Genomic DNA, 115,343 nt, shown 5'->3' on the forward strand with positions numbered 1-115,343 from the left:
GGAACTGGCTGATGTCCCTGCGCCGCTTGCCTTGCCGACGGACCGGCCCCGGCCGCCGGTGGCGAGCCATCGCGGCGGCCGGGTGCATTTCACCGTCGCGCCGGAGCTGATGTCCGCGGTGGATGTGGTCGCGCGCGGCTCGGGCGCGACGGCGGCCATGGTTTTGCAGTCCGCGCTGTCGGTGCTGCTGCATCAACTGGGGGCGGGTGCCGACATCACCATCGGCTCGCCGATCGCGGGCCGCACCGACGAGGCGCTCGCGGATGTGGTCGGTTTCTTCGTCAACACCTGGGTGCTGCGGGTCGGGCTCGGCGGCAACCCTCGGTTCGGCGAGCTGCTTGACCAGGTGCGCGGCAAGGCGATGGCGGCGTACGAGAATCAGGACGCGCCGTTCGAGCGGCTGGTCGAGTTGCTGAATCCGGAGCGGTCCACCGCGTATCACCCGCTGTTCCAGGTGATGTTCGCCTGGCAGAACACGGCCCCGCTCGATCTGGAATTGCCTGGTCTGCGGATCGAGCCGGAACCGACTCCGCCGGTCGCCGCCAAATTCGACCTGCTCGTCAACCTCACCCCCGATCCGGCGGGCGGTGCGTCGGGCGTGCTCGAGTATGCGACGGATCTGTTCGATCACGGCACCGCGGAGCTGATCGCCGCCCGGTATCTGCGCGTGCTGCGCCAGGTGGTCGCCGATCCGGCGATCCGGGTCGGCGCGGTCGAGCTCATGGATCCGGCCGAACGGGATCGGTTGGTGCGCAACGACACCGAGACGCCGCTGCCCTCGGTCACGGTGGTCGATCTGTTCGGCCGTCAGGTCGCCGAGACACCGGGTGCGGTCGCATTGGTTTGCGGCGCAGCCGAACTCAGCTACGCCGAACTCGGCGCGCGGGCGAATCTGGTCGCGAACGCGTTACGCGACAAGGGAATCGGTCCGGAAACGCTGGTGGCCGTCGCGCTGCCGAGGACGCCGGACCTGGTGGTCGCGCTGCTGGCCGTGCTGATGACGGGCGGCGCCTACGTGCCGATCGACCCGGCATATCCAAGCCGCAGGCTCGAACAGGTACTGACCGAGGCGCGGCCGCGACTGATCCTCGGCGACGGTGACACCGCGGCCACGCTGCCGACCGGTGATATCCCGGTGCTGCGGCTGGACGAACTGCGCGGCGCGCCGGACCGGCCTGCGGTATCGATCCGGCCGCGGAACCTGGCCTACGTGATGTACACGTCCGGCTCGACCGGCACCCCGAAAGGCGTCGCGATCACGCACGAGGCGGTGATCAACGGGCTGCTGGCCCTGATCTCGGCGGTGGGCATCACCCGGCGGACCCGGATGTGCGCCGGAACATCGATCAACTTCGACGTGTCGCTGTTCGAGCTGTTCACCACGCTGTGCGCGGGCGGGACCGTCGAGCTGGTCCGCGATGTGCTGGAGCTCGGCGAGCGCGAGAGCTGGACCGGTGGCGTGCTCAGCACGGTGCCGTCGGTACTGTCCGGGCTGTACGGGCAGCTTCCCGGGCGGCTCACGGTGGATACCGTCGTCGTCGCGGGCGAGGCACTGCGGGCCGGGCTGGTGCGGGACGTGCGCGCCGCGCTGCCCGGCACCGGGCTGATCAACGCCTACGGACAGAGCGAATCGTTCTACGCCAGCGTGTTCGAACTCCCGGAGTCGATCGACACAGGCACGGCGCCGATCGGCGGGCCGCTGGCCAATATGCGAATGTATGTGCTCGGACCGGGTTTGGCCCCGGTGCCGCCCGGCGTCGTCGGTGAGCTGTACGTCGGTGGTCTCGTCGCCCGCGGCTATTACGGACTCGCGGGCCGCACCGCCGAGCGCTTCGTCGCCGACCCGTTCGGCCCAGCGGGTGCGCGCATGTACCGGACCGGTGATCTGGCGAAATGGTCAGTATTGCAGAGCGATTCGGCGGGCCACCTGGAATACGTCGGACGCGCCGACAGTCAGGTGAAGGTCCGCGGCTTCCGGATCGAACCCGGCGAGATCGAGGCGGTGCTCACCGCGCATCCGGGAGTGGCGCAGGCCGTCGTCGTCGCGGGGGAGCACCCGAATGGTGGCAGCCGGTTGATCGGATACGTCGTCGCGAGCACCGCGGACGCGCTCGGCGACGTCGACCTGACCGCCGGTGTCTCGGCGGCGGAATTGCGGCGTTTCGTGGCGACCCGATTGCCCGACTACATGGTGCCCTCGGCATTCGTGCTGCTGGACCGGTTGCCGTTGACGGCGAACGGCAAGCTGGACCGCAAGGCGCTGCCCGAACCGGATTCGACCGCGGGCCCGTACCGAGCGCCGGAGACCGTCGAGGAACGGATCCTCGCCGGGGTGTACGCCGAGGTGCTCGGCCTCGGCGAAATCGGTGTCGACGACGACTTTTTCGCCGTCGGCGGAGACAGCATCCGTTCGATCCAGGTGGTCGCCCGCGCCCGCGCACTAGGCATCGACCTCACGCCCCGCCAGATCTTCGAATGCCGAACCGTAGCCGCACTCGCCGACGCCGTACTGCTTGACGGGCGGACCGCCGAACGCCCGGTGCTGCCGGAACTCGACCAAGGCGGCGTCGGTTGGCTGCCGCTACCGCCCGCCGCCCACTATCTGCTCGAACTCGGCGGCACCCACAACCGGTTCGCGATGTCGATGGTGGTCGGCCTGCCGCCGGATATCACGATGGAAGGCCTGCTCGCCAGCTTGACCGCCGTAGTCGAGCGACACGACATACTGCGATCGCGGCTGGTCATCGGCCCGGATGCGAAATCAGTCGTTCGCCGGTCGGATGCGATGACGGAGTCCGTCGATGCGGATGCGGGGCGGTCCGACGCCGTCGTCGCCTCGCCGGATCCGATCGACCCTGCGCCGCCGGTCCGGCCGGTCGACCGGGGTACGGCGCAAGCGCGGGATGTGGGGCCGGTTGTTGGTTCGCTGGATCCGACCGGCCCAGCGCGGTCGACCGAGCGCATCGACGGAGGTGCGGGGCGGTTGGGTGATGGGGGTCTGGTTGTCGGCCCGCCCGACTCGGTCGACGTCGCGCAGTTGATGTGGTGTGTCGACTGGGATCCGGCACAGTCTTGGGACGAGCGGGTTCGCGCCGAAATCGATACTGCCGCAGGCCAACTCGATCCCGAGGCGGGTGTGATGGCGCGGTTCGTCCGGGTGCGGCAGGAGGATGGGCCGGGCTGGTTGGCGCTGGTGCTGCATCACCTGGTTGTCGACGGGGTGTCCTGGCGCATTCTGTTGCCGGATCTGGCGGCGGCGTGGGAGCGGGTGCGCGACGGTCTGCCGGTCGTGCTGCCTCGGGTGGCGACCTCGGCGCGGCGTTGGGCGCATGCGCTGGCGGATGCGGCGCTCGCGCCCGAGCGGATCGCCGAACTGGGGATGTGGCGGAGCGTGCTGGACGGGCCGGACCCGCTGATCGGCGCACGGCGGCTCGACCCGGCGGTGGACACCTCGTCCACGGTGCGCACGATCCGCGTCGAGCTGCCGATCCCGGCGACGCGGGCGCTGCTCACCGCGCTGCCCGCGGCCTTCCACGGCGGCGTCGATGACGGGCTGCTCGCCGCGCTGGCGGTGTCGGTGTGCGCGTGGCGGGGCACCGGCGACACCGAGGTGCTGCTGCGCTTGGAGGGACACGGCCGCGAGGAGCAGGTGGCGCCCGGTGCCGATCTCTCCCGCACGGTCGGCTGGCTCACCAGTATGTTCCCGGTCAGGTTGGCGGTCGGCGAGATCGCGACAGATGATGTGCACGCGGGCGGCGACGCGGTGGCCCGGCTCGTCAAATCGGTGAAGGAACAGCTGCTTTCGATTCCGGACAAGGGCATCGGCTACGGCCTGCTGCGCTACCTCAATCCGGAGACGGCGGCCGAACTCGCCGCGTACCCGCAGCCGCAGCTCGGCTTCAACTACCTCGGTCAGCTCACCGCCGCCGACCTACCGTCGGATGCGGGCTGGCGCGCGGTACCCGGTGTCGGGTCGCCGAGCCCGGATCCGGACCTGCCCGCCATGTCCGCGCTGGAGATCGCCGCCGCCGTCACCGATGACGGTCCCGGACCGCAACTGTCTGCGGTATTCGCTTATGCGACAGGGGTTTTGACGGAGTCGAGGGTGCGCGCCCTCACGGAGCTGTGGTGTGCGGCGCTGACCGGACTCGCCCGGTATTCGACGCGCCCCGGCGCAGGCGGCCTGACGCCGTCGGACCTCGCTCTGGTTTCGGTCGGCCAACATGAGATCGAGGCGTGGGAGCGCGAGCATCCGGGACTCGTCGACGTCTGGCCGGTGACGGCGACCCAGTCGGGCCTGCTGTTCCATTCCGCGCTTGCCGGTGATTCGTTCGACGCCTACCACATGCAGTTGGTGTTCCACCTGTCCGGCGATGTCGATCCGGCGCGGATGCGGGCGGCGGGCCGGGCGCTGCTGCGGCGATACCCCAACCTGCGCACCGCATTCGGGCACGACGCCGCGGGCGGGCCGGTGCAGCTGGTGCCGGAGCATGTCGAATTGCCTTGGCGAGAAGTAGATTTCACCGATCGCACCGAAGACGAGCGCACCGCCGCGTTCGAGCGGCTGCTCGACGCCGACCATGCCGACCATTTCGATCCGGTCGTCCCGCCGTTGCTGCGGATGACGCTGGTCCGGATGGGCCCGAGGCGGTCGGAGCTGGTGCTCAGCGTCCATCACGCACTGTTCGACGGCTGGTCGCTGCCGTTGCTCATGCAGGATCTGTTGCGGCTCTACGGTTCCGGCGGAGACACCGCCAGGCTGGCGAGGGTGCGCCCGTACCGTGATTTCCTGGTGTGGCTGTCCGGGCGGGATCGCGCGGACTCGGCGCGGGCGTGGGCCGCCGAACTGGCCGGGCTGGACGAGCCGACCATGCTGGCAGGCGGCGCGGGGCAGGGGCGGCTCGCGCACCTCGAGGTCGGGCTGCCCGTCGACGTCGCCCGCAAATTGGCAAGGCGGACAGCGGAATTGGGCGTCACGGCGAATACCGTCGTGCAGGGTGCATGGGCCATCGTGCTCGGCCAGCTGACCGGACGCGGTGATGTGGTCTTCGGCGCCACCGTATCCGGTAGACCACCCACCCTCGCGGGCGCCGACACCATGGTCGGGTTGTTCATCAACACCGTGCCGGTGCGGGTGCGCTACGAGCCCGGTCAGACGCTCGCGCAACTGCTTACCGGTCTGCAACACCGGCAGGCGGTCCTGATGGATCACCACCAGCATGGGCTCGCCGACATCCAGCAGGCGGCCGGGTTGGGCAATCTGTTCGACACCCTGGTGGTTTTCGAATCCTTCCCGGTCGATCGATCGGGTCTCACCGACGCGCATGCGGCGGCCGACGTCGCGATCACCGGTCTGCGCTCGCGAACCGGAACCCACTATCCGCTGATGGTGGTCGCCGATGCGGCGCCCTACCTGCGCATCGTCCTGCAATACCGGGTGAGCCTCTTCGACGAGCGCGCCGCCCGAGGTATCGCGGACCGGATCACGCGAGTCCTCACCCAATTCGCCGCCGACCCGCACTTGCCGGTCAGCCGGGTGGACACCCTGGATCCGAGCGAACGCGCCCTGCTGCGCGAACGCAACGACACCGCGGTGCCGCTCCCGCCGCTGACCTACCCGGAGCTGTTCGAACGCCAGGTCGCCGCGACCCCGGACGCGATCGCCGTGGTCTGCGGCGAGGTCCAACTGACCTACCTGGAACTGGACGCGCAGGCAAAACTGTTGGCGCACTGGCTGATCCGCCACGGCGTCGGACCCGAACGCCGAGTCGCGCTGGCACTGCCGAGAACGGCGCGACTCGTTGTCGCGATCCTCGCGATCCTCGACGCGGGCGGCGCCTACGTCCCGATCGACCCCGGCTACCCACCGGACCGAGTGCGTTTCATGCTCCTCGACGCCGCACCGGTAGCGATGCTCACCGACCGCGAGACGGCGTCCCTCCTACCCGACACCGACGTGCCGTATCTGTTCATCGAGGATGCCGATGTGAGCCGCGTCGACGAAAACCGCAGCGGCACAATGGGCGGACTCGGCTTGCGCCCTGAGAACTTGGCGTACCTGGTGTACACCTCCGGCTCGACCGGTCGGCCGAAGGGCATCGCCACCACGCACCGCAATATGGTCAACGGCGCTATCGCGATGGCCGCACTGCTCGGTGGCCGGGCCGCGCCGCGTTCGCTGGCCGCCACCTCGGTGTCGTTCGATGTCTCGGTATTCGAGATCTTCACCGTGCTCAGTGTCGGCGGCACCGCCGAGGTGGTGCGCGACGCACTCGCGTTGAGTGAGTTCGAACGGTGGTCCGGCTGCGTACTCACCGGGGTGCCGTCGGCCTTCGAGGAAGTGCTCGAGCACGCGCGCACCACGATCGTCGCGGACACGATCGTGCTCGGCGGCGAGCCGCTCACGCCCGCGATGATCGAGCGCACCAGGGCCCGCATCCCCGGCGTCCAGGTGGTCAACGGCTATGGGCCGACGGAGGCGTTCTACACGACTGCGTATCCGGTCCCGGAAAACATCGAGGGCGTCGCGCCCGGCGAATCGGTGCCGATCGGGCGGCCGCTGGCCAACGCCCGCATGTACGTACTCGACCCGTGGCTGCGGCCGGTCCCGCCCGGCGTCATCGGCGAGCTGTACATCGCGGGCGCCGGCCTCGCCCGCGGCTACCTCGGCAGACCGGCCCTCACCGCGGCGCGTTTCATCGCCGACCCCTTCGCCGCGAACGGCCGCCTCTACCGCACCGGCGACCTGGTCCGCTGGACCCGAACAGGCGACCTCGAATACGCGGGCCGCGTCGACGACCAGGTAAAGATCCGCGGCTACCGCATCGAACTAGGCGAGATAGAAGCGGCCATGGCGGCCCACCCCGCAGTCGCCCAAGCCGCCGTCGTCGCACGCGAATTCGCGGGCGGCAAACGCTTGATCGGCTACGTAGTGCCGCACGCAGCCGAACCGGCCGCCTCCACGCCGAACGGTACTGTTTCGGATCGCACTGCGCCGCAAGTGATTACACCGGGCACCGCCGTGCCGGATGGTGCCGTGCCGGGCAGCGCTGCGCCGAGTGGCGCTGTGTCAGCGAGCGTCGGGCCGAAGGGCTCTGCGCCGAGTGGCGTTGTGCTCCATGGCATTGCGTCGGACAGCGCCGCGCTGGACGGGACCGAGGTGCGTAGGTTCGTTGGCGGACTGTTGCCGGATTACATGGTGCCCGCGTTGGTGATGGTGATCGACGCGCTTCCGCTGACGTTGAACGGCAAGCTCGATCGGAAGGCGTTGCCGGATCCGGATTTCGCGGCGGCGACGCGGTATCGGGCACCGCGCGATCGGCTGGAGCGGTCGTTGGCGGGGTTGTTCGGTGAGGTGCTCGGCATCGACAAGGTCGGCATCTATGACGACTTCTTTCTGCTCGGCGGGCATTCGTTGCTCGCGACCAGGTTGATCGGGCGGATCCGGGTTGAGCTCGGCGTCGAGTTGCCGATCCGCATGGTGTTCGAATCCCCGACCGTCGCCGGGTTGGCGGGCCGCTGGGCGAGCGTCGCCCCGTCCCGCAGGCCGCGGCTGCGCCGGATGGCTGAGGAGTGACATGGTCCCGTTATCTTTCGCGCAGCGGCGCCTGTGGTTTCTGTACCGCTTCACCGGGCCATCGGCGACATACAACATTCCCGCGGTGTTCTGGCTGCGCGGCACGCTCGACGTCGACGCGCTGGTGGTGGCGATCGGTGACGTGGTCGCCCGGCACGACAGCCTGCGCACGCTGATTGTCGAGGACGATGCGGGCACCCCGATGCAGCGGGTGTTGCCGGGCGAAGACGTGGTGCTGGACGTATCCATGAAGTCGGTACCGGCCGCCGAGGTCGACGCGGTCGTCGCCGAACTGTACGGCCGCCCGTTCACCCTGGCCGCGGAGATCCCGATCCGCGCGCGGGTGCTGCGCTGTTCGGTGACCGAGCACGTGCTGGTGCTGATGATTCACCACATCTGCGCGGACGGCGGTTCGGTGGTGCCGTTTCTGCGCGATCTGGCGACCGCATACGAGGCGCGGCGCGCGGGCGAGACGCCCGACTGGACTCCGCTGCCGGTCCGGTACGTCGACTACACGCTGTGGCAGCAGGAACTGCTCGGCAGCGAATCCGATGCCGACAGCCTGCTCGCCACTCAGGTCGCCTACTGGCGGCAGGAGTTGGCGGGCATTCCGCAGCCGATTCGGTTGCCGGTGGACCGGCCGCGGCCCGCGATCATGGGCAACGGCGGCGGGGCCGTCGACCTGATCATCGAACCCGAGCTGTTCGCGGCTCTGCGAGAACTGGCCCGCGCCAACGACGTAACGGTATCCATGGTGTTCCAGGCCGCCGTCGCCGTGCTGCTGCACCGGCTCGGCGCCGGCGACGATCTGGCGATGGGTTCGCCGATCGCGGGCCGCACCGACGAGGCGCTCACCGATATGGTCGGATTCTTCGTCAACACTTGGGTTTTGCGGGTCGCGCTGGCCGGGAACCCGTCGTTCGACCGGGTGCTGCGGCAGGTGCGCGAGAAGGCGCTCGCCGCGTACGAGAATCAGGACGCGCCGTTCGAGCGGCTCGTCGAATTGCTCAACCCGGACCGCTCGCTGGCCTACCACCCGTTCTTCCAGGTCATGTTCGCGTGGCAGAACTTCGCGCGGCTCGATCTCGAGCTGCCGGATCTGGTGATCACCCCCCAGCTGTTCGCCACCAGCACCGCGAAATTCGACCTGTTCTTCAACCTCGGCCCGGATGAATCGGGCCAGGGCGTGCGCGGCGTAATCGAGTACGCCACAGACCTTTTCGACCGAGCGACCGTCGAGCTGATCGGGATGCGGCTGTGCGGGGTGCTCCGCCGTATCGTCGCCGCACCACACGACCCGGTCGGCGCGATCGACGTGCTGCGACCGGGCGAGGCGGACTGGTTGCTCTACGCACTGAACGACACCGCGACCCCGGCGCCGGACCTGTCGATTCACGAGGCGTTCGCCCGCCGGGCCGCCGCGGACCCGGACGCCGTCGCGGTGGAATCCGCCGACACGATCCTGAGCTATCGAGACCTAGACCATCGCTCGGATGCCATGGCGGCCGAACTCGTCCGCCACGGCGTCGGCCCGGAAACACTGGTAGCCGTCGCCCTACCGCGCTCACCCGACCTCATAATCGCCTTTCTAGCAATACTGAAAGCTGGCGGCGCTTACCTGCCTATTGATCTCAACTATCCGCCGGACCGAGTGGCGTTCATGCTGCGCGACGCCGCGCCCGCCGTAGTAATCACGGACGGGACCTTCACGCCACCAGATGGTTTGCCGCCGTTGCGGATCGATGATCTGCATGCCGCCTCCACGCCACCTCCGAATTCAATTGGTGACGAACGGCTTTCCCGCATTACCGGCGCCGAGGCCCTGTCGGATGGGTTGTCGCCGAGGGGGATCGGCGAGTCTTCTGGAGACGGAGCGGTGCCGCCGCCGGACCGTGTTGGTGGCGATCGGCCTTCCCGCATCACCGACTCCGAAGCCTCGTCGGATGGGTTGTCGCCGAGGGAAATTGGCGAGCTGCATGGAGCTGGAGCGGTGCCGCCGGACCGTATTGGTGACGAGCGGTTTTCCCGCGCTGTCGTCGAGGATGGGAGTTCGGCTCGGCGGGTTGGATCGCCATCGGTGCGAATCGGCGAATCACACACCGCCACAAAGCCTTCAGCGGATTCTACCGGCGGCGATCGGCTCGCATACGTCATGTACACCTCCGGCTCGACGGGGGTGCCCAAAGGTATTGCGGTGACGCATCGGAACGTGGTGAGCCTGGCGGCGGATCACCGGTATCGCGTTGGTGCGCACGAACGGGTGTTGCTGCATTCGCCGCATGTTTTCGATTCGTCGACCTTCGAGCTGTGGGTTCCGCTGTTGGGTGGGGGGCGGCTGGTCGTCGCACCGGCCGGATCTTTCGACGCGGCCGCGCTTTCCGCGCTGGTCACCGGTAAGCGGCTGACCGCGCTGTGGTTGACCGCGGGGCTGTTCGCCGCCGTCGTCGATCAGGATCCTGGTTGTTTGGCCGGGGCGCGCGAGGTGTGGGTCGGCGGTGACGTTGTCTCGCCCAGCGCCGTCGCAAAGGTGCTTGCGGCATGTCCCGGTCTTGCCGTGGTCAACGGCTACGGGCCAACGGAGACAACGGTTTTCGCTACATGCCACCGGGTGGGCGAATCCGTCGGCCCGAGTGTGCCGATCGGCGCGCCGATGGACAATATGCGGGTCTACGTGCTCGACGAGCGACTGCGGCCGGTCCCGCCGGGCGTGGTCGGTGAATTATATGTAGCGGGAACGGGTTTGGCGCGCGGATACCTGCGGCGCCCCGGCCTGAGCGCGGCCCGATTCGTGGCCTGCCCCTTCGCCGCCGATGAACGGATGTACCGCACCGGCGACCTGGTTTCCTGGAATTCGGCCGGTGAACTGGATTTTCACGGCCGGGTGGACGATCAGGTGAAGGTCAGGGGCTTCCGGATAGAGCCGGGGGAGGTGGCGGCCGCGCTGACCGAACATCCAGCCGTCGCGCAGGCGGTGGTGGTGGCGGGCGAGGACAGTCTGGTCGCCTACGTGGTGCCGGATCTGTCCGGCGGCTCCTCCGCCGAGCAGGTGCACGAATGGCGCGAGGTCTACGAGCGCATGTACACCGCGCGGCCCGCCGAATTCGGCGAGGACTTCGCCGGCTGGAACTCCAGCTATACCGACAAACCCATCCCGCTCGCGGAAATGCGGGAGTGGCGTGCCGCCGCCGTCGAGCGAGTGCTGTCCACGCTGCCGCGCAAGGCGGGCGAGACGGATGCGCGATGCCGGGTGTTGGAGATCGGTGTCGGATCCGGATTGCTACTCGCACAACTGGTTTCGCATGTCGACGAATACTGGGGAACCGATTTCTCCGCGAAGGCGATCGAGCGGCTGCGGGCCCAGGTGACCGAGGCGGGCTGGGCCGATAGGGTTCGACTGCATTGTCGAGCGGCCGACGAGCTCGCCGATCTGCCCGCGGGCGCTTTCGACACCGTCGTACTGAACTCGGTGGTCCAATACTTCCCGACGGACGACTATCTCGACAAAACCCTGACCGCGGCGATGGAGTTGCTGGCTCCCGGCGGCCGCATTTTCGTCGGCGATGTGCGCAATGCCCGCACGCTGCGACTGCTGCACACCGCCGTCTACCGGACGCGGTATCCGAGCGCCGCCGAATCCGCGGTGCGGGCCGCTGTCGAGCACGCCGTCTTCATGGAGAAGGAGTTGGTACTCGATCCGGAGTGGTTCACCCGCTGGGCCGCCCGCAACGCCGCCGGTGTCGACATTCGGTTGAAGGGTGGTTCGGCGCGCAACGAGCTGACCCAGCATCGCTACGAGGTAGTCCTGCACAAAGCCCCGATCCAGCCGGTTTCGCTGCGGGGCCTGCCGACGGCGGTCTGGGGCGCAGACGTCCACGATCTGACCGGTGCCGAGGAGTTCTGCCGACGCGTCGGCGCAGCGCGGATCGCCGGAATTCCGAATGCTCGCCTCGTCCCGTCCGGTATCGACCCGCAGGAGCTGCGCGATCGGGCGGCGGCGCTCGGCTGGGATTCGCTCGTCACCTGGTCGGCTGCCGCCGCCGAATTCGACGCCGTGCTCCGGCTGGAAACCCTTGGCGCGGTGCGTGATTCGTATCCACTGACCGACTGCTATCGCCCCGGCGCGCGAACCGACCTGACGCTGTCCAACAATCCGGCGAGTATCCGCGAGGTCGGGCCGATGCTGTCCGCCCTGCGCGGCTACCTCGCCGAGCGACTGCCCGAATACATGGTGCCGTCGGCCGTCGTCGCCATCGGCTCGATTCCGTTGACGCCCAACGGAAAACTGGATCGCCGTGCGCTGCCCGCACCGGATTACGCGGCCGGTGGGCGGGGTGCGAGCACCCCGCAGGAGGGCATCCTGGCCGGGCTGTTCGCCGAGGTACTCGGCCTGAGCCGGGTCGGCGTCGACGACGACTTCTTCGCCATCGGCGGGCATTCCCTGCTGGCGATCCGGCTGGTCGGCCTGATCCGGGCGGAACTGGGTGTCGAGGTGCCGGTGCGCACCGTTTTCGAGGCGAGCACCGTCGCCGAACTGGCCGCCGTCATGGACACCGGGCAGCGGACCCGGCCGCCGCTGATCCCGCAGGCCCGCCCCGAGCGGGTGCCGCTCTCCTTCGCTCAGCAGCGAGTCTGGTTCCTGCACCGCTTCGAGGATTCCTCGACCACCTACAACATGCCGACCATGCTGCGGCTGCGCGGCGCGCTCGATGTGGCCGCGCTGCGCTCGGCGCTGCACGATGTGCTCGCAAGGCACGAGAGCCTGCGCACGATCATCGCCGAGGACGAGGACGGCCTGCCGTACCAGCGGGTGCTGCCACCCGAGCAGGTGCGCTCCGCCATCGAGGTCCGCGATATCGCCCCGCCGGATCTGCCCGCCGCCATGGCCGCCGCGGCCACTCACCGTTTCGACCTGGCCAGCGAAATTCCCCTGCGCGCCAAGGTGTTTCGAATCGCGGACGACGACAATGTGCTGGCTCTCGTGCTACACCACGTGGCGGGCGACGGCAGTTCCGCGGCCCCGCTGGTGCGCGATCTCGCACTGGCGTACAGCGCGCGCGAGCAGGGCCGCTCGCCCGCCTGGCAGCCGTTGGCGGTGCAGTACGCGGACTACGCCATCTGGCAGCGATCGATGCTCGGCGACGCGTCCGATCCGGATAGCCTGCTGGCCAACCAAGTCGAGCATTGGCGGCGGGAACTGGCCGGGGTCCCGGAGCCGCTGCCGCTGCCGCTGGACCGGCCCCGGCGCGCGACCGGCGGCCTGCGCGCCGACAAGGTCGAATTCACCATCGACCCGGCCCTGCTGGCCCGCGTCGAGGAGCTGTCCCGCGACCGCAGGATGACGGTCTCGATGACATTGCAGGCCGCGCTCGCCGTGCTGCTGCACCGGATGGGCGGCGGCGCCGACATCACGATCGGCGCACCGCAGGCGGGCCGGGTCGACCATGCGCTCACCGACCTCATCGGCCTGTTCGTCAACATCTGGGTGCTGCGCGTGCGTCTGAACGGCGACCCGTCGTTCGAGCAGGTGCTCGACCAGGTGCGAGACCGGGCGCTGACGGCATACGACAACCAGGACGTGCCGTTCGACCACCTCGTCGGCGTCCTCAACCCGAACCGCGCCGCAGGCCACCACCCGCTCTGTCAGGTGGTGCTGGCCTGGCAGAACAGCCCGGCCGCCGAACTGCGCCTCCCCGGGCTGGCCGCGACCATCGAGCCGGTCCCCGACACCGGCGCGCCGAAGTTCGACCTCTTCTTCAACCTGGCTCCCGACCCCGGTCGCGGCGCGGCGGGCTACGTCGAATTCGATGCCGACCTCTTCGACCGAGACACAGTTACCAAGCTGGCCAACCGATTCCAGCGGGTACTGGAACAGGCGGTCGCCGATCCGGCGGCACGGACGGGCGCGTTCGACGTCTTCGAACCCGGCGAATTCGACCGATTCGTCCGCGAACCCAACGAGACGACCGCCCCGCTCCCGCTCGACACCATCTCCGCACTGTTCCAGAAACAGGTCGACACGGTTCCGGACGCGATCGCGGTCACCGACGGCGCCACGTCACTGACCTACCGCGACCTCGACCACGCGGCAAACCAGATAGCCTGCACGCTAACGGAATTCGGCGTCGGCCCGGAGTCGATAGTCGCGGTCGCGCTACCGAGATCGATCGATCTCGTGCTCGCCCTGCTGGCCGTGCTGCGGTCCGGTGGTGCATACCTGCCCATCGACCTGGGCTACCCGGCCGAGCGGGTGGAATTCATGCTGCGCGACGCCCAGCCGCTGCTGGTGCTGTGCACCGCCGACTTCGCCGAGCGACCAGCCTCGGATGGCCGCCCGCGGGTAGTCATCGATGAACTCCGCACGGCAACAGGCGAATTGAAGCCGCCGATGGGCGATGAACTCGCGCGGGCAGGTGAATTCGCGTCGCCGTCGGCCGGTGATGATCTCCGGGCGGTGGCAGGTGAGTTTGCGTCACCGTCGGACGGTGACGAAGTCCGCGCGGTGGTGGGTGAGTGCGCATCGCCGTTGACCGGTGATGAACTCCGGGCGGCAACAGGCGAATTGAAGCCGCCGACGGGCGATGACCTTGCGCGGTCGGTAGGTGGCTCCGTTTCGTCGTCGGCCGGTGATGAAGTTCGCGGGGTGGCAGGTGAAGCCGTATCGCCATCGACCGGTGACGAATCCCGCACGGCAACAGGTGAATTCAAGCTGCCGATGGGCGGTGATCTCGCGCGGGCGGCAGGTGGATCCGTGTCGCCGTCTATCGGTGATGGAGTCCGCGCGGTGGCGGGTGAGTTCGTATCGTCGTCGGCCGGTGACGAACCCCGCACGGCGACAGACGGATTCGTGCCGCCGCGGATCGACGGTGACCAGATGGCGTACGTCGTGTACACCTCCGGCTCGACCGGCGTCCCCAAGGGTGTTGCGGTGACGCACCGGGATGTGGTCGGGATGGCGGTGGATCGGCGTTGGCGGGGGGCGCATGAGGCGGTGCTGTTGCATTCGCCGCATTCGTTCGATGCGTCGGCGTTGGAGTTGTGGATTCCGTTGCTCGGCGGTGGGCGGGTTGTTGTCGCGCCGCAGGCGGAGTTGGATGCGAATGGGTTGGCCGACTTGGTGGTTCGTCATCGGTTGAGCGCGGTGTTCCTGATGGCCGGGTTCTTCGCGGTGTTGGTCGAACAGGATCCCGGCTGTCTGGCCGGGTTGCGCGAGGTGTGGGTGGGTGCCGATGTGGTCGCACCGGCCGCGGTGGCTCGCGCCATCGCGGCGAATCCTGGTCTGACTGTCGTCAATTTGTATGGCCCGAGTGAGGTTACCGTGCTGGCCACCCGTCATCCGGTGACCGAGGAACCGCGAGCCGCCGAGTTGCCGATCGGCCTGCCCATGGACAACATGCGGGTCTATCTGCTCGACGCCGGATTGCGGCCGGTTCCACCGGGTGTCGTCGGCGAGCTGTATGTCGCGGGCATCGGCTTGGCGCGCGGATATCTCGGCAGGCCCGGCCGCACCGCGGAACGATTCGTCGCCTCGCCGTTCGACCCGGGCGAGCGGATGTACCGCACCGGCGATCTGGCCGCGTGGAATCCGTTGCGGCAGTTGGTTTTCCGTGGACGAGCGGATAGTCAGGTGAAGGTGCGCGGATTCCGTATCGAACCCGGCGAGGTCGAGGCCGCCCTGCTGGAGCATCCCGCCGTCACCCAGGCCGCGGTGGTCGCCCGCGACGGCGCGGCGGGCACGCGACTGGTCGCCTATGTGGTCGCGGACCAGCCTGACGACCTGCGGGCTTACCTGGCCACGCGGCTGCCCGCCTTCATGGTGCCGTCGGCGGTGGTGCCGCTCGACCGGCTGCCGCTGGCGCCGAATCGGAAGTTGGACCGGGCCGCGCTGCCGGATCCGGAGTTCACGGCCGCCGAATACCGGCCGCCGCGCACCGCCGACGAGGCGGCGCTGGCCGCGCTGTTCGGCGAGCTGCTCGGGGTGGACCGCGTCGGCATCGATGACGATTTCTTCGACCTCGGCGGTCACTCGTTGCTGGCCATCAGGCTGGCCAGCAGGATCAAGGCGAAGCTGGGTATCCCGGTGCCGGTGCGCACGGTGTTCCAGCATTCCATCGTCGCCGATCTGGCGGCCGAAATCCGTTCCGGCGCAGGCGATTCGGAGGATCCTTTCGCGCCGGTGCTGCCGATCAGGACCGATGGGCAGTGGCCGCCGCTGTGGATGATCCGGGGCGGCGGCGGGCTCTGCTGGCCGTATCTGGCCTTCGTCAACTATCTGCCCGACCGGCAGCTCTACGGCATCCAGGCGCGCGAATACGACCGGACCCGGCCGAAATCGACCTCGGTGGAGGAGATGGTGGACGAGTACGTCGGGCACGTGCTGGCCTGCCAGCCCGATGGGCCGTATCACCTGATGGGCTGGTCGGCCGGCGGCGCGTACGCCCATGCGATGGCCGTCGAACTGCGCCGCCGCGGACACCGGGTGGACCTGCTGGTGATGATGGACGCCTCCACCCATGCCGGGCACGGCGCCGCGGCGAGCATTTCCGATGACGAGGTGGTGCGGGACGAGGGGAACCGGCAGATGGTCCGGGACTATCTCGGATTGTCCGAGGACGAAAGGGAATTCGAGGAGCTGCTGCGCACCATCGCCGTGCTCACCAGGGAGCAGGCGGTGCTGCTCGACGAATTCTCTTCGCACACCCCGGTTTTCGACGGTGATGTGCTGTTCTTCAACGCGGTGGTCAACGATCACCACTTTCCCGAACAATGGCGGCCCTATGTGCTCGGCGAAATCTGCGTGCACAACATCGAATGCGATCACCGCGAGATGTCCCAGCCGAAATACGCGGCGATCATCTGCGCCGAGATCGCCCGTGCGTTCACCGATATCCGAATTCAGGAGGAGATATGAGCACCAACCCGTTCGACGACGAGGACGGCGAGTTCTTCGTCTTGATCAACGCGGAGGAGCAGTACTCGCTGTGGCCGACGTTCGCCGATGTGCCCGCGGGCTGGCGGGTGGCGCTCGGCCCGGAGACCAGGCAGCGCTGCCTGGAGCACATCGAGCGGACCTGGACGGATATGCGTCCGAAAAGTCTGCGCGACGCGATGGCCGCGGACGCCGCGGGCACCGCATAATGCCGCGGCTGTCCTGTCGACGAGACAGCGTCCTTGTGCCGGGCGAAAATCGCTGAATATCGTTGACTTTGCGGTTCAGCTCTTCGAAGGGGTATTTCGATGACAAACTATCCGATGGTCGATATGGCCGATTGCTGGAAAATCCAGCCCGACCATTTCTGGATGCACGGCCAACCGCCGGCCGAGCCGATTCGTTTCGATGAGGCGTTCGGCCGCTGGGACGTCTACGGATACGATGATATCGTGCGAATTTTCGGCGATACGGTGAATTTCTCGTCCGATATCAAGCGCCTGTTCAGTTCGCCGGATGTCCAGGAACACAAGGAGGGGAACCTCATCCAGCTGGACGGCGAGGAACATCGCAAACTGCGTGCGCTGGTCACCAAGGCGTTCACCCCGAAAATCGTGGCCGATCTGGAGCCGCGCATTCGCGAGGTCACCGTCGAACTGCTCGACGCCGTCGCGGGCCGGGACGAAATCGAGCTGGTCACCGCGCTCGCGTATCCGCTGCCGGTGATCGTGATCGCCGAATTGCTCGGCATCCCGGGCTCCGACCGCGACCTTTTCCGTGACTGGGCCACGATCCTGCTGGAAAACACCTATCAGCTCTCGCTGGCCAATCAGGACGAGGAGCGCCCGCCGGAGGGTGAACGGCTCATCGACAAGGTGCAGCCGATGTTCGCCTACATGCTCGAGCACGCGAACGAGCGCAAGCGGGCGCCCCGCGAGGATTTGCTGAGCCAACTCGTCGCGGCCGAGATCGACGGCGAGCGGCTCACCGATACCGAACTGGTGAATTTCGCGGTCATGCTGCTGCTGGTCGGGCATATCACCACCACGATGATGCTCGGCAACACCGTGCTGTGCATGGACGCCGAGCCGGACTGGACCGCGCGGGTGCGTACGGACCGCTCGCTGCTGCCGCCATTCGTCGAGGAGACGATGCGCCTGGTCAGCCCGCTGCCCGCGGTCGCGCGATCCACCCTCGCCGAGGTGGAGATCGCGGGCCGGGTGGTGCCGAAGGATCAGATGATCATGCTCGGTCTCGGCGCGGCGAACCGGGACGAGCGCAGATTCGCCGACCCGCACGTCTTCGACCCGACCAGGGATCCGAATCCGCATCTGACCTTCGGCCGCGGCCTGCACTTCTGCCTCGGCGGCCCGCTGTCCCGGCTGGAGGCGAAGGTCGCGCTGAACGTGCTGCTCGACCGCTACCCGGTGCTGCGCACCGATCCGGACAACCCGCCGACGTTCATCCCGAATCCCGGTATGACCGGCGTGCAGACCCTGCCGCTGCGCACGGCCTAACCCGCTACGAAAAGAGCGAGTCCTCGCCAAGAGGACTCGCTCTTTCCGGTGTCGGTTACCTGCTGACCGTTCCTTCTTGCAGCCGCTGAACCATCCGGTGCGTGGTTTGCAGCGGCGTTTCCCCCAGCGCGGGCGCGGTGAATCCGTTGCGCGCGTTGAGCTGCGCGATGCGATCGTTCCATGCGTCGTGCCCACGGAACGGAATGGTCTCCTCGGCGGAATAGGCCGGGTAATTGCGATAATTGTTGGTCGCCGTTCCGCGCTTGCCGCGCACCAGGATCGGGTCCAGGTAGAGACCTTCGTTCGCCACCGTCGTCGAGGTCGCGATATAGCCGATGTCCAGGCCGCAGCGCCGATTGTCCGAGGCATTGGGTTCGGAATAGTGCAGGATATTCGGGTGGTGGATGGATACGTCACCGGGTGCGAGCTCGATATCGACGATGCCCGCCTTGGCCACCCATTCGTCGACCAACTCCTGGCTGGTCTGCGAATAGAGCATATTGGGGGTGTCGGTGCGCGATTCCGGCGGAATGATCGGCACCCGGTGGCTGCCCGGCACGATGCGCAGGCACCCGTTGCTCGTATTGGACGGGTCGATGGCCACCCAGACGGTCAGCGCGACCAGCGGCCGCAATTTCCAATAGGCGCCGTCCTGATGCCACAGCACCGGCCTGCCGTCCTTAGGTGGTTTGCATACGTAGTGCGCGGTGAAGCAGGCCAGATCCGGCCCGAGGAATAATTCGGCGATGTCAACGAGCCGGTCGTCGGTGACCAGGCGCACCCAAAAGGCGTCGTTGCGCATCAGGGGGTGGTGATACTCTTCCGGCCGCAGCTGCGGATAACGCCGGCCGAGCCATTCGACATGCGCCTGCGCCTCTTTTATCAGCTCGGCGTCCAGGACATTGCGGATTATCGCGAATCCGTTCTCTTCGTACTCCCGGACGAGGGTATCGGCGTCGAGCATTCTGAATTCCCTTCGATTATTCGGCTAACATTCTTGTACGCCGATCTGATCCATGGGCTCGCCGGTTGGCCTTCCGGGAAAATGCGAGCATCGTCGGCCGGGGACGAACCGGCTGCGCCATCGAAATTTTACCGTCGTGGGAGGGGCGGTAAGCGTGCTTGCGGGCATCCCGATGTCCTGGCGACGGGACATTTGTGAAAGGCCGTTCATATCGACACCGGCGCGGCGGATCTGAAACAATCAGTCGACATTCCGCCACCTCGGAAACATCATGCGGGAAAATAACCAGCGAATTACGGGAGAGGCCATGTCCGCACTGGCTGAGCGATGGAAATTGGATGAACAGCGCTTCTTCTGGATTTACGGTGAGCAGGGGCGGGCGCCGAAACGGGTCGAGCTGGACGAGCGCACCGGCATCTGGAATGTGCACGGGCACGCCAACGCGCTGCAGGTGCTGAACAATCCGGCGATCTTCTCGTCGGGGACCGGCCGCCTCATCCCGGAGCAGAGCGAATTCGACGAGGGCGCCATCACCCAGCTGGATCCGCCGCGGCATACCAAGCTGCGCAAGCTGGTCACCGCCGCGTTCACCCCGCGGGCGATCGCCGAACTGGAACCGCGCGTGCACGCGATCGTCGACACGCTGCTGTCGAAGGTCGAAGGTGAGCGCGGATTCGATCTGATCACCGATTTCGCCTACCCGCTGCCGATCACGGTGATCACCGAACTGCTCGGGGTGCCCGCGGACGATCATGTGCTGATCCAGGGCTGGGTGGACCGAATGCTCAGCGGGACAACGGAACTGTCCCTCGTCGACCACGAGAACGACAGCGAGATCGTCGATGTGCTCGCGCAGGCCAAGCACATCACCGATTATCTGCGCGGGCTGGTGAAAGAGCGGGTGGCCAACCCGCGCGACGACATGCTCACCAAACTCGTCCAGGCCGAGGTGGACGGTGAGCGGCTGACCGAACCCGAGATCGTCAACTTCGCGAACGCGCTGCTGGTGGCGGGGCATGTCACCACGACACTGCTGATCGGCAGCACCGTGCTGTGTCTCGACGCATATCCGGAAGCAGACCGAGCGGTCCGCTCCGATCGGAGCCTGATGCCGACGCTGCTGGAGGAGACGCTGCGCTACTTCCCGCCGATCACCATGATGGCGCGGGTCACCAATGCCGAGGTCGAGCTCGGCGGCGTCACCATCGGACCCGACCAGTTCGTCGCGGTCTGGTCGCCGACAGCCAACCGCGACGACGAGGTCTTCGCCGACCCCTTCGCCTTCGACCCGGCGCGCGAACCGAATCCGCACCTGTCCTTCGGCCGCGGCGCGCACTTCTGCATCGGCGCCGCGCTCGCCAGGCGCGAGGGATATATCGCGATGAACGCGCTGTTCGATCGCTTTCCGAGGCTGCGCGTCGACCCGGACGGCACGCCGACGTTCATGACGAGCCCGAACCTCAACGGCCTGACCAAACTGCCCGTCGTCGTCGACTGACCGGAGGAATCAGGATGGAACTCGACGCGAGCGCCTACCGGACGGCGGAGCAGCTGCTGCGGCACAATCGGGCTGGGCTGGTGCTCGGCGGTAAGGTGCGGCCGCGCTGGACCGCCGACGGCGGCTTCTGGTACACGGTGGACACCGAGCGAGGACGGCAGTTCATCCTCGTCGACCCGGTCGAGGGTGTCCGGCGGCCCGCATTCGACCACGAGCGGCTCGCGGCGGCGCTCGCGGCCGCGTCCGGGCAGTCGGTCGATGCCGCGGCGCTGCCGTTCGCCGCATTCGAAACAGCCGGGGACGCAATCGAATTCGATGCGTTCGGCACGCACTGGCGATGCGCGCTCGGCGAATACACCTGCGCACCGGCCGAGGCCCGCCCGGCGGTCAACCTGCTCGAAGTCGCCTCGCCCGACGGCAAAATCGCGGTCTTCCGCGCCGGATACGACCTGCGCGCCCGCTCGCTCACCGGCGGCGCGGACTGGGCGCTCACCGAGGACGGCACCCGCGAACGCGACTACGGTTCCAACCCGGACTATTTCATGTACTCGACGCTGCTGGCCTCGCTCGGGGTGCCGCATCTGCCGCCGTCGGTCGCGTGGTCGCCCGATTCGACCCGGGTGCTCACCCATCGGACCGATCAGCGCGGCGTCCGGGAAACCCATCTGACGCGGGTCATGCCCGCGGGCGGCGGCGCACCCGAACTGCTCACCCAGCGCTTCGCGATCCCCGGTGACGAACATCAGCCGATGGCCGAACTCGTCGTGCTGGATATCGCCGCTGGCACGGTGATTCCGGCTCTCGCCGAACCGATCCCGATGTCGATGAGTTCACCGATCGCCCGGCAGTGGGCGTGGTGGTCGGACGACGGTTCGGCCGTGTACTACCTGAATACGACGCGGTACGCGAAGGAGCTGAGCCTGCACCGGCTCGACCCGGTATCCGGCGAGGTGCGCACCATCCTGTCCGAGTCGGCGACGACCTGGATCGAACCGGCGCAGCGATTCGCGCAGGCGCCCATCGTCAAGGTGCTCGGGTCGGAGGTGCTGTGGTTCTCCCAGCGCGACGGCTGGGGGCACCTGTACCGCTACGGCATCGAGGACGGTGCGCTGCGCAACCAGGTGACCTCCGGCGAGTGGGTGGTGCAGCAGATACTGCACGTCGACGAGCACGTCGTCTACTTCCTCGCGTCGGGCCTGATCGCGGCGGACCCCTATCGCAGGACGGTGTGCCGGGTCGGCCTCGACGGCTCGGATTTCACCAGGCTGACCGATGACGACCTCGACCATGCGGTGACGGTCTCGCCGGACGGGTCGTACTTCATCGACTCGGCATCCACCACCGACATCGCGCCGGTGCACACGGTGCGCGGCTGGGACGGCGGCGTGCGCGTCGAACTGGAACGGGCCGATATCTCCCGGCTCGTGGCGACCGGATGGACCCCGCCGCAGCGTTTTCGGGCGACCGCCGCCGACGGCTCCACCGACATTGACGGAATGCTTTACCTCCCACACGGATTCGATCCGGACAAGCGCTACCCGGTGCTCGACCATCCATACGGATTCCCGATCGCGAACCGCGTCGCCCCGTGCTTCGATCCCGGCTATTACGGTACCGACGCGGAAGTGCTTGCGGCGCTTGGCTTTGCGGTGATCGCGGTGGACGGGCGCGGTTCGCCGGGCCGGAGCAAGGCGTTCCACGACGCCGCGTACGGTCGGTTGGCCGACGCGGCCGGGCTCGCGGATCATGTTGCGGCGCTGCGTGAATTGGCCGCGACCCGGCCGTGGCTCGACCTGGACCGGGTCGGGGTGTTCGGCACATCCTCCGGTGGTTTCGCCGCCGCGCGGGCGCTGCTCGACTTCCCGGATGTCTTCAAGGCGGGCGTCGCCGAGACCGGCATGCACGATATGCGCTACGTCGACCTCGGTATCGCCGAGATGTACAACGGCCCGCTCGGCGATGCGTATACGGCGGCGGCCAATGCGGAATTCGCGGACCGGCTCGTCGGCAAACTCCTGCTGGTGCACGGCGGTCTGGACGACAGCGTCTCACCCGATCTGACGCTGCGGCTGGCCGAGGCGCTGGTGCGGGCGGACCGCGATTTCGAACTGCTCATCGTGCCCGGCGCCGACCATTTCGGCACCGGCTATCAGCACTACCTCAACCGGCGCCGCTGGGACTTCCTGGTCCGCAACGTGATGGGCGCCGAACCGCCGGCCGGGTATCGGCTCACCCCGATCCCGATGGATATGGACGCCGTCGCCGAACTGTTCGGCTGACCCCTGATCGCCTTCAGATAAGGAACGAACGAGATGACCGATTCCCTGTCCGTGCCGGTGCAGCTGCCGATCATGCGCGCTGCCGACCGACCGTTCGATCCGCCGCCGGAGCTCGCCGAACTGCGCGAGCGGACGCCGCTGCGCAGGCTCGCGATGCCGGGCGGATACGGCGGGTGGTTGGTGACCAGTCACGCCCTGGTTCGCGCGGTGCTCGGGGATCAGCGCTTCAGCGTCCGGCACGAGCTCATGCACTCACCATTTCCGGGCACGGAGGGCGTCGAGGTGCCCGCGGCCCCGCCGGGGCATTTCAGCGCCTTCGATCCGCCGGAGCACACGCGTTTCCGGAAACTGTTGACGGGCAAGTTCACCGTCCGCCGGATGGCCCAGCTCACCGCCCGGCTGGAGCAGATCACCGCCGAATGTCTCGGCGCGATGGACGGTATGGAGCCGCCGGTGGATCTGGTGCAGGCGTTCGCCCGCCCGATTCCCACCGCGATGATCTGCGAGCTGCTCGGCGTGCCCGATCAGGAACAGGAGCTGTTCCACCGGCTTTCCCGGCTGAACGAACTGGACGTGACCCCGGAGGAGACCGTCGAGCTCACCACCGGGCTGGACAAATACATGCACGAGCTGGTGCTGGCCAAGCGCGCCACGCCGACCGACGATCTGCTCAGCGATGTCGCGGCGAGCGATCTCACCGAGGAGGAGCTCACCGGCGTCGGGACGCTGCTGCTCGGCACCGGCCTCGACACCACCGCCAATATGCTCGCGTTCGGCGTCTTCGCGCTGCTCGCCCATCCCGATCAGCTCGCCCTGCTGCGCCGCGGCGACGGCGATTCCGACGCGGTGGTCGAGGAACTGTTGCGCTACTTGAGCATTCAGTGGTTCTCCGCACGGGTGGCGCTGGACGACGTCGAGCTGGACGGGCAGCGGATCGAGCCGGGCGACATGGTGGTGCTCTCGCTGCACGCGGCCAACCGTGACCCGGAACGCTTCCCGGATCCCGACGCGCTGGACATCCAGCGGCGCGCCGTCGGACACCTGGCCTTCGGGCACGGCATCCACCAGTGCCTCGGCCAGCAACTGGCCCGCGTCGAAATGCGCGTCGCGTATCCGGCTCTGCTGCAACGGTTTCCGACCTTGCGCCTCGCGGTCGCGCCCGAGGAGGTGCCGCTGCGCATCGGCGCCATGTACGGCGTGCACCGGCTGCCGGTCGCATGGGACCGGGCGTGATCGAGCGCAAATGCTTGGCAGAGAAGCGAAATCGGCGATAGAGCGGCTCGCCGCCGCCATCGTCTCGGTGCGGCCGCTCGTCGCCGGGGTCGGTGCGCCGGTGCGCGTCGTGCCGAATGCCGGGCACGATTGGCCGCCCGGTCACCGGCATGCGGTGCGCCGCCTGCTCGATCGGATCGCCCGGCGCGCCGGAGTCGAGGGTTTGGTGCTGGCCGAGGATGTGGCGTTCGACGATCTCCAGGTATTCGAACGGGTGGTGAGCGAGCGGCTCGCACTCGGTGACTGCGTGCGCGCCGCCGGGATCGTTCCCGCGGATCTGCTCGGTGAGGTGGAGCGGATCGCCGCGGCGGCGGTGGCGGCCGGTTTCGACACGTTCGCTCATCAGGAGACCATCGCCTCGAATGATGGTGTGCCGCTACAGGTTTACTCCGCGGGGGTGGGGGAGGAGACTGTCGTTCTCGTCCCCGCATGCGGTATGCCCGCCGCGCTCACGGAGTCATGGGTGCGCTTTCTTTCCCGCGACCGTCGTGTGCTGACCTGGGAGAGTCGCGGATTATTCGGTGCGGCTGAGCCTTTAGGTGACTACGCCGTGGACAGCCGGGCGCAGGCCACCGACCTGTTCACGGTCATGGCGCACTATGGTGCGCCGAGCGCGCACGTCGTCGGATTCTGCGGCGGGGCGGTCATCGCACTGCTGGCCGCCGCATTGCGGCCCAAGGCAATTCGCTCGCTCAGCCTGTGGCACGGCGCATACGGATTCGCCGACGGCGGCCCGATGACCAAGCACGAGAAGGGAATGCTCGAACTGACCACCACCGCCGCGGCCGACCGCGCCGCCGCGACGGCCGTGCACACCGCCTTCTGCGAGGTGATGCTCACCAACACGCCCACCGAGGTGGCCCACCTCGTGCTGTACCCATACGCGAGCCCGGAACTGCTCTACCGGTACTGCCGCCTGAATTTCGCATTGACCAGCACCGACGTCGGCCGGTACCTCGCCGACGTGCCGCAGCCCACGCTCGTCGTCACCAGCCGCGACGACCACACCACCCATCCCGCCGCTTCCGAACGAGTAGCGGCGGCCCTGCCGAACGCCCACCTCTGGCTGACCGACCACGGCGACCACATCTCGGCGTTCACCGCGGGCGACCCCCTACTCCGCACGGCCGCCGACTTCATGACCCGAGCCGCCGAATCGCCTACGCCACAGGACGATTCCCCACGCATCGACGTGTTCACCCGGCAGTAGATCGCGCTGGGTCATCACTGAAACGCCCAGGCATAGCGGACTTCATGGTCCGCGTCGGCGATCGTTGACGGCGCGTGGCGTTTCCCCGCGCGCCGCAGTGTTCGCCTGGCGGTGGATCGCGCTGGGCCGTCACCGAAACGTTCAGGTATAGCGGACTTCATGGCTCGCGTCGGCCGATTGCCAACGGTGCGGGGCGTTTCCCGCGCACCGAGGTGCTCGCCTGGCATGGATCGGGGTGAGCCGTTACCGAAACGCCCAGGCACGGCGGACTTCATAGCCCGCGTCGGCCGATTGCCAACGGTGCGGGGCGGTTCCCGCGAATCGACATGTTGGCCCGGCGGTAGTTCGCGATGGGCGATCACCGAAACGTTCAGGCATAGCGGACTTTATGGTCCGCGTCGGCCGATTGCCAACGGTGCGGGGCGTTTTCCCGCGAACCGGCGCATGATCGGCACGTCGACCCAGTGATAGATCATGGCTGCCGCTGCCACCGAGACGGCCAGGCATAGTGTCGCGAATCCGGCCCAGCCGCCGAATCCGTAGCGGCCGCCGCCGATCAGGGTGCGCGTGACGATCACCATTACCGGGAACTGGATCAGGTAGAAGGCGTAGGAGATATTTCCCAGCCATACCAGTGCGGGGTTGGAGTTGAGGCCGCGGTGGCCGTTGAGGTCGCGCGTCGCGAGCGTGGCGACCACGGCTGTCGTCGGTGCGAGCAGCAGCGCCGACATTTTGTAGTTCACCGGCACCACCCATGTCGCCGCGTACGCGAGGAACAGGGCTAGCAGCGGCGGCGCTAGACGGGTGTTGTGCCAGCGTCCTTCCAGCACCATGCGGGCCGCGAGCACACCTAGGAAGAACTCCGGCAGGCGCGAGGCCGGGAAGTTGTAGCTGAGCCAATATGACTGTGCGACAGGGATATCCGGTTGCGTGAACCAGATGGGCGCGGCGTGCAGCTCGAAATGCGGTGACAACTCACCCGGAACCAGCCGTGGCGCAAAGGCATTCGCGATGCCCTTCGGTCCGGGAACCCACAGGAAGTATGCGGTGTGCATGGCGAGAATACCGAGCAGCAGCACACCCGCGGCGGGCAGCAGCAGTCGCGCCGGTATTCGCCGCACCAGCGGCAGCATCAGCGGAAAGCTCAGGTAGAACAGCATTTCCGAGGTAAGCGACCACGAGGGCACATTCAGTCCGCCGACCGTGGTCCACTTCGGTACCCAGTTGTGTATCAGCAGCAGATCCGGCAACCACACCACCGTGCGCGCCAGCGGCGGACCCGCCGCGGCGATGAATATTGCCGCCGCCAGCAGGTGCGTCGGATAGATCTTCAGCACTCGCCGCCGGTAGAACAGCCGCACCGTCATCCCCGGCTTGTACGACCAGTAGATGATGAATCCGGAGAGCACGAAGAAGAAGGTGACGCCCGCCGCGCCCAGCTGCATCGGAAACCAATAGTGCAGCCGCCGAAAGAATTCCGACTTCTGGAACGGATATACCGGCAGGAACACCAGCGAGTGCAGGATGAACACCGAGAAGGCCGCCCACCACCGCGCGCCGGTCAGCGATGGCAGCGCCGGACGGTCCCGCCGGGGATCCGCGACAGTGGGCTCCGAGGTCGCAATGCTCTGCGCCGCAGCGCTTTTCGATGTCGTGGCGTTGGTGACCGCGGCGGTCTCTGTCGGCGTGGCACCGTTCGCCGCCGCAGCGGATTGCGCCACCGCCCTACCGTCCGATGCGGCAGCCCGCCCCCGCGGCTCGGCGGCGGGCTCGGGTGTCACCTGCCGCCCACGCATCAACGCCCGGCCAGCGCGGCGAGACCGTCGGCCACCGCCGCATCGCCCGCCGCGGACGGATGGAATGCGACACCCTGGTTGACCTTCGGATCGAGGAATCCGTTCACCCACGGTTCGGCCGTGCACAGCCCGTGCCCGGCGGTCACCGCGCGCGCATCGAAGAATTCGATGCCGAGCAACTGGGCCGCTTTGCGCTGGGCCTGGTCGAGCCGATCCAGATATACGGTCAGCGCCGCACCGCGCGGCTGCACGAACGGCATTCCGAAGAAGTCGAAACACAGCGTCTGCTGGCCGGGCGGAAAGAGTTCGGGATAGCCGACAAGGACGATCCGCGCGCTCGGCGCGTAGTACTGGATGTATTCGACGACGGTCCGGATCCGCTCGGCATACAGCTCACCGGATACCGCGTGGTAGTCGGTTATCCGGCCCTGCTGGGCCGCGTCCAGCCCGCACCCGTCGACCAGGTTGAACAGGCACGTCCCCAGTGCCGACCACACCGTCATATCGTTGGTGCCCCACTTGTCGTTCAGGCCGAACTGCAGGGCCACCAGCTTCGTCCGCGGGCCGAACGCGGCCGCCTGACTCGCCGACCTCGCCTGCACCAGCAGCGTGGTGCTGTGCCCGCTGTCGATCGTCGCGCCGGTGCACGACTCGTCCAGGAAATCCGGGCTGCCCGCCAGGCCGAGCCGGCCGCTGAGCTGGTTGGGCCACGAAGTCTGGCCGCGCACACAGGTATTCGTGAAACTCCAGTCCCATCCGTTCGACGTGTACGAATCGCCGAGGACGACGACCTCCCGGCCCGCGGCGGGGTCGGCCGCCGCGGTGTTCGCCGCGCTCATCGCCACGGCGACCGCTGATGCCAACGTCACCAGCAGGCGGCCTGCTCTCGTGTGCGTCACTGTCGTCCTGTCTGTCAGTACCCGGCGTGCGGATCGAATCCCGGATCCGGCAGTGTCGGTGCGGGTTTCGCGGTCGGGGCAGGGGGTTCGGGCTTCGGCGGCGCGGGCGGCTTGGCCGGTGCGGGCTGAACCGGCGGCTCGGGTGGCACCTGTGGCGGCGGGGGTGGGGCCGCGGGCGGAGGAGCCTCGGGCGAGGGTGCGACGGGTGAGGGTGCGACGGGTGGGGGTGGGGCGGGCTGCTCGCTCGATGGCGGTGCGGCCTGCTGGGGCGTGGATGATGTCGCGACCGGCGCCACGCTCGTCGTCGTGGGGTGCGCGGGCCCGCTGTCGGAGCCGCATCCCGTCACCGCGGCCAGCACGGCGATGCCGCCGACCAGGGCGGCAACGCATCGGACCACCCCGCCATCCCGCGGCTCGGCGAATGCCCCGGCGGCACTGTGCCGAATCGAACCGGGGCGTCGATTCGAATCGATCCGATTCACACTGTGTCGATACATATCGGGCCGATATGCATCCGGATGGACACCTGCGAGAAAGCGAGTGAAACGCGAAGCGATATTCGACACCTGTGCTCCCTTTCCGGGTGGAACGGACGCGACCCGCCGGATCGCTATCATCGTGCGATTCGGTCGGCCGGATTGCAATACTTGTCCATATCCGACGCGGTCGTCGCCCGCTCGCCGCCGGGCCGTCGAATATTCGGAAATTCCGGTGAATGGCGTCCGGTGATCGCGTCTGTGCCGATTTGTCCTGGCAACAGGACGAGCCGCGTCGGCTCGTAAGGGGCGGCCGGAGCGATCCGGCGTTGGACACCGCGACCCGCCGCATGCCGCATCTCGGGCGAGAACGCCGGTGGTGTCGCGAAACTCGCGCACTCGGCGGTCGATTCGATTCGGATGGACGCACGCTGCCGTACCGGCCGGACGACGTGCTCGGGACGCATTGGAAATCATCGGGGGCAATTGATCTATATACGTACCCGCGCCCGTTCCGGCAATTTCTTGGTTCACCGTAACGCCCGGTTGGTTCCGTATATCGGCGACCGCGAGCCGGACTCGGCCACATCTATATTATCGAGCCACCATGGGTGGGGTCGAATAATACATTCGCTGATACGAACACCTGCCGAACGATCCAGAGTAAATGGTGCGCGAATAATATTTCTCGTCGAGGAGGACCGCATGTCCATGACCGCCATAAATTTGATGGATCCCGAATTCACCACGAATCCGGCCGCCGCATATGGACGGCTGCGCGAGGAGGCGCCGGTCGTCCCGGTGAATTTTCCCGGAGTGGCCGCACCGGTCTGGTTGATCACGCGCTACGAGGATGTCAAGGCGGCGCTGACCGATCCGCGGTTCGTCGTCGACCGCAACAATGTGCCGGGACTGAACGAACCGAGTGCCAGGGATCAAATAATGGAGGCGATGGGCGTTCCGGAGGATCTCCGGCCGCACCTGACCACCATGGTGAATATGGATGGCCGGGCGCACTCCCGGCTGCGCACCCTGGTGAGTCCCGCCTTCACCAGCCGCCGAATGGACGCACTGCGCTCGCGCGTCGAGATCGTCGCCGCGCAATTGGCCGATGACCTGCGGCGCAAGCCGGAGCCGGATCTGCTCGCCGACTTCTCGGCGCACCTGTCCGGCACCATCATCTGCGAGCTGGTCGGCGTCGACGAGGCCGACCGGGCGGAGGTGCGCGGCTGGATTCAGGGCTTCGCGGGCGACGATCAAACCCGCATCCTGGAGCGCGCCCGACTCCTCGTGAACTACACGAAGGATCTCATCGCGCGGCGGCGCGCCGAACCCGGCGACGACACGATTTCGAAACTGCTCGCCGCCGAGGCGGATGGCGACCAGTTGACCGATACCGAGATCGTCACGATGTTCACCATGCTCATCCAGACCGGGTATGTGACCACAGCGCATTTCATCCCGAATGCCGTGGTGACTCTGCTCGATCACCCCGATCAACTGGATCGGCTGCGCGCGGATCCCGAATTGCTGCCGCACGCCGTCGACGAGCTGCTGCGGGTCGCGGGCCCGATCACGGTCGGCACCATGATGTACGCGACCGAGGACCTGAATTTGGCGGGCACGCCCATCCGGCGCGGCGACACCTTGGCGGGCTGCCTGGTCTCCGCCAATCACGACCCCCGGGTATTCGACGATCCGGACCGTTTCGATATCGCGAGGATTCCCGCGTCCGGCCGTAACCACCTGGCCTTCTACTACGGCTCGCACTTCTGCCTCGGCGCGCGGCTGGCGGAGGTGGAGAGCGAGGTGGCGCTGCGGGAGCTGCTGCTGGCCCGCGACGGGTTATCCCTGGCTATCGAGCGGAACCAGCTCGAACACCATCCGAATCCGATCGGAAACCTGCTGGTGCGGCTGCCCGTGCACTTCTGAACCCGGCCTCTGGCGTCATCATGGCACCATGATTCTTGATATGGCGCCATGATGGCGTTACGCTTGTGCCATGGATCTAACGCCCTATGTCGACAGCCTGCAGCAAGAGCTACTGGCGGCGGCCGATTCCGGTGAGGAGACCGCGCTGGCGCAGCGCCTGTCCGCCGCCGTCGCGGCCGCCACCCGGTTGACCATGCTCGATGTGCTGTCCGCCGCCGCGGACGAGATCACCAGGGATCTGCTCCCCGGTTCGGTCGAGCTCCGGCTGCGCGGGCGTAACCCATATTTCGTGGTCGCCTCCGGCCAAACCGCTGCGGAGGACGAGGACGACGAGGTGTGGGCGTCCGCGGCGGGCGCCGGGCGGGATATCCCCGCGTCGGCGCTGAACGGCAAGGATGGCGCCGTCTCGCGGATCAACTTCCGCCCCCCGGAACAGCTCAAGCAGCGCATCGAGGCGGCTGCGAGCGAGGCGGGGCTTTCGGTCAACGCCTGGCTGGTCCAGGCGGTCGGTGTGGCGCTCGCCGGTGATCAGCGGTCCCGGCGGGGGCGCCGGGACGGCAACCGTTCCGGGCGCTTCACCGGCTGGGTCGGCTGAGCCGGCCCGACCGCCGGAACACGCACGAGAGAAGGGGATTCACCATGCCCACATTCGTTACGCCGGAACCCATCGCGGTATCGGTCACGGTCACCAGCGCCGAGGTTCGGCTGGTCGCGAGCGAGCGGGCCGACACCGTGGTATCGGTCGAACCGGTCGACAAGGCGAGTAAATCCGATGTGGATACCGCCGAGCGGACGAAGGTCGAGTTCGCGACCGGTCAGCTGACGGTCACCACGCCGTCGCCCGGCATGCTGCGGGTGAGCAAGCGCAGTTCGGTCCGCGTCACCATCGAACTGCCCGCCGATTCCACCCTGCTCGCGAAGCTGATGCACGCGCGGGTGCGCACCGAGGGCAGGCTCGGCGACTGCGACGTGCGGCTGACATCGGGACAGGCGCAGCTCGATTGCGTCGGCGCGCTGCGCGCGAGCCTGATGCACGACGATATCGCGGTCGAGCACGTCACCGGCTCCGCCGAGATCGACAGCCTGTCCGGTTCGGCGCGCATCGGCGAGGTCGACGGCATCCTCCGGTTCAAGGGCACCAAGGGCGGGATCTGGATCGGCGACGCCTCCGACGATCTCGACATCCGTTCGGTGAACGGCGATATCGAGATCGACCGCGCCGACAGCAATGTCACCGCGGTGACGGTCGATGGCGCCGTTCGGGTCGGCCGGTTGACGCACGGGCACGCCGATCTGATGAACAGTTCGGCGAATATCGAGATCGGCATCAGCAATGGCACCGCGGCCTGGGTGGAGGCCGACAGCAAGAAGGGTGCGGTGCGCAACAACCTTCCGGTGCAACAGAATCCGGACGAGTTCGACAACACGGTCAAGGTGCGCGCCCGAACTCGCTCGGGCGACATCATCATCCGGCGCGCCGCCGATGAAAGCGGCTCCTCGGCCGATTGAAAAGCTTCTGGCACAAAGGTTTTCGGTGGTCGCGGCAGGCGAACGCCAAGAGAAGGTAAGGAAGGAGGGGGAGGTGGCTGATATCTCTCCGATGGCGATAATGGCGATCGGTCTACGCAAATCGTATGGCGAGCACGTGGTGCTCGACGGGATCGACCTGAGTGTCGCTCCGGGAACAGTCTTTTCGCTGCTCGGGCCGAACGGCTCCGGTAAGACGACGACGGTCAAAATCCTCACCACCCTGATCCCGGCAGACGGCGGGGATATGTGGGTGGGCGGGCACAGCGTCACCAAGGAGGGTGCGGCGGTCCGCGGCGCGATCGGCGTCACCGGGCAGTTCTCCGCGGTCGACCGCTGGCTGACCGGCGAGGAAAATCTGCTGCTCATGGGCGATCTGAACCATCTGTCCCGCGGCGACGCGCGCAGGCGGGCCGCCGAACTGCTCGAGCGCTTCGATCTGGTGGACGCGGCCGCGCGCGTCACATCGACCTACTCGGGCGGTATGAAACGCCGCCTGGATCTGGCGATGAGCCTGATGGGCAGGCCGAGCATCATCTTCCTCGACGAGCCGACGACGGGCCTCGATCCGCGCAGCAGGCGCACGATGTGGCAGATCATTCGGGAGCTGGTCGCCGACGGCACCACGATCTTCCTGACGACGCAGTACCTGGAGGAGGCCGATCAACTGGCCGACCATGTCGCGGTGCTCGACCAGGGCAAGCTGGTCGCCGAGGGCACGCCGGCCGAACTCAAACAGCGGGTGCCGGGCGGATACATCAGCTTGCAGTTCCCGGATGTCGAGGCGCTCGATCGCGGCGCTCGCGCGCTCGGCACGCAGGAGCGCGATCGCGACACCCTCACCGCACAGGTCACCAGCGACGGCAGCGCCGCCGCGGTCAAGGCCGCACTCGACCGGCTGTCCGATGACGCCATCCCGGTCGACAAGGTGTCGGTGCACACGCCGGATCTCGACGACGTCTTCTTCGCCCTGACCGGTCACTCCCAGCGCGAGGACGAGAAAGTGAGCATCCCATGACATCCGTTGCCAGCGCGGTCGCCGATTCGACGACGATGGTGCGCCGGGAGCTGCGGCACACCATGCGCAATCCGGGCCAGCTCGCCCTCGCGATGCTGATGCCGCTGATCATGCTGCTGCTGCTCAATTTCGCATTCGGCGGCGCGCTCGACACCAAGGGCATCAAATACATCAACTACGTGGTGCCGGGCATCGTCATGCTCGGTGCGGCCTACTCCGCGCAGGCGACGGCCCTGGCGGTGAACGCGGATATGACCGAGGGCATCATCGACCGGTTCCGGACCATGGCGATCGCCCGGCCCTCGGTCCTGATCGGCCATGTCATCGGCGCCACCGCTCGGTCGCTGATCGGCATCGCGATCGTCGTGCTCGTCGCGCTCGCGATCGGTTTCCGCCCGAGCGCGAACGTCGTCGAATGGCTCGGCGTGATCGGGCTGATCGCCCTGACGCTGTTCTCATTCGCTTGGCTCGCAACGGCTTTCGGCCTGATCGCGAAGAATCCGGCCGGTGCGTCCACCATGACGCTGCCGCTTTCGCTGCTGCCCTTCCTCGGCGGCGCCTTCGTGCCGACCGACACCATGCCCGGCTGGCTGCGGGTGTTCGCCGCCAACCAGCCGCTGACCCAGATCATCGAGGCGCTGCGCAGCCTGCTGCTCGGCGGCCCGATCGGCGATCACGCCTGGCTGGCGATCGCCTGGTGCCTCGGTATCGCGGTGGTCGGCTTCGTCTGGGCCACCTCGGCCTTCTCCCGCCGGACCGCCGTGCAGTAATCCTTCGACCGATAGCTGAACAAGAGTTACCGCTTTCCGGTGCCGCCATTATCTGGCGGCACCGGAAATTTATGTATAAGGAATTCGAGAATTGTCCTGCTGACAAGACATCCGCTGTGTCGCACCGGCTTTCGCTTGCCAGACCGCGACGGGCCTGCCGAGAATCGAGAGCATCGGCCGATTCCCGTGGGGGAAAACGATTCGGCCGCGTTCCGGAGCAGTGGAGTATGACTGTGCCCCCTGACGATCTCGCCGCCCGGCTGGCGCGACTCTCGCCCGCCAAGCGGGCGGTGGTGGAACGCATGGTCAACGGGAATGCCGAGCCGACGCCGGTCGAGGCCGAGCTGATCCGGATCTGGCGCGAGGTCTTCGAAAACGACCGGATCGGCCTGACGGACAGTTTCCACGCGCTCGGTGGCGACTCGATCACCAGTTTGCGGGTGGTGGTTCGGGCGGCGGCCGCGGGCATCAGCATCACCTCTCGGCAGATCCTGGCGGAGGAGACGATCGAGCGGCTCGCCAGGGTCGCGGACGTGCCGGGCGACGGGACAATCGGCTCTTGACCGCATCGATGGATCTGAATGTGCTTGCGCCGCAGGGAGAACAGATGTACCGGGCGATCGGCCGCTTGCTTGCCCACGATGCTGCGCCGGAATGAGGTGATGGGCTCGTGATCGAACCTGGTGATCCGAAAGCTGATGCGATACAGCAGGATTGGCTGCCAGTACACAAAATGGCGGACCGGTGGGCCGAGCGAACTCCGGACGCACCGGCGCTCTGGCACGAAGGCGGCGAGATCAGTCACCGCCAGTTGAGCGAGTGGTCGAATTCGATTGCGGCGGAACTCATTCGGCTCGGCATCGAAGCGGAACAGCTCGTCGGCGTCACCTTGCCGCGGGCACCCGAGCAGGTGGCCGCGGTGCTCGGGGTGCTGAAGGCGGGTGCGGTATATCTGCCGTTGGATCCGGCCTATCCGGCGGAACGGCTGGAGTACATGGTGCGCGACTCCGGGCTGCGCACCCTGCTCACCCGCGGCCCCGGCCTACTGGGCCTGCCGCCGGAGGTGACCGTCATCGATATCGATGATATTGCGCCGCAAGGATATTCCCACGTCCCGGTGCGACCGGCCCAGCTCGCGTACGTGATATACACCTCCGGCACCACGGGCCTGCCGAAGGGCGTCGAACTCACCCACGCCGGGCTGGCGAACGTGATCCGGGCCTCGCTCACCGATTTCGGGCTCGACCAGTCCGCGCGGGTGCTGCAATCGGTTCCCGCGAGCTTCGACGCCGCGGTGTGGCAGCTGTTCATGGGCCTCGCGTCCGGCGGAACGCTGTGTCTGGCACCGGATCTCGCGACGGCCGACCATTCGATCGAGCGGACGATGCGCGAGGGCCGGGTGACTATGGTCTATCTGCCGCCAGCCCTGCTCTCCACCATCGACCCGGCGGGCGTCCCCGATCTGCGGACGGTGATCACCGGCGGCGACCGGATCTCGGCCGAACTGCGCAACCGGTGGGCCGAATCGGTCCGGTTCTTCGCCGGCTACGGCCCGACCGAATGCACCATCGGGCAGACCTGGCAGGAGTGTTCGGTGCGGTCGGCGAGTGCGCCGTCGATCGGTGTGCCCATCGATGGCGTGCGGCTCTACGTCCTCGACCGCACTGGCGATCCGGTGGCGGCGGGCGAGGTGGGGGAGGTGCATGTCGGCGGCATCGCCGCCGGGCGCGGCTATCGGCATCGTCCCGGCCTCACCGCGGCCAGATTCGTCGCGGACCCGTTCGCGCCCGGCGCCCGGATGTACCGCACCGGCGATCTCGTGCGGCGCACCGCCGACGGATCGATGATCTTCGTCGCCCGCGCCGATCAGCAGGTCAAGATCCGCGGCTACCGCATCGAACTCGGCGAGGTGGAGGCCGCGCTGCGGGCCATCGACGGTGTGGCCGACGCGGTGGCCCGCACCGAACCGGGCGCGAGCGGCCTGCCGCGCCTGATCGCGTACGCGATCGCCGCGATACCGGCCGATCTCGTGCGAAATCGGCTGCGCGACAGCCTGCCCGAGCATATGGTGCCCTCCGTCGTGCACGTCGTCGACCACTTCCCGCTGACGGTCAACGGCAAGATCGACCGCGATGCGCTGCCCGCCCTGATCCGCACCGCACCGGACCCGCTGGCACAGGCGCTCGCGGCGGTGGAGGCCATGTCCGACGAACAGGCGCGCGCCCTGCTCGACGACTGATCGCGCCGAAATATCGAGCAACGGCGGCGTTTCCGCCGCCGACCCCTCATGCTCGCTCGTCCCGGATCGTCCGGACCACCTTGATTATCTCGGCGTTGAGCAGTGCGGTCATTCGGCCGCCGTCGGCGGCGACCGCGACCGGCGGGGTGTCGAAGACGGTGACGTAGCGGCCGTCGCCGACCAGATCGCGCCAGCCGAGGTGATAGCGGGTGATCCCGCGCGGGCCGAAACGCGAACGGCCCTGCACGATTTCGATCAACCCGACGCTGTCGACGGGTGTGCTGTGGAATGCGAGCGACCGGCGGCGGAACGAATTCTCGATGGCGTCGGCATTGACCTTGGAGCGGCCGTACGCGTAGTCGAAATCGTCGTCGTCGCGCTCCTCCGATTCGACCAGGACCACATGGTCCTGCCTGCCCGCATTCGTCCGCGGCAATTCGGCGACGACGATATCGGCCAGCCGCAGCGGATCGCATTCGGTGACGACGAAGCCGCCGCTGTGCCAAATCGTCTTGCCCGGAAGCTGTTTCGCCAGATATCCGCGATCGCCGCGCCGCGCGGCCAGCAGCCGGATCAGCCCGGCGGGGTTATCCGGGTCGGCGTCGGAACCGGTGACCACCAGCCGGATATCGGGTTGGGCCAATGCCTCGAGCACGCCGTCGAAGGCGTCGTCGAGCGTCGCGCGCATCCGCTGCCGTGCCGCCGCCTTCTCACGCTCGTGTTCGTCGTACGAGTCGGTCTCGGTGAGGTAGCTGAACGGCGCGGGGAGGAATTGCTCCGCCAATTGTTCCCAGAGGGCGGCGAATTCGATATCGGTGAAATTCCAGGTGTTGTTCATCATTCCAACACCGGGGCGACGGTCGTCGTCCGCCCCAGTGCCTCGTCGAAGTGCTTGGTGGAATTGAGGTAGCTGGGTCGTGTCTGTTCCTTGCCGTGGTGCCCGGCCCCGTGCATGGGCGCGCCCGCGGCGCCGGGCGCGCCCGGCGAACCCGCGATCGGCGTGGCGGCGGCGAGTCCGCCGCTGCCGCCGGCGGCCAGCGTCGCGCGGGGAAACAGCTTGGCCTGCGCCGCTTCTCGGGCAGGCAGGGCGTTTACGCCGAGCGGTCCGCCCGGGCCGGGGCCGGGACCACCGATCTTGCCCGGGCCGCCGAGACCGGCCTTTGCGGCGTCCATGACTCCGGGCGACATGGGGTCTGCCGATGCGGGGCGCAGTTGCCCGGCTTGCTGCGCGCTCTGCAATGCCTGCTGTGCCGCCTGCAGCGCCGGATCTGCCGCGCCGGATAGCGTTGCGGGGCTGGCTTTTTCGCCGGGTTGGGTGGCAGGCCGGGGATCCGGCTGGGGCGCATCGGATTTGGGCGGCCGATGGGTCCGCGGGACTTTGCGCGGAAGCGCTTGGCGTGGACCGGATATGGCTTTCGGCCTGCCGCCCGCGCCGGGATCGATCCAGCGTGATCGCGGGCCGCCCCGATTGTGCGCACCGTCCCTCGGCTTGCCGACGGGCCCGTGCGTGCGCTTGGGGAGTGGAATCTTCGGTACGTTGCGGGTCGTCTCGGTCAGTCCCCGCACATACCAGTTCCAGAAATTCCATTGATAGTGCTGCAGCAGCGCATTTCCGACACTGACGGGGCTGCCGATGAACGTTTCGCCGTCGGCGGTGACCCGAATAACCTTGTCGCCATTGGAAACATTGCCCGGGATATGGTGGGTCCGGCGCGCCCCGTAGGTGGGATTGATGCCGACCGAGGATTCGGCATGATCCATATTCCAGTCCCGAGTGGGCGGATGCGGGAGCAGCGGCATCCGCGTTCGCGTCATATCCACCCATTCCGCCGCGTACAACAGGTTTTCGCCCATCAGGGTCATGCTGTGGGTGAGTGTTCTTGTGCACGCGGTGTATTCGTCGACGGCGTCCTTCAGCTTCGTATGGCCCGCGCCCTCCCAGTCGCCGCCGACGGCCGCGATATCCTTGGCGAGTTTCCCGAAGGCCTGCTCCAGTTTCGTCGCCATCGCGCGCCACTCGCCACCGGCATCCCGGATCGGCGCGGCATCCATCTCGGTGAGCGCGTGCAGCTGCGGCCACGCCAGCCGCTGCGGCGGCTCCGCCGATACTTTGACGGTGTCGAGCGGCCTGATGTCCTTCCCCTTGGCCGGCGCCCAATTATGGCGCTGCCACCGGTGTTCCCACGGCTGCAGCGGATTGCTCGGATGGTCGGCCGGGTAGTCGTCGATCGAGGTATGGGTCTTGCCGATATGCGGCACCTCGGGCTTCAAATGATCGAAGGCGACAGCGGAATATTGATCCGTCCCCGGATACGCCTTTCCGGCGGCCCCGACGGCATGCGCCATCTGCTCCAGGATCTTTTGGTGCGCCCGCAATGCCTCACCGAGATTCTTGGCCGCCTCATTGAATTGACCGGCCAGCCCGATACCCGATGTCAGCGCGTTGAGATCCTTCAGCCGGATGCCGTCGAGCCGTTTCTGTACCCCCAGCACCCACCCGAGCGCGGTATTGGTGGCCTGTACCGCCCGCAAGGCCGCCTGCGGCTGGAATTTCAGCTGTCCCCGCCGCGCCTGCAGCTGAAATCCGGTCCATTTCTTCTGAATTTCCGCGATACTCGGCGGCTCGGGCTGCGCATTGGTAGTCATCGGAACAACTCCTGATTACTTCTAATTCCCTGCAATTAGCTGTGTGACTGTCCGTATCCGCGTGCTGCCACTCCTGCGTCGATATCCTGATCGCCCGACCCGATCGCTATCGCTCCACGCTATTACGCGGGTCCGTCGCGCACGTCCAACCAGCATCGGATATCCGGATAAGACTCACGTCATATCCGCGTCGCGGGGTAAACCTGGGTTGTAGTCCGACGGTGGCAGACGGTGTACGAAACACCGACACCTATTTGCGTTGTGGTGCGGGCTCATACGATGAGCGATGTGATTATCAGGCCCGGTATCCCGCTGTTCGGCGGGCGGGTGTTTCCGCGCCGGTCCGGATTCGGCAATCCACGGGTCGTCGACGCGGTGGTGGCCCTGGTCGTGTTCGCGGCGGTTTCCGTGGTCGGCGCCTGCTACACCCAGCCGGGCTGGCGGCCGTTCGACCTTTTGGCCTACGTGATCTGCGCGTTCACCTGCCTGCCGCTCGCGGCGCGCAGGCTGGCCCCGACGCCGACCCTGGTGATGACGTCCGCGGGGTACGTCGTCTATTTACTGCTGGGTTATTGCCCGAGCCTCAATTTCTATGCCCCGCTGGTGGCCTTCTACACCGTCGCCGCCGTCGCGCGGCCCGCGGTGACGGCGGCGAACGCGCTGCTGTTCGGCGCCGTGATCTTCTACAGCGGATGGGTCGCGGTGCCCGCGGTGGTGGCGGCCGCCCAGGCCGCCGCGACGCCGGGGGTGGTCTGGACCCTCGCCGGGGTGTCGCGGCGCTTGGGCCTGCGCAACCGGCAGCTGGCCGAGCTGACCGAACAGCTGCGCTGTGAGCAGCGGCTCCGGGTGGAGCATGCGGTCGCGAAGGAACGCATGCAGATCGCTCGCGAACTGCACGACGTTGTCGCACACCATATTTCGGTGATCTCCATGCAGGCCGGGGTGGCCCGCTACGTCTTCGACAGTGATCCGCCCACCGCCCGCACCGCGGTGCGGACCATCGGCGACACCAGCCGGGAAACGCTCGAGGAACTGCGGCGCATCCTGCACCTGCTGCGCGCCGGTGACGCGCCGCCGGAGACGGAAATCGAACCGGCTCCCGGATTCGCCGGATTGGCCGCGCTGATCGAACGGGTGCGCGGCGTCGGCGTCGACGCTGAGTTGACGGTCACCGGCGCGGTCGACGATTTGCCGTCGGGCCTGCAACTCGCGGTGTACCGGGTCATTCAGGAGGCGTTGACGAATGTGCTCAAGCATGCCGGGCCCTGCCGGGCAGGCGTTGTGGTGCACCGTGATTCGCGGCAGCTGACGGTGACGATAACAAACGAGGGCCCGCTCGTCGCGGAAACGAAGGCCGCCAACGGAAGTCACGGTCAGGTCGGGATGCACGAGCGGGCCCGCCTGTACGGCGGGACGCTGGTGGCCGGACCGCGGCCGGAGGGCGGCTACCAGGTAATCCTCACCGTGCCTTGGCCTTTGCCGGTAGCGTCGACGCACAGGTAACCGCCGCTGGCCGCAAGGAGTGACGCTGGAGATGATCAGCGTACTTGTCGTCGACGATCAACCGCTGATCCGCGCCGGTCTGGTCGCGCTGCTGCGCGCGGATCCGGGGCTGACGGTCGCGGGTGAGGCGGGCGATGGAGACCAGGCCGTGCACCTTGCCGCCACCACGCGGCCGGATGTCATCGTGATGGATATCCGAATGCCCGGCGTCAGCGGAATCACCGCCACCCGCCGCATTCTCGCGGAGCGGGATCCGGCGCCGCGGATTCTCATACTCACCACCTTCGACCTCGACGAGTACGTCTACGAGGCGTTGCGCGCCGGTGCGTCCGGATTCATCCTCAAGGAGGCCGAGCCGGAACGCCTTTTGGCGGCGATACACACAATTGCCAAGGGGGATATGCTTTTTGCCCCGACCGTCACCCGCAGGCTGGTCGAGGCGTATCTCGGTGGGGGAGGTGCGATCCCGCCGCTGCCCGCGAACGGCAGGCTCGGGACGCTCACCGCCCGCGAGCTCGAGGTGCTCCGGTTGGTCGGTACCGGCGCGGGCAACAACGACATCGCGAACCACTTGACCATCAGCGAGGGCACCGTCAAGACGCATCTCAACCGGGTGATGACCAAGCTCGATCTCACCAGCCGCGCGCAGGCCGTCGTCGTCGCGTACGAATCCGGCCTGATCACACCGAAATCCGCGTCCGGTGGTGCGCAGAACCGCCCGACGGCAACCTGATCGGGCCGGCGCCGGCAGATATTGGCCTCTGGTCTCCTGAGTCCCGTTGTGTTACAACGGTATTACATATAGCTACCTAAGCTAACTATCTGGAGGTCCCAGGATGTGTGGGATTACAGGGTGGGTTTCGTTCGACTCGGATCTCACCGGACAACGGGAAATCCTCGACGCGATGACCGAGACCATGGCCTGCCGAGGGCCCGACGGGCGCGGTACCTTCCTGCGACGGCATGCCGGATTGGGTCATCGGCGCCTTGCCATCATCGATCTGCCGGGCGGGACGCAGCCGATGAGCGTTTCCGAACCGGACGGCGATGTGGCGCTGGTCTACTCGGGTGAGGCGTACAACTTTCAGGAACTGCGGAAACGCCTTGTGGGACTGGGGCATACGTTCCGAACCGACAGCGACACCGAGGTGGTGCTGCGGGCGTATCTGCAGTGGGGCGAGGCGATGGTCGACGAGCTCAACGGGATGTACGCGTTCGCCATCTGGGACCAGCGGCACGAGAAGCTGGTGATGGTCCGGGATCGGATGGGGGTCAAGCCCTTCTACTACTATCCGACGCCCGACGGTGTGCTCTTCGGGTCGGAACCGAAGGCGATCCTGGCGAATCCATTGGTGCCCAAGGTGGTCGAACTCGATGGTCTGCGGGAACTGTTCATCTTCACGAAGGCCCCAGGCTGGGCGATGTGGAAGGGTATGTCGGAGCTGCTGCCCGGCACCGTGATGACGGTGGACCGCAAGGGAATTCGCCAGCGCACCTACTGGCGGCTGACCGCGGCCGAACATCGCGACACCCGTACCGAAACGGTGGCCCGGGTGCGCGAGCTGTTGACGGATATTGTCCAGCGGCAACTGATTTCGGATGTGCCGCGGTGTGTGCTGCTGTCCGGCGGGCTGGATTCCAGCGCCATCACCGGTCTGGCGGCGCGCGAGCTCGCGCGCACCGGCGAACAGGTGCGCACCTTCTCGGTCGATTTCGTCGACCAGGAAAAGAATTTCATCCCCGATGAGATGCGCGACACCCCGGATTCGCCGTTCGTCCGCGACGTCGCCGCGTACGTGCAGTCCGCGCATCAGGACGTGATGCTGAATCCCGCCGATCTCTCCGATCTTTCGGTGCGGCGCACGGTGATCGGCGCCAGGGATATTCCGCTCGGCCTCGGCGATCTGGACAGCTCGCTGTATCTGCTGTTCCGGTCGATCCGCGAGCAGTCGACGGTCGCGCTCTCGGGTGAATCGGCCGACGAGGTATTCGGCGGCTATCGCTGGTTCCACGACGAAACCGCGATGTGGGCCGATACTTTCCCGTGGTTGCCGCTCAGCGAAATCGTCATGGGCGTACAGGATTTGCTACATCCGGAGTTCCGGGAGAAGCTGCGGCTGACCGAGTACGTCGCCGATCAATACTCGGCCGCCGTCGCGGAGGTCGACCATCTGGATGGCGAATCCGAGCTCGAACATCGGATGCGCACCATCTGCCATCTGCATCTGACCCGATTCGTCCGGCAACTGCTCGACCGCAAGGACCGGATGTCCATGGCGGTCGGACTCGAGGTGCGGGTGCCGTTCTGCGACCACCGGCTCGTCGAGTACGTGTACAACACCCCGTGGTCGATGAAAACCTTCGACGGCAGAGAGAAGAGCCTGCTGCGGCACGCCGCCAAACATGTACTGCCCGGATCCGTGGTGGAGCGGGTGAAGAGCCCCTACCCGTCCACCCAGGACCCGGGCTACGCGGCGAATCTGCAAATACTGGTGAAAGACCTGATGGGCGAGCCGGATTCGCCCCTGCTCGCCATGCTCGACCGCGACTGGCTGCAACAGGCCGTCGAACAGGACCCGACCCGAATGGCCGTCGGAACCCGCAGCGCGCTGGACCGCGCCATCGACATCGGCGTCTGGCTCGACCTCTACAAGCCGGACCTCCGACTGTGAGATAGATAGCGGCACAATGCGTTTCGGCCCCGATGCGGTGGACGCATCGGGGCCGAGGACGGCAGGTCCAGTGCCCCTCCACCGCCGCCAGGTCGGCGCTGGCGGGGCCGACGCCCGAGCGTCACAGTGTGCGCACCGCCAATTCCGTTAAACGCCAGCCTTCTTCGGTGCGGGCGGCCCGGCATTCGAATACGCTGATGGCGCGGTCGAACCGCTTGTCGTCGACGGTCCGGTAGTAGCGGACCAACAGCCTTGTCGCCGATGATCCGCACGGCCGCTCACCACTTCACTGGCAGGTCGTACATGCCGTACACCAGCACGTCGTGCCGGAAACGAAGCTCGCCCGCCGGAATATCGAGCCGCAGCCCGGGAATCCTGCCGAAAATCGTTTCGAAGGCCAGCGCCAATTCGATCCGCGCCTGCTGATCACGTCGTCACCCGGTGCGCGCAACTTCTGCGCGATCAGCTCGTCGATGAAATCCCACAGGCTGAAGGCGATTTCCTGCTGCTCGGCATCGGTGTTGTCCTGGCTCAGACCGTTCATCAGGAAACACCAACTTCGACAACAGATTTCGTGGTCAATGTGAAGGGTGCACCCGATGTGCACCGCCATCTGCGTCGGCCGTATCTGCGCCTGCGCGGCCTGCGCACCCGTGGCGGGTCCTCGGTCGCGGCGCCGTCGAGCAGCACCACGGTCAGCGCGGCCAGGCTCAGATCGTCTATCGGACCGGCGATCCGGAATCCCACCGCTGTCTGCTCAGTCACCCTTCTCTCCAATCTCGTTGCTACTGAGGCGGGTTGCCGTGTTTGCGATCGGGCAGGTCGACCTGTTTGGTGCGCAGCATCGCCAGACCCCTGATCAATGCCGACCTGGTGTCGGCCGGATCGATGACGTCGTCGACGAGCCCGCGCTCGGCCGCGTAGTAGGGATGCATCAGCTCGTCGGTGTAGTCGCGCACCAGCTGCTCGCGCAGCGCCGCCGGATCGTCCGCCGCCGCGATCCGCTTGCGGAAGATGACGTTGGCCGCACCCTCCGCGCCCATCACCGCGATCTCGTTGGTCGGCCAGGCCAGCGCCAAATCCGTTCCGACACTGCGCGAATCCATTACGATATAGGCGCCGCCGTATGCCTTGCGCAGCACCACCGAAATGCGCGGCACGGTGGCATTGCAGTACGCGTACAACAGTTTCGCGCCGTGCCGGATGATGCCGCCGTGCTCCTGATCGACGCCGGGCAGGAAGCCGGGCACGTCCAGCAGGGTCACCAGCGGGATATTGAACGCGTCGCACATCTGCACGAAGCGGGCCGCCTTCTCGCTGGCGTGGATATCGAGCACCCCGGCGAGCATCTGCGGCTGATTGGCGACGAATCCGGCCAGCTCGCCGTCGAGCCGGCCAAGGGCGACAACGATATTCGTCGCCCAGCCAGCGTGTACCTCGAAGTACTCGCCGTAGTCCACCAACTCGGCCAGCACCCGGCGCATATCGTACGGCCGGTTCCCGTCCGGCGGAACGATATCCGCGAGCGCCGGACAGCGCCGGTCGGCCGGATCGGTGCACAGCATCGTCGGCGGCTGCTCGCCGCTGTTCTGCGGCAGCAGCGAGAGCAGATACCGCACATCCTCCAGACAGCTCTGCTCGTCGTCGTAGACGAAATGCGCGACACCGCTCTTGCCGCCGTGCGCATCGGCGCCGCCCAGCTCGTTCTGGCTGATCCGTTCGCCGGTAACCGCCTGCACCACATCGGGTCCGGTGATGAACATCTGCGCGATATCGCGCACCATGAAGACGAAATCGGTGAGCGCGGGGGAGTAGGCCGCTCCGCCGGCACACGGTCCGAGCATCACGCTGATCTGCGGGATCACCCCGGAGGCTGCGACATTGCGGCGGAAGATGCCACCGTAGCCCGCGAGCGCGGTGACACCCTCCTGAATCCGCGCTCCCGCACCGTCGTTGAGCGATACCAGCGGCGCGCCCGCCTTGAGCGCCAAATCCATGATCTTGTGGATCTTCTCCGCATGCGCCTCGCCGAGCGCGCCGCCGAATATCCGGAAATCGTGCGCGTAGACGAAAACCGTTCGCCCGTATACGGTTCCCCAACCCGTGACGACGCCGTCGGTGTACGGGCGGTTGCGTTCCATGCCGAAACCCGTTGCCCGGTGCCGTCGCAGCGGTTCCACCTCGGTGAATGAACCATCGTCGAGCAGCAGCTCGATCCGTTCCCGTGCGGTCAGCTTGCCCTTGGCGTGCTGGCGCTCGGTGGCCGCCGGATCGGCGCCGGTGCGCACCGTCTCCTTGATGGCGGCCAGTTCGCCGAGCCGGTCGATCGCGGTGAGCGTTCTTCGCTGTGACATGTCAACTCTCCCTAGCCGATCCGCGCCAACTGCCGACCGGCCAGGCACTCCTCGGCGAAACCGAGGGCGCGCACCGCGGCCACATGCGGCAGCCGCTCCAGCCACGCTGTTGAGGTTGGTGTCGATCACGTTGTGCCAGAGCCGTTCGCGGCATCGGTTTCAAACTGGTTCAGTCGTAAGCAGGCCCTGGTTCGCCAGCTGGGCCCGCACCGCCCGCACGGCGGACCGATCCGCCTCCGGACGGCCCTGGCGCGGCGGCAACACGGGGAACACCGTCGTTCGACCGGCACGTACCGATGGATGGGTGCGCACTGCGGTAGACAGACCCTGCGACGGGCCTGCCTCGATGAGTAGATGGTCCCCGGAGGCCAGCAGGGTCTGCAGCGTCGGCCAGAAGAGCACGGGCTCGGCGGGCTGAATCGCCCAGTAGTCGGGATTCCTGGCTTCTTCGGCGCTGAGAAAGTGACCGGTGTAGGCCGAGAGCACCGGGATCTTCGGTGGTTGCAGCCGAATCGACGCGAACAGGAGTGCGGTTTCCTCGGCCAGGCCGGCGATCGCCGAGCTGTGGAATGGGGTCTGCGCCGCGATCGGCCGACAGACGTAACCGTCGGCGCACAGTTGCTTCTGTACAGCGGCCAAGGCCTGCTCCGGTCCGGCGAGGACGGTCTGGCGGCGAGCGTTGTGCGCGCCGACCTGGATGTGGTCGTCGAGGTAACAGGCCAGTTCGCTCGGGGTGGCCGCGACGGCGAGCATGCCGCCCGCCGGGCCATCGGCCAGTCGTTTCGTGCGTTCCACCAGCAACGCGCAGATTTCCGCCGGATCGAATACGCCGGCGATGGTCGCCGCGACCACCTCGCCGACGCTGTGCCCGAGCAGCACCGCCGGCCGCACGCCCCAGCTCAGCACCATGCGCCCGAGTGCGTAATCGACCGCGAACAACAGGCCCTGCGCGGGAACCGTCGCATCGATGGACACCGCCGGATCCGGGTTGAGCCAGAGGGCCCGCAGCATCGCACCCTGGTCACCGTAGGCCGCCAGGGTCTCGTCCAGCACCTCGGTGAAGACCGGTTCGTGCCGGTACAAACCGGCGGCCATTCGGCGGTGCTGGGCGCCCTGACCCGGGAACATCAGGGTCACCCGAGGTGTCATGGCCACGATGGCCCCCTTTCTCGGGCCATCCGGCCCGCTGTTCGGCAGCCGAATCGTCGCCATCCCGATTCGAGGCGCGGTGGACGGCCTCTGGACTCCAATGCGACTCCGCCCGTCGTCAAAACCGGCTCATGACACTTCGAGCCGGCGCAGAACCGATGCGATGGGAGTCCAGATGAGATACGACGATCTATACCTCGCGTCGGTGGCCAGTTGGCTGCCACCGACGATGAGCGCGGCCGAGGCGATCCGGCTCGATCACTGCGAGCATCGAACACCCGAGGCGACCGGGGTCATCGCGGTAACGGTGGCGTCCGAGGCGGATTCGCCACCCGAGATGGCCGCCCGAGCCGCGCGGACCGCATTGGCCCGGGCTCGGTGCAAGCCGATCGACATCGACCTCGTATTGCACGCGAATGCCAATTTCCAGGGCCACGCCATGTGGTCGGCGGCGGCCTACGTGCAACGGTCGGCGGTCGGCAATCGGTGTCCGGCGATGGAGGTCCGGCAGAGTTCGAACGGCGGGATGGCGGCGCTGGCGCTGGCCGCGGCGTGGCTCGGCGCCGACCCGGACCGTTCGGCGGCGTTGGTGACCGGAGGGGACCGGTGGGACATGCCCGCGGTCGACCGCTGGCGCAGCGATCCGGGGACGGTATACGGCGACGGCGCCGCCGCCTTGGTGCTCTCCCGACGCGGCGGCTTCGCGCGCCTGCGCAGTCTGGCGCTGTCGTCCGATTCCGACCTGGAGGGCATGCATCGCGAAGGCAGCGCTTGGGGACCGGCATCGATGGACTACCGGCAGCCGACCGATTTGGGCGCGCACAAACGGTCCTTCTTCGCCGAGGTAGGTCTCGAGTACAGCGCCGACCGCGCCGACGACGGCAGGCAGGAAGCGCTGAAAACGGCGCTGGCCGAGGGCGAAACCGAACTCGGCGAAATCGACTGGTTCGTGCTACCGCATTTCGGGCGGAGGCGTCTGATGTCGAGCTATCTGCGACCGCTCGGCATCGATATCGAGCGGACGAACTGGCGCAGCGGCCGGGCGATCGGGCACCTCGGCGCGTGCGATCAGTTCGTCGGTCTGGAACATTTCGCGCAGACCGGCCGATTGCGGGCCGGTACGCGTGGGCTGGTTATGGGTGTCGGCAGCGGTTTCAGCTGGTCTTCTGCGGTGATCGAAATCCTGGAAGAGCCGCGCTGGCCGCGGTGAAGGCGGCAGGCGCCGCCAGATCGTCCCGGGTAACCGAGCGGTGTAGCACCCGAAACGCACCCGCCTCGCGCACCAGGCGGTCGGTGCAGACGCAGACCCGGTGGAGGCGGGAATCTCCGCCCAGTTTCGTGGCAAGCACCAGCGCGTAGCAGGTGACCCGCACCGAACCGTCCTGGTCCTGGTCCACGCTGATCATCCCGTGCCAGTGGCGGTGTACCTCGCCCGCCGCCGCGAGTTCGGCGATCGTTCGGCGCAGGCCTTCGGCCAGCGCGACCCTGCCGCGCACCGGCTGCGGCAGGGTCGGCGGTGCGAAGACGCCGTCTTCGGTGAATGTGGCCGCCCATTCCTCGGCCGCGCCGGAATCGAGCAGTTGGAAGTGCTGTGCGTAGAACTGCTGGACTTCGGCGTACAGCCGTTCGAACGCGATGCCGTTCACGTCGGTGGACACAGGATTCACCAATCTGCCGTTGGGTTTTCGCGGACGGGTGTGCGCGATGGTCGCCGACGACCGTGCCCGATGTCCTTCGCACGGTGGTCGAGTTCGGCCGGAAGAACCTGTGCGGTGGTCGTTTTCGACGGCCGTCGACCGCGGCTCCACCGGGCTTCGAAACAGCATCGGGACCTTGGAGCGGAGCTCGCCGCCCAACGACCGGAGGAATATGGTGTCCGATTCCGTAACGCAAGTCGTCGAAGAGGCCATGACGGCCCATGCCCCGGCGGAAGTTCTCTACGACTTGGTCCTTGATGTCGCCGCGTGGCCGCAATACCACCGTCCCGCGATACACGCCGAGGTCTCGGACCGCACCGACCGCGGTGACTTGGTGAACCAGTGGTCCATGGCCGGCGAACACGCCGTGCGCAACTGGCAGGTACGCCGCACCTTCGACCGGGCCGGCCTGCGAATCGAATTCGCGCACGAATCGTCCGCCTCGCCGATGTCCGGTGCACGCGGCGGATGGCGGTTCGAGCCGCTCGGGCCGGACTCGACGCGAGTGGTCATGTGGCACGAATTCGAGACGCCGGGGGCGTCGGCCGACACCGTCACTCGGCTGACCGCTACCACGCGCACGAACACCCTCGCTTACCTCGACACGCTGAAGGACACCGCGGAACGCGGGGCCGAGCTGGCGGAGCTGGTGGTGTCCTTCGAGGATCCGCTTTTCGTCGCGGGATCGGTCGAACACGCCTACGACTACCTCTACCGGGCGGACAAGTGGCCGGAACGTATTCCGCACGTCCGCAGCCTCGTGCTGACGGAGGAGATTCGGAATATCCAGTTCTTCGATATGGAGACCGTCGGACCCGACGGGAACACCCACACGACCCGCTCCGTCCGCATCTGCCTGCCGCCGAACAAGATCGTCTACAAGCAGCTGGCGGTTCCGCCGCTGCTGAGCGCGCACACCGGCCACTGGAAGTTCACCGGGACACCGGAAGGGATCATCGTCTCCGCCCGGCATACCGCGACGATCGAACCGAAGGCGCTGCACCTGCTCGGCCCCGGCACGACCGTGCGGGACGCCCGGCGGTTCCTGCGACGGGTGCTGGCGGCCAACAGCATGACAAATCTCCGGCTGGCCAAGGAGTTCGCCGAGGAGTTCGCCGATGCCTGAGCCGGCGTTCGAGCCGATATCCCATTCCTATCCCGAGGAACCGATCGATGGCCTGCTGCGCAGGTCCGCCCAGCGCAGCCCACATCGGACCGCGATACGGACCGAGCGCGGTGAGATCACCTTCGCCGAACTGGACGCGCAGGCGAGCCGGCTCGCCTGCGCGCTCACCGAACTGCTGGACGAGCCCGGTTCGGCGGTGGGGGTTCCCGTTGTCCTCGATCCGAGCTTCGCCATCGTGTTCAACGCGGTTTCGCGCAGCAACAACGTGATCGTCACGATCAACCCGTTACTCCGCGAGTCCGCGCTGGAGCATATGTTCGTCACGGCCGGGGTCAGTGCGGCCTTCGTGACGACGGCCCTTTACCAGCGCATCGAACCGATGCGTCACCGGCTGCCGCGACTGCGGGCACTGATCGTCCTGGACGGTCCGGCGCCCGATGGCACATCGGCGCTCGCGGACCTGTTGGACGGGCAGGCCCGTGTCGTCCCGCCGCTGCCGCAGGCGACAACGTCGGTGGCGTGCATCCAATTCACCAGCGGCACAACGGGTATGCCGAAGGCGGTATTGCTGTCGCACCGGAATCTGGTCGTGAACGCGGTTCAGGTGGCCGAGGCGCACGAGTTGACCGGCGACTCCGTGACATTCAACCATCTGCCCGCCTACCACCTGATGCACCTGAACTCCGCGATCTACGCGGGCGCCTGCCAGGTCCTGTGCCGCGATCCCGATCCCGTCGCATCGATCGACGCGGCCGTGGCCAACCGGGCCGGGAACTACTACGGTCTGCCGGTGCGGCTTGCCCGCCTCGCGGCGGATCCGCGTCTGTCAGGCCTGCACGCGGGTTCGCTGCGCGGTATCCATTCCGGTGGTTCGGCGCTGTCGGTCGACGTGGCCTCGGTGCTGTCCGCACAGTTCGGCATCCCGGTGATCCAGGGATACGGGCTGGCCGAGGCCGCTCCGCTGACCCACTGCGACCGTCTCGACGCACCGACACCGGGCTCGGTCGGGCCCCCGGTCCGCGATACCGAATGCCGGATCGTCCATATCGAAACCCGGGATCCGCTTCCCGCGGGCGCCAAAGGTGAGGTCCAGGTCCGCGGTCCGCAGGTGATGCTCGGCTACCTTCAGCCGGACGAGCCGTCGCCGATCGACGCGGACGGTTGGCTGTCCACCGGCGATGTCGGCTATCAGGACGCCAACGGCAGGCTCTTTCTCGTCGACCGGATCAAAGACGTCTTCAAATGCGACAACGAACTGGTTTCGCCCGCGGAGATAGAGCGGGTGCTCGCGGCGCATCCGGCGGTCCGCGACTGCGTTGTCGTCGACTACCCGCACCGGTTCAGCGGGGCGGTCGCCTATGCGTTCGTGGTCCCACACGACCCCGCCGCGGCGGACTTGGCCGAGATCACCAACTTCGTCAACGCCAAAGTGCCCTACTACCAATGCATTCATCACATGGAACTGGCTGAAGTGATCCCGCGCTCGCCGATCGGCAAGATCCAGCGCCGGGTGCTCCGGGACCGCTTACTCGCCCGAGGCCGGACCGAATAGTTGTTCCACTCGAGAAGGAGATCATCATGGTGACCCTCGTCAACACGCTGACGGTGACCGGCGACCCCGCGGAATTCGAGGCGGTCACGGAGAACCTGACGGCCTATATGCGCCAGCAACCCGGGTACCTGCGCTACCAGCTGCTGCGTTCGATCCGCCGGGCGAACGTCTACGTGGAGATCGCCCACTGGACCGATGCCGACTCCCATCGCCAGGCCGTCCAGAGCGCGGGCTTCCGCAGCCGCGTCGAGCCGCTGGGTGCGATCGCGACGGTGGATCCCGATATGTACGAGCTCGTGCGGGAGGGCGAAGCCGGCCAGGACTGATCCGCCGACGTGGCCGTGCGATTGCATCGGAGACAACATATGAGCATCACTTCCGGCGAACGGCCGGGTCCGCCGCGGATACTCGTTGTCGGTGCGGGGCCGGTCGGTCTCACACTGACGCACGAACTCGTACGCCACGGGCTGGACGTGCGGCTGATCGACGCCGCCTCCGGTCCCGCGACGACCAGCCGCGCGATCGCCACTCATCCCAGAAGTCTGGAGACCTACGACCAGATGGGCGTGGTGGACGCAATGCTGGCCCGCGGCCAGAAGATTCAGGCCTTCACGCTATTTCGCAAGGGTAAGCGGCTGGCCCGCCTCGGCGCCGACTACTCCACCATGCCGACTCGTTTCCCTTTCACCCTCGCCATCGACCAGGTCTCCGTCGAGACGGTGCTGCGCGAGGCGCTCCACTCCCGCGGCGTCACGGTCGAATGGGGTGTCCGGCTACAGGATTTCGAGCAGGACGACGCCGTCGTCCGAGCCGTGCTGGTGCACGCCGACGGTTCCGAGGAGCGGTTCACCACGCCGTGGCTGGTCGGATGCGACGGTGGCCACAGCAGGGTGCGCAAGCTCCTCGGTTTGCCGCTGATCGGTGAGAGCAGCGAGACCTGGCTGATCGCCGACGCGCAGGTGCGCACCGAGCTGCCGCGCGACAGCATCTATTGGATCGACACCGGCGAGCAGACCTTGATGATGGCGCCGATGCGCGAGCCCGGTCGGTGGCGGATGCTGGACACCGCCGAAGTGGGCGATGGCACCGATCCGGATGTGGTCGCCGCACGATTCAGCCGCAAGTTCAGCGCCGGGATCGGCCGCACCACTGTGGTGGAAACACCCACGTGGACATCGGTATTCACGTTCCAGCAGCGCATGATCGAACAGATGCGGCGGGGGCGCTGCTTCGTCGCGGGCGATGCCGCGCACGTGCACAGCCCGGCGTCTGGTCAGGGGTTGAACACCGGGGTCCAGGAGGCGGTCAACCTCGCATGGAAGATCGCCATGGTCGAGCAGGGATACTCCGGGGAGCGGCTGCTCGACAGCTACAGCGTGGAGCGGGTCCCCGTCGGCCGTGCGCTCCTGCATTCGACGAAACGCGCCACATTCCTGGTGCAGTTGAAGAACAGGCTCGCGAGCTCCGCGCTGCCGGTGGTGTTCGGCGTGGTGCGCACGGTGCGCCCGATTCGGCTCCGCCTGCAGCGGAGCATTCTCGGCGGCGTCTCCGGGCTCCGGTTGACCTACGCTGACAGCCCGTTGACGGTCCCCGCGCGGCGAAGCGGCGTGCGGCCCGCCCCCGGGGAGCGGCTCAGCCAGGTCGCGGCCGCAAACCCGGAGGACGCAGGCATCCGGGCGCTTGTCGAGGAGCTGCGCAGGGCCGGTTGGTCCCTGTTGGTCGCGGCGGGTTCGCCCGCCGTGACGGACCTGGTTTCCGAGGTCGAGGCACAGCACAAAGACTGGTTGTCGGTTCGCACGATCATCACGGACGACGCATCCGCGGCGGTGAATCCGATGGTCGATCCGTATCGACGGCTTCGTCGCGCGCTGCGGGCGCCCGATGGCGGCTGGCTGCTCGTCCGCCCCGACGGATACCTGTCCGCGCGCGGCGATGCGCTCGACCGCACGGTGCTGGCCGAAGCCTTTGCCCCCTTGCACCTTTCCCGGCCGGGCGCCGGGCGTTGACGGCGGAATTCGAGAGTCACCATGGAATTCGGATTGAAGGATCGGACCGTGCTGGTCACCGGGGCGACCGGTGGCATCGGACAGGCCGTTGCGCGGGCGTTCGCCGCGCAGGGGGCGCGGGTCGCGCTCACCTACCACGCCAACGCCGACGTCGCCGCACGACTGGCCGACGAATTGGGCGGCGCCGAAGGCCGCGCACTGGCCGTCCGGTACGCGCTGGAGGACCCGGACTCGATCGAGACGGCACTGGCCACCGTGACCGAGCACTGGGGCGGACTGGATGTGCTCGTGGCGAACGCGATCCGCTGGGGGGTGCGCCGCCCGGCGGACAAGTTGTTCGAAGACGTTCCGGCCGAGCAGTGGGAATCGTTTCTCCGGCAGAACCTTCCACCGACCCTGCGGACGGTGCAGCTGGCCGTGCCGGGTATGCGGACACGCGGCTGGGGCCGGATCGTCCTGGTGTCCTCGCACGTGGCCGTGGACGGGTACCGGGGGCAGGAGTTCTACGGCGCGGCGAAGGCGGGGTTGCACGGGTTCGCCAGGAGTCTGGCGTGGGACGTCGGACGCGACGGGGTGCTGGTGAATGTGGTCGCGCCAGGGCTCACCGCGACCGAACGGGTCCGCAACGGGCTCCCGGCGCAGATACGCGAGCAGGAGTCCGGGCGCACCCCCACCGGCAGGCTCAGCTCACCCGAGGACGTGGCGGCCGCCATCGTCTTCCTGGGGTCGGCGGCGAACGGCAACATCAGCGGTGAGCAGCTCACCGTCGCAGGCGGCAGGTGATGGCGTCGTTCCATCGGCGCTCCAACGGGAGTGGAACGGGACTGGCGAGAGTCGGTTCGGACGGGCCGACACCCGCCCGGCGCACGGCGTTCGGGACATATTCGATGACCGATCGGCAGGAATGAGGCATGCGATGACAGCGAACATCCAAGACACCCCGGCGGCGGTGGCCCGCTCGCTCGTCCGGTTGAACAACGGCTATGCCGAGGCGGCCGTGCTGCACAGCGCGGTCGAGCTCGGACTGTTCGAGCAGTTGGCTTCCGGACCGGCCGATATCGGGGAACTCATGGACCGGCTGCGGCTGCATCCGCGACTTGTGCGTGACTTCCTCGACGCCCTCGTGGGATTGGGTCTGTTGGAGAAGGACGAGGGCCGATACAGCAATAGCTCGCCGGTGACGCAGTTCCTGCTGCCGACCTCGCCCTTCTACCTGGGCGGGGTGATGACGCGCAGCAGCAGCCACCACTACCGGATGTGGGGGAGGCTGACCGAGGCGCTGCGCGACGGCCAACCGAAATCCGACGGGCTCGGCGGAAAGAACGCGTTCAAGGACAAGTACGCCGATACGGAAGTCACCCGGCAGTTCCTGGCGCATATGGATTCCTACAACGGGTACGCCGGCCCACAGATCGCGCAGCGCCTGGACTGGACTCGATTTCGATCCTTCGTCGATTGCGGCGGCGCACGAGGAAATCTCGCGGCGCAGCTCGTCACGGCCCATCCCCATTTGACCGCGGGCGTATTCGACCTCCCGGCATTGCGGCCGTACTTCGACGAGCACATGGCGCGGCTCGGGCTCGGTGACTCGGTGACCTTCCACGGCGGAGATTTCTTCGTCGACCCGCTGCCGCGGACGGATGTCCTGATTCTCGGCCACGTGCTGCACGACTGGCCCGAGGAGAACCGCCGGCTGCTGTTGAAGCGCGCGTGGGCGGCCGTAGCTCCCGGTGGCGCTGTGGTGATCTACGACCAGATGCTCGACGCCGATCGATCCGATCCGCACAAACTGCTGGCCAGCCTGAACGTCCGGCTGGTCCGGGAGGGCGGGTCCGAGTACACGGCGGCCGAATGCGCGGACTGGGCCGAGGCGGCCGGTTTCCAGGTCACCCAGGTGGTCGAGCTGGAAACGATCGGCCGGGACACCATGGTCGTCGCGGAGCGGCCCGCGGCCGAAGGCGCCGGAGCATGAACAACTCCGACGACGGTGCGCTCGGTCTGGCGGGCAAGGTCGCCGTGGTGACCGGCGGCAGCCGGGGTCTCGGGGCGGCGATCGCCCGCAAACTCTGCGCGTGCGGTTGCGACGTACTGCTCAATTACGCCAACGACGACGACGCGGCCGCACGGCTGGTGGCCGAACTCGACGAGTCGAAGGGCACCGCGTTCGCCGTCAAAGGCGATATCCGCCGGGCCGACGGCCTGGCCGGTGTGCTCGACGCGGTGCGCGGCAGGCACGGACGAGTGGACGTCTTCGTGCACAATGTCGCGACCTGGCAGCCGATGTCCGCGGTGGGCGCGGTGGCCGAGGACCTACACGCGGATATCGCCACCGCGGTGGATCCGCTCATCCGCGCTGCCGGGCCACTGGCCGGGCTGATGCCGGCGGGCGGCCGGATCATCGCGGTATCCAGCAACGGCGCCCGGTCGGTCATCCCCCGTTACGTCAGCCTGGGACTGGCGAAAGCGGCGTTGGAGGCGCTGGTCCGATACCTCGCCGTCGAACTGGCCGATCGCGGCATCGCGGTGAACGCGGTGTCGACGGCGAAAATCGACAAGGGCCCGGGGAGCGGCGATCCGGGAATGCTCGCGGCGCTGGCCGCTCGGACACCCGCCGGACGCCTGACCAGGCCGACGGACATCGCCGATGTCGTGGCGCTGCTGTGCACCGCCGAAGCCGCGTGGATCCACGGTCAGGTCATCACCGCCGACGGTGGGTTGAGTTTGCGGGCTTAGCCGCTGTCAGAGGGAACGAGAATGCACCAGACGGAGACCGACTTCTGTGTAGTAGGCGGCGGGCCCGCGGGACTCACCGCGGCGCTGCTCCTGCTGCGGTCCGGCGCCGGCGTCACGCTGCTGGAGCGCAGCCGCACCCTGGACCGGGAGTACCGCGGCGAGATCCTGCAACCCGGCGCGCTCGCCCTGCTCGATCAGCTGGGGGTGCTCGAAGGCGCGCGGGATCGGGGCGCATATGAGCTCACTCGATTTCAGCTCATCGAGCGGGGCAAACCCTCGCTGGACATCGACTATCGGGCGCTACCCGGCCCGTACAACTACCTGCTGAGCCTGCCGCAGCGGCATCTTCTGGCCGAACTGCTGCTGCGGTGCGAGAAGTACGAGCGATTCGAGAATCTGGCAGGGCACCGCGCGAACGGTCTCGTCATCGACGACGGCCGTATCCGCGGTGTGGTCACCAACGCCGATCACACCGTGCTCGCACACTGCGTGCTCGGCGCGGACGGCCGGTACTCGAAGGTTCGGCGGCTGGCCGGGATCGAGGAGCACAGACAGGATGTCTTCGATCTCGATGTGCTGTGGTTCAAGATTCCGGTGGGCGACCTTCCGGTGCCCCATGCGCGGATCTTCCGCGGTGACGGTAATCCGGTGCTGGCCTACAAGGCTTTTCCGGGCAACCTGCAGCTCGGTTGGACGCTTCCGCACGGACGCTACCGTGATATCGCCGCGCGTGGCATCGACCATGTGCGTACGGCGATCGCCGCGGTCGTACCCGGCTACGCCGACCTCGTCCGCGAGCACCTGAACGATCTGAGCGACCTCACCCTGCTCGACGTCTTCGCGGCGGAGGCCGACCGCTGGGTCGAGGACGGGCTGATGCTGATCGGCGACAGCGCGCACACCCACAGCCCATTGGGTGCGCAAGGCATCAATCTCGCCATTCAGGATGCCGTTGTGGCACATCCGATTCTGATCGACTCACTGCGTCGACGCGACTTCTCCGCGACCCTGCTCGATCGCTTCCCCCGGCGGCGCGGACCCGATATCGCGGCGGTCCGGCGCACACAGGTGATGCAGAGCAAGGGGATGCTCTCGTCGAGCCGGTTCGGCGCGTTCGTCCGGCCGAAGGCGATGAAGGTCATGCGTCGCACCCCCGTCTTCCGGAGGATCACCCGCGGCATCGCATTCGGGAATCCGTCGATTCGCGTGGCGACCGAACTTTTCCACACCGACCAGCGTTAGAAGGTACTCATCGTGCGCCTGATCGACATCTCGTCACCGGTCGATGCCTCGCTCTTCGAACCCGACCCGGTAGAGCACCGGATACTGACCCCCGCCGAAGGGGCACGGCATATGAGCGAGGAGATGCTGACCCACCTCGGGATCGAGTTCTCCCCGGATGAGCTGCCCGACCAGGAGTTCCTTTCCCTCGACACGCTGACCCTGACCACCCACACCGGAACCCATGTCGATGCCCCGTCGCACTACGGCACGCGAGCGTCCTACGGGGTGCCGCGCAATATCGACGAAATGCCGCTGGACTGGTTCTACCGCGCCGCCGTCGTCCTCGACCTGACCGACGCCGAGGTGGGCGCGGTGGGCGCGGACCGGATCGAGAAGGCACTGGTGCTCGCCGATTACACACCCGACCCGTTGGATATCGTGCTGCTGCACACAGGCGCGTCGCGGTGGGCGGGCACCCAGCGGTACTTCACCCACTTCACCGGGATCGACGACACCGCGGTGCACCTCCTACTGGATATGGGGGTACGGGTGATCGGAACCGACGCGTTCAGTCTGGACGCGCCGTTCGGCAATATGATCGAGCGCTACCGGGAAAGCGGGGACCGCTCGGTGTTGTGGCCCGCGCACTTCGTGGGCAGGGAACGGGAGTACTGCCAGATCGAACGGCTGGCCAATCTCGAACAGCTACCGCGACCGCACGGCTTCAGCGTCGCCTGTTTCCCGGTCAAGATCGCGGGCGCGGGTGCCGGTTGGGCGCGGGCGGTGGCGATCGTCGACGGCTGAATGCCCGGCCGCAAAAGTCCGCCGCGGCAACGGGTCTCGGCTCCGCCCGGTAGGCGGGGCCGAGACCCGTTGTGGGAATCGGCATCTGGGGATCAGACCCGCTGCCGCGCCAGGTGCTGGTTCACCAGGGTGATGAAGGCCCCCGGGGTCTGTACTTCGGTGAGTTCCTCCTCCGGCAGCGATACCCCGAATTCGCGGGATACGCAGTTGTTCGTTTCCAACAACGCGAGTGAGTCGTAGCCGAGGTCTACGAAATCGACATCGAGGATGTCGTCGGCATCGAGCCCGGTCGAATCGTCCTCGCCCGCGCACTGCCGGATGATGCGCCTGAGGTCGTCCAATGTGAATGTCCGCATGCTATTTGTTACCTAATCACTTGTAGGGGTAGGGGTTTCATGATGGTGACGCGGCCGGTCACGACGGTTTCTTGAGCACCATCGCCGAATTGAACCCACCCCAGCCGCGGGCCAGCACCAAGGCGGTGCGTACCGCGATACGGCGTGGTGCGTCCGTCACCAGATCCAATTCGTATTTCGCCGCGGGCTGCCCGATATTGATGCTCGGTGGAATCACTCCGTCCCGAATGGACAGCGCGGCCGTGGCCAGGTCGAGCGCGGCGCCGCCGGAATAGAGCCGTCCGGTCATGGTCTTCGGCGCCGTCACCGGGACCGCGTGCGGGCCGAAAATCTTCGCGAGCGCGAGCGCCTCGACCTGGTCCAGTTCCGGTACCCCGGCCGCGTCGGCGAACACCACGTCCACGTCGTCGGCTCCGAGCCCCGCATCGGCGAGCGCAAGCTCGGCGGCCCGGCGCAACCCCGGCTCCCGCTCGGAGGCGGGCGGCGGGTCGAAGGTCGAACCGTAACCCGCTATTTCGGCGTATCCTCCCGCACCGCGCGCACGAGCGCGGCCGGCGTCCTCGACCACCAGCATCGCCCCGCCTTCGCCCGGCACATATCCGCACGCCTCGGCACTGAACGGGAGGTATGCGCGCCGGGGGTCGGGGCTCGGGCTGAGTCGGCCGGTCGCCAATTGCGCCGCCCAGCCGTACGGGGAGAGCGAGCCGTCCACTCCGCCGGTGAGGACCAGTTTGGCGCCCTTGCGAACCGCTCTTCTGGCGTGAGCCACCGCGTCGATACCGCCGGCCTGGTCACCGACGAAGACGCTCATCGGGCCGCGTAGGTCGTGACGTATCGATATCTGTCCCGAATTGACCGCGTAGAACCATGCGAACGACATGTACGTGCTGACGTGACTCGGGCCCTGGCGCCACAGCTTCTCGAGTTCGCGTTGGCCGAACTCGAATCCGCCCGAGGCGGCCGAGGTCGTCACGGCCATCTCGAAGGGGGACAGGCCGCCGAGGTCCGCGCCGGAATCGGCGACGGCCCATTCGGCGGCGACAAGGGAGAGTTGGGTCATCCGATCGGTCTGGGCGATCAACCTGGTCGGCAGATGGTCGGCGACGGCGAATCCGGGAATCTCACCGGCCAGCCGCATCGGATACTGGTCGGGATCGAACCTGGTCAGCTTTCCGATGCCGTTGACGCCGCTCAACGTGGCTGTCCAGAACGCGTCGGTGCCCAGTCCGTTCGGCGCGGTAACGCCGATGCCAGTTACCAGTGCCGTCGGTGTCATGCGGTCGCCCTTTCCCCCGCGGTCAGTACCATCGCGCTCTGGAACCCGCCGAACCCACTGCCGACGGTGAGGATCGTGTTCAGGTCCTTCTCCCTCGCGACGAGCGGGACGTAGTCGAGGTCGAGCGCCGGATCGGCTTCGTTGAGATTCGCCGTCGGCGGCACAACGCCGTGGTAGCGGGCCAGTGCGCACGCGGCGATCTCGATCGAGCCCACCGCGCCGAGCGAATGCCCGATGATCGGCTTTATCGAGCTGATCGGCACGTGATAGGCGTGCGCACCGAGGCTGCGTTTGAACGCCGCGGTCTCGTGCACATCGTTCTGTTTGGTCGCGGTTCCGTGGGCGTTGACATAGTCGATCTGCTCCGCGTTTATCCGGGCCTCGGCCAATGCGGCGTCGATGGCCGAGGACATCTCCACGCCATCGGGCCGCAGCGCGGTCATGTGGTAGGCGTTGCTTCTGGAGGAGAAACCGGCGATCTCCGCGTAGATCCGGGCACCCCGCGCTCGCGCCCGTTCGAATTCCTCCAGCACGAAGATCGCCGCGCCCTCGCCGAGCACGAATCCGTTGCGGGTGCGGTCGAAGGGCCGTGCGGCGTGCGCGGGATCGTCGTTGTATGAGGAGGTCGCCTTGATCGCGTCGAAGCACGCGACGGTGACCGGGGAGATCGGCGCGTCGGTACCGCCGCTGATCATGATGTCCGCCGCGCCTTCGCGGATCAGCTCGACCGCATGTCCCACCGCGTCGAGTCCCGACGTGCAGCCATCCGACACCACGGTGACCGGCCCCTCGGCCGAGATATCGCGGGCGATCTCCGCCGCCATCGAGCTCGGTACGAAGAAGTCGTACAGGTGCGGAACCGCGTAATCGGCGTCGACCAACCAACGCCGACCGCCATTGCTGAGCACGACGTACTCGCCCTCGAGATTCATGGTGCAGCCGACCGCGGTGCCGACGCACACTCCGGTGCGCTCGGCGGGCATGGTGTCGCGGCCCAGCCCGCTGTCGATGATCGATCGCCTGGCACACACCAACGCGAACTGGGCGGCGCGGTCGAGGCGCCTGATTTCTTGTGGGGTGAGCCCCGCCGCCGCCGGGTCGAAGTCGCATTGGGCGGCGATCCTGGAACGGAACGCGCCCGGATCGAAGAAATCGATCTGCCGAGTCGCCGTTTCGGCGGAGCAGATGCGCTTCCAAAACTCGTCGATACCGTTTCCGCCCGGCGCCACGACCTCGATACCGGTGATGACCACTCGCCGGGAAGTCACCGCGGCCCGCTTTCACTCACTCGTCCGGCCATCGTCTGTCTCCCCTGTGGTTGATATCGGTGTTCCCGCTGCCCAGCGGTCACGAGCCATCAGCATCGGCCGGGAAATTCGCAAGCCGATCGAGTCACGGTCGATCGCCCGGACGCGACCGGCTGCTCCATTCCCGCTCGAGTGACACCGGAATTCGCCTTGGTCAACTCACCTGGCGTCGGTTCCGCCGGTGCGTTCTCTTCGTCGGCCGTTGAGTCGGTCCCGTTCCAGTAGGTGCTGATGGACAGAGAAGCGACTGCCCGAATAAGCAGCGCCGCCGTACCCGTCGCGGATTCGCCGCTCGCCGCGCGCACCAGCCCCATCGACCTGGCCGCCCTCCTCGGCCCGGCCCTGGAGCCGGCCGTACCGGTCGCGGTCTTCGGCGCGGGCGGCTTCCTCGGACGGAAGCTGGTCGCGGCGCTGCGGGCATCCGGGGTATCGACCGGATCCTTCTTCAAATCGACGCCGTTGCCCGCTGATGGGGCGTTTTTCGACGGCTCGGCCGGTCCCGGGGTCGTCTTCTGGGTGGCCACCACGATCAATCCCGGGTTGGCGGAGCGTCATCCGGAGCGGGTCGGCTCCGATCACGAAGCCTTCCGGCGGTTGTTGGCGCGGCTCCGGGAGGCGGACCGCCCGCCGGTCGTCGTCCTGGCCAGTTCGGGCGGGGCGGTCTACTCGCCGCGCACGGCTCCGCCCTATCGGGAGGATTCGCCGTTGGGCTCGGACGTCGCCTACGGACGCGCGAAGCTGGGGCTGGAGCGGGAGCTGTTGGCGAACCGCGACAAGGTTCGGCCGGTCGTGCTCCGCATCTCCAATATGTATGGGCCCGGGCAGCGGACCGGTACCGGGCTCGGGTGGTCGCGTACTGGCTGGAGGCAGCGGCCGCGAAGCGGCCGCTGCGGGTGCTCGGCGATCCCCGCACGGTGCGGGACTACGTCTACGTCGACGACGTCGTCGAGGTCATGGCCCGGATCCACCGGATCGCCTGCGCATCGGGGGCCGAATCGCTGCCCGATGTGCTCAATATCGGATCGGGTGTGCCGACCTCGCTGATGGACATGCTCGCGGCGGTGGTGACAACGGTGGGCGGCGTGGTTTCGGTCGAGTTCGCCGGCGGTCGTCCGTTCGACCGTTCGGATGTCTGGCTCGATGTCACCAAAGCGCGACGGTGCGTCGGCTGGTCCGCGCGTACCCCGCTGGAGCTCGGGGTTCAGCGCACTTGGGCGCATTTGACGCGGCAGCGATTGGTCAACGGACCTGATGGTCGGAACGAGTGAGTCGAGGAGAAGGAAAATGCTGACGGAATTGATGGCCCGCGCCGGGCAAGCCGCGCTGCGGGGAACCCCGCCCAATGGCAAGGATTACTGGGCGGCGCGCTTCTGGGATCGCGAATCCGCGGAGCGGCACCCGCTCCTGGGCGATGACTTCCTCCTGCAGAAGGAGACGATTGGCGCCTACTTGACCAGGTACGGGTGGGATCGGCGAAAGTCGATCGAATTCGCCTGTGGTACTGGCGAATTCACGGCGATGACGGCCAAGCTCACCGCGGTCGAACGGATGGTGGCCGTCGACATCTCCCAGCAGGGACTGGCGATCGCCCGCAGCCGGGTGGACCATCCGTCGGCGGAGTTCATCCACGGTGACTTCTGGGCGGATAACGCGATCGGCACCGCGGACCTCGTCATCTGCGTGGACGCCATCCACCACCTGGGCGATGTCGGGCAGGTTCTGTCCCGGATCCGTTCGTTCCTCGAACCCGGCGGAATATTCGTCGGCAATCTGTGGACCGCCGACAACTTCCACGAATTCCAGCGCAGGCGCTATGGGGCGGCGGAACACCTGGCCAGGACCGCGATGTTCCTCGGCACCGCGCTGATGATCAAATGCACCAACGGCAGGCTGCGCACCGGTTCGTATCGGACCCAGCTGCGCCGGAGCGAGGAGACCGTTGCCATATTGCACGACGTATTCGACGCGGTCCTCGAGGTCGACACGAACCGGTACTTCATGAGCTTCGTCTGCCGGGCCTGACGGCCGAGGCGGCACACCGGCACGGTTTCCCGGCACCCGCGACGGTGCCGGGAAACGTCGCCGTGGTCAGACGCGTACCGCCTCGACCAGGTTCCATCCGCTCGGGCCGTCCGGAATGGTCCGGATCTGCCTGACCTCGAATCCGGCGGCGGTGACCAACTCCCGGAATTCCGAAGGCGTCCGCACCTTGCCGCCGACGAGCAGCAGCACCCCGAAGTTCATCATCGCCATCGCGTCGAAGCGATCGTCGGGCGAATCCCGGTGTGGCTCGTCCGGCAGCACCGAGTCGATCACCAGCAGGGTGGCGCCGGGTTTCGTCGCATCCGCGATGGCGGCCAGTATCTTCGCCGCGCGTTCGTCATCCCAGTCGCACAGGACGCTTTTCAGGATGTAGAGGTCACCGTCGGGCGGCACCTCCTCGAAGAAGCTGCCGCCGACCAGCTCGACCCGGTCGGTCATGCCCTTACCGTCGAGGTAGGTACGGGCGTGCGGCAGCACCTCGGGCAGGTCGTGCAGCACTCCGTTGGCATGCGGGGCGGCCTCCAGGAGCTGGCTCAGCATGACTCCGTGACTGCCGCCGATGTCGACGATCCTGTTGAACCGCCCGAGGTCGAAATTGTCGGCCAACGCGGTGCCGCTGTTGGCGGACATGAACGACATCAGCTCACCGAAGTACCTGCTCTCCTCGGGATTCGCGTCGAGGTACGCCCAGAAACCGGCACCGAGGGCGGCCTCCGCGGCCGGCTTGCCGGTCATGACCGTCTCGGCGATCCGTGCGTACGGTAGATAGTTCTGCGGACCGGGGTAGGCGCGTGCGAGGCTGTGGAACTTCGTCCCGGTCCGCAGTTGTTCGCCGAGCGCGGTCACCCGGAAGGTCTCGGCGTTCTCTTCACGCACCAGTCCGACGGTTACGCAGGCGCGCAGGTATCGGGTGAGCCCGTCATGATTTGCACCCAATTCGGTCACCAGATCGGTGCTGGTGCGCGGTCCACTCGCCAACAGGTCCGCGAGGCGCAGCTGTGCGAAGGCCCGAATGTATTGGGCCGTCGAATAACCCATGATCATGCCCATCAGCGCGCCGGGTGAGAACTCCTCGGGGCTCGGTGACTTGTCCGGCATTTTTCCTCCGTATCGGCTCACGCACTCGGCGGGCTCGGATGATGTGCGTGCTGGATCCGGGCCGAGCCCGGAGGCGAACATCCCACGCCGCGTTCGAAGGCCGATGGAGCGCGCATTCGGGCCCCGGTCGAGCGGGATTCCTGCGACCCTCCAAACCGGCCCGAGAGGCTGGACGATAGTTGTCGTCATCCCTTCCCGATGGAGATCCGATGTCCTCTGTTCCGGAAAACCCAGTTCCGACGCCCGAGCGGGTGGCCGCCGGCGCGGCTGCGTACACGCGATGGACGCTCGCCTGGTACGACTTCTTCGTTCTCGGCCTCGTCTGCCGGTTCGTGTGGCGTTGCCGTCGGGAGTTGATGCTGGAGTCGTACCGGCGCAACATCGGCGCGCGCCACCTCGACCTCGGCCCGGGAACGGGCTATTTCCTCAACCGGTGCGGATTCACCGCCGACAGTTCCGCTCGGCTCGTGCTCGTGGATCTCAGCGCAACGGCGCTCGGCAATGCGGTATCGCGGGTCGCCCGCCTGCACCCCGTGATCTTCCGGCGGAACGTGCTCGAACCACTGGACCTCGGCGCCGAGCGATTCGATTCCGCCGGTCTCAATCTCCTCCTGCACTGCCTGCCGGGCGGGATGAAGCACAAGTGCCGGGTCTTCGATCACGTACTGGAATATGTCGAGCCGGGCGGGCGGATCTTCGGCAGTGCGGTGCTGGCCCACGGCGTATCGCATACGCGGATCGCCGAGAAGATGCTCGCCTCACTGAACGCGGACGAAACCTTCGACAACTCGGCGGACTCGCTGGCAGAGCTCGACGCCGAACTGGCCGCCAGATTCGACGATTACCGGTTGACCGTGCACGGCTCCATCGCCCTGTTCGAGGCGACTGCCTCGTGATCAGGCATCGCGAACGGTTCCGGTCACCAGGTGCAGGATGGTGCCGGTGGCGGTGACGCCGTCGAAGCGCAAGCCCGCGCGGTCGAGCAACTCGCGGAAGTCCGCTTCGCCGCGTTCCTTGCCGCCGGTGAGCAGCAGCATCAGCAGATCGATCGTCGCGGCGACGCGTGCGGCCGGGCTTCGGTCGAGCAGCTGTTCGACGATCACGACACGGCTGCCCGGCCGAGCCGCCGTCACCACATTTCGCAGGACCGCAACGGCCGTATCGTCGTCCCACATGTGCAGCACGTGTTTGAGCAGGTAGACGTCGGCGGCGATCGGTATCTCGCGCAGGCAGTCGCCCGGTACGACTCGGCAGCGTCCGGCGAGCTCGCCCGCACCCGTCAGCTCCGGGTCCACTTCGGCGATGGCCGAGGGCAGGTCGAACAGCACTCCGGCCACGTCGGGATGCCGTCGCAGTACGGTCCGCAGGAGTTTGCCCTGGCCGCCGCCGATATCGGCGACCAGGCCGACACCCGTCAGGTCCAGGGCGTCGGCGACCGGACCGGCCGTGAGTGAATTCCCCGCGGTCATCGCCCGATCGAACAGGAGCGTGAACTCGGACGGATCCTCGGCGAGATGGGCCCACAGATTTTTCCCGTAGGTCGGCTCGAACATCCCCGTGCCGGTTCGTACCGCTTCCGCCAGCTTCGGCCACAGGCGCCATGCCCACGGTGCCCCCGCCAGCCGGACCATATCCCGGCGACTGCCCTCCGCGTCGTCCCGGAGCAGCAGCGACAGTTCGGTATGCGCGTATGTCGAGGCCGTCGTCTCACGGAAGACGCCGTGAACGGTCAAGGCCCGCAGCAGTCTGGCCATGGCATCGGCGTCCGCGCCGATCTTCCCGGCGAGTTCGGCGACGCCGACCGGCTCGTCGCCGATCAGGTCGGCGATCCCGAGGTTCGCCGCCGCCTGCACCGCGGCGGCCGCCCCGAGACCGTAAGCCATCTCATGGATGACCACCGCGGGCGGCAGGGGCGGGACCACGTTCTCCGACATCACGAGCACCTCTTTCACCGGATTCGAGCGCTGACTGTGCGCAGCGTGCGCCGTCGCCCTCGAGCGGCCTTTGAAGCCTGGACGAACCGCATCCACTGTCCGTGCTCCACCGGCTTTCGAATCCGGTGGAGCACGGTCATCGGTGCGCGCCCGCGTGAAATCCGCCGAAAGCGAGTTGCCGTGTCGAATACCAGTAACGTCCATGCCGAGGCGTCCCTGACGGTCGTCGCCCCGGCGTCCACGGTCTACGACCTGATCCTCGACGTCGCCCATTGGCCGCGCATGATCGGTCACGGCCTGCACGCCGCTCGGCTCGACTCGAGCGAGACCGAAGACCTGGTCGAATACTGGGCGCTGGCCGGCCCGGATGCGGTGCGGACCTGGCGGTCCCGCCGGGTCTTCGACGCCGTCGGCCTGCGGATCGCATTCACACACGAGCAACCGGAGCCGCCGATCGGTTCGGGGTGGGGTGAGTGGCTGCTGCGCGAGTCATCCAGCGGCGAAACACTGGTCACCCTGCGGCACGGCTTCACCGTGGACACCGGCGATCCCGAGCTGCCCGAGCGGATGCGGCAGGGCATCACCCGCAATACCGGGATCCAGCTACAGGCGCTGAAGGCTTATGCGGAAGCGACCGGGGACCGGGTGGTGGAATGGGAGGAATCCCTGTTCCTCGCGGGGCCGATCGAACCGGTTTACGAATTCTTCCATGATGCCGACCGGTGGCCGGACCGTGTGCCGCGGGTGACGGCCGTCAGGTCGAGGGAGCAGGAATCGGATATCCAATTTCTCTCGGTCGACATGGCCGGGAGCTCGGTGCGGACCGTCGGGTCGGTTCGGCTGTGCCTGCCCGGGGATCGGATCGTGTATCGCCTGCTGGATCCGGTCGCTCCGGTGATTTCGCACACCGGCAGCTGGGTGTTCGAATCGACGGCCGCGGGCACCACGGTCATCGGCTCGCAGCGCGCGGTCGTCGACGGGACCGATCCGGCGTTCGAGGCCTCCGGTGGACCTGTGCGACGCTTGCTCGCCGAGTGCGGGCAGACGTTCTTGCACTGCGTGCGCGACTTCGCCGCAACGCGGGCCGACGCCGCGTTCTAAGCGCACTCGACCGGTCCGAGGCGGCCGGCTTCTAGCTTTCCGTTCGTGCGAAACGAAACGTTGACCGGAAAGATCGCGCTGATCACCGGAGCTAGCAGGGGAATCGGGGCCGCGATCGCGGTGGAGCTGGCCACATGCGGCTCCGACATCGCGGTCAACTACCGAAGTTCGGAGGCCGAAGCCGCGAGCGTGGCCCGGGAGATCACAGCGCTCGGACGGCGAGCGCTGCCGAGCCGGGCGGATGTCACGGACGGCGACCAGGTGAAGGCGATGGTCGCACATGCCGAGCGCGAGCTCGGGCCGTTGGACGTGCTGGTTCTCAACACGTCCGGGTCCAGCGGTGTGCCGCGCGGCGCCATGATGAGTCTGGAGCCCGAGGAACTCATCCACCACATGGCCGTCCAGGTTCGTGCGGCCCTGCTGCCCATCTATGCCGTCGTCCCCGGAATGATCGAGCGGGGCGGCGGCGCGATCGTATTCGTCTCCGATCCTTTCGCCCGGGCGCCGAGGGAGGGCACGATCGGGCACGCGCTGGCGCGGGCGCCGATCGAGGCGGTGGCCAAGACGTTGGCGCAAGAACTCGGGCCGCAAGGCGTTCGAGTGAACGTGGTCATCCCGGGAGTGACTCGCACGCCCTCGCTGGACTGGGCGGCGAAGGGAGCGTTCGACTCGATGGCCGCGCGGATACCGCTTCGACGGTTGGGCGAGCCGGAGGACATCGCACGGGCTGTCGCCATGTTGGCCTCCGACGAACTGTCTTACGTCACGGGGGCTTTCCTTTCCGTCTCCGGCGGCAGTCTGATCCTCTGACCAGCGCAAACGGGCGATCCATTCGTGACCAGCGCGCCTTGAGCTCTTGTATCGCAATCGTTCGCGATATATTGTCAACGTGTTGCGTAACGTCGCAGAAAAGGATGGATCATGACTACTCCAGACATCCCCGATCGCGGATTCGGGGGCGCGGGATTCCCGGCGTCCGGTTTTCCGTCTCCCGCGGGCCCTGGCGGCGGGCCGTCGGGCCCGTGGCCGCAGCCCGGCGGTTTTCCGGCTCCCGGTTTCCCGCCCCCCGCGGCATCCGGTCCTGGCGGTGGCCCGTCGGGCCCGTGGCCGCAGCCGGGCGGGTTCCCGCCGCCTGGTGGTTTCCCGCCGCCGGCTGGTTTTCCGCCTTCCGGTTTCCCGCCGGCCGGCGGCCCGCCCCCGGTATTTCCACCCGGCAACTTCGGCGGTCGCGCCCGCCGCGGAAAAAGCGTCCGGCGTGGTGACGTGCGCACCGCGATCCTGGTGTTGCTCGCCGAACAGCCGCTGCACGGCTACCAGGTGATTCAGCAGATCGAGGCGCGTAGCGGCGGGGTTTGGCGGCCGAGTCCGGGGTCGGTGTACCCCACGCTGCAGCAACTGGAGGACGAGGGATTGGTCAGCGCGTCCGAGGTCGACGGCAGGAAGGTCTACCGGCTGAGCGATTCCGGACAGGCGCTGGTCGAGGACAGGGCCGAAGAATTTTCCACCATCTGGAACTCGGTCACCCGCGACGTCGACGACGGCCTGATGGAGGTCAACGGCCTCACCCAGCAGGTCATGATCGCGGCCTCGCAGGTCACCCAGATCGGCTCCGACGCGCAGCTGACCGCGGCCGCCCAGATTCTGTCGGAGACCAGGCGGCGGCTGTATCAACTACTCGCCGACGGGGACGCCGGGAAGCAGGAATAGGGCACCGGCGCACAGGGAGGGGACAACATCATGAGCACGACATCTTCGACGGGGCTCGGGCAGGACGAATCGGTGGCCCCCGCGATGAGCAGGGGGCGCATCTGGCTGGTGTTCGGCGGCCTGATGCTCGGCATGCTGCTCACGGCGCTGGATCAAACGGTGTCCACCGCCATGTACACGATCGTCGGCGAACTGGATCCGGTACACGGCATCGAACGTCTGCCCTGGGTGGTGACGGCTTATCTACTCGCATCCGTCGCCACCCAGCCGCTGTTCGGCAGGTTTGCCGATTCCTACGGACCGAAGCCGCTGTACCTGGTGGCGATGGGTTTGTTCGTCGCCGGTTCGGCCTGGGCCGGCTTCGCGCACAGCCTGACCGAGCTCATCGCCGCGCGAGTGGTGCAGGGCCTCGGCGCGGGTGGTGCCATGGTCTTGGCCATGGCGGTTACCGCGATCATGCTTCCGCCGCAGGACCGGGCGAAGTACGCGGGCATCGGTTTCCCGGTGATGACGGTGGCCAACGTGGTCGGCCCGCTGCTGGGTGGATTCTTCACCCAGCCGCACGCCTTCCTGTGGACCTCCACCTCGTGGCGCTGGGTCTTCCTCATCAATCTGCCGCTCGGTGTGCTCGGAATCCTGCTGGTGGCCTTGCTATTGCGGGCACCGGCCGAGCGAACTCCGCATCGGATCGACTACCTCGGAGTCGCATTCCTCGTCAGCGGTACGTCGGCACTGCTGATCGTCGCGCAGTGGGGCGGTAAGCAGTACGCCTGGAGTTCCGCCACCATCCTCGGTTTTTCCGCGGTCGGCGCGATCCTCATCGCACTGTTCGTGTGGCGCCAGGGCCGGGCCGCCGAACCCATCATTCCGTTGCGGTTGTTCCGCAACAGCACCTTCCGAGTCGCCGTGCCGATCTCGTTCATCGTCGGCTTCGCGACCTTCGGCTCCATCATCTACGTCGCGCTTTACCTCCAGGTGGCCAATGGGCTCACCCCCACCGAGGCGGGGCTGAACATGTTGCCGATGACGCTCGGCATGGGTGTCGGTTCCGTTTTCACCGGGCGGCTGATCTCGAAACTGAACCGGTACCGAATCTTCGGCATCGTGGGATCCGGGGCGGCGGCCGTCTTCCTCGGCCTGCTCGGTCTGCTCAGCCCGGATACCCCGCTGTGGTTGCTCGGCGTCGATCTGTTCCTGTTCGGCGTCGGTCTCAGCCAGATCATGCAGGTTCCGGTACTGGCCGTGCAGAACTCGGTGCCGATCACCGAAATGGGTACGGCCATGGCCGGCGTGATGTTTCCCCGAGTGGTCGGCGGCGCCTTCGGGACCGCCGTGCTCAGCGCGCTGCTGCTGAACCTGCTCTCGGCGAATCTGCCGGAGCAGCTCAGGGCCGATGCGAGCAATACGGTGAGCCCCAGCGTGCTCGGCACGCTACCGGCCGATCTGCGCAAGGTCGTCGTCGACGCGTTCGTCAGTGCGACGAATACGGTGTTCGTCGTGGCCGCGCTGCTGATGGTGCTGGCCTTCCTACTCACCCTTTTGCTGAAAGAACCGTCGGGCGGACTACGCGGCCGCCCGGCCCCGCCCCCGGCGGACTGAATGCCGCGGTCGGCAGCACCCGGGGGCGCTGCCGACCGCGTCTGGATCGGTGTTCGAATCGCTGTTGCCAGCATCGGGTCGATATTCGTCAGGCGGATCACGCCTCGGCTGAAATGGGGATAAGCAATGCGGGTCTTGTTCACGTCGTTCGCGTGGCCGTCGCACTACTATCCGATGGCACCGCTCGGATGGGCCCTGCGTGCCGCCGGACACGAGGTCCGGGTCGCGAGTACGCCGGCGCTCACCGAAACGATCATCCAGACCGGGCTGCCCGCGGTTTCGGTCGGCACGGATATCGATATCGCGGGCCGGTCGAAACGCGGCGAACTCGGTGACTGGCACAACGAGAAGCGGTGGCCGACCGACCAGGACAAGCTGAATGCCGGCCAGCAGACGCTGATCACCAACATCGCCAACATGATGTTCGAGGTCGCCGGCGCGATGTCCGGCGACCTGGTCGACTTCGCTCGGGCGTGGCAACCGGACCTGCTCATCCACGATCCGCAGACCTTCGCCGGTCCGGTGGCCGCGCAGGCGCTCGGGATTCCGTCACTGGCCCATATGGCGGGCTCGCCGTCGGCCCCCGGGCTGAAGCTGCAGGAGTCCGGCACGCCACCGCCGCCGGGCTGGGGCGAGCTTTTCGCGAGATTCGGTGTCGAACCGCGGATGGGTCCTTCGGCGTGGATCGACCCGTGTCCGCCCAGCATGCGAAAACCGGCCGCGGCGGCGAGGCTTTCGGTTCGGTATGTGCCCTTCAACGCGCCCGGCGTCGAGCCTGCGTGGCTGCTGGAACGGTCCGCCCGCCCGCGGGTCTGCATAACCTGGGGCACCTCGACGGTCCGGATGATGAGCAGCGGGATGACCGAGCTGCTGCACCAGGCGATCGACGCGGTGACCGGGCTGGACGTGGACGTCGTGCTCGCCGTTACCGCGGCCACGCGGCGGGAACTGGGCACGATCCCGCCCGGCGTGCGGGTGGCGGAGTCGTTGCCGTTGTACATGCTGATGCCGAGCTGCCAGGCGATCGTCCACCAAGGTGGGGTCGGCACCGCGTTGACGGCCGCGCTGTACGGCGTTCCCCAGTTGTCGGTCACCCAGATCCCCGAGCAGATGATCACCGGGGACGTCTTCGCCGCCAGCGGCGCCGGTCGGCATCTGCTGCACAACGAGAGCACGGTCGAGCGGATCCGGGCGCATGTCGTCGCGTTGCTCGAAGACCAGTCCTGCCGGGATGGCGCGGACCGGCTCCGCGCCGAAATGCTGGCGATGCCGACCCCCGCCGAGCTGGTGCCGGATCTGTTGGAGGCGGCCGCGGGCCACGCACTGGCCCCACGCTGACCTCGAAACCGGCTTTCGAATGTGAGGGTTCAGGTGTACGACGAGGAAGTTCAAGTACTGATCGCCGGCGGCGGCCTGGTGGGGCTCTCGCTCGCGGTATTCCTGCGTGATCAGGGCATATCCACCATCGTGCTGGAGCGGCACCCGGCCACCTCCATGCAGCCGAGGGGCCGGATGCTGACCTCGCGATCAATGGAGTTGTTCCACAGCATCGGGTTGGGGCAAGCCATTGTCGAGGCGCCGCCCTCGGTATTCCTCGAATACGGCGAGAGCGCGCGAGCGGAAACACTGGTCGGTGCGGAGGACTTCCGCACCGCTCGGCCACCGATGGACAGCGTGGCGGAATTCAGCCCGCACGAGCCGGCCCTGATCGACCAGAGCACCGTGGTTTCGCTGCTGCGCACGCGGGCCGAACAATGCGGGGCCGATATCAGGTTCGGCCACCGGATGGCCGGCTTCTATCAGCGCGGTCGAGGCGTCGATGTGGTCGCCGAGGAGCGTGCCGCCGGACGCCGCTACCGGGTGCGGGCCGAATATCTGGTCGCCGCCGACGGTCACCGGTCACCGACTCGCCGAAGCCTCGGCATCGAGATGCTCGGACCGGGAACGCTCCAGCACATCGCCAATATCGCATTCGAGGCGGATCTCACCGTCGCGCTGCGCGGGCGCCGACTGGCCCTCTGCTATCTGCGGCAACCCCGATCGGGGACATTGCTCGCGATACTCGACCGAAGCGATCGCTGGGTGCTCATGGTTCCCTACGATCCCGAAACCTCCGATGTGGACCGGGAATTCGACCGAGCCGGGTGCGTCGACATGATCCGCGCCGCGACCGGGATCGCCGACCTGGAACCGGCACTTCTAATGCCGTTTGCGGACGAGGCCCGGCTCGTGCACACGTGGGAGATGGCCGCCGCGGTGGCCGAGCGCTACCGCGTCGGCCGGGTACTGCTCGCGGGTGACGCGGCGCACATCATGCCGCCGGCCGGCGGATTCGGCGGGAATACCGGCATCCAGGACGCGCACAACCTGGCCTGGAAAATCGCCGCGGTGCTCGGGGGTGCGGCCGACCCGGGCCTGCTCGAGACCTATGAGCTGGAGCGACGTCCGGTCGCCCGGCTGACCTGCGAACACACCATTCAGCGGCTGCGTGGACGCACCGAAGCCGAAGGCGATAGCCAACTGGCCGCGAATTCTCCGGCTATCGGCCTCGGCTACCGCTACCGCTCACCGGCGATTCTGGCGGAGGACGACGATGGCCCGGACGTCCTGCACCCGCGCGATTTGAGCGGCTTACCGGGCACCCGCGCCGCCCATCTCGAGCTGGTTCGCGACGGGCGTCAGCTGTCGACCATCGACCTGTTCGGGCATCGGTTCGTCCTGCTGACCGGTCCGGAGGCGGTGGCGTGGTCCGCAGCGGGTCGCCGGTTCGCGGCCGAAAGCGGGATCGGCCTGGATGTCTACCGCCTCGGGCACGACGTGCACGATTCGCAGCGCCGCTGGAAGCAGAAGTACGGGGTGGACGACTCCGGCGCGGTGCTTATCCGTCCGGACGGTTTCGTCGCTTGGCGGGCGCCGTCCAGTGCCGAGCAACCGGAGCGGCTGCTGGCGGACGTGTTCCGGCGCCTGCTCACCGGTGTCGGCGATTCCGATGCGACTTGACCGGAGCTGGAAGACCCGCGAGCAGGATTCGGGCTGTCCAGCTCCCCGCACAGCGGCCGCGCCGCTGTCCGACCATATGAGGTCCAATGACGGAGGATATGCCGGTATCCGGATTATTCGGCCCGGGATTTCAGCTCGACCCGCATCCGAGGCTCGCCGCGGCGCGGGCGGCCGGTCCATTGATCCGGATCGAACACCCTTTTCTGGGCACGGAGTGCTGGCTCGCGCTGACCTACCCCGCGGTCCGCACGGTGCTCGCCGACGATCGCCTGGTCAAACCGGCGGAACCGGGTGAACCGCCCTCACTGAACAGTTCACCGCCCGCGCATACCCGGCTGCGCCGGTTGATCCAGCAGGCATTCACCCAGCGGCAGGTGCGGGCGCTCGGCCCGCGGATCCAGGCATTGGTCGACGAAATGCTGGACCCGCTGCTCGCGCGTGGATCCGGTGACCTGGTCAGCGAGCTGACGAATCCGCTGCCGATCGCGGTCACCTGCGAGCTGGTCGGCGTACCGCGATCGGACTGGGCCGAGGTCAACCGCCGCACGACCGGGTTCGCCGGCGGTGAGTCCGCCGACCTTATCGCCGAGGCCTTCCAGATGACCTGGGACTATGCCGTGGAATTCATCGCGGCCAAGCGCGCGTGCCCGGGCGAGGATCTGACCAGCGCGCTGATCGCCGCGCGGGACGGTTCGGATCGACTCAGCGAGGACGAACTGATCCGGTTGCTGATGACTCTGCTCGTCAACGGCTACCTTTCCTCGATAAAGGCGCTCGCCAACTCCGTGCACGCACTGTTGGATCATCCCGATCAGCTGGCGCTGGTCGCGGCTCGGCCGGATCTGATCGATTCGGCCATAGAGGAGCTGCTCCGGTTCGAATCGCCGGTCACCGCCGTGACCTGGACGGCGGCGACGGACGTCGTCATCGAAGGGGTGCCGGTTCGCGCCGACGAGCTCGTCGTGACCTCCTTCCAGGCCGCGAACCGGGATCCGGACTACTTCACGGATCCGGACCGGTTGGATATCTGCAGAAACCCCAATCCGCATCTGGCCTTTTCCCACGGCATACATCACTGCCTCGGCAAATCTCTCGCGCAGTTGGAGATGCGGATCGTCCTCGAAACTCTGCTTCGGCGTTGTCCCGGCCTCCGGTTGAACGGGCAGGCACGGCGGCAGGAGACCCGGGTCGTGCGGGGTTTCGAATCAATTCCGGTGGCGCTCGACAGCGAGTCCGTCGGTTCCGTCGCCACAAGAAAGGTGGGTGTGTGATGTCCGGTGGGGTTTTCGCTGATCGTGTTGTGGTGGTGACCGGTGGTGGTTCGGGGATCGGGCGGGCTGCTGCGGTGGCTTTCGCGGTTCAGGGTGCGCGGTGTGTGGTGGTGACGGGTCGGCGGGTTGAGCCGTTGAAGGAGACCGCTGGTCTGCATTCGGCGATTGTGCCGGTGGTTGCGGATGTGCGGTCGGTGGCGGGTGCGGATGCGGTGGCCGCGGTGGTGCCGGGTGTGGTGGATGTGCTGGTGCATAATGCCGGGATTTTGCGGCCGACGCCGGTGGGGTCGTTCGAGCTCGATGATGTTCGGGAGGTGTTGGAGACGAATGTGGTTGGTCCGTTGATCTTGACTCGGCGGTTGTTGCCGTTGATGTCCCGGTCGGGCGCGAATATTGTCTTCGTTTCCAGCGTCGTCGGCCAACGCCGCGCCGCACCGGGCACTTCCGTACTCGCCGCCGGTAAGGCCGCGCAGGACAACTTGACGCGGTCGTGGGCGGTGGAGTTGGCGCCGCGGGGCATCCGGGTCAATGCGGTCGCACCTGGGGGAGTGAAGAGCGCGGCGATGAAGCTGACCCCCAGCCCGGAGCAACTCCGGCGGATGTCGCTGGTCGGTCGCCGGGGCGAGCCGGAGGAGGTCGCCACTTGGATTACCCGATTGGCCGAACCGTCGAGTGGGTTCGTCACCGGCCAGATTCTTCCGATCGACGGTGGGATGGGACTCGCCGCCCTGTGATCCATCGTGATCCATCGATTCAAAACAAAACTCGCACAAATTATACCCGACCACATCCTTTTCCTGGCAATCCCTTCCATTCCACCCGGCCGGTAGCCGGATAGGCGGTGCATCCGGTCGCACCCGATGCTCCGGCCTAGGTAGAGAAGGGTATGGGAATTATTCGATTCGTCACCCTGGGAACGCTCGAAGTGGTGCACGATGGCAGACCAATTTTGATAACAGCCCCCAAGGTTCGTAATGTCCTGGCGTTATTCGTCCTCCGGGCGAACACCGTCGTCCGGGTCGATACGTTGGTGGAGGAGCTCTGGGGAGATAAGCCGCCTCGTAGCGCGATTACCACTACCCAGACCTACATCTATCAACTCCGGAAGTTCTTCGCGCACGAGTTCGGTATGGCGGGGAATGAAATCCTCGCCACCAAGGACCCGGGTTACGTAATGCACTTGGGTGACCAGCAGGTGGATGTCCGCCAGTTCATGCGGCTTATCGGGGAAGGCCGGGCCCTGCTGGAGAGTCGCGACCCGTATCAGGCATCCGAGGTGCTCGGACGGGCACTCGCATTGTGGAACGGATCGGCGCTGTCCAACGTCGACGCGGGTGCCGTTCTGGAGGCGCACATCGCTCATCTGGAGGAGGAGCGTATTCGTGCGCTCGAACTCCGGATCGAGGCGGATCTGCAACTCGGCAGGCATCGTGAACTGATCGCCGAACTCCGCAATCTCACTATCGCGTATCCGATAAACGAGTGGTTCCACAGTCGTTTGATCCTGGCGCTGAGCCGATCGGGCCGGCGCGGCGAGGCACTGGCCGCGTACCAGAATGTTCGCCGCATTCTCGATAACGAACTGGGCGTGGGTCCTTCTCGGGAGTTGCGTAAATTGCAACACGAAGTACTCGCCGCCGACGCGGTATGAGCTCCGCTTGCCGACCCGGCGTGTCCGGTCAACGGGACCGGATACTCGGCCGACCGCATCGCAGGGATGGTTTGCTGGTGCGTCACATTATTGTTGGGTGCTCGCGTGAACGATGGAAGCCGCCGCCGCGGCATTTCCGGTCAGTGGGGACTGTCATGGGTTACGGCTGTCGGCCGCCCCAGGTATGGTGGTGTGCGTGTTTCGCGTGTGGCGACGAAAGTCGTTGCGGTAGTTGAAGATGACAGGGGGAGTGGCGAAGGTCATCGGTCCGGGGCTATAAGTGTTGGTTCGGCTTCGCGATAGCGAAGAGCTGAGGTTCGGCAGCGGATTGTCCGGACGCTCGGATGCTGTCCCGGCAATGCGGCGCATCCGAATTCGGATATATCGGACATTATTCGGTCCGTGCGGTCCACTGCGCCGTGTTTCCGTACTTCTTCGACGATTGTGCGACCTTTGTGCAATCCCGGGTTATTGGTCTTTTGTGGAACAACCATGGGTGGATGCGTCGCGTCAAGCCGGTGGCGCATCGCCCATAGAATGGGGGGCATTGGTAAGAAAAGAGCAAACGCTAGTCTGGGTACTTGTATCAACCGATAGGTTTCAATGCTCGCCGCGAACCGACGGCGGTGAACTCCGATCAGGGGTCGGTCGAGTCAGGAACTTTGCACTGGGGGGATAGTTGCCTGCCCAGCGTTGATGTCAGGAGGTTGGCATGCGGGGTCATTCGGTTACCAGAATGTCTCGTCGTCAGGTGCTTACCACTTCAGTGGAACTGCAAATGCCCGCAGGGTTGAACTTCGATCAATGGGAGCGAGTGGGTTGTCAGCTCTCCGAGGTGACAAATTCGTCGGCATGGTGGCTCGGCGACTGGCTTGTCTATGGGAAATCGCATTACGCCGACAGATATGAAGCGGGAATCAAAGCCGCCGGTCTACAGTATCAGACACTACGAAACTACGCTTGGGTCGCGCGCCGGTTCGAACCGTCTCGACGCAGATCCACCCTGAGTTTTCAGCACCATGCCGAAGTAGCGTCCCTGCAACCCGACGAGCAGGATATGTGGCTCGATCGCGCCGATCAGGAGGAATGGACGACAAAGAAACTCCGCTGGGCCGTCGGCAACGCGCGCCGCCGAGTATCGTCCAATAATGCCGGCGCGAAAATGCTGCGGCGATTCGATATTCCGGGCAAGCATTTGCAGTTATGGCACAAGGCGGCCTCGGTTACCGGAATCGAACTGGAGCGATGGGTGCTGGAAACACTCGACGGCGCCGCAAATCGAGCTCTGCAACACGACATTGTCATGGAGGACCGAACCGCATGAGTCGCGAACCATCCCGCTGAATCGACCGCCGATCGCGGACAGAATTCGTCCCGGCTCGCGAGCACCGAGGATGTGGCTCCCGGGCAGGAACAACCACGTGTGCCCCGGTGGCCTCGGTCTACTCGGTGGAGGTGACCATGCCTGAACACGGCTCCATCCGGTGTCGATCGGCGGGAGGGACGGTCGAGTCGAGAAGCTACGCGAAGCACGACAAGGACTCGACCATGAGAATGACACGTTGGTTGGCGCTACTCGAATCCGCCGCGGTGGCCTGGTGCTCGCCGGCCTGGATTCCGTACCCGATCTCCACCGATCCCGCCGAGACGCCGTTCGGCGATCCACGCCGCAGGGTTCGGATAGATCCGGTGCTCGAGGTCAGTATCGACGGCATATGGGTACGACACGACCGATGATGCCGCGGCGCGGTACCGGGCGCCCCGAGCGGTAATCAACGAGCCCTCGATTCGCGGCTGTCACGTTCGACACGGTAGCGACTCGTTTCGTGAAGGGATGGCTTGATGACCATGCGGTGGTCGGTCCTCGGCTCACGCTCGCTGTACCGCAGCGACTTCGTCGAGTTGCGGCTCGCCGACGTCGAACTGCCGGACGGTCTGCGGTTCGAGCATCATGTGCTGCACCTGGCCTCGTCGGCGGGGGTCGCGATAGTGCGCCGCGACAGCGTGCTGATGCTGTGGCGGCACCGGTTCATCACCGACACCTGGGCCTGGGAGTTGCCCGCCGGTGGCATCGAACCAGGTGAAACCCCGGCGGCAGCGGCCGCACGGGAGGCGGAAGAGGAGACGGGGTGGCGACCGTTCCGGCTCACCGAACTCGCCTACATTCAGCCGATCGCCGGAATCGCCGACTCCGAGCAGTATGTGTTCCGGGCCGACGACGCGGTGCGGATAGGCGAGCCCGCCGACCCCAACGAAGCCGAGCGAATCGCCTGGGTGCCCTTGTCCGGTGTGCCCGCCCTGATCGCGGCGCGCCAGATCGTCGCCGCCGCGACTGTGGTAGCTCTGCTCCGGCTGTGCCTGCTCACGGTGCGGCAGGAGATCTGAACCGGCTTCGGGGCGGCCTGTGGGCGCTCTCGGCGGACGGATCCCGGAGGTCGCCGAGAGCGGCGCACGGTCCAGGGCAGGCGAATCCACACCCTACCTTCGCCATGGCGCGTGCGCTGAGTCGAGATCCATTGCGCCGCACCGGCGCCGGTGAGCCGAGCCGATGTATGGCGGCGGCCGGTGGCCAGCAGCAGTTTCGACCAGGCTCGCTCGGCACCGACAGCACACCAGATCTGTGGCTATGGCTTGCGCGCAACGCCGCCATAAGCTGAAATCGATTGCAGCGCACCGACTTCGATGGAATCGTTGCGCCATTCCGTGATCGCCGTGAAGCCGGTTTCGATGAACTCGAAACATGTGCTGCCCGGATCCGTGGTGGAGCGGGTGAAGAGCCCCTACCCGTCCACCCAGGACCCGGGCTACGCGGCGAATCTGCAAATACTGGTGAAAGACCTGATGGGCGAGCCGGATTCGCCCCTGCTCGCCATGCTCGACCGCGACTGGCTGCAACAGGCCGTCGAACAGGACCCGACCCGGATGGCCGTCGGAACCCGCAGCGCGCTGGACCGCGCCATCGACATCGGCGTCTGGCTCGACCTCTACAAACCGGACCTGCGACTGTGAGATAGACAGCGGCACAATGGCCACGTCGTCCATCGACGTGGCCGAAAGTGCGGTATCCGTGGCTCGTCAGGTGGGGCGCGCTACTGCCGGAATCACGCACACTGGTCCGGCGCGATCGTTGGAAGCTTTGTCGCCCAACAGGTTCCAGTTGTCTCTGCGAGACCCTGGGCAGCGCATCGATTATCCACTCGAAGGAGCCCCACATGCCTTTCATCACAACGCCGGACGGCGTGGACATCTACTACAAGGACTGGGGCAACGGACAGCCCATCGTCTTCAGCCACGGCTGGCCCTTGTCCTCGGACGACTGGGACGCACAACTGATGTTCTTCGTGTCCCATGGTTTTCGGGTGATCGCGCACGACCGGCGCGGCCATGGTCGTTCCGCGCAGGTCGCCGAGGGGCACGATATGGATCACTATGCCGATGACCTGGCCGCCGTCGTCTCCCATCTCGATCTGTCGGACGCGGTTCATATCGGTCATTCCACCGGCGGCGGTGAGGTCGTGCGCTACCTCACCCGGCATGGACAGGATCGGGCGGCCAAAGCCGTTCTGATCAGTGCGGTGCCGCCGATCATGGTGAAGACCGCCGATAATCCGGGCGGACTGGACAAGTCGGTTTTCGATGACATCCAAGAACAGGTCGCCACCCGCCGGTCGGATTTCTTCCGCACCTTCGCCGAGGGACCGTTCTACGGTTACAACCGGCCCGGCGCACAGCCTTCCGAGGGAGTGATCGCCAACTGGTGGCGGCAGGGCATGGCCGGCGGCGCCAAGGCACACTACGACGGTGTCGTCGCATTTTCCCAGACCGACTTCACCGAGGAGCTTACGAAGATCACGATCCCGGTCCTCGTCATGCACGGGGAGGACGACCAGGTGGTCCCGATCGAGAACACCGGCGTCCGCTCGGCCGAACTGCTGCCCAACGGCACGCTCAAAACCTATCCGGGTTTCCCGCACGGTATGCCGACCACCGAAGCCGCGACCATCAACGCCGACCTGCTCGCATTCATTCGATCCTGAGTAGCGATCGGAGCCCGTCCGCGATCCGAAACCCGCGCGGAACCGCGCGGCGGACGGGCTCCCCGGCCGAGCATCCGCCGGATCAGGACACTGCCAGCTCCGGCTCATCCGCCGGCGTCGCGGGCGCGAAACCGGTCGAGCGGAATCGCTGCTGATATTTGCGCGGTGAGATGCCCAACCGTGCGATGAAGGCCCGGCGCAGGGCCTCGCTGGTGCCGTATCCGGCGGTTATGGCGGCCTCGGTCACGGAATGCCCGGCGTGCAAGAGGTCTCGCGCGGTACAGAAGCGGACGAAGCCCACGTACTCGGCGGGCGAGCGCTCCAGTTCTGCGCGAAACAGTCTGGTCAGGTGGCGCGGACTGACCCGGGCGTGCGCGGCCAGGGTCTGCACGGTGTGCGGGTAGGCCGGGTCCGCGCAGATCAGGTCCACCGCCCGCCGCACGAGCGGGCTGCGCGGCGCGGGCCCGTTCAGGTGGGCCGAGAACTGCGACTGCCCACCCGCGCGCTGCATGTACACCACCAGCGATTGCGCCACCCGCCGCGCCACATCCGGCCCGTGGTCCTCCTCGACCATGGCCAATGCCAGATCCACGCCCGCCACCACTCCCGCTGAGCTGTACAGGTTTCCGTCGCGCACGAAAATGGCATCGGGCCGCACATCGACCGCCGGATATCGATGGGCCAGCTCGCCCGCGAACTTCCAGTGCGTGGTCGCCCGGCGGCCGTCCAGCAGCCCGAGTGCGGCCACCACGAACGTGCCGCTGCAGATCGAGGCGAAGCGCCGCGTGCGGGACGAGAGCGAGCAGGCCGCGGCCAGCACCTGTTCGGTCACGAAACGGGCGGGTGGCAGTTCACTGCCCGCGATCACCACGGTGTCGAAGCGCCCGGGATCGGCGGCCGCGCCATTGACCTCGATCCGGGTGCCGATCGAGGTCCGCACGGGACACCCATCGGGTGACAGCACGACCACCTCGTAGTCGCAGACCGTCTGATTGGCCTCCACGAAAACCTCTGCCGGACCGACGAAATCGAGCAGCTTGACCCCGTCGAAGATCAGGAACCCGATGCGCTTGCGCGGTGCACCCGCGAATGAGGACATGTCAACCAGTATTCTGGAGCTGCGCCTCCATAACAAGGTGATCTGTATCGCCGCACGTAGATTGGTACGGTGACCTCATGGGACGGCCGCGACAGTTCGACGAATCGAACCTGCTCGACGTCGCGATCGAGCAATTCTGGTCCAAGGGATTCGACGACACGTCCGTGGATGACGTCTCGCGGATCGCCAACGTCGGCAATGGCAGCATCTACGCGGCATACGGCAGCAAACGCGGCCTGTTCCTGGCCGCGTTCACCCGGTACTGCGATCGCCGGGCCGCCTTCGTGCGCGAAACCGTGCTCGCCGCACCGGGTTCCGCGAGAACGGCGATCCTGACGCTGCTGCGCGCCATCGTCGACGACTGCGCCGCACAACCCCATCGCCGCGGTTGCCTGATGATCAACAGTGTGGCCGCTCTCGGCGGACGGATCCCGGAGGTCGCCGAGATCGGCGCACGAACCACCGCCGCCATGGAAGACGCGGTGGCAGAACGCCTCCGCCGGGTCGCACCCGTCGGCGATCACAAGGCGATCGCGGTACTCAGCGCGCACATCATCCTGGTCTCGCAGGGATTGATCCAGCTCAGCCGCCTCCATGCCTCGGTCCATCGCCTACACGAAATCGCCGAAGCCTCGCTGGGCACGCTGCCCACCGCCTGGGCCGACCGCATCGATGCCGAACCTCGAAAGGCGCACGCGCGCTGACCCGGTCCGCATTTCATGATCGATTCGGCAAGCGCCGCCATAGTCGTCGTCCGCGGCATCGGTTTCAAACTGGTTCAGTCGTAGATCGATGTGTGCCAACGGAATCTACAGGTTCAACCATTCGGGTGGGGTGTAATGTTCGGCGCCGGCGAAGCTTCCCGGCGCCGGTATCTCGTTCTCCAGCGCCCGGATCTGGGCGGCTTCGTACTGGTCGGCCCCGTGGTACGAGGATGCCGCGGTCACCATCGATCGCCCGGATTCGGTGAGGTCGTCGCGGACCGCGGCGAGCAGTTCGTTGAAGGTCTGCGCCGCTTGGTTGAACTTCGACACCGCCTTCGGAAACTGTTGCTGCACACCGTCGATATGCGCTCCCGAGCAGATCCTCGTGCCGATGTCGTACTGTTCGGCCGCCGACGGCAGGGTGTGGTACCCGGCGTAGTACAACTGGACGACATTCACCACGACGATGTCGTTGTTGTCGTCGGTGGGGTTGCCGAATCCCCTGCCCTTCAACTGCTGATACGCCGAGGACTGTAGATGGGGGTTTTGTATCCGGGCGAATGGGCTGCCGAACGGCCCGGACGAGTCGAGATCCGTTTCGAGTCCCTTGCCGATCTGCTCGTCGAGCGCGGCGATATTCATGTCGAGCCGGTCCAGCGACAGTCCCGCGTTGAAGACGAGCCCACTGGCCGATAGGTCCGGCGCGACGCCGATTTGCTGCTCATGCGATGGAGACTTCGATTCGGCGATCAGGCCCCCGGTCACACCGATAGCGGCAAGGCCCGCGTCGATCAACCCCTCGGGCGAGGTCAGCGCAAGGAACAGCGCGACCGTATCGGCGAGGATCGCGGTCAATCCGGCGGCCTCTTTGAAAGTGGTTCCCTCCGAGCCGGGCGGCGGTCCCGGATCGCCCCCGCCGCCGAGGCGCGAGATCAGGTCCCGGCAAATCCACACGACGCATTCCTTGGTCAATTCCACCCCATCGGCCAGCGACTTTGCGCCTATCGCCATTTCGCGCGCGCACCCGCTGTGGGCCACCGCGGTGTTCTTGAACGGGCCCAGGAAATTGTGGTAGAACGAATCCGCTCCGTCGCCCTTCCACTCTCCGGCGTGAATCAATTTCTGTACTTCGTCGACATCCTCGGCGGCCCTGACGATCGAGCAGTACACGGAGCTGCCTGTCGGCGACTCCCACCGATCCGACTGACCGGCGAACTGGTCGGCGAGCGGATCCAGATCGTGCCCATCCAATGTGTAATACCCGCGGAATCGGGTGATGAGGCTCGTCAGGTTCTGATTGAAATACGCCAACCCGTCGGTGGCTTGGCGGACGTAGGCCGGGTTGGTCGGATCAATGACCGCGTCGTCCCAGAATTTGCTGTCGGCTACCTGTTGCAACTTCGTGAGCAACGGCTCCAACTCACCCTGCAGTGATATTCCCATCGCCGGAAACCCCCCAGCGTATTGACAGTGTCTTCGAGAATACCGAGAGATACGATGCGCCGAACCCGCAATATTTTGTCTTGCGCACATCGCGCGCGTGTGTATCGCAGGCCGATCCGGCATGTCAAGGCACAGGATCCGGGGCATGGAGTGTGCGGCCGACCTGTGCAAGCCTGGCGGTTCGCAAGGAATTTGTTGGTAGAAGGGATAATTCGCGTGATTGTTGGTCGGAAGACAACCACGGCGCTGACGGTGCTCGGCTCGGTGACCGCGGCAGTCGTCCTCGCCGCGCCGCAGGCGGGAGCCGCCGTCACCCGCCTCGATATCGCGACGGGCCTGAGCTTCGGGTTGGCCCAGTACGGCACCGGCTGTTCGTACACCATCACGGCGACGGCCAAACCGGGCACCTCGGTGGCCTTCTACGAAGCCGACGAGCAGGGCAACGGCACCCGCGACACCTTCAACCCGCAAATGCCGCAGGTCGACGCGTCCGGCAAAGCGACAACCACCTGGCGGCCCGCCACCAAGGGTCGACACGGGATCTTCGCCCAGGAAGCCCCCACCGGTGACGCGACCGCCAGCACGATCGCCACCGTCGGCACCGGCATCAACCTCGGCTTCCTCTGCCTGACCCTGCCCTGATTCCTATCGCGGGCAGGCGAATCCGCACTCTACCTTCGCTATCGGCGCGTGCGCTGAGTGGAGATCCATTGCGCCGCACCGGCGCCGGTGAGCCGAGCCGATGTATGGCGGCCGGTGGTCAGCAGCAGCAGGTCGGCGAGGGAGCCTTCGATCACCGGTCCGCCGCCTTCGGCCCACTCGCCGTCGGTCGCCACGAGGCGGTAACCGCTGAACTTCTCGCGGGCATGAAATGGAGCCCCCATCTCCCAGACCCGCGCGAGGGCCGAACGTGCTGCGGCGACCGGCATTTCCCTGGTGATCCCGAGCGGGATCGCGATGTCCTGGCCGTGCACGAGCATATCCATCAGCCGGTCGGCGGGGGTGGTGCCGATCGGCGTGAGCCGGGAGTCGATGCGGTCGCGCAGCTCGGCGAGCAGCTGCTGATTCGTCCGGCGCTGGGCATGACGAATCGCGGTGTCGCGGATAAGCCGGGCGAGGTTGCCGCGGGCGCGAATCAGGTTCACCAGAATCCATCCGATATCGGGGCGCATCGGCATCACCAGATGCCCGACGACATCGCGAATTCGCCAGTCGTCGCATAAAGACGCACGGTCCCAATCGTTTTCGGGCAGGGATCGCAACAGTTCGACCAGACTCGCGCGCTCGGCGGCGACAGCACGCCAGATCTGCTCGGTGGTCAAAGACGTCTCGGCGGCCATTCGCCTCGCTCCTCGTTTGAGTGGGTATTCGACTACGGTAGGAACTCCAGTGGGGTGGAGGTTCCAGTGAACGTGACCGAGAACACACGCCGCGACGGCCTGATAAGTATCGGGGCGCTGTCCCGGCGTACCGGTGTCTCCGTTCGCACCATCCGGTTCTATTGCGACGAAGGAATTCTCGAGCCCCGTCGTGGCGCGGGCGGGCACCGGCTGTTCGATCCGGCGACGGCGATCGAGCAGGTGTTGCTGGTGCGCCGGCTGCGCGCGCTCGGTGTCGGCCTGCCCGCAATCGCCGAAATCCTCACCGGCACACTGTCGATCACCGAGGCCATTGCCGCGGAACGGGCCGCGCTGGACACCGAATTGGGCGCACTGGCCTGGCGGCGTGCATCATTGGCCGCCGCCGAGGACGCGCCGCCCGCGCAACGAGCCGCGCGGTTGGCGTTGCTCGCGGCCGTGCACGACCGTCGCGGTGCGCACGACACCTTGGTCGCGTTCTGGCGCGGACTGCTCACTCCCATGTCGCCGGAGATGTTCGACGGGTTCGTCAGCATGAATATCCCGGACCCGCCGACCGACCCGACGCCGCGCCGGGTCGTCGCCTACGCCGAACTCGTCACCGCGACAGCCGATCCCGCCTTGGCTTCGGCGATGTCACGCCAGCTTTGGCGGCCCGACCCGGCCGCTATCCGCGATAAACGAGAACTCCTGACTCGGATCGCCGATGCCTGCGCGGTGGTCGATCCACTCGTCGTCGCACGCGTCGCGCCGCGTCCGGGAGCCGAACTCGACCGGTTCCTCGCCGCGCACGCCGCCGCCCGGCGCGAACGCGACACGCCCCGCTTCCGGCGGCGACTTCTCAACGGCGCCAACGACACCGACCCGCGTATCCACCGGTACTGGAAGCTCACCACCGAAATCACCGGAACGACCACCTCCGGGGCCGCGCAGCACTGGCTTTATCAGGCGCTGACGCGATCGATCGCCCCTGCGCCGTAAGACGTGACTATGGTTTGCGTGCGACGCCGCCGTAAGCCGAAATCGATTGCAGCGCGCCGACTTCGATGGAATCGTTGCGCCATTCCGTGATCGCCGTGAAACCGGGTTCGACGAACTCGAATCCGTCGAAGGCGGCCCGGATCTCGGCTTGGGTGCGTGGAATGTAGGGCACGCCACCGCTTTTGGTGTATTCCTCGCAGAGGGTCACATATGCCTGGCTGTCGGTGGTGCCGTCCCACAGCACCAGGTAGCTGCCCGGCGGTGTCGCGGCCATGACGGTGCGGACGATCCGCAGCATATCCGCGTAGCTGCGGGCGTGACCGAGCACGCCCATGAACATCACCCCGATCGGTTTGGTGAAGTTCAGGATGTTGCGGGCATCGGCGACGATCTGTTCCGGGTCGTGGAAATCGCGGTTGATATAGGTGGTTACGCCCTCGTCGGTGGTGCTCGTCAGCAGCGCGCGCGCATGCGCGAGCACCAGCGGATCGTTGTCGACGTAGACGACCTTGGACTCCGGCGCCACCGATTGCGCGACCTCGTGGGTGTTCTGCATGGTGGGCAAACCGGTTCCGATATCGAGGAACTGGCGGATCCCGGCCGCACCGGCCAGATAATGCACTGCGCGGATGAGGAATTGGCGGGACTGCACCGCCATCGTCGCGATGTCGGGGTCGATCTGCAGGCTCGCCTCGCCGACGACGCGGTCCACCTCGTAGAAGTCCTTGCCCCCCATCCAGAAGTTCCAGATCCGCGCCGAATGCGGGATATCCGAACGAATCTCGAGGTCGTTCTCGTGCTCCATCGGGTTTCGCGACTCCTCGGTCGATGACGGTGGGTGCGCGGATCGTCGCGATGCCACGCAAAGCAAACCGTCCCGTACGTACCGGATGGTCGAACATATTGCAGCGCTATGACTTTCGCGACGATCTCGACGAGCGCCAAGCTACTACAGTCCGCGCCCGTTCTGCTGCATGTGCGGAATTCCCGATCTAGAGAAATTCGCTGTGGGCGTGCAAGACTCGATCTGTGCGGGCTTCACGAGATTCCTCGGCGAATGCGATACGGCAGGCCGACGATGCGGCGCCGACGGCGTTGCGGCGCATACTCGGAGGTCAGCTACGACAGTTGCGTGAGGCCGCCGGTATCAGCAGGCAGGAGGCCGCGGAGACGTTGCGGTCCTCGGAATCCAAGATCAGTCGGCTGGAATTGGGGCGGGTGGGCTGCCGCCAGCGCGACCTCACCGATTTGCTCACCCTGTACGGCATCAGCGATCCGGCCGAGCGCGACACGTTCTTCGCGCTGGCTCGCCGCGCCAACGCCTCGGGTTGGTGGCAGCGCGACCACGATTGGCTGCCGCCGTGGTTCGACACCTATCTGGGATTGGAAACCGCGGCCGCGCGCATTCGCGGCTACGAACAGGGCGCGATGCCGGAGCTGCTGCAAACCGCCGACTACGCCCGAGCGCATATCCGCCTCGCCCAGCCCGATCTGCCGCCCGCCATGATCGAGCGCCGCACGCAGCTGCGGCTGCGCCGCCAGAAGATCCTCACCCGCGAGCATCCGGCCCGGCTCTGGGTCGTGGTCGAGGAGGCCGCGCTGAACCGGCTGATCGGCGGGACCGCCGTCTGGCGCGACCAGATCGAGCACCTGCTGCGGATGCTCGAGCGGCCGAATATCGAGCTGCAGATCCTGTCCGATGCCGCGTGCGGACCCGCGATGACCGCAGGATCATTCACCATGCTGCGGTTCACCGAGCCGGATCTGCCCGATATCGTCTACACCCAACAGCTCACCGGCGCAGCGTATTTGGATAAAGACGCCGACCTGGAAGCCTACCGCCGCCTGGCCGACCGCCTCGCCGTCTACGCCATCCCGCCCGACCGCACCGCGCAATTCCTCACCAGACTCCGCGACAGCCGCGCACCCATCCTCGATCGGCCCGCCGGACGATCCGAGTAGGTCGCGCGGCTCAACGCCACTCCCGCGACACCGCCACCGGCACAACGGGTTCCGGGGTGCGGGAAACGGGCAGTCCTGCGGTACGGGCGAATTCGGCGAAGCGAATGGCATCATGTAGCGCCGCGCCGCCCGGATCGTTGTTGAAGTAGACGTACACGTCACGATCCTCTTCCCACGTCTCGCCGATGCGGCGCACCTGGTCGGCGAGCACATCGTCCGCGTAGCACGGCCATGGATCGCCGGCGCCTTCGTGAAACCGGAGGTAGGCCCAGTCCGCCGTCCGCCACCGCGGCGTCACCGGCCGACCCAGCCGGTCGGCCCAGCACAGCGCCGCGTTGTGGTGTTCGAGCACCGCCCGCACGTCGGCCGACCACCAACTGGCGTGCCGCGGCTCGACCGCCACCCGCAAATCGGTTGGGATCAGCCGTAATACGGCATCGAGCCGGTCCGGCGCGGCGGGCAGATCCGGCGGTAGCTGGATCAGAAAGGGCCCCAGTTTGTCGCCGAGTCCGCGCGCCGCGTCGAGCATGCGCTCCAACGGGATCTCGGGATCGAGCAGTCGCCGGAAGTGGGTGAGCACCCGGCTCGCCTTCACCGCCATGACGAAGTCGTCGGGCGTGCGGTCGCGCCAGCCCTCGAAGGTGGAGCGCGGCACCGGCCGATAGAAGGTCGCGTTCAGCTCCACCGTGGCGAACCCGTGCGCGTAGTGCTCCAACCACCGCCGCTGCGCGACACCCTTCGGATAGAACACCGTTCGCCAGTCCGCGTACTGCCATCCCGACGTACCGATGAAGATTGCCATACCTTCGAAGATTCCCCTGCGAACCGCCCGCAACCACGTGGCTGTTCCGAAAACCGTCACCGCCTGGCCCTCGCGGTCGGTGAAGTTGCCGGCGTGGCCTGCGCTCGCTCAGATGACCCGCGCGGCCACCAGGGTCTCGAAGGAATAGGGCCGCAGGCCATCGGTACGGCCGGCGAAGTACCGCTGCTGGAGGTCCGCATGTGTGGGGTGGTCCACGACCTTCAGCCCGCACCGGTTGATCAGCCTCTCGATCTCGGATACCGGCCAGCCAGGTTGCAGAGGCTCGCCGACAGAAGCCGCGATCGGCGTGTAGATACGGGCGAATTCCGTCCCCACGTCGTCGAGTACACGGTCCTCGGCCCGGTAGGAGAACACCACCTCAGATCCGGGAGCAGCCGCCGCGATCGTGCGTAACGTCGACTCGATCGCCTGTGCCGTCAGATAGGGGGCCACGCCCGTCCAGCAGAACATCGCCGGCTGCGCCCAGTCGAACCCGGCCGGGCCCAGGGCATCCCGAACCGATTCGGCCTCGAAATCAACCGGCACGAATACCTGCGAGTCGCTGAGCGGCAGGCCGAGCTCCCTGACCCGCTCGAGCTTCCAGGCCTGGGAGGCAGGGTGATCAATCTCGAACACCGTCAGCGAGCCGAGCAGGTCCGGCCGCCGCCACGCGAACGAGTCGAGCCCCGCCCCAAGAATCACGTACTGCGTGAAGGCACCGGCAGTCAGCCGGTCCTCGGCGTACCGGCTGCGGGTGCAGACAGCCGCGCGGGACTCGCGACGGACCGGGACGGGGAACAGCGGATCGAACCGGTCTCGCAGCTGCTGCCATACCGGGCCGACAAGCACCAGGGCCAGCACATCGTCCAGTACCCACGGCGACGCCGTCTCCAGGCGAAACAATCCACGCGATACGGCCGCAAACATCGCCGTCCTGCTCGGCGCGCTTTCCACGCATTCCTCCTCGTCGGCCAGCACCCTGGCCACGCCCGCCCGCTCTGCGCACTTCAGAGGATGCGCCTGAAACACCCTGACGGCCATGGCCAGATCGCCTGGCAGCCACGATCCGCTCGCCATCAGGATCCTCCGAAACGGCCGGGCACGCCAGCATCACAGCCGCCTGCACACGCCTGGGACGCCACCAGGACCCCCGAGACCCGCCGACTCTGCGACTGCATCTCCGCCAGGGCTTCGCGGAGCGCCGCCCCGCGAATCGTTCTCCGGCCCACCGGTCGCGGACGTCGCGCTGGAGTGCATACCAACCTGTCAGAAGTGAGTGCCGATCTTGACGACGGCGTCCAGCAGGCTCTGCCTGCCGAGGTTGACATCAATCTGGTCTTGCAGCCCGAGAGCGACGATCAAGTCGGTATTGACCTTGGCGCCCACCGCCAGATCGACGTCCACATTCAAGTCTGCGGCGACATTCAAACCGTCGGAAGGAAATTCGGCGGACAGGTTCGTGCCGAGCGCCTTGTCGACGGCGGCGGCGAAACCGGCAGCGAGTGTGATGCCCTGTTCGGCGAGCTTCAGCGTGGCAACGCTGCTGCTCTCGGGCTTCTCGACTTCGGCGCTGCCGGGGTCGTTCACCGCACCGAGGCGGACACCGCTTGCGTCACCGACCTTGCCGGTGAGGACACCGGTTTCGATGTCGGCGGCCACGTCCGAGACGGTGATCCTCTTGGCGCCCTTGGACAGCTCGATGCCGCCTTCGAGAAGAACCCGGCCGCCGGTGATCTTGCGGTCCCGGTAGGCGATACTGCCCGTACCGACCGGCAGCTCGATCTTGCCGTTGGCGTTGGTTGCGCCGTTCACGCCCGTCGCCGTTACGCCCTGGGCTTGCAGGTCGAGAGCAGTATCGAGGTCGATGGACAGTCCGGCCCCCAGAAGCGGAGCCTCGCCTCCGGCCGCGGCACCGGCGGCGGGCGCGAGCCCGGTCACGACAGCGGCGACGATGCCTACGACGGCCAGAGCGATGGCATGAGCGGCGAGCCTGCCGCGTTCACGAATCGGATAATTCACCACCGTGATTCGTAGCCTCGCACGGTGTAGATCGTTTTCCGAATGCTCTGCGGAAGCGCTTCCACCGCAGACGGTTTCGAACCTCGGCGCATGCGACCTCGCCGGTTACGCCCGGCATGAGGGTGCATTCGAGAACGAATCTCCGGGGCGCAGCCAGTAATCCTGGGCCCAAGGCTCGATCCAGACAATGAACGGCTTGTCGGAGCCCGAATTGGTGAACCTGATCTTCGGCATGGCCGCAGCCTAACGATGGCGTCAGCAGCACCGCCTGGAAACCGGTTACAGCAGACGCACTGCGCGACAACGGCTTCCACTGTGCAGACCAGCGGCATTATGGAGTGTCCGTCCACGACCTGACAGGGCCGGAGCCGAGTCGACGCGCGGTAGAGTCGACGTACATGGTGTTGGGAGTGGTGTTGGTTACCGGTTCCTCCGGTGTTGTCGGTGCTGCGGTCGCACATGAAATGCATACCGCGGGTTGGCAAGTGCGTGGGTGGGACCGGCGCCCGGGACGTTGGACGACCTACTGCGGCGATCTGCGTGATGCGGAGCTTCGAACACGTGCTGTCGACGGTGTGGACGTCGTAGTACACGTGGCCGCCCTGCACGCCCCGCACGTCGGTTCGGTTCCCGATAGCGAATTCCGTGCGGTCAATGTCGATGCCACCGCCGATTTGCTCGCGCGAGCGGCCGACTCCGGTGTGCGGAGGGTGATTTACACCAGCTCCACCTCGGTATACGGGCATGCGCTGGTCCCTGATGGTCGTGCAGTCTGGGTCGACGAGTCACTGCGGACCGAGCCACGCGATATCTACGACGAAACCAAATTCGCAGCGGAGAATCTGGTCCGGGCGGCCGACCACCCGTTCTCGACGATCGTGTTGCGCATCGCCCGATGCTTTCCCGAGCCGCCGGCCGTTCAGGCCGCGCACCGGCTCTACCGTGGGGTCGACGTCCGCGATGTTGCCAGCGCGCACCGGCTGGCCGCCGAACGCCTTGCGGTGACCGGCCTGTTCAACATCGCCGGTCCAATGGTGTTCCGCCCCAACGACACACGGCAGTTGTGGCGCGATGCCACGGCGCTGCTCACCCACCGGGCACCGGAGACGGTGGCGTTGTTCCGGCGGCGGGGCTGGCCGCTACCGGCCCGGATCGACCGGGTTTACGACTCCGGCAAAGCAGAGCGAAAGCTGGGCTATCGTCCCGTTCATGATGTCGCGGCACTCGCGGCGACACCCGTACCCGCACCGGGTTCAACTCCACCGTAGCCAGCACAGACATCCGCGCCAGACATGGCGGATGTTCGCGTGACGATCAGTTCGGTGCGCTCACCGGCAAGTGGAACGCGGCCGCCGCCCCTACAGTCATGTCCGGGCCACGTCGGGTCCGACAGGCTACGAGCGACCACGGGAGGTTCGATGCGCAGGGAAAAGACGAACAGGCGACTGGCAGGGGTCGCGATTGCTGTTGCCGCGGTCGGCTTCTCGCTCGTCACCTCCGCTTCCGCCTCCGCCGAGACAGGATCGGCCGACGGCATCGACGTCACCATTTCGCCGCAGGACCCAACCACCCTCCGGCCGGGCGGGGCACCCATGCGCTTCACCGTCACACTGGCCAACACCACGGCCACCGACAATCCCGCAGTGGGTTTGGTGGTGTCGCTGGGGCACTGTTCGTGCAGTCCGAGCCCGGTCAAGATGATGCCCGCCGGGTCGATGCTGATGCTCGACCCCGCTACCAACATCTGGCAGGCGGTGCCCTACGTCGTCGAAGGAGGCGGCACCGATTTCCTCGGCCGAACCGTCGTCGCACCGTTCGCCCTCGAACACGGACAGACCGCCACCTACCAATTGGAGGTGCGGTTGGCCGCCGACCAGGAACCGGCCATAGGCAGCGGCGCGTCGTCCGTGGATGTGACTGTCACCGACCCCGCCACCAATACCGCGCTCGGTCACAGCCCCACGACATCGCTGCCCATCACTGTCGAACCCTGATCCGAGCCGGTGATTCGGGCGCTCCGCGCAATACCGTGTAATCGGCATGTGTGCGTTGTAAGGCCATGTCGCCCAACCGATCTGTGCGGTTGACCAACGCCCGCGGCGGTATTGCAGCGTGCTCGCTGTTGTCCGGTGAATTCCGCAGGGCCGTCTCACCGGCTGGTCGTAGATGGTGGAGCCCACCTGCTCAGGAATGGGTCTGCGAGCGCGGTAAGGGGCCCGCAGAGTGTCTGGCCGTTACGCGCGAACAGTTCGTCACGTGAGTCGAAGCGCCCCAGATCCATGAGCACGGTTGCGGACAGGTCGCATGCGGAAGGGCTCCCGGAGGCGCAGGTGAGCCCATCCCAATCCACTGCCGTGCGCGCAACGGCGTCGAACAGGGTCTCACCGCCTTTGTTGGTGAACCCGGTTGCGGTGGTGGCCAACTCCGTCATCTGCCCGAAGAGCTCGCCGACCGAGATCCATTCCTGTGCCACCTGAAACTCCGGCCATGCCAGGAGAACCTGTGATGGCACCAAAAACGTCGCGCGCGGGAACCGCGGATACCAGAATCGCCCGTCCACGACGAGGCCACGCACGCGTGTGGCTATGCCTCGAATGCGCGCGACGCTCTCCAGTACCGCCAGCCGCTGACTACACGAGCCTCGTCCTCGACGCAGGGTGCGCGAAGTCGGCTGCTTGTCGTTCACCGAGTAGACAGGTCGCACCGACGTTGCGATGAATTGGTGGGCTGTTCGCAGTCCGGAGAGCTGGTCCCCGTCCACCGGTATCACCCGCTCCGCGAGTGACCGCACCAGCGGATGATCGAGGTCGAGGATCGGTGTTGGATTGCAACCGCCCCGGATCGTGTCAGCACCCCCTGCCGATACTCGGCCACGCCACCAGGGAGTCACAAGCGAGCAGACCACCCAACCAGTATGCCCCTGAGCCGGGGTGCCCGTGTGTCTCGGGCAAATCGGCTTGTCGATATTTCGTGCGTGGGTGCCTCCGAGATGATCTCGGCGCGTTGACTTTTCGAGCTCGCCACATGCCCGCTCCGGACCGCGCTTGGCCCGCATAGAAAGATGTTCTATACCGCAACGGATCTCGTCCTGCCGACCGCCCCGCACGCGGTGCGGGTTCAGGCGGTCATCGCAGCACCTCTTCGAGTGCTTCTGATGGTGTTCGGAATCCGAGGGCTCGGTTCCTGTCGACGAGACCCCGTAACCTGTTGCGGCAGGGTCACATATCCGAGCGAGGGAGCCGAATCCGATGACGGCGGATCCAGCGAAGCTGGCCGAGATCGAGGTGCTGCTGATCGAGGACGGGCTGACCGACGAGGAGCTGATCGACAAGCTGCGCGAGGTCGGCATGCCAGAAGTCGCCTACAGGATATCCACCGTGGATCGTGACGAAGGGCTGTTCGACACCCTGCGTGAGGTGGGCATGCCAGAGGTGGTCCACAGAATATCCCGCGCAGACGAGAGGCTGATCGATCGCCTGCGCGAAATGGGCATGCCACGAATGGCCCGCAGGATATCCGGGCTGCTGCAGCGATGACCACCCGCCAGGACCGTACAACTCGAACGCCCGGAACGCGGTGTGGTCTCGGGGAAAGCCATCCACCGCATGATCAACGACGCTTGAAACGGAGCAGCGCCCACCGTCGGTGGCGGTCAGATATGGCAATCGACATTGGCGAGCCAGGTGCCGGGCGGGAGCAGGGAGACCTGCCCCCAATAGAACACGGCCCATCCAGTGGCCGAGTCGGGGTCGGTCGTCCACCTGTTTTCGCGCTCATGCCAGACACCGTCGAGGGTCAGCAGAGTTACGGAAGGCGTGTGCGAGGCCGGGTCGATGTCGCACAAACGAGCCAGATCGGTTGCGCGAAGGCCGGGTTCCGCGTGTAGAGGGTCCTCGGGCAGGCCGATCTCACCTCGCAATCTCCGCTCCATCGCAACGATGTTGACGCCGCCGCACGGTTCGACTGCTGCCGAGACCCTGACAGCATCGTCGACGAGTGTCCAGCGGCCACGGTATCGGCCGCCCAAAGCCCAGGCGTCCCAACGGCTTCGGGGGTTGTCCTCGGAATACACCTCACCGGCGGGACCGATATCGTCCCGCGCGTAAACAGTGATCGCGTCGGCATAGACTTGCTCGTCGCTCCACCGCAACTGCTCGGGGAAGTTTCGAAGATACTCGAGGTGCTGCGGATGGTCGACATGTTTCGCCCGATACGCTTCAGGGTCCGAGACGTATTCCGCATACCGTGTGTCACGGTATTCCAGGATTTCCCGCCTGCGATGCTCGATCAGTTCGGCCTTGGTGAACTCCACATACCGCGGCACCACGAGATTCTCATCGAACGGAGCCAGTACCTCCGTCAGGACACGCTCAAGATCATCGGGGGCAGTCTCCCCCGGAAGCGCCACCGTCACCGCGAAATGAACCACAGTGTCCGGACGGTAACCCAGTCTTCGAATCGGACCCCAATCGGCTTGTGCGGATGTTCTGCGGCGCAGTCGATCTCACCCGTAAAGCGCTCGCCCGGCGGCACTTTCGGACGTCGGCGCGAGTCAGCTGACCGTGAGAGACGAACAAATGGCCGGGTTGTTCCTATGGCATGCCGACGTGTCGACACCGACCCCGTCGTGCGCAGGCACGGGTTATTTCAGTTGCAGGTTAACCGAGTCTCCCGGGGTCACACGGCGACCGTGAACATCGCGAACGAAAGCGGCGTTGACCGTTACCCGGGCTCCCTTGGGTACGGACGACCATTTGGCGTAGATGGTGACAGTGATCGTGTGTCGGGCGTCGTCACAATCCAGCCGATCATCGTCAGACCCGCTCACAGAGAAGTCTTTGGACGCGTGGACGCCCGCGTGCATGCCGAATACGTTGGTCCAGGTGCCGGGACATTGATAATCGACCGTGATGTCCACCCGGTCGTTGCCGATGCGGGTGATCGCGGTGGGGGTGGCCTTATAGGTGACCGCATGGGCGGCCGGGGCTGCGGCGATCAGGCCGACCGCGCCGGCGGCGGCACCGATTGGGCCGATGATGGTGCGCATTGATGTGCTCCCGTTTGTCAGTGTGAAACGTGAACAGTCGAGGACGGATAGTCGGCAGACGGGGCCGCCGCAATGGTCCTGACCAGACAACCGACTACGGCCAGTCGACCCCACGCTGTTGTGCACCCGCCTCCGAAGCGCCTCTGGATCGAAAACCGTTGACACGACTCTGGATTCGTACCGGACGAAAAATCAGATGGGTCTTCGGACGTGTGCGCACCGTGGCATACATCACAAAATCGGCATGAGCGAGTGCGAGCGAGATCGACTGGCGGCCAACGGCTACGGCCCACTTCAACGACTGGAACGCAGGCATTTCGTGCGTTGACCGCCGGTAGCGGTGGCGCAATACAGGCGGCCAGATTCGGTCACTTGATCGGACGGGACCCCTCGGTGTGATCGCCGATGGCGATGCCCTGGATTTGGAGGTGCACCGATTCCGAATCCTGTACAACATGATTCGGACGCACCAGGCGCTCGGTGACCGAACGCCCAGCGTGGCCGACGCCAGTCTCGACCAGTCCGTTCTTCTCAGAGGTGGCTGTCGATCCAAGCCATCAGTTGGGACTTGCTTTGGGGTCCCGTCTTCTCGCTCTCGACGGCCCCGTCCCTGAACAGGAGAAAGGCCGGGAGTCCCCTTACGTTGAATTTGGCAGGGGTTGCTTGGTTGTCGTCGACATCGAGCTTGAAGACTCCGAGCTGGTTCCCGTACTGCGTTCTGATGTCTTCGAGGACGGGCTCTACCACCTTGCAGGGGTTAGACCACGAGGTCCTGAACATCACCAGCGTTATCACGGGAGCGTTCAGGACGTCTTCCTCGAACGAGGGGTCGGTTGTGAAAGCAATAGACATAACGACTCCCGGACTCGTGGACAAGTAGGCGCCAGTATGAGACCCCGGCCGCAGCGCCTGGGTCGAAACCGGCCAGTACCAACATCATTCGAGACGAGAGCGGCATCCAGCCGAGCCGCATCGGTTCCACTGGCGGCAACGCGGTACGCGCTACGGCGGCGCGCCAGCCCCTCCATCCTCGCCGAGTCGTGTCGAAAACTTGACGCACGACATCGGTCCAGTACGTCGGACTTCGTAGAGGTGCACCGATTCCGGATCCTGTACAACACCCGTCCGGCCGCATCAAGCCCTCGGCGACCGAACTTCCCACACCGGCAATATCGGATGTTCGCGAGATCAGCTGGCGGCCAACGACTACGGCTCGCGTGCCCGACCGGAACGCGTAGTTCTGCGCTCGCCCCGTCAGCCCAAGTCCTTGACGGACGTGAACTCCGAGGCCTCGTCCGCTATGTCCGGCTGCCGACCGAGGGTGAACTGGCCCCAGCGTTCGCTGGCGAGCCCGACAATGGCAGTGCGGCCTTCCGGCGTCACCGTGACGGGGCTGTAGACAGCGATCACATTGCCGTCTTCGTTCAGAACAGGGATACGCACCGGAATGCCGGTCCCGCCAGTCGCCTCGAGCGTGACTTGACCATCCTGCTCAGCCAAATGGAGCGTGGCCTTCTCATCCTCGCTGACTGGAGTCGGCGCGATGATTACGAGATCCTGCGCTTCGCTGGGTTGTGCCTGCTCAGTCATGAATGTCCCTCTTCCTGTGCCGGACTGGACCTTCGGACACTCCGATGGTCCCACCTCCAAGAAGATCACATAGACTCAGCCGCAACATGATTCAGGCCGATTGGCCTCGAGTTGGGTCGACGACTCGGTCGCGCTCGGCCGAAAGCCCCCCGATTGAGCCACACCTGCTGGCGACCGGCTGACTGCGAGCACGTCTCGCCGTGACAACGGGCTACACACACTCATCGGCATGTGCGTGCGTTGGAAGACCGTGCCGCTCAACTGATCTGAGCGGTTGACCGACGCGCACCATGCGGCATGAGCGTGCACTTTTCCCGCTAGTGTCCCGCTAGTGCTTTTGGTGGTTAACCCGAGGCAGCTGCTGAGTATTTGGGCTGTCGCCCAGGGCGTGCTGAGGCTGCTGCTGAATGACCGACTGCCGGGTCTGCGTTCGGGTCCGATCAGGCGCTCGAGGGCATGGGATCTGCACGTGCAATTCCTTTACATGCCAAGGGATTCCAAGTATCGTGCCGCACGTGCGCGAGCGATACGGTATCGATGCTCCCAAGGTCGTTGCCGGATTCTCCGCAGTAGCCCTTCTTCTTACAGCCCTGGTGTTTCCGGTCACGCTGGTCATGAACATGACGTTCGGCTACACGGCAGCATGGGTGACCGGAATCGCACTCGGCGGCTACACGCTGGTCTTGTGGGCCAGCCTGGCATGGACCGTCGCGGGCAGTGTGGTGGGGAAGCGCCGTGAGTGGGCTTTGATGCTTGACGAGTTGTCGCTGCGCGGGGACGAACGGGTGCTCGAAGTCGGCCCTGGGCGCGGAGCGGTACTGGTCCAGATCGCCCAGAGACTGACCACTGGCCGGGCTGTCGGGATCGACCTGTGGCGTACACAGGACCAGAGCGGGAATTCCCAGAAATGGCTGCTGGACAACGCCCACACCGCTGGTGTCGCTGACCGGATCGAAGCGCACACTGGCGATATGCGCTCGTTGCCGTTCCCGGACGCATCGTTCGACCTCACGGTAGCGAGCCTGGCAATCCACAACGTACCTGCCGCCGACCAGGAGAAGGTGGTCACGGAACTCGTCCGGGTCCTGAAACCAGGAGGGCGAGTAGTGATTCTGGACTTCCGGCAGATCGAGCAGTTGGCCGCTGCATTGCGGGAGGCTGGCGCGCGCGAGATCACAGTCAGCAACCGCCGGTGGCGTGTACACCCGTCCGTCCGCGTGGTGCGGGCGGCAGTCTGAATTACCCTGACGCGACCCTGGATGCCCCCACTACCGCCGTCGCGCAGCTGCGCCACGTTCCGCCGGATGCTCCTACCACGGCAGCAACCGCACTGTCGGAATTTTCATGGAGCGAGCGCTCGCGCTCATCGGCATTATCACGCGCTCGGGGTACTGGCTAACGATGTGCTCTGCTACGCGAACTGGCGCGTACCGGAATCGGAACTGGCCTTCCGTAGGGAATTTCACTGGCCGCTGTCAGCATGGCCGAAGAGGTCGACCCTGGCGAATAGTCGGCAGGCGTGCGCGCCTATCGGGTGTTCGTCAAGCGACGCCGTGGTCGATCTCGTTGGCGCACAACACGATCACCGTTCTCGGCATCTGAGAAGGTGGTTCAGTGGGGAGGCCCGGGCGGCGGGAAAGGCATGCCGGAGTTGGCGTTTGGGGTAGGTCCCTGCGGTGAGTAGGGCGTGCCGTAGTTGGGGTGTGGGGCAGGTTGCTGTGGTGGATAGGGCATGCCGGGGTTGGGGTACGGGGTAGGTCCCTGCGGTGAGGACGGCGTGCCGTAGTTGGCCTGTGCGGGAAATCCCTGCGGTGGAAAAGGCATGCCGGAGTTGGGGTATCCCGGTGGCGGATACGGCATGGCGTAGGGGAGAGGGTGCCCGGCCGAGGTGCGCGAAGCGTTTCCGGTCACTGCGGTGGCGATCAATGCGACGAGCAGCAACGGTGCCGCCACCAGATACACCAGGCGGAAACTGGCCACGTCCGAAATCAGTTGGCCGACAACGGGTGCAATCACCGCCGACACGATTGCGAGTGCCGCCACCACCGCGGCCGCGAGACCGCGCCGACTGCCGAGTCGAAACGTCAGCGCCGCCACCACTCCGACGGCCGCGCCTGTGCCGAGACCGCCGAGCACGCGGCCCGCCAGCAGCATGGCGCCGTTGACCATGAACGCGGTCAGCACCGTGCCGACGAGCATGAGGCCGATCGCGGGCAGCGTCACCGCCCTCGGGAATCGCCCGCCCACCAGCACTCCGAGCGCGACGGCGGGCAGCGCCGCGACCAGATAGGCGACGACGCAGGTCAACAGCACCGTCTGGGCGGTCAGGTTCAGCTGGAACTGGATCGGTGACCTTCCGTCGAACTGGTAGACGACCGTCAGCATGGCCAGGCCGATCATCGTGGCGAACCCGGGTCCGATCAGCGTCCCGGCGCTTGGGCGCGGGTCGGTCCGCTGCGGCGGCATAACGTACATGCACACACCGTAGCTTCGGTCCGATCCGGTGGTGCATCCGAACGGAATCCGGCAGACCAGCGCGGTCTGCCGATTCGTTGTCATCTGACGGATTGCGCCGGGACGGCGGGGGCCGCATCGACCATCGGGCGATCCCGCACCGGCCTGCGTGTCGTCAGCAGTGTCAGGACGAGAATGGCCGCGCCGCAACCGGTCACGATCCAGTAGGGCGACCGCACCGCCTCGAGATAGCCCGCGCCCGGCCGGTGCAGACCCACCGTCAGGACCGCGCCCAACACCGCGACACCGAGCGCCTGGCCGAATTGCCTACTGGTGCCGATGATCGCCGCCGCGACCCCGGCCCGTTCGGCGGGCATACCGGCCATGGCCGAGTTCGTCAGCGGTGTATTCACAAGTCCGACACCGACTCCCAGGAGGATGTAGGCGATGAAGAGCAGGACGTCGCCGCGCTGCGCATCGAAACCCGCGAACAGCAGGCCCGCCAGCGTAATGGCGGAACCGGCCAGCAGCAGCGGCAGGCGCGCGCCGAATGACGCTGTCAGGCGGCCCGATAGCGGCGAGACGGCGATATTCGCCACGGCCATCGGCAACAGGTAGACACCGGTCATCAGCGCGGACAATCCGCGTGCGTTCTGCAGATAAACCGTGCTGAGAAAGAGATATCCGCCGACCACGAAGTACGCGCACACCGCCATCACGCTCGCTCCGCTGAACGAAACACTATGGAAGGCACGCAGATCGATCAGCGGTTCGACGGTACGGTGCTCATGGCCGATCAGCGCGGCGATGGCGGCGAGTGCGAGCACTGCGCAGCCGAGGGTCCGCGGTGCGGCCCAGCCGGTGGTCGGCACCTCGATGATCGCGTAGGTCGACAGCGCCATCGCCGCGATCACCAGGATCTGACCGAGCCCGTCCACCCGGCGCGGTTGCGGCGCACGGGATTCCGGCACGAAGCGGGCGGTCAAATAGAGCGTCACTACACCGATCGGCACGTTGAGCAGGAAGATCGAACGCCAGCCCGCCCACTGCACGAGCACCCCGCCGACCAGCGGACCGAGCGCCATGGATACGCCCATGATCGAACCCCACACCCCGATCGCGCGGGCGCGTTCCTTCGGCTCGGTGAACGTATTCGTAATGATCGACATCGCAACGGGATTGAGCATGCACCCGCCGATCGCCTGCACGACGCGAAAGGCGATGAGCCAGCCGAGTCCCGGTGCGAGCGAACACAGTAGCGAGCCGAGGGTGAAGACGGCGAGCCCGAGCTGGAACACCCGGCGCCAGCCGAGCCGGTCACCCATCGAACCGGCCAGCGTGAGCAGCGCCGCGAGGACGACGAGATAGCCGTCGACGGTCCACTGCAAACCCGCGAGGGTGGTGTGCAGGCCCTGTTGCATCGCGGGCAGCGCCACGTTGAGCACGGTATTGCCGAGATTGCCGACGAAGACGCTCATACAGCAGATCACCAGCACCAGCGCCGGTCTGCGCGTTGTTGTTTCGGACATGATCTCAGTCTTTCCAGCACACGCCGAGCTCCGGGACACCCTGGCGAGCGGGGCCCTGGCAGGGCCCCTTTGCGCCGATGCGGACAGGGCATACTTCGATGAGTGAGCAACAGGACGGCACTCGGCGAATTCCTCCAGTCCCGGCGCGCGCGGATCACCCCGCGGCAAGCGGGGCTGCCGCCGAGCGCGGGCCGCCGCCGCACCGCCGGGTTGCGCCGCGAAGAGGTCGCCATCCTGGCGGGAATAAGCATCGAGTACTACCGGCGTCTGGAACAGGGCAAACAACGTCATCCGGGTCCGGCCGTGCTGGCCGCGATAGCGGATGTGCTCGAACTGAACGAGGACGAGCGCCGCCATCTGACCGCGCTCGTGGAAAACGATCGACCGAACGAATCACCGGTTCCGGTGCAGCCGGTCCGCGCCGACGTCCGCCGAATGCTGGACATCGTCCACCCCTATCCGGCGTGTCTGCTCGGCCGCCGCAGCGATCTGCTCGGCGCGAATATCGCGGGCCTGCGCCTGTTCCCGGGTATCGAGGAATGGCCCGCCGAGTTCCGGAATACCGCCCGCTACACCTTCATGCATCCGAAAGCCCGAGCGGCATACGGCAATTGGGATGATGTGGCGGCCGGGGTCGTCGCCCACCTGCACGCGGTGGCAGGCACGCATCCCGGTGCCGCCGACATCGCCGAGCTGATCGACGAACTATCCGGTCGCAGTCCGGAATTCACCGCTCTGTGGCAGCGTCACGATGTGCGGAACCGCACCAACGGCCAGAAGATCTACCGCCACCCCGATGTCGGCGAGATGACGCTCACCTACGAGGCATACGAGGTGGGCCGCAGCGACGGCCAACGCTTGATCGTCTACCAGGCCGAGCCCGGCACCCCGGATCACGAGGCGATGCTGCGGCTTTCGCTCGAATAGCGGCAGCTCCATACTGCCCCAATACTTTTCGGGGCATCACCGCCATGTGCCGGAAATCCCGCCGCGATCCCGATACGCTGCGGGGTGGACCCGGCCGAGGCAGGGGTTTGCTCGGCCGGGCGGATATTTGGCCACATGCAGGGGATGTATGTCCGAAACCTATTCCGCCCCAACTATTCTCGGAATCGCCCTGGCGCGACGCCGTCGAATGTCCGCGGGTGTCGGCGCACTCGCGCTGATCGCCGCGGCCGCGCTCCCGAGCGCCGGACCGGCTGCGGCGGCCCAGCCCGGATGCAGCCGCTCCGGCGACACCACCACCTGCCGCTTCGACTTCACCGGCGGGGAGCAGACTTTCACCGTCCCGGACGGCGTGACCTCGCTGACCGTGCGCGCTATCGGCGCACACGGCGGCTGTATCGCATGGCAGATGGCGCCGGAGTCGGCCCGCGCGCCGCTGGCCGTGAACCCGGGCGACACGCTGTTCGTGGAGGTCGGCGGCGGCGGCGGTGCGGCCGACCAAGCGACGAATACCCCTGGCGCGGGCGGATTCAACGGCGGCGGCACCGGCGGGACCGGCTACCTTTCCGGCTGCGGCGGCGGTGGCGCCAGCGATATCCGCACGGTCGGCGCCGACGACCCCGACAGCCTCCGGTCGAGATTGCTGATCGGCGCGGGCGGTGGCGGTGGTGGCGGCGGGGGCAATGGCGGCAGCACCGGCGGCGCGGCCGGGACCGCCACGGCAGGCGGTAAAGGCGGTCCCGGCAGAGCAGACGGGGCCGACGGGACATTCGGTGTCGGCGGTGACGGCGGCTCCGATGACGGCACCGTCGAGTACGCCTGTGCGGGCGGCGGTGGCGGCGGCGGTTATTACGGTGGCGGCGGCTCCGGCGCCTTCACGCACACCGGGCCCGGTGGAAAGGGTTCGTCATTCGGCCCACCCGGCACCGTGGTCGACACCGCGGGCGACCAGGAATCCGCGGCGGTGATCATCGACTATGTGGTGAACGGATCCGGAAAACGTTGATACAGCGCAGGATCGGCTCGTCACCGAGCCGGGCCGATCCTGCCGAGAAAGCGCCGTTATCCGCTCTTGCGGCAGGTGATGTCGCCGGGTGCGGTCAGGTTCTCGAAGTAGGCGATGACCGGCTTGTCGACACAGTCGACTCCGTGCAGGAATCCGCCGTGCTCGGCACCGTCGTTCGTGATGAGCGAAGCGTGCAGTGCGTGAGCCAGATTCACCCCGCCCTGGTACGGCGCTACCGGATCGCCGGTGGTCGCGACGACGACAACCTTTGGCAGACCGTCGATTCCGGATATCTGATGGGGCTGACTGGTTGGTTGTGTGGGCCAGAACGCGCAAATATCCAGTGGCGCTTGGCCTTGGAAGCGGCCGGTGTCGAACAACGGTGCGGCCGCGAGGCTGAGCTTGTACTCTTCGGCGGCCTTCGTTCGATCCGTCGTGCGCGGTTCGTCGAGGCAGAGGGTCGCGTGCTCCGCAGTGCGGTCGACAATGTGGCGGAACACATCCGACAGTTCGAGCAGGGTATCGCCGTTGCCGCCGGTCAGTTCGCGCAGTCCCGCGGTGAGTTTCGGCCATAACTGCTGGGCGTAAAGCGAATCCACCGTTGCCGACAGCCCATTCAGATAGTTCAGTCCCCGCGAGTCTCGCGTTGCCGCAGGGTGATCCAGCAGCGGGTTGATCAGCTGACGGAATCGGTCCGTCGCCGCGGTGCCGTCGGTGCCCAGCGGACAGTCGCTCTCCCGAACACAGCTGTCGGCATATACCTGGAACGCCGATTGCAACGCCGCATTGGTTTTGACGGGATCCAGGATCCGGGCCGCCGGATCGAGGGAGCCGTCCAGTACCAGGGCGCGCACCTGCTGCGGGAAGCGTTCGGCGTAGCTCGAGCCGACACGCGAACCATAAGACACGCCAAGCGCATTGAGCTTATCGCCACCGAGTGCGGATCTGATGATGTCCAGATCCCGGACCGCCTCGCGGGTGCCGAGATGTCCGAGCAGTTCGGTGCCCGATTTCGCGACACAGTCGGCGACATAGTCGCGATTGTCCTGCTCGGACCGTTCGATCCCGGACGGCGACATATCCGTCATCGCGCGCAGCTGATCGGCCTCCAACTGCTCCTGCGAGGAGCAGTGCACCAGGGGAGTGGATGCGCCGAGCCCACGCGGATCGAAGCTGACGACATCGAATTTCGCGCCGAGCTTCGATTTCCCGAAGTCCGCGGTGATCCCGAGCCCGGGCTGGCCCGGACCACCCGGGATCAGGACCACCGCCCCGGCCCGCTGCCCATGCGCGACCATCCGCGAAACGGCGATCTGCGCAGTATTACCTTCGGGCTTGTCGTAATCGATCGGCACCTGCACCCGCCCGCACTGCATCCCGTTACCGGGATCGTTGATGCCCTCGAACCCGGCGCACGACCCCCACTCCACCCGCTGGCTGTAATACTTGCCGAGGTCCGGTTCCCCTCGCATGCCTTCCTGCGCGGCGGCGCACCCCGCGACCAGCACACCGCAACCGAGCACTGCCAAGAGCCGCATTTTATGCGCGCCAACGGATCTCATCGAACTCCCCCTCCTGGTTAAGCCGAAACTCTCACCACCCTAACGGTCCACCGTTTCCCAGAACGAGCGAGTTTCGTGGATGTGCCTAACATCAGGGGCCGAACAATGCAGTGCTGAAAAGAGGGCAGATGCCGCGCCGAGACCGTCCGTTGGCGGGGGACAACGGGCCATTGATGCAGTTCGCGGCCGATCTGCGGCGGCTTCGGGAGAAGGCGGGCAAACCGACCTATCGACAGCTCGGCCAGCGGGCACACTACTCGGCCGGAGTGCTGTCGACCGCCGCGAACGGTCTGAAGCTGCCGACGTTGGCGGTGACCCTTGCCTATGTGGATGCCTGCGGTGGCGATACCGAGCAGTGGCGGGCACGGTGGTTCGAGGTGGCGGCGCTGCTGGCCGGTGAAAAGGAGCCGGACCGCGAAGACGACCTCGACCGGAATGGCGATTGTCCGTACGTCGGGCTGGCGGCGTTCCAGATCGAGGACGCGGGAAGGTTTTTCGGCCGCGAACAGTTGATCGACGATTTACTGAAAAGGCTCGCCGCGCGCCGGTTCGTCGCGGTATTCGGCGCGTCGGGGGCGGGAAAGTCGTCGCTGCTGCGGGCCGGGCTGATGCCGCGGTTGACCGATGCGGTGTTGTTCACTCCCGGACCGCATCCGTTGGAGGAGTGTGCGATCCGGCTCGCGGCGGCCGTGCACGCCGAGCCGGGGCACTTGTTCGAGGAATTCACCGCCGATCCGCGGAATCTGCATCGCAGAATGCGGCAATCGGGCCGAGATTTCGTGATCGTCGTTGATCAATTCGAGGAAATATTCACCGTCTGTCACGATGTGGTCGAGCGTGAACAATTTCTGAGCGCGTTGCTTACCGCGGCCACCGCGGAGAACGCCGTCTGCCGAGTCGTCATCGGCGTGCGCGCGGATTTCTATGCCCACTGCACGATGTATCCGGCACTGGTGCGGTTGCTGCCGGACGCTCAGGTCGCGGTCGGCCCGATGAGCACCGACGAACTGCGCCGCGCCATCGTCCAACCCGCGATCGACGCCGGCTGCACCGTGGAGGGCGCCTTGCTCGCGACGCTGACGGCGCAGGCCGCCGGGCAGGCCGGGATCTTGCCACCGCTGTCACATGCCCTGCGCGAGACCTGGCGGCGCCGACGCGGAAACACCTTGACCCTCACGGGTTTTCAGGCCGCAGGCGGTATCGAGGGTGCGCTCGCCCAAACCGCCGAGGCCCTCTATCACGATCTGGATCCGCGCAGACAACCGCTCGCCAGACAGCTGCTGACCCGTCTGGTCGAACCGGGTGAGGGCACCGAGGACACCAAATGCCGGATCCGCCGCGATGAGCTCGACCCCGACGATCCCGACACCGACCTGGTGCTCGCCCGGCTCGCCGAGTCCCGCCTGATCACCCTCGACGCGACCACCGTCGAGCTCGCCCACGAATCGCTGATTCGGGCCTGGCCGCGGCTGCGGGAGTGGCTGGCCGAGGACCGTGAGGGACTGCGCACGCGCCGCAAGCTCACCGAGGCGGCCGCCGCCTGGGTGGAGCTGGGCAAGGAAGCGCACGCCCTCTACCGCGGCACGCGGTTATCCGTCGCGCGCGAATGGGACGCGCGCGCCAACCCCGCACTGACCCGGCGCGAGCGGGAGTTCCTCGATGCGAGCGCCGCCGCGCAGGACCGCGAACGCGTTGCGGCGCAACGCCGTACCCGGCGCCTGCGGCAACTGCTCGCACTGCTCACCGTCGCGCTACTGGTGGCCGTCACCTCGACGGTGTGGGCGGTTCGAGCCGAGCGGACGGCCGCCCAGCAACGCAATGCCGCACTGTCGCGCCAGGTCGCGCTGCAGGCTCAGGCGTTGGCCGCGGGCAATCCCGCGCTGGCGGCTCAACTCGGTCTCGCCGCCTATCGGCTGGCGCCGACCGCGCAGGCGCGGTCCACCCTGCTCAGCATGTTCGGCACCTCCTATGTGACCCGATTGACCAGACACACCGACCGGGTCGAATCGGTGGCATTCAGCCCCGACGGACGCCTGGCCGCCACCGCCAGCGCCGACCACACCGCCCGCCTGTGGGATATCGCCAACCCCCACCAGCCGATCGGCGCGGCGATCCTCTCCGGCCACACCGGACCTGTGAAATCGGTCGCCTTCGGCCCCGACGGTCATCTGCTCGCCACCGCGGGCGACGACGGCACGGTGCGTATCTGGGACATCACCGACATTTCGCAGCCGATCGGGCTGGCGACCACGACCGGGCACACCGGCGGTGTCTTATCGGTCGCGTTCGGTCTCGACGGACGCACCATGGCCACCGCCGGTCGCGACGGCGCCGCCCGCCTGTGGGATATCGCCGACCCGCGCCGGCCCACCGAACTGGCCACGCTCACCGGCCACCGCGACAGCGTCGTCGCGGTCGCGTTCAGCCCCGACGGGCGCACCGTCGCCACCGCGGGCGATGACGGCACCGCTCGACTATGGGATATCACCGACCCGCACCGGCCGATCGGCCGGCCGCCACTCACCGGTCACACCGATCGCGTCGCGGCGGTGGCGTTCAGCCCGGACGGGCATACCCTCGCCACCGCGGGTTACGACCGCACCGCCCGGCTGTGGGACGTCACCGATCCGCAGCGGCCCACCGAACTCACCACCCTCGCCGGGCAGACCGGCCTCCGATCGGTGGCGTTCAGCCCCGATGGACACACCATCGCCACCGCGGGCGAGGACAACACCGCGCACCTGTGGGATATCACCGATCCGCACCGCCCGAGCGAGACGACGGTGCTGCGCGGCCACACCGGAGGCGTTGTCTGCGTGGCGTTCAATCGCGACGGGCACACCCTGGCCACCGCCAGCGACGATTACTCCGCCCGCCTGTGGGATATGCCCGAGCCGATCCTCGCCGGGCACACCGACGCCGTCCTGTCGGTCGCGTTCGGGCCGGACGGACACACCCTGGCCACCGGCGGGGCGGACCGCACCGCCCGGCTGTGGGATGTCGCGGACCCCTACCGGCCTCGTGCCATCGACACCGTGACAGGTCCGATCGACAAGGTATGGGGAACGGCCATCGGACCCGACGGGCACACCCTGGCCACCGCCGGTGAGGGGGCGCCGGGCAGCGACACCGCCCGGCTGTGGGACGTCACCAGACCCGCGAACCCCACCCCGATGGCCCTGCCCAACCACGGCGACCACGTGTACGCGATCGCCATCAGCCCGACCGGCCGCACGCTCGTGACGGTCGGAGAGGATACGAACCTCGAACATCACGGCACATTGCGGCTGTGGGATATCAGCAACCCCCGTGAGCCGGTCGAATCAGCACTCGTATCCCTCCCCGGGGAAACCGGCTACTCGGTGGCGTTCAGTCCGGACGGGCGTACCCTCGCCACTGGAATCGGTTATCGCACAGCACGATTGTGGGACATCACCGACCCTCGACGACCGGTCGGCACGGCAGTGATCCCCGGCCACACCGGCACCGTCGAATCCGTGGCCTTCAGCCCCGACGGCCGCGTCCTGGCCACCGCCAGTGCCGACCACACCGCACGCCTGTGGGATGTCACCGACCGGAGCCACCCCACCCAGTTGGCCGTGCTCGCCGGCTACACCGGCGTCGTCCGATCGGTCGCGTTCAACCGCGACGGGTCGATACTGGCCACCGGAACCGCCGACCACACGGCCCGCCTGTGGGACGTCACCGACCCGCGCCACCCGAGCGAATTCGCCACTCTCACAGGACATACCGACGCGCTGCGCGCCATCGCCTTCAGCCCGGACGGCCGCACCCTGGCCACCACCAGTGACGACCACACCGCACGTCTGTGGAGCATCGACATCGAGCGAGTCGCCACCCGCATATGCGAAATCGCCAATCCCCGCATCACCCGGTCCGAATGGGACCAATATCTTCCCGACGTCGGCTACCGGCCGCCATGTCCATAACCCGGCAATCGAAACCGGCTGTCTCACAACCAGTTTCGAATTCCGAGGGGTATCGACCTATCATTGGAACAGTGTTATAAGCCGTCCGTCGACAAGGTTGGGGTTCGTACGATGTCCAAAGGTTCTAGGCGCGCCTATCGAACCGGGCTCTCGCACGACCTCATCATCGACGCCGCCGTGGCGCTCACCGTTGAGCGCGGGCTCGACGGTTGGAGCATGCGTGACCTCGTCGCCCGCCTGGACACCTCGCTGTCGGTGATCTACCACCATGTCGGCGATCAGGAGCGGGTCCGCGCGGCCGTCGTCGAGCGGGTCTATGCCCAGATGGATCTGGCGATCGGCGAACCGAACTGGCGGCGGCTGCTGCACGGGGTGCTGACCGCGATGATCGACCACCTGGCGGAATATCCCGGTGTCGCGGCGTGGCTGATGCGCAACGGCCCCCAGTCCGAACAGCTTGTCCCGCTGCTCGACGCGGGTATGACGCGGATGCTGGAGGCCGGGTGGGGTGAAGAAGCGGCCGCCGCGTACTCCGTTGCGTTCAACTCCTGTCTCGGCCTGATCGCCCTCGCCGACCAGCATGTGGTCGGCGGCGGCCCCGACGCGGGCCTGCCCGGCCTGCGGGAGATGCTCGGCTCGCATCCGTCGGCGGGTGCGGGCGCCGAACAGATGCGGCGAATGGTCGAGCGGTTCACCGGGCCGGACACCGAGCGCGCCGCGGCGCACCGCGAATACTGCCGCTACGCGCTCGACCGCGTGTTGGACGGGCTCGAGCTGCGGTTGAACCAGCTCACGAATGCGGGGATCGGCGCACCCTGAGTCCGCGCCTCCCGCCGTGCCGTGCGCCCACCCGTCCAGCGGGTCGGGTCGCTGTGGGCAGTATCGGTGCGTCGGGAGCCGAGCCGATCCGATCGCAGTCGGGAAGGCGAGTCAAAAAGGCGCTGCGCCAACGGCTTACCGCGTACTGAGGGACTTTCACATCGCCATTGCGGTCGCCGGTTCGCCAGGTACACTCCAAATTGTAACAGTGATCTAATGTGCGCCTGGGGGTCCGATGAGCACAGCGGTGATGGAGTCGGATGTGGCCGAGCGGGCGCGGGCGAAACCGAGCGGATTGGGCGTGGTGCTCGCCCCGGTCCGGCTCCGGCTCGCGCTGGCCGCGGTGCTGCAGTTGATCGCGGCGCTGGCCGGGTTGGCGCCCTATATCGCGGTCGTCGAGATCGCGCGCGAATTCCTCGGCCGGGCCGCGGTGGACCGCGGCGCGGTATGGGTCTGGGTCGCGGTGGCGGCAGGCGGATTCGTCGTCCGCACGGTGTGCTCGACCTGCGCCTACCTGATCAGCCATATCGCGGATGCCGATGTGGGACTGCGGATCCGGCGCACGATGGCCGAACACCTCGGCCGGGTTCCGCTGGGCTGGTTCACCGAACGCAGCTCCGGGCGGGTGAAGCGGGTGCTGGCCGACGATGTCGCCTCGGTGCACCACGCGGTCGCGCACGTGATCAACGATCTGGTCGCCGCAGTGGTGACACCTGTTGTGGCACTTGGCTATTTGTTCATACTCGATTGGCGTCTCGCGCTGATCTGCATCGCGCCGCTGATCGTCTGGTTCGGCCTGGTGGCCTACATGATGCGCGACGAAGGCGCCCGGGTGGCCCGCTGGAGCGCCGAACTGGACAAGGTCAATGCCGCGGTCGTCGAATTCGTCGACGGCATCGCGGTTGTCAAGGCGTTCGGGCAGGCGGGACGGGCCGAGGCTCGGTACCACCGCGCCGGTGACGATCTCGCCCATTTCCTCAGCGAGTGGGCCGGTCCGATGCGCCGCATCGACGCGCTGGCCTCGATGATCATCTCGCCGCCGGTGCTGCTGCTCGCCGCGCTCGGTGGCGGGGTGTGGCTCGGCACCGATCCGGCCGCGGTCATCGCATTCGTCATGTTGGCCGTCGGGCTCGGCGCACCGGTGCTGGCGCTCGGCTTCGGCGCGCAGGCCATGCAGGTCGCCACCGATGCCGCCGGGCGAGTGGCCGAATTGCTCGCCACGCCCGAACTCCCGCGCCCGGCGCGTCCGCGCGAACCGGATGGCGCTCGCATCGAATTCGATTCCGTGCGTTTCTCTTACGACGGACGCACCGCCGTGCTCGACGGTATCGACCTGGTGCTGGAGCCGGGGACGGTCACCGCGCTGGTCGGCGCGTCCGGGTCGGGCAAGTCGACGCTGGCGCGGCTGCTGCCGCGATTCTGGGATGTGGACGCGGGCGCGGTGCGGATCGGCGGCGTCGACGTGCGGGAGCTGTCCGAGCGGGACCTCTACCGCCGGATCGGTTTCGTCTTCCAGGAAACGGCCTTGCTGCGCACCAGCATTCGCGAAAATATCGCACTCGGCCGGCCCGAGGCGGACTCCGCCGATGTGCTGGCGGCGGCCCGCGCCGCGCAGATTCACGAGCGCGTCATGGCGCTGCCGCGTGGCTACGACAGTGAGATCGGTGTCGATGCGCAACTGTCCGGCGGTGAGGCGCAACGGATTTCGATCGCCCGCGCGATCCTGGCCGATGCGCCGGTGCTGGTGCTCGACGAGGCGACGGCCTTCGCCGACCCGGAATCCGAAGCGGCGGTGCAGGATGCGCTGTCGCGGCTGATCACCGGGCGGACCCTCTTGGTGATCGCGCACCGCCTCAACACAATTCGGGGCGCGGACCGCATAGTGGTGCTTTCGCACGGCCGGGTGGCCGAGGCCGGACGGCACGGCGAGCTGCTCGCCGCGGGCGGGACATATGCGCGGATGTGGGCGGCACAGTCGGCGGTAGTGGAGGAATCGGCATGATTCGCAAGCTTTTTCGCATCATCGGCCCCGAGGATCGGCCGCGGTTCGTGCGCTGGATCGGGCTGATCGTCGCCTTCTCGGTGCTGCAGGGCATCTGCATCCTGATGGTCGTGCCCGTGCTGCGCCCGCTGCTGAACGGCGACCGGGACGGCGCGCTGCCCTGGCTCAGCGCGCTCGCGGCGGCCACCGCGATCACCGGCGTGGTGTTCTTCGTGCAGGCCGTGCACGGCCAGCGCATCGCCGACGCGCTGCTGCTCGGCATGCACCACCGGGTCGGCGATCATCTCACGCGGCTGCCGCTGGGCTGGTTCGGCAGCGAACGCACCGGCCGGCTGACCCATTCCATGTCGCAGGGGACGGCGAACATCATCGGCGTGCCCGCACATCTGATGCAGCCGGTGATCAGCGGTGCGCTGACACCCGCCGTCGTGGCCGCGGGCATGTTCTTCTTCGATCCGCGCCTGGCCGTCGCGCTGGTGGTCGCGGGATTGGTGCTGCTGGCGACGCACAACTGGGCCCAGACCGCGATCGCGCGCAGCTTCGGCGCGATCGATCGGGCCGCCGTCGAGGCGGCGGGCCGGGTGGTGGAATTCGCCCAGTGCCAGCCGGTGCTGCGGGCTTTCGGCCGCACCGGCACCGGAAACCGGCTGCTCGACGGCGCGCTGGTCGGGCAGCGCCGCGCATACGACGAGATGAACCGCAACGCCGTCGCCGCGCTGCTGGCGTTCTCCGTCGCCGTGCAGGCCGCGTTCATCGCGCTGATCGCGGTCGCGGTGGCGCTGGCGCTCGGCGGTTCGCTCGACGCCGCCGCACTGATCGCGCTGCTGGTGCTGGTCACCCGGTTCGTCGGTCCGCTGATCGAGATCGTCGATCACGCCGCCGCGCTGCGGATGGCCTCCGAGGATATCGATCGGATCGATGAGGTGCTCGCCGTCCGACCGCTGCCGGAAGGCGACGCGACCGGGCCCGCGACGCCGGGCGAGGTGAGCTTCCACGGCGTGTGCTTCGGCTACGGCGACCGGAAGGTGCTGCGGGACATAGATTTCCAGGCGCGGCCGGGCACGTTGACCGCGATCGTCGGACCGTCGGGTGCGGGTAAGACGACGCTGCTGCGGTTGGTCGCGCGCTTCTGGGATGTCGACGCGGGCATGGTCCGGGTCGGCGGCACCGATGTGCGCGACCTGTCCACCGACGCGTTGATGAGTCAGCTGGCCATGGTGTTCCAGGACGTCTACCTGTTCGACGACACCATCGAGGCCAATATCCGGCTCGGCCGCCCCGACGCGACCGGCGGCGAGGTCCGCGAGGTGGCTCGGCTGGCGCGGGTGGACGAGATCGTCGACCGCATGCCCGACGGCTGGAACACCCGCGTCGGCGAGGGCGGAGTGAGCCTGTCTGGCGGTGAGCGCCAACGGGTTTCGATAGCCAGGGCGCTGATCAAGCAGGCGCCGATCGTCCTGCTCGACGAGGCGACGGCGGCGCTGGACCCGGATAACGAGGCCGCGGTCGCCGCGGCGATGCGCGCGCTCGCCGCGCGGCGCACCCTGCTCGTCGTCGCGCACCGGTTGCACACCGTCGCGACGGCCGATCAGATCCTGGTGCTCGACGGCGGTGGAATCGCCCAGCGCGGAACGCATTACGAGCTGATCGACCAGCCGGGTCGGTATCGTGACTTCTGGCGGGAACGGGAAAAGGCGCAAGGGTGGCGGTTGACGGTATGAAACCGGAAAGCTCGTCCGATGTGGTGGCCGAGCCAGTGGTCGTACGGCAGGATTTTCTCGCGGCGATCAGACCCGTCGAGTGATGCCGCGCAGAACTATAATCCGGCGGAGATCTGAAAAGGGTGATGTGTGCGAACCATCGATACCCCGGTTACCGATCCGGTGACATTCGGCGTGCTCGGATGCGCGGATATCGCATGGCGGCGGACCATTCCGGCGTTGCTGGCCGAGCCGCGCATCCGCCTCGTCGCGGTGGCCAGCCGCACGGCGGAACGAGCGGGCCGATTCGCCGATCGATTCGGCTGCGCCGCCGTGACCGGCTACCAAGAATTGCTGGAGCGGCCGGATATCGAGGCGATCTACCTGCCGCTGCCGGAAATGCTGCACGCGCGCTGGATCGAATTCGCGCTCGCGGCAGGCAAACACGTCTTCGCCGAGAAGCCCATGACCACCGACGCCCGAAGCACCGCGGACCTACTGCGACTGGCGGACAAGGCGGATCTGGTGCTGCTGGAGAATTACCCCTTCCTGCACCATCCGCAGCACGCGGAGGTGCGTCGGCTTCTCGATGACGGTGTGCTCGGTGAATTGCGTGGTATGTCGGCCACCTTCACCATTCCACCGAAGCCGGATACCGATATCCGGTACCGTCCGGATCTCTCCGGCGGCGCATTCCGCGATATCGGTGTCTATCCGATCGGGGCGGCACTGCATTTCCTCGGCCCCGACCTGGAAACCGCCGGAGCGGTATTACGGCAGCGAAACCGTGATATCACCCTCGGCGGCAGCGTGCTGCTGCACACCCCGGCGGGTGTCACCGCTCAGGCCACCTTCGGCATGGAGCATACCTACCGTGCCGAGTACGAATTGTTCGGAAGCGTCGGGTCGTTGCGGCTCGACCGTGCCTACACGCCACCGGAAACCTGGCAACCGGTGATCCGGGTGCGCCGCCAGGATCACGATGAGGAGTTCACCCTGCCCGCCGCTCACCAATTCGCCTATTCCGTAAGGTATTTCGCGCGTGCAGTGCGGGGTGAGGTCGACACCGAACCGTATCGCGCGTTCACGATGCGGTTGGCGCGTCTGCTCGACGACATTTACGAGCGGGCGCATCGCATCCCATGCTGATCGGCAGCTGGACCTTGCTGATCGGCCACGGCGGCCAGCTGCTACTTGTCGGCTCCGATGGCTTGGCCGAACAGGGCCCGTACCGCGGTCGGTATGAGATCCAGTGCGGTGGGGAGGAAGTCGGCGTCGGTCAGTACGGAGGTCGGGCTGCTGATCGCGCAACCGGGTTGTGCCGGTTGGCCGTTCAGTCGGTCGCGTAGCCAGTTGAACGCGCCGGGGATTTGAGCTCCCGCGCCGGAGATGTGTTCGGCGAGAAGTTCGCGGACATAGGTGACGCTGGGTGCGCCGTCGTGACAGTACTTGTCGACGAGCCGGTCGACGCCCGCGTTGGGCAGGATTTCGTCGTATTGGGCGTGATAGAGGTAGACCGGCACCGAGGGGGTGTGCTGGCCGAGGGAGTTCTCGGCGATTATTCGTTGCACGATGGGGTTGTCCAACGGGTTACCGCCGTGGAATGCGGCCAGGTAGTTGTAGAACGGGAAGAACGCCGAGCCTATGGGGTGGCACAGCAGCAGTTTCGAGCCGAGCAACAGTTGAGTCGGCAGGTCGAGGTTGTCCCGCAGTAGCTGCATGAATTCGGGGTATTCGTTGGCGAGGCCGGCGAAGACGCCCATGATCAGCCCGGTGTAGGTGCCGTTGTTGTTGTGCTGCAACGCGGTTGTGTAGTCGGCGGCCGCGATGCCGCCCGCAGCGATCCCGACGATATTCAGTTCCGGTGCGTAGGTGTCCTTGATCTCGGCGGCGAACGAGGTCGGTACGGTGCCGCCGGAGTACCCCCACAGCGCCGCGGGGGTCTGCGGCCCGGAAAGCTGTGCGGGCTCGAAACTTTCGACCGCACGGATGCCGTCGAGGGTGGTCTGCGCGTTGAGCACCGAGGTGCCGTAGGAGGAGTTGGGGCCCTCATAATCGGGCAGCGCGACGGTCCAGCCCTGTCCGAGCCCGGTGGCGATCGGGAAGAAAAGTTCGAACGCGTTGACGTAATCGAAAGGGATGGAACCGGCTTGGACCACATAGGACGGCGCGCAGTACTGGGCGGCGCTGTCCTCGGCGATCTGGTACGACAGCAGCTTGCGCCCACCCTCCGGTCGTCGCCCGCGCGGTTTCAGCACCGTGGTGACCGTCGAGATCGCTTGGCCGAAGGTGTTGGTGGTGCGGTAGAGCAGCTGCCAGGCGTCGGCGTTCAGTTGTGCGAAACCGAACATCGCGGGGTGAATTTCTCTGGCGCGCAACACTTGTCCAGGTGCGGCGGCGGCAACGACGTCGGCGGGCGGCCGGTAGAACTCGTCGAATTCCGGGGGCAGGGTGAGCGCAGGCGGTTGCTCTATGCCGGGCGGAGCCTGTGGATCCGCAGTGGCCGTGAGATGTGCGGTCAAGGGCATCAGGATGCCGAGTGTGGTTGCGGCGGCGAGGAATCGGCGCCAACGATGCCGGCGGCGTTGTCTCATCGAAAGCTCCTTGTGCGCGGTGGAAGTCGATT

94 protein-coding genes and 1 pseudogene (1 of these 95 cut by a window edge) are annotated in these 115,343 nt (G+C 66.8%); 61 read left to right on the top strand and 34 right to left on the bottom strand.

The window, feature by feature from the left end; translation table 11 throughout:
• From F5544_RS45930 to F5544_RS10710, 4 genes are all read left to right on the top strand, one after another.
• Positions 1 to 7,576, top strand: the 3' end of a protein-coding gene (locus tag F5544_RS45930) for a non-ribosomal peptide synthetase (RefSeq protein ID WP_275107021.1). Its footprint begins 11,186 nt before the window's first position; only the last 7,576 of its 18,762 coding nucleotides appear in the window; its start codon lies off the left edge, out of view; its stop codon occupies positions 7,574 to 7,576.
• Between the two features lies 1 nt (position 7,577).
• Positions 7,578 to 16,484 (top strand): non-ribosomal peptide synthetase, encoded by an 8,907-nt coding sequence (locus tag F5544_RS10700; RefSeq protein WP_167473040.1) that lies wholly within the window; start codon positions 7,578 to 7,580, stop codon positions 16,482 to 16,484.
• Complete coding sequence (locus F5544_RS10705; protein ID WP_167473041.1) at positions 16,481 to 16,711, top strand: MbtH family protein; 231 nt, start codon at positions 16,481 to 16,483, stop codon at positions 16,709 to 16,711. Before F5544_RS10700 ends, F5544_RS10705 begins: the two co-directional genes overlap by 4 nt.
• Positions 16,712 to 16,810: 99 nt before the next feature.
• Entirely contained in the window at positions 16,811 to 18,019 is a 1,209-nt protein-coding gene (locus tag F5544_RS10710) for a cytochrome P450 (RefSeq protein ID WP_203217526.1), read from the top strand.
• A gap of 55 nt (positions 18,020 to 18,074) precedes the next feature.
• Here F5544_RS10710 and F5544_RS10715 read toward each other — a convergent pair whose 3' ends face one another.
• Positions 18,075 to 18,983 (bottom strand): phytanoyl-CoA dioxygenase family protein, encoded by a 909-nt coding sequence (locus tag F5544_RS10715; RefSeq protein ID WP_167473042.1) that lies wholly within the window; start codon positions 18,981 to 18,983, stop codon positions 18,075 to 18,077.
• Between the two features lie 307 nt (positions 18,984 to 19,290).
• On the opposite strand from F5544_RS10715, the gene F5544_RS10720 reads away from it, so the two are divergent.
• Genes F5544_RS10720 through F5544_RS10735 form a run of 4 tightly spaced genes read left to right on the top strand, consistent with a single transcriptional unit; the run spans position 19,291 to position 25,242 of the window.
• A complete protein-coding gene (locus tag F5544_RS10720) occupies positions 19,291 to 20,481 on the top strand; it encodes a cytochrome P450 (RefSeq protein WP_167473043.1) in 1,191 nt (396 codons plus the stop codon).
• 14 nt (positions 20,482 to 20,495) lie between these two features.
• A complete protein-coding gene (locus F5544_RS10725) occupies positions 20,496 to 22,760 on the top strand; it encodes a S9 family peptidase (RefSeq protein ID WP_167473044.1) in 2,265 nt (754 codons plus the stop codon).
• A 33-nt stretch (positions 22,761 to 22,793) separates the two neighbouring features.
• Positions 22,794 to 23,993, top strand: coding sequence for a cytochrome P450 (locus F5544_RS10730; protein WP_167473045.1), 1,200 nt, complete (start codon positions 22,794 to 22,796; stop codon positions 23,991 to 23,993).
• A 10-nt stretch (positions 23,994 to 24,003) separates the two neighbouring features.
• On the top strand, positions 24,004 to 25,242 hold the full coding sequence (locus F5544_RS10735; protein WP_167473046.1) for an alpha/beta fold hydrolase: 1,239 nt from the start codon (positions 24,004 to 24,006) through the stop codon (positions 25,240 to 25,242).
• A 386-nt stretch (positions 25,243 to 25,628) separates the two neighbouring features.
• Here the strand turns inward: F5544_RS10735 and F5544_RS10740 are convergent, their stop codons facing one another.
• The 3 genes from F5544_RS10740 to F5544_RS47030 all read right to left on the bottom strand — a co-directional run bounded on the left by F5544_RS10740 (position 25,629) and on the right by F5544_RS47030 (position 28,419).
• Positions 25,629 to 26,963, bottom strand: coding sequence for an acyltransferase family protein (locus tag F5544_RS10740; protein ID WP_238847188.1), 1,335 nt, complete (start codon positions 26,961 to 26,963; stop codon positions 25,629 to 25,631).
• 74 nt (positions 26,964 to 27,037) lie between these two features.
• On the bottom strand, positions 27,038 to 27,937 hold the full coding sequence (locus F5544_RS10745; RefSeq protein ID WP_167473048.1) for an SGNH/GDSL hydrolase family protein: 900 nt from the start codon (positions 27,935 to 27,937) through the stop codon (positions 27,038 to 27,040).
• A 14-nt stretch (positions 27,938 to 27,951) separates the two neighbouring features.
• Positions 27,952 to 28,419 (bottom strand): hypothetical protein, encoded by a 468-nt coding sequence (locus F5544_RS47030; RefSeq protein ID WP_167471224.1) that lies wholly within the window; start codon positions 28,417 to 28,419, stop codon positions 27,952 to 27,954.
• A gap of 699 nt (positions 28,420 to 29,118) precedes the next feature.
• Between F5544_RS47030 and F5544_RS10755 the strand changes: the two genes are divergently transcribed.
• The 7 genes from F5544_RS10755 (at position 29,119) to F5544_RS10785 (ending at position 35,899) form a co-directional block, all read left to right on the top strand.
• Positions 29,119 to 30,345, top strand: coding sequence for a cytochrome P450 family protein (locus tag F5544_RS10755; protein WP_167473049.1), 1,227 nt, complete (start codon positions 29,119 to 29,121; stop codon positions 30,343 to 30,345).
• Positions 30,346 to 30,415: 70 nt separating this feature from the next.
• The gene (locus F5544_RS10760) at positions 30,416 to 30,940 is read left to right on the top strand and encodes a toxin-antitoxin system HicB family antitoxin (protein ID WP_167473050.1); all 525 of its coding nucleotides are present in this window, start codon (positions 30,416 to 30,418) and stop codon (positions 30,938 to 30,940) included.
• Positions 30,941 to 30,984: 44 nt separating this feature from the next.
• On the top strand, positions 30,985 to 31,854 hold the full coding sequence (locus F5544_RS10765; protein WP_167473051.1) for a DUF4097 family beta strand repeat-containing protein: 870 nt from the start codon (positions 30,985 to 30,987) through the stop codon (positions 31,852 to 31,854).
• A gap of 91 nt (positions 31,855 to 31,945) precedes the next feature.
• On the top strand, positions 31,946 to 32,890 hold the full coding sequence (locus tag F5544_RS10770) for an ATP-binding cassette domain-containing protein (protein ID WP_167479107.1): 945 nt from the start codon (positions 31,946 to 31,948) through the stop codon (positions 32,888 to 32,890).
• Positions 32,887 to 33,660: an ABC transporter permease gene (locus F5544_RS10775; protein WP_167473052.1), complete on the top strand. Its 774-nt coding sequence runs from the start codon at positions 32,887 to 32,889 to the stop codon at positions 33,658 to 33,660. Before F5544_RS10770 ends, F5544_RS10775 begins: the two co-directional genes overlap by 4 nt.
• Before the next feature lie 227 nt (positions 33,661 to 33,887).
• Positions 33,888 to 34,223, top strand: a complete 336-nt coding sequence (locus F5544_RS10780; protein ID WP_167473053.1) for a phosphopantetheine-binding protein — start codon at positions 33,888 to 33,890, stop codon at positions 34,221 to 34,223.
• Positions 34,224 to 34,330: 107 nt separating this feature from the next.
• Positions 34,331 to 35,899, top strand: coding sequence for an amino acid adenylation domain-containing protein (locus F5544_RS10785; RefSeq protein WP_167473054.1), 1,569 nt, complete (start codon positions 34,331 to 34,333; stop codon positions 35,897 to 35,899).
• A gap of 46 nt (positions 35,900 to 35,945) precedes the next feature.
• Here F5544_RS10785 and F5544_RS10790 read toward each other — a convergent pair whose 3' ends face one another.
• Together F5544_RS10790 and F5544_RS10795 are read right to left on the bottom strand one after the other, a co-directional pair.
• Entirely contained in the window at positions 35,946 to 36,740 is a 795-nt protein-coding gene (locus F5544_RS10790) for an ESX secretion-associated protein EspG (RefSeq protein WP_167473055.1), read from the bottom strand.
• Positions 36,737 to 38,545, bottom strand: a complete 1,809-nt coding sequence (locus F5544_RS10795; RefSeq protein ID WP_167473056.1) for a WXG100 family type VII secretion target — start codon at positions 38,543 to 38,545, stop codon at positions 36,737 to 36,739. The genes F5544_RS10790 and F5544_RS10795 overlap by 4 nt, the downstream gene beginning before the upstream one ends.
• A gap of 288 nt (positions 38,546 to 38,833) precedes the next feature.
• Between F5544_RS10795 and F5544_RS10800 the strand changes: the two genes are divergently transcribed.
• From F5544_RS10800 to asnB, 3 genes are all read left to right on the top strand, one after another.
• Complete coding sequence (locus F5544_RS10800; protein WP_167473057.1) at positions 38,834 to 40,048, top strand: sensor histidine kinase; 1,215 nt, start codon at positions 38,834 to 38,836, stop codon at positions 40,046 to 40,048.
• Positions 40,049 to 40,079: 31 nt separating this feature from the next.
• Positions 40,080 to 40,781, top strand: a complete 702-nt coding sequence (locus tag F5544_RS10805; RefSeq protein ID WP_167473058.1) for a response regulator — start codon at positions 40,080 to 40,082, stop codon at positions 40,779 to 40,781.
• Between the two features lie 103 nt (positions 40,782 to 40,884).
• Positions 40,885 to 42,720 carry an asparagine synthase (glutamine-hydrolyzing) gene (asnB, locus tag F5544_RS10810; RefSeq protein ID WP_167473059.1) on the top strand — a complete coding sequence of 612 codons (1,836 nt, stop codon included), beginning with the start codon at positions 40,885 to 40,887 and terminating at the stop codon, positions 42,718 to 42,720.
• Between the two features lie 121 nt (positions 42,721 to 42,841).
• Here asnB and F5544_RS47035 read toward each other — a convergent pair whose 3' ends face one another.
• The 5 genes from F5544_RS47035 to F5544_RS10830 form a co-directional block, all read right to left on the bottom strand.
• Entirely contained in the window at positions 42,842 to 42,967 is a 126-nt protein-coding gene (locus F5544_RS47035; RefSeq protein ID WP_275107022.1) for a hypothetical protein, read from the bottom strand.
• A gap of 39 nt (positions 42,968 to 43,006) precedes the next feature.
• Positions 43,007 to 43,264: a hypothetical protein gene (locus F5544_RS10815; RefSeq protein ID WP_167473060.1), complete on the bottom strand. Its 258-nt coding sequence runs from the start codon at positions 43,262 to 43,264 to the stop codon at positions 43,007 to 43,009.
• Positions 43,264 to 43,485 carry a hypothetical protein gene (locus F5544_RS10820; RefSeq protein WP_167473061.1) on the bottom strand — a complete coding sequence of 74 codons (222 nt, stop codon included), beginning with the start codon at positions 43,483 to 43,485 and terminating at the stop codon, positions 43,264 to 43,266. Before F5544_RS10820 ends, F5544_RS10815 begins: the two co-directional genes overlap by 1 nt.
• 20 nt (positions 43,486 to 43,505) lie before the next feature.
• Positions 43,506 to 45,074, bottom strand: coding sequence for an acyl-CoA carboxylase subunit beta (locus tag F5544_RS10825; RefSeq protein ID WP_167473062.1), 1,569 nt, complete (start codon positions 45,072 to 45,074; stop codon positions 43,506 to 43,508).
• A 159-nt stretch (positions 45,075 to 45,233) separates the two neighbouring features.
• On the bottom strand, positions 45,234 to 46,223 hold the full coding sequence (locus tag F5544_RS10830) for an acyltransferase domain-containing protein (RefSeq protein WP_167479108.1): 990 nt from the start codon (positions 46,221 to 46,223) through the stop codon (positions 45,234 to 45,236).
• A gap of 175 nt (positions 46,224 to 46,398) precedes the next feature.
• On the opposite strand from F5544_RS10830, the gene F5544_RS10835 reads away from it, so the two are divergent.
• On the top strand, positions 46,399 to 47,433 hold the full coding sequence (locus tag F5544_RS10835; protein WP_167473063.1) for a ketoacyl-ACP synthase III family protein: 1,035 nt from the start codon (positions 46,399 to 46,401) through the stop codon (positions 47,431 to 47,433).
• Here F5544_RS10835 and F5544_RS10840 read toward each other — a convergent pair.
• Positions 47,378 to 47,881: a nuclear transport factor 2 family protein gene (locus F5544_RS10840; protein ID WP_203217529.1), complete on the bottom strand. Its 504-nt coding sequence runs from the start codon at positions 47,879 to 47,881 to the stop codon at positions 47,378 to 47,380. The two genes, F5544_RS10835 and F5544_RS10840, sit on opposite strands and share 56 nt — an antisense overlap.
• A 211-nt stretch (positions 47,882 to 48,092) precedes the next feature.
• Between F5544_RS10840 and F5544_RS10845 the strand changes: the two genes are divergently transcribed.
• The 9 genes from F5544_RS10845 to F5544_RS10885 all read left to right on the top strand — a co-directional run bounded on the left by F5544_RS10845 (position 48,093) and on the right by F5544_RS10885 (position 57,365).
• Positions 48,093 to 49,046 (top strand): aromatase/cyclase, encoded by a 954-nt coding sequence (locus tag F5544_RS10845; protein ID WP_275107023.1) that lies wholly within the window; start codon positions 48,093 to 48,095, stop codon positions 49,044 to 49,046.
• Positions 49,039 to 50,598, top strand: coding sequence for a class I adenylate-forming enzyme family protein (locus F5544_RS10850; RefSeq protein WP_167473066.1), 1,560 nt, complete (start codon positions 49,039 to 49,041; stop codon positions 50,596 to 50,598). Before F5544_RS10845 ends, F5544_RS10850 begins: the two co-directional genes overlap by 8 nt.
• Before the next feature lie 26 nt (positions 50,599 to 50,624).
• Positions 50,625 to 50,924 carry an antibiotic biosynthesis monooxygenase family protein gene (locus F5544_RS10855; protein ID WP_167473067.1) on the top strand — a complete coding sequence of 100 codons (300 nt, stop codon included), beginning with the start codon at positions 50,625 to 50,627 and terminating at the stop codon, positions 50,922 to 50,924.
• Between the two features lie 39 nt (positions 50,925 to 50,963).
• A complete protein-coding gene (locus F5544_RS10860; RefSeq protein ID WP_167473068.1) occupies positions 50,964 to 52,604 on the top strand; it encodes an FAD-dependent monooxygenase in 1,641 nt (546 codons plus the stop codon).
• Between the two features lie 21 nt (positions 52,605 to 52,625).
• Positions 52,626 to 53,387: an SDR family NAD(P)-dependent oxidoreductase gene (locus tag F5544_RS10865; protein ID WP_167473069.1), complete on the top strand. Its 762-nt coding sequence runs from the start codon at positions 52,626 to 52,628 to the stop codon at positions 53,385 to 53,387.
• A gap of 133 nt (positions 53,388 to 53,520) precedes the next feature.
• Positions 53,521 to 54,576 carry a methyltransferase gene (locus F5544_RS10870; RefSeq protein WP_167473070.1) on the top strand — a complete coding sequence of 352 codons (1,056 nt, stop codon included), beginning with the start codon at positions 53,521 to 53,523 and terminating at the stop codon, positions 54,574 to 54,576.
• Positions 54,573 to 55,337 (top strand): SDR family oxidoreductase, encoded by a 765-nt coding sequence (locus tag F5544_RS10875; protein ID WP_167473071.1) that lies wholly within the window; start codon positions 54,573 to 54,575, stop codon positions 55,335 to 55,337. Before F5544_RS10870 ends, F5544_RS10875 begins: the two co-directional genes overlap by 4 nt.
• Before the next feature lie 21 nt (positions 55,338 to 55,358).
• On the top strand, positions 55,359 to 56,579 hold the full coding sequence (locus F5544_RS10880) for an FAD-dependent monooxygenase (protein ID WP_167473072.1): 1,221 nt from the start codon (positions 55,359 to 55,361) through the stop codon (positions 56,577 to 56,579).
• Between the two features lie 12 nt (positions 56,580 to 56,591).
• Positions 56,592 to 57,365: a cyclase family protein gene (locus F5544_RS10885; protein ID WP_167473073.1), complete on the top strand. Its 774-nt coding sequence runs from the start codon at positions 56,592 to 56,594 to the stop codon at positions 57,363 to 57,365.
• Between the two features lie 92 nt (positions 57,366 to 57,457).
• On the opposite strand, the gene F5544_RS10890 is transcribed toward F5544_RS10885, so the two are convergent.
• The 4 genes from F5544_RS10890 to F5544_RS10905 form a co-directional block, all read right to left on the bottom strand.
• On the bottom strand, positions 57,458 to 57,721 hold the full coding sequence (locus F5544_RS10890) for an acyl carrier protein (protein WP_167473074.1): 264 nt from the start codon (positions 57,719 to 57,721) through the stop codon (positions 57,458 to 57,460).
• 58 nt (positions 57,722 to 57,779) lie between these two features.
• Positions 57,780 to 58,997 carry a ketosynthase chain-length factor gene (locus tag F5544_RS10895; protein WP_167473075.1) on the bottom strand — a complete coding sequence of 406 codons (1,218 nt, stop codon included), beginning with the start codon at positions 58,995 to 58,997 and terminating at the stop codon, positions 57,780 to 57,782.
• On the bottom strand, positions 58,994 to 60,265 hold the full coding sequence (locus F5544_RS10900; RefSeq protein ID WP_167473076.1) for a beta-ketoacyl-[acyl-carrier-protein] synthase family protein: 1,272 nt from the start codon (positions 60,263 to 60,265) through the stop codon (positions 58,994 to 58,996). The genes F5544_RS10895 and F5544_RS10900 overlap by 4 nt, the downstream gene beginning before the upstream one ends.
• Before the next feature lie 89 nt (positions 60,266 to 60,354).
• Positions 60,355 to 60,831 (bottom strand): hypothetical protein, encoded by a 477-nt coding sequence (locus tag F5544_RS10905; RefSeq protein ID WP_167471225.1) that lies wholly within the window; start codon positions 60,829 to 60,831, stop codon positions 60,355 to 60,357.
• Here F5544_RS10905 and F5544_RS47485 point away from each other — a divergent pair.
• The 3 genes and pseudogenes from F5544_RS47485 to F5544_RS10915 all read left to right on the top strand — a co-directional run.
• Positions 60,716 to 61,072, top strand: a pseudogene (locus F5544_RS47485) (hypothetical protein); the annotation flags it as partial. The gene F5544_RS10905 and the pseudogene F5544_RS47485 overlap by 116 nt on opposite strands.
• 77 nt (positions 61,073 to 61,149) lie before the next feature.
• Positions 61,150 to 61,572: a GDP-mannose 4,6-dehydratase gene (locus F5544_RS47295; protein WP_167473077.1), complete on the top strand. Its 423-nt coding sequence runs from the start codon at positions 61,150 to 61,152 to the stop codon at positions 61,570 to 61,572.
• A gap of 16 nt (positions 61,573 to 61,588) precedes the next feature.
• Positions 61,589 to 62,326: a class I SAM-dependent DNA methyltransferase gene (locus tag F5544_RS10915; protein ID WP_174867311.1), complete on the top strand. Its 738-nt coding sequence runs from the start codon at positions 61,589 to 61,591 to the stop codon at positions 62,324 to 62,326.
• Between the two features lie 66 nt (positions 62,327 to 62,392).
• Here the strand turns inward: F5544_RS10915 and F5544_RS10920 are convergent, their stop codons facing one another.
• Positions 62,393 to 63,445, bottom strand: coding sequence for a methyltransferase (locus F5544_RS10920; RefSeq protein WP_167473078.1), 1,053 nt, complete (start codon positions 63,443 to 63,445; stop codon positions 62,393 to 62,395).
• Positions 63,446 to 63,654: 209 nt separating this feature from the next.
• On the opposite strand from F5544_RS10920, the gene F5544_RS10925 reads away from it, so the two are divergent.
• The gene (locus F5544_RS10925) at positions 63,655 to 64,341 is read left to right on the top strand and encodes a class I SAM-dependent methyltransferase (RefSeq protein WP_167473079.1); all 687 of its coding nucleotides are present in this window, start codon (positions 63,655 to 63,657) and stop codon (positions 64,339 to 64,341) included.
• Here F5544_RS10925 and F5544_RS10930 read toward each other — a convergent pair whose 3' ends face one another.
• Positions 64,342 to 65,379, bottom strand: coding sequence for a methyltransferase (locus F5544_RS10930; protein WP_167473080.1), 1,038 nt, complete (start codon positions 65,377 to 65,379; stop codon positions 64,342 to 64,344).
• 180 nt (positions 65,380 to 65,559) lie between these two features.
• Between F5544_RS10930 and F5544_RS10935 the strand changes: the two genes are divergently transcribed.
• The 14 genes from F5544_RS10935 (at position 65,560) to F5544_RS11000 (ending at position 79,745) form a co-directional block, all read left to right on the top strand.
• Complete coding sequence (locus tag F5544_RS10935; protein WP_167473081.1) at positions 65,560 to 66,480, top strand: aromatase/cyclase; 921 nt, start codon at positions 65,560 to 65,562, stop codon at positions 66,478 to 66,480.
• Between the two features lie 45 nt (positions 66,481 to 66,525).
• Entirely contained in the window at positions 66,526 to 67,290 is a 765-nt protein-coding gene (locus F5544_RS10940) for an SDR family NAD(P)-dependent oxidoreductase (protein ID WP_167473082.1), read from the top strand.
• A 453-nt stretch (positions 67,291 to 67,743) separates the two neighbouring features.
• Positions 67,744 to 68,187, top strand: coding sequence for a PadR family transcriptional regulator (locus tag F5544_RS46270; RefSeq protein WP_167473083.1), 444 nt, complete (start codon positions 67,744 to 67,746; stop codon positions 68,185 to 68,187).
• Positions 68,188 to 68,217: 30 nt separating this feature from the next.
• Positions 68,218 to 69,786, top strand: coding sequence for an MDR family MFS transporter (locus F5544_RS10950; RefSeq protein WP_167473084.1), 1,569 nt, complete (start codon positions 68,218 to 68,220; stop codon positions 69,784 to 69,786).
• A 126-nt stretch (positions 69,787 to 69,912) separates the two neighbouring features.
• Entirely contained in the window at positions 69,913 to 71,124 is a 1,212-nt protein-coding gene (locus F5544_RS10955; RefSeq protein WP_167473085.1) for a nucleotide disphospho-sugar-binding domain-containing protein, read from the top strand.
• Between the two features lie 21 nt (positions 71,125 to 71,145).
• The gene (locus tag F5544_RS10960) at positions 71,146 to 72,786 is read left to right on the top strand and encodes an FAD-dependent monooxygenase (protein ID WP_167473086.1); all 1,641 of its coding nucleotides are present in this window, start codon (positions 71,146 to 71,148) and stop codon (positions 72,784 to 72,786) included.
• An 86-nt stretch (positions 72,787 to 72,872) separates the two neighbouring features.
• Entirely contained in the window at positions 72,873 to 74,057 is a 1,185-nt protein-coding gene (locus F5544_RS10965) for a cytochrome P450 family protein (protein WP_167473087.1), read from the top strand.
• Positions 74,057 to 74,791 carry an SDR family NAD(P)-dependent oxidoreductase gene (locus F5544_RS10970; protein ID WP_167473088.1) on the top strand — a complete coding sequence of 245 codons (735 nt, stop codon included), beginning with the start codon at positions 74,057 to 74,059 and terminating at the stop codon, positions 74,789 to 74,791. The genes F5544_RS10965 and F5544_RS10970 overlap by 1 nt, the downstream gene beginning before the upstream one ends.
• 152 nt (positions 74,792 to 74,943) lie before the next feature.
• Complete coding sequence (locus F5544_RS10975) at positions 74,944 to 75,708, top strand: AfsR/SARP family transcriptional regulator (protein WP_203217531.1); 765 nt, start codon at positions 74,944 to 74,946, stop codon at positions 75,706 to 75,708.
• A gap of 766 nt (positions 75,709 to 76,474) precedes the next feature.
• Positions 76,475 to 77,032, top strand: coding sequence for an LmbU family transcriptional regulator (locus tag F5544_RS10980; RefSeq protein ID WP_203217532.1), 558 nt, complete (start codon positions 76,475 to 76,477; stop codon positions 77,030 to 77,032).
• A 224-nt stretch (positions 77,033 to 77,256) separates the two neighbouring features.
• Positions 77,257 to 77,445: a hypothetical protein gene (locus F5544_RS10985; protein WP_167473090.1), complete on the top strand. Its 189-nt coding sequence runs from the start codon at positions 77,257 to 77,259 to the stop codon at positions 77,443 to 77,445.
• 105 nt (positions 77,446 to 77,550) lie between these two features.
• Positions 77,551 to 78,093 carry an NUDIX hydrolase gene (locus F5544_RS10990; protein ID WP_203217533.1) on the top strand — a complete coding sequence of 181 codons (543 nt, stop codon included), beginning with the start codon at positions 77,551 to 77,553 and terminating at the stop codon, positions 78,091 to 78,093.
• 342 nt (positions 78,094 to 78,435) lie between these two features.
• Positions 78,436 to 78,717, top strand: a complete 282-nt coding sequence (locus tag F5544_RS10995; protein ID WP_167473091.1) for a hypothetical protein — start codon at positions 78,436 to 78,438, stop codon at positions 78,715 to 78,717.
• Positions 78,718 to 78,920: 203 nt separating this feature from the next.
• On the top strand, positions 78,921 to 79,745 hold the full coding sequence (locus tag F5544_RS11000; protein WP_167473092.1) for an alpha/beta fold hydrolase: 825 nt from the start codon (positions 78,921 to 78,923) through the stop codon (positions 79,743 to 79,745).
• Between the two features lie 82 nt (positions 79,746 to 79,827).
• Here the strand turns inward: F5544_RS11000 and F5544_RS11005 are convergent, their stop codons facing one another.
• Positions 79,828 to 80,844: a GlxA family transcriptional regulator gene (locus F5544_RS11005; RefSeq protein ID WP_167473093.1), complete on the bottom strand. Its 1,017-nt coding sequence runs from the start codon at positions 80,842 to 80,844 to the stop codon at positions 79,828 to 79,830.
• A 77-nt stretch (positions 80,845 to 80,921) separates the two neighbouring features.
• Here F5544_RS11005 and F5544_RS11010 point away from each other — a divergent pair, with 77 nt between their 5' ends.
• Positions 80,922 to 81,548: a TetR/AcrR family transcriptional regulator gene (locus tag F5544_RS11010; protein ID WP_167473094.1), complete on the top strand. Its 627-nt coding sequence runs from the start codon at positions 80,922 to 80,924 to the stop codon at positions 81,546 to 81,548.
• A gap of 105 nt (positions 81,549 to 81,653) precedes the next feature.
• On the opposite strand, the gene F5544_RS11015 is transcribed toward F5544_RS11010, so the two are convergent.
• The gene (locus F5544_RS11015) at positions 81,654 to 82,991 is read right to left on the bottom strand and encodes a hypothetical protein (protein ID WP_167473095.1); all 1,338 of its coding nucleotides are present in this window, start codon (positions 82,989 to 82,991) and stop codon (positions 81,654 to 81,656) included.
• Between the two features lie 216 nt (positions 82,992 to 83,207).
• On the opposite strand from F5544_RS11015, the gene F5544_RS11020 reads away from it, so the two are divergent.
• Positions 83,208 to 83,633, top strand: a complete 426-nt coding sequence (locus F5544_RS11020) for a hypothetical protein (protein WP_167473096.1) — start codon at positions 83,208 to 83,210, stop codon at positions 83,631 to 83,633.
• A gap of 38 nt (positions 83,634 to 83,671) precedes the next feature.
• On the opposite strand, the gene F5544_RS11025 is transcribed toward F5544_RS11020, so the two are convergent.
• Positions 83,672 to 84,331, bottom strand: coding sequence for a maleylpyruvate isomerase family mycothiol-dependent enzyme (locus F5544_RS11025; protein ID WP_167473097.1), 660 nt, complete (start codon positions 84,329 to 84,331; stop codon positions 83,672 to 83,674).
• A gap of 72 nt (positions 84,332 to 84,403) precedes the next feature.
• Between F5544_RS11025 and F5544_RS11030 the strand changes: the two genes are divergently transcribed.
• On the top strand, positions 84,404 to 85,330 hold the full coding sequence (locus tag F5544_RS11030; protein WP_167473098.1) for a MerR family transcriptional regulator: 927 nt from the start codon (positions 84,404 to 84,406) through the stop codon (positions 85,328 to 85,330).
• A 7-nt stretch (positions 85,331 to 85,337) separates the two neighbouring features.
• Here the strand turns inward: F5544_RS11030 and F5544_RS11035 are convergent, their stop codons facing one another.
• A complete protein-coding gene (locus tag F5544_RS11035) occupies positions 85,338 to 86,135 on the bottom strand; it encodes an SAM-dependent methyltransferase (protein ID WP_167473099.1) in 798 nt (265 codons plus the stop codon).
• 224 nt (positions 86,136 to 86,359) lie between these two features.
• On the opposite strand from F5544_RS11035, the gene F5544_RS11040 reads away from it, so the two are divergent.
• The gene (locus F5544_RS11040) at positions 86,360 to 87,292 is read left to right on the top strand and encodes a helix-turn-helix domain-containing protein (protein ID WP_167473100.1); all 933 of its coding nucleotides are present in this window, start codon (positions 86,360 to 86,362) and stop codon (positions 87,290 to 87,292) included.
• A gap of 10 nt (positions 87,293 to 87,302) precedes the next feature.
• Here the strand turns inward: F5544_RS11040 and F5544_RS11045 are convergent, their stop codons facing one another.
• The 3 genes from F5544_RS11045 to F5544_RS11055 all read right to left on the bottom strand — a co-directional run bounded on the left by F5544_RS11045 (position 87,303) and on the right by F5544_RS11055 (position 90,113).
• Positions 87,303 to 88,094: a DUF72 domain-containing protein gene (locus F5544_RS11045; protein WP_167473101.1), complete on the bottom strand. Its 792-nt coding sequence runs from the start codon at positions 88,092 to 88,094 to the stop codon at positions 87,303 to 87,305.
• Between the two features lie 108 nt (positions 88,095 to 88,202).
• Positions 88,203 to 89,171, bottom strand: coding sequence for a class I SAM-dependent methyltransferase (locus tag F5544_RS11050; protein WP_238847189.1), 969 nt, complete (start codon positions 89,169 to 89,171; stop codon positions 88,203 to 88,205).
• A gap of 189 nt (positions 89,172 to 89,360) precedes the next feature.
• Positions 89,361 to 90,113 (bottom strand): hypothetical protein, encoded by a 753-nt coding sequence (locus F5544_RS11055; RefSeq protein WP_167473102.1) that lies wholly within the window; start codon positions 90,111 to 90,113, stop codon positions 89,361 to 89,363.
• A 398-nt stretch (positions 90,114 to 90,511) separates the two neighbouring features.
• Here F5544_RS11055 and F5544_RS11060 point away from each other — a divergent pair, with 398 nt between their 5' ends.
• Both F5544_RS11060 and F5544_RS11065 read left to right on the top strand, forming a co-directional pair.
• Positions 90,512 to 91,381, top strand: coding sequence for an NAD-dependent epimerase/dehydratase family protein (locus F5544_RS11060; RefSeq protein ID WP_167473103.1), 870 nt, complete (start codon positions 90,512 to 90,514; stop codon positions 91,379 to 91,381).
• Positions 91,382 to 91,531: 150 nt separating this feature from the next.
• The gene (locus F5544_RS11065) at positions 91,532 to 92,107 is read left to right on the top strand and encodes a hypothetical protein (protein WP_167473104.1); all 576 of its coding nucleotides are present in this window, start codon (positions 91,532 to 91,534) and stop codon (positions 92,105 to 92,107) included.
• A 155-nt stretch (positions 92,108 to 92,262) separates the two neighbouring features.
• Here the strand turns inward: F5544_RS11065 and F5544_RS11070 are convergent, their stop codons facing one another.
• Entirely contained in the window at positions 92,263 to 93,462 is a 1,200-nt protein-coding gene (locus F5544_RS11070; RefSeq protein WP_342760416.1) for a transglutaminase domain-containing protein, read from the bottom strand.
• On the opposite strand from F5544_RS11070, the gene F5544_RS11075 reads away from it, so the two are divergent.
• Positions 93,362 to 93,649, top strand: a complete 288-nt coding sequence (locus F5544_RS11075; protein WP_167473106.1) for a hypothetical protein — start codon at positions 93,362 to 93,364, stop codon at positions 93,647 to 93,649. The two genes, F5544_RS11070 and F5544_RS11075, sit on opposite strands and share 101 nt — an antisense overlap.
• Positions 93,650 to 93,765: 116 nt before the next feature.
• Here the strand turns inward: F5544_RS11075 and F5544_RS11080 are convergent, their stop codons facing one another.
• From F5544_RS11080 to F5544_RS11095, 4 genes are all read right to left on the bottom strand, one after another.
• A complete protein-coding gene (locus F5544_RS11080) occupies positions 93,766 to 94,542 on the bottom strand; it encodes a hypothetical protein (protein WP_167473107.1) in 777 nt (258 codons plus the stop codon).
• 213 nt (positions 94,543 to 94,755) lie between these two features.
• Complete coding sequence (locus F5544_RS11085; protein WP_167473108.1) at positions 94,756 to 95,160, bottom strand: hypothetical protein; 405 nt, start codon at positions 95,158 to 95,160, stop codon at positions 94,756 to 94,758.
• A gap of 531 nt (positions 95,161 to 95,691) precedes the next feature.
• A complete protein-coding gene (locus F5544_RS11090; protein WP_167473109.1) occupies positions 95,692 to 96,012 on the bottom strand; it encodes a thioredoxin family protein in 321 nt (106 codons plus the stop codon).
• A 402-nt stretch (positions 96,013 to 96,414) separates the two neighbouring features.
• A complete protein-coding gene (locus F5544_RS11095; protein ID WP_167473110.1) occupies positions 96,415 to 96,750 on the bottom strand; it encodes a hypothetical protein in 336 nt (111 codons plus the stop codon).
• 515 nt (positions 96,751 to 97,265) lie between these two features.
• On the opposite strand from F5544_RS11095, the gene F5544_RS11100 reads away from it, so the two are divergent.
• The gene (locus tag F5544_RS11100) at positions 97,266 to 97,988 is read left to right on the top strand and encodes a class I SAM-dependent methyltransferase (protein ID WP_167473111.1); all 723 of its coding nucleotides are present in this window, start codon (positions 97,266 to 97,268) and stop codon (positions 97,986 to 97,988) included.
• A gap of 373 nt (positions 97,989 to 98,361) precedes the next feature.
• On the opposite strand, the gene F5544_RS11105 is transcribed toward F5544_RS11100, so the two are convergent.
• Positions 98,362 to 99,309 carry an MFS transporter gene (locus tag F5544_RS11105; protein WP_203217535.1) on the bottom strand — a complete coding sequence of 316 codons (948 nt, stop codon included), beginning with the start codon at positions 99,307 to 99,309 and terminating at the stop codon, positions 98,362 to 98,364.
• Positions 99,306 to 100,733 carry an MFS transporter gene (locus tag F5544_RS11110; RefSeq protein ID WP_167473112.1) on the bottom strand — a complete coding sequence of 476 codons (1,428 nt, stop codon included), beginning with the start codon at positions 100,731 to 100,733 and terminating at the stop codon, positions 99,306 to 99,308. The genes F5544_RS11105 and F5544_RS11110 overlap by 4 nt, the downstream gene beginning before the upstream one ends.
• 102 nt (positions 100,734 to 100,835) lie before the next feature.
• Between F5544_RS11110 and F5544_RS11115 the strand changes: the two genes are divergently transcribed.
• A complete protein-coding gene (locus tag F5544_RS11115; protein ID WP_167473113.1) occupies positions 100,836 to 101,660 on the top strand; it encodes a helix-turn-helix transcriptional regulator in 825 nt (274 codons plus the stop codon).
• A gap of 148 nt (positions 101,661 to 101,808) precedes the next feature.
• Positions 101,809 to 102,684: a glycine-rich protein gene (locus tag F5544_RS11120; RefSeq protein ID WP_167473114.1), complete on the top strand. Its 876-nt coding sequence runs from the start codon at positions 101,809 to 101,811 to the stop codon at positions 102,682 to 102,684.
• 56 nt (positions 102,685 to 102,740) lie between these two features.
• Here the strand turns inward: F5544_RS11120 and F5544_RS11125 are convergent, their stop codons facing one another.
• Positions 102,741 to 104,207, bottom strand: a complete 1,467-nt coding sequence (locus F5544_RS11125; RefSeq protein WP_238847432.1) for an alpha/beta hydrolase — start codon at positions 104,205 to 104,207, stop codon at positions 102,741 to 102,743.
• Positions 104,208 to 104,374: 167 nt separating this feature from the next.
• Between F5544_RS11125 and F5544_RS11130 the strand changes: the two genes are divergently transcribed.
• The 5 genes from F5544_RS11130 to F5544_RS11150 all read left to right on the top strand — a co-directional run bounded on the left by F5544_RS11130 (position 104,375) and on the right by F5544_RS11150 (position 113,866).
• Entirely contained in the window at positions 104,375 to 108,196 is a 3,822-nt protein-coding gene (locus F5544_RS11130; RefSeq protein WP_167473116.1) for a hypothetical protein, read from the top strand.
• Between the two features lie 111 nt (positions 108,197 to 108,307).
• Positions 108,308 to 109,015 carry a TetR/AcrR family transcriptional regulator gene (locus F5544_RS11135; RefSeq protein WP_167473117.1) on the top strand — a complete coding sequence of 236 codons (708 nt, stop codon included), beginning with the start codon at positions 108,308 to 108,310 and terminating at the stop codon, positions 109,013 to 109,015.
• A 235-nt stretch (positions 109,016 to 109,250) separates the two neighbouring features.
• Positions 109,251 to 111,017: an ABC transporter ATP-binding protein gene (locus tag F5544_RS11140; protein WP_167473118.1), complete on the top strand. Its 1,767-nt coding sequence runs from the start codon at positions 109,251 to 109,253 to the stop codon at positions 111,015 to 111,017.
• Positions 111,014 to 112,738, top strand: coding sequence for an ABC transporter ATP-binding protein (locus F5544_RS11145; protein ID WP_167473119.1), 1,725 nt, complete (start codon positions 111,014 to 111,016; stop codon positions 112,736 to 112,738). Before F5544_RS11140 ends, F5544_RS11145 begins: the two co-directional genes overlap by 4 nt.
• A gap of 129 nt (positions 112,739 to 112,867) precedes the next feature.
• Positions 112,868 to 113,866: a Gfo/Idh/MocA family protein gene (locus F5544_RS11150; RefSeq protein WP_203217536.1), complete on the top strand. Its 999-nt coding sequence runs from the start codon at positions 112,868 to 112,870 to the stop codon at positions 113,864 to 113,866.
• 41 nt (positions 113,867 to 113,907) lie between these two features.
• Here the strand turns inward: F5544_RS11150 and F5544_RS11155 are convergent, their stop codons facing one another.
• Entirely contained in the window at positions 113,908 to 115,311 is a 1,404-nt protein-coding gene (locus tag F5544_RS11155) for a lipase family protein (protein WP_238847190.1), read from the bottom strand.
• Positions 115,312 to 115,343 lie beyond the last annotated feature (32 nt).

The organism is Nocardia arthritidis (assembly GCF_011801145.1).
Lineage (GTDB): Bacteria > Actinomycetota > Actinomycetes > Mycobacteriales > Mycobacteriaceae > Nocardia > Nocardia arthritidis_A.

Coding starts and splice junctions, on each gene's coding strand:
- F5544_RS10855 (WP_167473067.1), top strand. CDS start 50,625: ATGGTGACCCTCGTCAACACGCTGACGGTGACCGGCGACCCCGCGGAA.
- F5544_RS10880 (WP_167473072.1), top strand. CDS start 55,359: ATGCACCAGACGGAGACCGACTTCTGTGTAGTAGGCGGCGGGCCCGCG.
- F5544_RS10875 (WP_167473071.1), top strand. CDS start 54,573: ATGAACAACTCCGACGACGGTGCGCTCGGTCTGGCGGGCAAGGTCGCC.
- F5544_RS10700 (WP_167473040.1), top strand. CDS start 7,578: ATGGTCCCGTTATCTTTCGCGCAGCGGCGCCTGTGGTTTCTGTACCGC.
- F5544_RS10955 (WP_167473085.1), top strand. CDS start 69,913: ATGCGGGTCTTGTTCACGTCGTTCGCGTGGCCGTCGCACTACTATCCG.
- F5544_RS11085 (WP_167473108.1), bottom strand. CDS start 95,160: ATGCGCACCATCATCGGCCCAATCGGTGCCGCCGCCGGCGCGGTCGGC.
- F5544_RS10985 (WP_167473090.1), top strand. CDS start 77,257: ATGAGAATGACACGTTGGTTGGCGCTACTCGAATCCGCCGCGGTGGCC.
- F5544_RS11050 (WP_238847189.1), bottom strand. CDS start 89,171: ATGGCGAGCGGATCGTGGCTGCCAGGCGATCTGGCCATGGCCGTCAGG.
- F5544_RS10950 (WP_167473084.1), top strand. CDS start 68,218: ATGAGCACGACATCTTCGACGGGGCTCGGGCAGGACGAATCGGTGGCC.
- F5544_RS10730 (WP_167473045.1), top strand. CDS start 22,794: ATGACCGATTCCCTGTCCGTGCCGGTGCAGCTGCCGATCATGCGCGCT.
- F5544_RS11105 (WP_203217535.1), bottom strand. CDS start 99,309: ATGACAACGAATCGGCAGACCGCGCTGGTCTGCCGGATTCCGTTCGGA.
- F5544_RS10705 (WP_167473041.1), top strand. CDS start 16,481: ATGAGCACCAACCCGTTCGACGACGAGGACGGCGAGTTCTTCGTCTTG.
- F5544_RS11140 (WP_167473118.1), top strand. CDS start 109,251: ATGAGCACAGCGGTGATGGAGTCGGATGTGGCCGAGCGGGCGCGGGCG.
- F5544_RS11015 (WP_167473095.1), bottom strand. CDS start 82,991: ATGGGAATATCACTGCAGGGTGAGTTGGAGCCGTTGCTCACGAAGTTG.
- F5544_RS10725 (WP_167473044.1), top strand. CDS start 20,496: ATGGAACTCGACGCGAGCGCCTACCGGACGGCGGAGCAGCTGCTGCGG.
- F5544_RS10995 (WP_167473091.1), top strand. CDS start 78,436: ATGAACTCGAAACATGTGCTGCCCGGATCCGTGGTGGAGCGGGTGAAG.
- F5544_RS10815 (WP_167473060.1), bottom strand. CDS start 43,264: ATGAACGGTCTGAGCCAGGACAACACCGATGCCGAGCAGCAGGAAATC.
- F5544_RS10845 (WP_275107023.1), top strand. CDS start 48,093: ATGGTGTCCGATTCCGTAACGCAAGTCGTCGAAGAGGCCATGACGGCC.
- F5544_RS10870 (WP_167473070.1), top strand. CDS start 53,521: ATGACAGCGAACATCCAAGACACCCCGGCGGCGGTGGCCCGCTCGCTC.
- F5544_RS10755 (WP_167473049.1), top strand. CDS start 29,119: ATGTCCATGACCGCCATAAATTTGATGGATCCCGAATTCACCACGAAT.
- F5544_RS10915 (WP_174867311.1), top strand. CDS start 61,589: ATGCTGACGGAATTGATGGCCCGCGCCGGGCAAGCCGCGCTGCGGGGA.
- F5544_RS11120 (WP_167473114.1), top strand. CDS start 101,809: ATGTCCGAAACCTATTCCGCCCCAACTATTCTCGGAATCGCCCTGGCG.
- F5544_RS10920 (WP_167473078.1), bottom strand. CDS start 63,445: ATGCCGGACAAGTCACCGAGCCCCGAGGAGTTCTCACCCGGCGCGCTG.
- F5544_RS10715 (WP_167473042.1), bottom strand. CDS start 18,983: ATGCTCGACGCCGATACCCTCGTCCGGGAGTACGAAGAGAACGGATTC.
- F5544_RS10890 (WP_167473074.1), bottom strand. CDS start 57,721: ATGCGGACATTCACATTGGACGACCTCAGGCGCATCATCCGGCAGTGC.
- F5544_RS11065 (WP_167473104.1), top strand. CDS start 91,532: ATGCGCAGGGAAAAGACGAACAGGCGACTGGCAGGGGTCGCGATTGCT.
- F5544_RS11025 (WP_167473097.1), bottom strand. CDS start 84,331: ATGGCCGCCGAGACGTCTTTGACCACCGAGCAGATCTGGCGTGCTGTC.
- F5544_RS11110 (WP_167473112.1), bottom strand. CDS start 100,733: ATGTCCGAAACAACAACGCGCAGACCGGCGCTGGTGCTGGTGATCTGC.
- F5544_RS11010 (WP_167473094.1), top strand. CDS start 80,922: ATGGGACGGCCGCGACAGTTCGACGAATCGAACCTGCTCGACGTCGCG.
- F5544_RS10765 (WP_167473051.1), top strand. CDS start 30,985: ATGCCCACATTCGTTACGCCGGAACCCATCGCGGTATCGGTCACGGTC.
- F5544_RS11155 (WP_238847190.1), bottom strand. CDS start 115,311: ATGAGACAACGCCGCCGGCATCGTTGGCGCCGATTCCTCGCCGCCGCA.
- F5544_RS10720 (WP_167473043.1), top strand. CDS start 19,291: ATGTCCGCACTGGCTGAGCGATGGAAATTGGATGAACAGCGCTTCTTC.
- F5544_RS10850 (WP_167473066.1), top strand. CDS start 49,039: ATGCCTGAGCCGGCGTTCGAGCCGATATCCCATTCCTATCCCGAGGAA.
- F5544_RS10965 (WP_167473087.1), top strand. CDS start 72,873: ATGACGGAGGATATGCCGGTATCCGGATTATTCGGCCCGGGATTTCAG.
- F5544_RS11035 (WP_167473099.1), bottom strand. CDS start 86,135: ATGGAGCACGAGAACGACCTCGAGATTCGTTCGGATATCCCGCATTCG.
- F5544_RS10930 (WP_167473080.1), bottom strand. CDS start 65,379: ATGTCGGAGAACGTGGTCCCGCCCCTGCCGCCCGCGGTGGTCATCCAT.
- asnB (WP_167473059.1), top strand. CDS start 40,885: ATGTGTGGGATTACAGGGTGGGTTTCGTTCGACTCGGATCTCACCGGA.
- F5544_RS11070 (WP_342760416.1), bottom strand. CDS start 93,462: ATGCCGACCTCGCGCAGCTTGTCGATCAGCTCCTCGTCGGTCAGCCCG.
- F5544_RS10735 (WP_167473046.1), top strand. CDS start 24,004: ATGCTTGGCAGAGAAGCGAAATCGGCGATAGAGCGGCTCGCCGCCGCC.
- F5544_RS10760 (WP_167473050.1), top strand. CDS start 30,416: ATGGATCTAACGCCCTATGTCGACAGCCTGCAGCAAGAGCTACTGGCG.
- F5544_RS10780 (WP_167473053.1), top strand. CDS start 33,888: ATGACTGTGCCCCCTGACGATCTCGCCGCCCGGCTGGCGCGACTCTCG.
- F5544_RS10775 (WP_167473052.1), top strand. CDS start 32,887: ATGACATCCGTTGCCAGCGCGGTCGCCGATTCGACGACGATGGTGCGC.
- F5544_RS11090 (WP_167473109.1), bottom strand. CDS start 96,012: ATGTCTATTGCTTTCACAACCGACCCCTCGTTCGAGGAAGACGTCCTG.
- F5544_RS10790 (WP_167473055.1), bottom strand. CDS start 36,740: ATGATGAACAACACCTGGAATTTCACCGATATCGAATTCGCCGCCCTC.
- F5544_RS11135 (WP_167473117.1), top strand. CDS start 108,308: ATGTCCAAAGGTTCTAGGCGCGCCTATCGAACCGGGCTCTCGCACGAC.
- F5544_RS11145 (WP_167473119.1), top strand. CDS start 111,014: ATGATTCGCAAGCTTTTTCGCATCATCGGCCCCGAGGATCGGCCGCGG.
- F5544_RS11060 (WP_167473103.1), top strand. CDS start 90,512: ATGGTGTTGGGAGTGGTGTTGGTTACCGGTTCCTCCGGTGTTGTCGGT.
- F5544_RS10770 (WP_167479107.1), top strand. CDS start 31,946: ATGGCGATAATGGCGATCGGTCTACGCAAATCGTATGGCGAGCACGTG.
- F5544_RS10835 (WP_167473063.1), top strand. CDS start 46,399: ATGAGATACGACGATCTATACCTCGCGTCGGTGGCCAGTTGGCTGCCA.
- F5544_RS10830 (WP_167479108.1), bottom strand. CDS start 46,223: ATGACACCTCGGGTGACCCTGATGTTCCCGGGTCAGGGCGCCCAGCAC.
- F5544_RS10805 (WP_167473058.1), top strand. CDS start 40,080: ATGATCAGCGTACTTGTCGTCGACGATCAACCGCTGATCCGCGCCGGT.
- F5544_RS11095 (WP_167473110.1), bottom strand. CDS start 96,750: ATGACTGAGCAGGCACAACCCAGCGAAGCGCAGGATCTCGTAATCATC.
- F5544_RS10990 (WP_203217533.1), top strand. CDS start 77,551: ATGACCATGCGGTGGTCGGTCCTCGGCTCACGCTCGCTGTACCGCAGC.
- F5544_RS10825 (WP_167473062.1), bottom strand. CDS start 45,074: ATGTCACAGCGAAGAACGCTCACCGCGATCGACCGGCTCGGCGAACTG.
- F5544_RS11000 (WP_167473092.1), top strand. CDS start 78,921: ATGCCTTTCATCACAACGCCGGACGGCGTGGACATCTACTACAAGGAC.
- F5544_RS11075 (WP_167473106.1), top strand. CDS start 93,362: ATGACGGCGGATCCAGCGAAGCTGGCCGAGATCGAGGTGCTGCTGATC.
- F5544_RS10795 (WP_167473056.1), bottom strand. CDS start 38,545: ATGACTACCAATGCGCAGCCCGAGCCGCCGAGTATCGCGGAAATTCAG.
- F5544_RS10975 (WP_203217531.1), top strand. CDS start 74,944: ATGGGAATTATTCGATTCGTCACCCTGGGAACGCTCGAAGTGGTGCAC.
- F5544_RS10865 (WP_167473069.1), top strand. CDS start 52,626: ATGGAATTCGGATTGAAGGATCGGACCGTGCTGGTCACCGGGGCGACC.
- F5544_RS11005 (WP_167473093.1), bottom strand. CDS start 80,844: ATGTCCTCATTCGCGGGTGCACCGCGCAAGCGCATCGGGTTCCTGATC.
- F5544_RS11130 (WP_167473116.1), top strand. CDS start 104,375: ATGCCGCGCCGAGACCGTCCGTTGGCGGGGGACAACGGGCCATTGATG.
- F5544_RS10925 (WP_167473079.1), top strand. CDS start 63,655: ATGTCCTCTGTTCCGGAAAACCCAGTTCCGACGCCCGAGCGGGTGGCC.
- F5544_RS10860 (WP_167473068.1), top strand. CDS start 50,964: ATGAGCATCACTTCCGGCGAACGGCCGGGTCCGCCGCGGATACTCGTT.
- F5544_RS10970 (WP_167473088.1), top strand. CDS start 74,057: ATGTCCGGTGGGGTTTTCGCTGATCGTGTTGTGGTGGTGACCGGTGGT.
- F5544_RS10895 (WP_167473075.1), bottom strand. CDS start 58,997: ATGACACCGACGGCACTGGTAACTGGCATCGGCGTTACCGCGCCGAAC.
- F5544_RS11045 (WP_167473101.1), bottom strand. CDS start 88,094: ATGGCAATCTTCATCGGTACGTCGGGATGGCAGTACGCGGACTGGCGA.
- F5544_RS10710 (WP_203217526.1), top strand. CDS start 16,811: ATGACAAACTATCCGATGGTCGATATGGCCGATTGCTGGAAAATCCAG.